The organism is Oxynema mangrovii CENA135, assembly GCF_016632315.1.
Classification (GTDB): domain Bacteria; phylum Cyanobacteriota; class Cyanobacteriia; order Cyanobacteriales; family Laspinemataceae; genus Oxynema; species Oxynema aestuarii.
Genome location: NZ_JAEOXH010000002.1, coordinates 1,297,592 through 1,412,934, shown reverse-complemented (window position 1 = coordinate 1,412,934; position 115,343 = coordinate 1,297,592). Strand labels below are relative to the sequence as shown.

The following is a 115,343-nucleotide window of genomic DNA, read 5'->3' as shown; positions in this document are numbered from 1 at the left end:
AAGGATCGACGTTTACGATCGCCCTTCCCGCGTCAGTGCAGCCCCTACCGACGCCACAGGTGCTACTGGAGGAAAGCTGAGCCGACGGATAGGCGGGGGTCGCGGATTGGATTATGATAAGAGGTTGAAATCATTAGCTATTTCGGGTCTCGACATAAGATTATGGATATTTTGACATTGGGTTGGTCTTCGTTGTTGGTGGTGTTTACCTTTTCGATTTCCCTCGTGGTTTGGGGTCGTAACGGCTTCTAAATCGCGATCGCGACGGGCGAATGCGTGAGGGTTCCACCTCGCGCGATCGCCCTCCATCATCTTGGGGCTAGCTTAATGCAGAAAAGTTAGCCCCATTTTTTGGATCGATTGCCCTGTAAATTTTCCCAGAGGACTCGCAAAATGACAGGCAAACAAATTTTGATGCTCGTCGGCGATTTTGTCGAAGATTACGAAGTGATGGTGCCGTTTCAAGCCCTGCAAATGGTCGGTCATACGGTGCAGGCGGTTTGTCCGCACAAAAAAGCCGGAGAAACGGTACGAACTGCCGTTCACGATTTTGAGGGAGACCAGACCTATAGCGAAAAACCGGGACATAATTTTACGCTCAATGCCTCGTTTGAGGCGATCGACCCCTCGGCGTTCGATGCTTTGGTCGTTCCCGGCGGACGAGCGCCGGAATATATTCGGTTAGAAGATAAAGTTTTAGATATAGTGCGACACTTCGCCACCCATGACAAGCCGATCGCCGCCATCTGCCACGGCTTGCAGGTATTGACGGCTGCGGGAGCGATCGAAGGCAAGCGCTGCACTGCCTATCCCGCCTGCGGTCCGGAAGTCGAGCGCGCTGGCGGAATTTATGTCAGTACTCCGGTCGATTGCGCCGTCGTCGATGGCAATTTGGTCACGGCCCCGGCCTGGCCCGCCCATCCCGCCTGGTTGGCCGAGTTCCTCAAGGTCTTGGGAACCCGCATCGAACACGGCGAAATGGCTCGGGTGTGAGAATTTTAAGTAAAAAATGAGGCAAAATTTGCCTCACTTTTGGGGTTGGGATGAGGTTAAGCATTAAGCTTGTGCAATTGTGGCGATCCCATTTGAGTGAGGGGCGATCGACCCTGTTTGAGAGGAGGCAATCGCCGGAGCATCAAAGGATACACGGCTGCCATCGGGTTATCTCAACTCTCTCGACCTTTTTATTGTACCCTGTAGGGGTTTGGTTACCAAACCCTTATACCAATTTTCTAAACCCTCGATGGAGAGAGATCGAAAGCTTAGAAAATCTCTCTCGACCTTTTTATTGTACCCTGTAGGGATTTGGTTACCAAATCTTTATACTTATACCAATTTTCTAAACCCTCGATGGAGAGAGATCGAAAGCTTAGAAAATCGATATAAAATCGTGCATTTTAAGTACAAAAATACTTAAAATGCACGATTTTATACCCCGATCGCTAACGCGATCCTAACGTCAATAACTGAGCTTTGCCATCAATTGCAAAAAAGACAGTTTCTTGGCGTAATTCCTGCAAAACTTCAACCAAGAAGTTTTCAAGAAATGATTCTGCTTGTTTCAAGCCTAAATCATTAGTCCACGCTTCAATCTCAAAGATTACTTCTTTCACTAAACCGTAATTTTTACTTTCGTAAAACCCTAAAAAATGCTTGCAGATGGTTCCGCCAAACTGCTGAGAAAATAGTAAATTAGCGCGATCGACAAAAGCCGATGTATCTGCTTCTCGATCGCCATCAACCGTTGTAGGAATGAGGACGCGCAGGTGATGGTTATAATGTTGGCAAACCTGCAGTTTTTGCGGTTCCAGAGAGACGGGAGCGATCGCCTCACCCAAGTTCAAAGAAGGGGCAAACAAATAAGATTGATTCGAGCTGTTCATTTCAACCTCTCAGATCGGTAAAGCCATTGACATCCGGCTAATTTCCGGTGCTATTTTATTCACCCTCAAATACAGTATTTTTTATGCAAACCGTATTCAATTCAGATCATTTGTTGGCTTTCTCCGGCAACTGCACCCCTCCCTCAAGAGGTTTTACGACGGGAAGGGTAGGGATTCCCCAAACGGAGAGAACCTACCCCTAACACCACCCCTAACGTTTTAAATGACCTCGTCCGTTCCTTCCCTCAAGGACCGAATAATTCGGCGCAAAATAGAGCGTAACTCCTCACGATCGCCTTGGGTTAATTCCTCCTCCTTTAATTGCAACTCAATTTTTCGACGACCACCTATAGAGTGAGCCATGAGTGATTCCAGTTCCTGGGCGGCACATTCCACTTGTAGCGGTTCCTTACTTTTTAATAATAAAGCACTTTCTAGTTGAGCGATCGCCGCCAAACGTTCCTGCTCAGACCAGTTGCCGTGACGTTGCCAATACGTTTCTAACTCACCGAGCCGATCGCTTCTCCCTAATCTTTCTGCATTTTCTAATAAATCGATCAGCCGCTCTCTTGAGAGTAACTTATTCCGCTTAATTTTGAGCCTCGGAAAGTCTACATTCAACGCAGGGACAAAACCGACGATCGCCCCCCAGGTTTCCTCGGCGTTGACAGCCACGGCAATATATGCAATGCGATCGCTCATCACCGCTTGTTCCGGAATTTCAAAAAACTCTGCATTCGGTGGCAGTTGCAAACATTCAACCGTTCCCAAAAACTGCTCCTCCTCAAAGATTTGTAAATCTGCCAAATCGCTCAAAACCTGTAAATAAGGATTCCAAGGACTACTTTTCTCGATCGCGCAATCATAACCCAAACGATTGAGATAGCGACTCACCACCCAAACCGCGATCGCCCGTTGACGAACCCCTTCAGCTTGCTGCGGACTCAGCCGAACGAGGGAGCGGTCTAACTGTGCGTAGAAACTCGGTGGAATCGCCACTCTTTGTCCAAATGTTTCATTCAGTTCGCCAATCATGATTCCCCTATTCAACTATTCAAACTCTCTAAATTCTGTTAAAATGACTCCAGATCTTTCATTGAAATGAAGCGGCTACAGTAGTTAACCGATCTTGGCTAAAGTTGTCGCCGAAGCCGATCGCCCATCTCCTCCAAGAGCGGTTTTAGCTTTCTCTTCCAAGTGGAATTCATCGAACCTGCGGGCAGATCGAACGCTTTAGCCAACTTGCTCAAAGTCCACTTTTCCCCGCAAGAAGCCAAATCGTACAACTTCAGCAACACCTGTTGAGCCGTAATTGGCGGCGGCGGTGTTTTACGAACCCAGGTCGTCTTCAAAACCCCCGTCGGATCGGTTTCTAACTCCTCACGCACCCGTTCTAACAGGGGTACGCTCTCTGGTTCGGCCTCCACCGTATTGATATCGAGAGCTTCTCCCGTTCTCGGATCTTTGGGATGTGGGTGAATCGATTCTTTCTGTTTTTGGCGCAGATCTTTATAGATGCCTTTACAGCGTCGATTCCAAAGAGTAAGGGGACTGGCATCGCCTTTATCCGGGTCGTAGGCTTTTTCTTGCGCCGTAGCTTTCCCGCGAATCCGGCCATTGATTTTGCGCTCTATATACTCCCACGCCTTGTCCGAAGCTTCTAGATAAAGTAGATCGTTGTCAAACAACGGAGCGTATCCGCGCCAAAAACACTCCTTTGGCGCCTGCATCATCAAGTGTAACCCCTTGCGGCGTAGGCGCTTGCGCTCCTTCGGTGACGAGGTATGCAGCGCTTGCCGAAAAATCTCCTTTAACTGTTCGTGAATCGGATGGGATTCGTTCGGGGTCATCTCAATCTTCCTCAACGGACTGGACTGGAGATGATTATCTCTCACAAATCGCATGGTTGACCTCCAAATTACAGAAATCAAAAATCTACTGCGGGCCTTATACCGTTTTTCTAAACCCTCGATCTCTCTGATGATTTTTGAAAAACGGTATGACCCGTCCCCAGCCCGCCGGGGAGGAGTTGGGTCCGGGTCGTTGCACGGGAGAGTTGACGTCACACAACCGCTCAATCCCCACTGGATGTCCTCTTAGCCCAATCCATAACAAGCCAATCCCGCCCAATGACAGGGATGCTCGAACGGACGCTCTCCTGCGGCAAACTCATTGATGAGTTTGGCCGCATCTTTCATCTCCATCAACTGTTTGGGGTCGTGATTGGGTAAATCAGCAATTCGGTTTTGTTCCGCCTCTAGAAACTCCCGCAACGGTTCGCCGTACTTGTCCTCAAACCCTTGACCACTCATTTCGCGCAGGTGGCGTTGGGCGCTTTGTAACGCCTGCAGACGATTGAGCCCCGCCTTACGTTGTTCGTGATACAAACTCGACAATAACGCCGATGAGAAATCGTAAATCGACCACTGACTGGCGATGACCCCCCGCGCCCCCGCACAGAGGAATCCAGTACTGAGCGCGACAGGCTCGTCAACGGCGCTCTTCGGGACAAATAAGCCAGTTTCACAACAGGAGAGATACACCTCCTCCAATTGCGGAAAACGCCAACTGGGCGCAAACAGTTGACTGACCGTAATCGTGCCGTCGCTGAGGCGTAAACCCGACTCTAGGGGATTGTCCGTGCGACTTTGGGCGTGGTGAGAGCTGACCAGACGATGGGTTTGAGCCAATAACTGGCGGTAAGCCGTCACCGTGGCTTGCGGACCGATCAACCGCCGCGTCGGATCGACATCGAACAATTGACAGACGGTCTCTCCCTCAAAAGAACTGAACAGCAAATCATCCGTCGTATTTTCGACCGTGCCGTACTCAGGCAAGGAGAGGGATTCGCGACGGCGGCAGAAGTTCAGGACTTGTAAGCTGGGAGCATAACGCAGGCGGAATCGATCGCCGAGATAGCGCTCCTCCCCGGAAAGGGGCAAGGCAGCGAAGGGAATTTGATGCAGGAACAAGTGAGGAACGACGACCAATTCTTCAATCCCTTGCAAGTATTCCTCGATCAGGCGATCGAGTTCCAGGCGTCGGGCCAGTTCGGCGAGGGTCTCTGGCATATGTCGCCGCCATCGGTTTTTTTTGTTGAGATAGGGAATCGCCCACGTTGTCCTCAACCACTGTTGTAAGTTCCGGTAACCCTGTCCTCGGCAGGTGAAGCACTCAGGCCGATCGCTTCCCGGACGCAAAATCAAGATGTGAGTATGGTCGTCGGTGGTATAGAAATTGAGCAAAGCAGTCTTTTCTGCCCGCAGACCTTCAAAATCCTGCAGTTGCGGCGGTTGGACTTGCTGTAGTTTGGCGACGACTTCGTCGATACGGCTCAGTTCGTCGAGGATGGCTTGTTTTTGTCGTTCCAGTTGCTCGATTTCCGCAGTGGCGGCAGAGATGGCGGCACGCTGGCGAGACCGCAGTACGGAACCTCGGGGCTGCTTTGCCGTTGTCGCCCCTCCGGAGTTGGGGTGAGTTGGCTCCGTCGGGGAAGCCTCTACCGGATCCTCCGGATCTTCCGGGGACGAAGGGGAAGCCTTACCCTCTTGTTGTTGTTGCTGATGCTCTGCACGGCATTGGGCAATCTGCCGATCGAGGTTGTCGAGTTGTTGCAACCTGTCTCGAACTTGTGGGGGAATCTCACCGTCGGCATAGAGGTCCGCCGTGGCCATTAAGTCTACAAGGCGTTTGGCACGAACTCGCTCGACGATTTCGAGGGCAGTGGCAAAGTCGTTGAGGTTAATCGCAGCTTGGATCGCATTTTCGTAAACAGAGATCGACTCGGCCACAATCTGCTGGCGGCGCTCCTCGCTGACTGCCGAACGGCGCGAACCCTCAATCGCTGAGATCGCCCGTCCATACTGGGTTAAGGCTTGTTGCCAATCTCCCTCTTTGAAGGCTAAGTTGCCCCAGTTGCGAGCAGTCTGTAGACACTCTAAAGGGAATAGTTCTGGAGTCCTGACCGTGAGGGCTCGCTCGTAGCAGGCGATCGCCCGTTCCAGGTTCTCCCCGCGATCGCCTGTGGGTAGGTTCGAGTAGGCAGTGCCGAGGTTGTTTTGGATCGTGGCCCACTGTATGGGGGCGCGATTGCGGGGGTAGGCTTCCAGAATCAAGTGATAGAGCCGAATCGCCATCAGTAGATTTTGTTCTCGACCCCCTCGGGGATAGTTTTGAAGACAAATAGCGATGTTTCCGATCTCTCCAGCCAGCCCCTCTTGCAACTCCCGGCCCTCCGATGCCGCCACGACCTCAAGCAGGTGGCTGGCATCATCGGCGAGGTGCGGGTCGAGTTCTCCCCCTCGCCGATCCAGTTCTCGATTGACTGACTCGGCTCCCCCGCTCATTTGCGCTTGCAGCAACAGTGACAATAACCCAGATCCTGCAGCTAATCGGATCTTTTCCCCGGCGTCCCTCGCTCCTGCTTCCCCAGTTGCCAATACCTGGCGCACTTGTTCCCGTCCCTGCTGCGCCAACGTCACGGTCTCGTGCAAGATCCGCCAAAACTGCCGCGCACTCAGTTCGCTATCTTCAATCGGCAGATCTACCTGTAAGCGCACTTCCCCGTCCGCCGGATCTCGTTGCCATCGCGCCAGTTGCGATCGCCAACCGAGATGCAGCAAGCTTTGTAATGCCGCTTGCCCATGGGGTTCGTCCCCAGCGATCCTCAAGAGTTCGGGAACCACAAACCGGATAAATTCTCCGTCTTCGTCAACGGCGATCTCGATCCTGAGCCCCTCCCGTTGCAACACGAGCCATTGTTCGTCCGGTTTCGGATCGTATTCCCAGTTTTCCCGGTCGAGAAATTCACAAATTTGGTTAAATCGCATCTTTATTGTTCCTAGTTGTTTCTATGGCGAAATCACGAATTTTTGCATCACACCGTCCCCGAAGAAGCTACCCCTAACCCCTGCCTGGAGGGGAGGGCGTGCGATCGCCTCTAGGCAGGGATCCCGTTAAAGACCGGGTGGGTCGGCTATTCCCCTTCCTGTAACTGTTCCCACTGCGTCTGGAGTTCGGCTAGACTCTCGCCGGGTAAGATCTCTCGTAGGGCTGCTGCTATTTGTGCGATCTGCGTACTCAGGGGTTGAAAGCCCGGGTCTTCCCCAGTGACCAAGACAGTGTTTAACCGCTCGATCGCGCGATCGGTCAGTTGAATCAAGGCACTCAACAGCCGATTGAATTGGTTTTCGCTCAAGGGTGCATCTTCCAACGCCAGAGCTACACTGGTTCGTACTTCGCCATCGTCGGGGTCGTACTCCCAGCGCAGTAATTTCACCTCCCAGGCAATGGCTAACATGGTCTGGAAGGCGACCCCTTTACAGACGTGGTCTTTGAGAAATAGCAGTTGGGGTGCACAGAGTTCTAAATATTCCCCTCCCTCGTGCAACTGGATAACAATCATGAAGTTCTCCACTACCTCGGATTTCACTCCGGTAACCATGCGGTTGCGTTCCGGTTCGAGGTGGTAGGACCAACTGCGACGATCTAGAAAATGGGCGATTTGTGTCAGGGTCGTTGCCATAAGTTGAACTCCTTGAGGAGGGTTGCGCTCCTGCTGTGCGGCTTTCTACAGGTGTTAACTCTGGGAAGGCATTTTTTTATGCACCTGTAGCCTCTCTGGAAGGGGAGAGCGAGTGCTCAAACTGCACTCATCCACAGCAAAATCGCGCTAAATTGAGATTTGTACCGACAAAGCGGGTTCAACCCGTTTGAATGCCAATGGCTGTATTTTGGCTATTTCTCGTCTTCTTTGTCTTGCTGCTGATTTCGGCAACGCCGTTGCTGGGTTCCTTTAACATCAAAGGATCCCTGGAATTCATGTTGATTCTGTTCGGGATCTTCTTCGTCGGCGGTTGGATTTTGTTTCTCTGTTTCCCCTTATTTTCATAAAAAAAGGACACGGCAGCGCCGTATCCCGAGAGTTTATATTTCAAATAGGGATGGATTAAGCGGCGGTGGTCGCGCCGAACTGGGTCAAGTAGCGGAAAGCTTTGACGATCGCCGTCGCACAAACGTAGGGGGACGTATCGTAAAAGGCGCGCCACGCGGCGGCTTTATCCTCGTCGTAGCGATCGCCGCGTTCGGGATGGCGCTCCAACCACGCCAAGCGTACCGCATGACCGATCAACACGTCGAGGACGATATACTCTTCAATCTGCAAATTCGGGTTGCGTTCGCAAATTGCCGCCAACTCCATCAGCGTCTCAATATTCACTTGGCGGTAGGCGGGGGCCTGAATCTTGTTAAGCAGGTGTTCCACCCGCAGGGCAAAATTTTTCTCACCCGGTGTCATCTCTGCCAAAATAAGCTCGCTGTCGATGCGGTTGCGCCGTTCCAACTTATCCCCGACGACAATCCCCTTGCAGTGACGCAGTACTTCCCACACCCGGGGATAAAAATCCTTGGGAACGCGACAGGCGGCCCCGTCCAACTGGCGGCGGCGGTGCCAACTTTCTAGGGTTTCGTCGGGGTCGTGAGGAGAGGGTAACACGACCCAATCGATTTCCTGTTCCGGCTGTCTCACGTGTAAAGATTCCTGTTGCTTCAACAGTTGATTCATCCCGGCGAAGCCTTCGAGCACTTGACGCAAGCGCGTTTTAATCTCGAACGGGCTCAATTCCATCAGTCGTTCGTAGGCTTCGTCCTGGGTCAACTTCAACTCTTTGGCGAGTTCGCTGGTCAACAGTAAGATGAAATAACTGATCCGCAAGATCAAAAATCCTTTAAACAGATGGGGGTCGGATTTGATCAGCAGACCCATATAAATGAGGATTTCTTGGGTCAAAACCCGTTCGCGGATGTCTTCGCTGCAAAATTCGGCGATTTTCTCGACGACTTCGGTGTGAGACATGGGGCGATCGATCGCGGAATCTTCGCTAAACGCTTTACCAACCGCAATCAATTTCTGGCGCACGAGAATATCGGTGACCGCATCGGATAAGCCGATATCGACTTTTTTCAACAATCCGGCGGCGTGACGGACGACGGCCCAATGAATTTTCGGTTCGCCGGGACTGTCTTTTTCCGAGGGGAGGCGATCGCGTCCGGCGGTCCGTTCGGCGAGCAGTTCGGAACTCATCGGCCTGCCGTTACCCGCTTTATAATACACTTCCTCGATTAAATCGGCGACGGTGACCGGGCGATCGCCCCGACCCAATCCAGTATCGAACTCCAACCCTTTGAGGCGCGATAACGTTCGCAACCATTCGATTTGTTCGTACAAGTTTTCCGACTGGCGCAAACTAGAAATCAACAGGTTCAAATCGGTTTCGCATTCGATCGCGAACTCTTGCGTATTGCTCAACGGCTGGTTTTTACCCGGATGATACGCCAAGAAATAACAGGCGGGTTCGGTTTTTTGTACCGGAGCTTCGGGAAACTCGAAATCGTGCAGGTATTCGATCCGCTCGATACTGCTCGTGAGCATCAGTTGATTGAGGCGGCCCAACCGCACTGGAGTTCCCTGACAGTTCCCGCTTCGCAGTTCTTTCATCAGTTCGAGCAACGCGGGTAAAATCCCTTCTCCGGCGCCACTGGTTTCGAGCATGGCGGGAGTCAGCAACAAGGTCACCGTGGGACGTCCGACCCCCTGACCGCCGATTTGCGGTTTGCGCCACCAATGGCGGTGAATGTAAGCCAGTTCGCTTTTAATTTGGGCGACCAGGAAATGATAATCGAGGGTGAGATAAAATTCCTGCTGGTCGAGGAAGGACGGTAAAAACACCATCGTTTCCCCGCGAATGCGAAAAATATTAGAGGTGGTTAAACTCCGCAAGCGCCGCAGGGGACGTCCGCTCAGTCCGAGTTGGTCGTTACGTCCGATCTGAGTATAGGCGGCGGCGAGTTCCCGTGCTTGCCGAATTTGGATCGGTTCGACTTCGGCGGGGGTTTGGGTGGCGATTCCGTGATAGGCGAGTTCCGCTTGCAGGTCTTCGTCTTGGGCCAGTAAGGCGATTTGCACTACGGGTTTGCGGTGTCCGGTGGCGTGGCGATGGCGTCCGAGGGGGTCGAGGTCGCCGCGATTGATTAAGCCGTCGGCGAGCAGTTGACCGAGAAAATAGAGGCTTTGAGCCCAAACCAGGGGGATGTTGTCGTTGGGGAGTCGTTCTTGGGAGTGAGGGTTGGCGCGTTCGGCTTCGACGCGATCGCCGCTCACATAGTACAGTTCCGGTAAGAGACGATAACCGTCGCGTTCCACTAGGACCGATTCGAGGCGCTCTTGGTATTCGGCGATCGCCGCGCGATCGCCCCGGAACAGGGCGTCTAACAATAAATAAGCAAAAAATAACGGCCACTCACATTCGATATGCTCGAACTGTTGCAGTTCCCACGGCTCGTAATGCAGGCGCTCCGTATCTTCTAAAACCGTTTGGTGTCCGTCGCGCAAAAACCGCTTACAGCCGTATTTCCCTTGCAGTTTGTCGATGATTTTATTGCGAGTGCGATCGATTAACTCTGCATCTTCCACGGCAAATGCGGGAAAGCCGATCGTACTTAACAACGCCGCATCCACTTCTTTAGAACTCGACTCGCGCGGCAATAGCGATTCTAAGGTCATCCGCGCCCGCGCGATCTCGTCGCCGAGGACGTGGATCGTCGATAAGTGAGAACCACGCACCCCAAACAAGTCGATCCCGTTAATCGCTTCTAACGCCGCCAGGGCTATCCCCACCGACGAGGCGTTGAGTTCGGGATTGCCTTTATTAATTTTATTTCCCCGTTCCCAGATGCCGTAATCTGGGGTGCGATAGGTACGTCCGATGTAGTAAACCAGATTTTGGATAAAGTTCACTTCATCGAGGGTATAGATGATGTTGAGCCCGGAGGCGGTCATCTGGGCTAACATCAGCAAGAATAAGGAGGTCGCGTCGAGTTGCAGGTGTCCCCACTCGTCATCGCCGACGACGGTAGTCCCGGTTCGGGTGTCGTATTTGGCGTGCAAGCAGTCGAGAGGGGAGTTGGTTTCTTTGAATTTCTCGACTTTTTCCGCTTGACTCATCATCGAGAAGAGTAAGCCGCGCATCAGTTTGACGACGCTATGTTCGAGTTCGTAGGTCCGCCCGTCTACATCTTTATTGTTGCGATACGCCAGGGCTAGCCCCCAAACGGCGAGGATACTGTAGACGTTATCTCGAACCCAAGCATCGGTGTAGTCGCCGTGGGCGTTGACTGCGGTACTGGCGGGGAGTAAGCCCGTAATCGGATTTTGGCGGACGAGGATGATGTCGTGAATTTGACGGTAGTAATACTCTAGACGTGCTTGACGTTGTTCGGTCGGTAAGGCCATAACGTTTATTCGGTGGTTGCCCGAGGATCGGGTGTGGGAAGGGGAAAGATCGAACAGAATTTAACAATGACGCGATCGAAGGCGGAACGGAATCGGCGCGATCGCCTGTCCGGCCTCAACTGTATTATCCGTTACATAAGAATTACCCAAAGTTACCCACAAGTGGACATCTTTGGAACCTACTTCCTGCTTCATTCTAGTAGTGTCGGCACTCACCAGTCCACAGGCTAACACCACCTAACTGGCGGCGATCTCCAAATTAATGGAGGCATTGAAATCCCGCTCAATTTCCAGACCACAGTTTTCACACCGGAAAACTCTTTCTGACAAGGGCATTGAGTCTTTTTTGGCGTGACATCTAGAGCAGGTCTTGGTTGAGGGAGTCCATCGGTCAACCACAATTAAGGTGGCTCCATACAACTGGCATTTGTACTCCAACTGCCGTCTGAACTCATAGAAGCCCATATCGGCGATCGCTTTAGCCAACTTGTGGTTGGCCAACATACCAGAGACATTTAAATCCTCAATCCCTATTCGGCTGTGGTTTTTGGCTAAATAGGTCGTGAGCTTATGTAATGTGTCTTTACGGATGTTGGCTATTTTTCGGTGCAAGCGGGCTATCTTGATTTGGGCTTTTTTCCAATTGGCCGAACCATACTCTTTATGACGATTCAGCCATTGCAATCGTGAGAGTTTGTTCTCATATTGGCGATAACTCTTAGCCCCTTCAAATCCCTCACCAGTTGATAGCGTAGCCAGTGCTTTAACCCCAAGGTCAACGCCAACAACAGCATGGGTTTTAGGCTCATTGGTTGGCTCGACTTCAATTTTCCAGCTAATAAACCATCTGTCGGCTTTACGACTAATTGTGAAGGACTTCGGTTGATATTCTGTAGGCAAGCGCTCGAATGTTTTAAGCCAACCCATCACAGGAACTTTAACTCGAAAATGGTCAACTGAGAGCGAACCATCAACAGTGAAACTGTCAGCACGTCCTTTTTTCTTAAACCTTGGTGGTTTCTTGACTTTCTTGAATGCTTGTTTCCAAGCGTCGGACAAATGCCTGAGAGCGTATTGAGGAGCGCATTTACTAACTTCGTAGTACCAGGGACATTCGGGCTTGACCATGGTCACCAGCCACTTATGCAGGTCAATCGCTGTGGGAAACTTAATTTTATCCTCTGGATTATCCCGATTGTACTCTAGTATTTGCTTGGTTAAGTTTAGTCCCCAGTTCCAAGCATGACGGGCAACTCCTGCGTGTTTGGCTAATGCTGTTCGCTCGGAATTGTTTAATTTCAGTTCAGTCTTAAAGCCTAAGAGCATACATCCCCCACCGCTTTGGCCATGCTATCAATAAGCTTCTTGTTTTTATGGGAACGAGAACCATAAAGACGTGCAGAGAACACGGTAATTAGTTCAAGCATGTCTGTTAGCAACTCTTGCTCGAAACTCACCTCTGAGGAAGATTTGTTGATAATTACCACTTCAGTTTCAAACTCTTCACACATAGCGAATACAATTTCATATCATGCTCTCGATCTAGACTACCCCACAATTGTTATCTAATTCGGTAATAATGTCTATAAGTGTCCAATTATTTAGTTACAACTTCTTCCCCTTAAACCTCGCGATCGCCCCCGCCCCGGGCAAGTATCTATACCAAATCTTTATCAAAATTGCAACCATCTTTTCCTGACCTTTACCACAAAGGGGGGTAAATAGCAATATCTTTAGAAGATAGAGTTAAAGACAATCTTTTGTCACACTCTCCGGCTTGGATGCCCTCAGCCCGCAAACGGAGAGGGAAATCACGAGCCGTTTCTTCTTTTTATTGCCAAGGGCGATCTTGCCCAGCCTGTTAAATCTGAGGTGATAGCTATGTCTTCTCGCTATAACGAACACAATGCTCCTTTCGTCCGCATTGTTTATTCTAAAGTCTACATTAACGGTAAAATGCAACTCGTTCCGATGGAATTATATGCCGATGGTTCTGTCAAACGCAGTGCTTGAGGTGTTGATGGCGCGATCGTCCTTTTTTTAAGTTTAAAAATTTATCGTATCCGAACTAACAAGGAATGGCAGGCACGCGATCGGCGTGCCTTTTTTTGTCCTGTTTTTCTCGATTTGACCCTTGCTATCTCTACGAATTGGGGCGATCGCTCCGATCGCTTTAGTTTTCTGTCGGTAATAATTCGATACGATATTGAGTGGCAACGTAATAAAAAAAGCGATAGTAATCGTCAAAAACTTCGCTCGGCGATCGCCCTCGCCATTGATAGCGAACGTCATCGCGAACGATGCTGAGCGTCATCGAACTTTCTCTGGTTCCCAACTCGACGGCGAGGGTGCCGTGTAAACCCTGTGCGGTGGTAAAGTTTTCCGGTTTGAGCGGCGCCGGATAGTCTTGGGTCGCATTCAAACCTTCAATGTTGTATCCTCCCCAGCCGCGAATTTCGACGGCGGGGTTTTTGGGGTCGAAAAATACTTGTCCGTCCCCATTACTGGGGATCGACCCGACAATCCAATTACTCGGATAGGGAAACTCGAAACCGTAGCGCTCGTTATGATAGGTCTTCCAATGAATCGCTTCCGATCTGTGCTGTGAAGGCGAACAGCCACTCAACAAGACGACCAGACCGAGCAAACAGCCGACCTCGGTCACCTTCTCTATCCATTTGGAGCTGGCAGAACCCTTCATGACCCGTATCGTTGCTCCCGTCGATCTCTAGATCTCTAGGTCGATCTTGGCATTAGTTCGGTTTCGCGGCGATCGCGCGATCGCGCCGTAAGTCTATCGGGAGCGGCGATTTCGGCTAATTTTTCTCTTCCCACGGCGAGTCCCCCGCCCCGGCGATCGCCCGGTTAATGTAACGAAATATTACAATAATGACGTTAAAGCGTCTTGCCATCTTGACAGCCACCGATCCCCCCGCTATGGTGTGATTCATACCCGGGTAAATCAATTCTGCGTCCTATGCAAGATAAGCAAAAGGTTACATTGTATCTGCCTCCCGAACTGCATCGTCAGCTCAAGATACGAGCGGCAGTAGATTCCGAACCGATGTCGGCGATCGCCGAACGGGCGATCGAGTTTTACATGACTCATTCCGAAGCGATCGAAGAATTGGAATCTTCTTACTACGGGCGAACCCACCAGGTTTACAACTGCCCCGACTGTGCCAGCTCCGTAGTGATGCGCGATGGCGAACTGGTCTCCCTAGGGAACCGACCGAGCATCATCGCTGACGACGAGTTACCCGTAGATAAAGTGGAAACCGTCAAATCCAAAAACGACCAGCAAGGAGAAGAGCAACTCGTCCCTTGCTAACGGCTCAATCTTCCAATCGAGGAGATGTTTGCTCCTGACTACCGAGAAGGGGCATTAGGATAAGCGCACTGTAGGCACCGTCTCTAATTAGGTCGATCGTCATGAAAGAAGAGCTCAGCATCTTAATCCAAGCTCAATATCCACTGATCTACCTCGTCACTTCCGAGGAAGAGCGGGCCGAGCAAGCTATCTCGACGATCGCTCAGGTCAAGCCCCAGCAACGGCTGTTCGTATGGACGGTCACCCACGGGATAGTTGAGTACGGTCAACCCTTGAACACGACCCAACACAACACCGTTTCGCCGGAAGCGGCGATCGAGTGGGTTATCCGTCAGAGAGAGCCAGGTCTTTACGTATTCAAAGACTTGCATCCCTTTATCGAGTCTCCGGCAACCACGCGCTGGCTCAGAGATGCGATCGCGAGCTTCAAAGGCACCCAAAAAGCGATTATCCTGATGTCGCCCATCCAGCAGGTTCCCATCGAACTCGAAAAAGAAGTCATCGTCTTAGACTTTCCCCTTCCCAATCTTTCCGAACTCAACGAAGTTCTCAGCCAAAGACTCGAAGGAAGTCGCAATCGGCGCATCAGTACCGACACCCGCGAAAAACTACTCAAAGCGGCATTAGGGCTGACCCGAGACGAAGCCGAGAAAGTCTATCGGAAAGCCCAAGTCACCAACGGACGGCTCACCGATTCCGAAGTCGAGATCGTACTCTCCGAAAAGAAACAGCTCATCCGACGCAACGGCATTCTCGAATATATCGAAGAAGACGAAACCCTCGACTCCGTCGGCGGACTCGAAGAACTCAAACGGTGGCTGAGGCAGCGTTCCAACGCCTTCACCGAACGGGCGCGAGAATATGGTTTACCCCAACCCAAAGGGATGTTAATCCTCGGCGTCCCGGGATGTGGAAAGTCCCTGATCGCGAAAACCACGGCTCGCTTGTGGAGCTTGCCCTTACTGAGACTGGACATGGGCCGCGTCTACGACGGTTCGATGGTCGGTCGGTCCGAAGCGAACCTGCGTAACGCTCTCAAAACTGCCGAATCAATTTCGCCAGCCATCCTGTTTATCGACGAACTCGACAAAGCCTTTGCCGGAAGCACCGGGTCTGCAGACTCCGACGGAGGAACCTCCAGCCGCATTTTCGGCTCCTTCCTGACCTGGATGCAAGAAAAAACCTCTCCCGTCTTCGTGATGGCGACGGCGAACCGCGTCGAACGCCTCCCCGGCGAATTTCTCAGAAAAGGCCGCTTTGACGAAATCTTCTTCGTAGACCTTCCCAACAACGAAGAACGCCAAGACATTTTCAACATTCACCTGTGCAAACGCCGTCACGATATCTCTCGCTTCGATATCGAACAACTGGCCAAAGTCTCCGACGGATTTTCCGGCGCAGAAATCGAGCAAGCCGTCATTGCCGCGATGTACGAGGCATTTGCTCAAGATAGAGAATTCACGCAGTTGGACATCATCGCCGCGATCAAATCGACGCTGCCATTGTCCAAGACCATGACCGAACAAGTCACGGCCTTGCGCGAATGGGCCCGGCAGCGCGCCCGTCCGGCTGCATCCTCCGTCGCCGAATACCAGCGATTGGAGTTCTAAAAGCTTTCTCCTGACTTCCCAATCAGGAGTAAAGGCTAGTAAGGATAACTTGCTAGCAGTTCCACAAAAAACGCCGCCCTCAATGAGCGGCTCCCTTGATAATCAAAACGTTGTCGTTTCTCTCGAAATCCTACTGGAGGAAATCCCAATGTCTCACTTTAGCACTCTTCGTACCAAAATCACCGATTCCGAAATCCTGAAAACCTCTCTGCGCGATTTAGGGATTGCCGTTAAGACGAATGCCGACGTCCGTGGATACAACGGTCAGCGCGTGCGTGCCGATTTGGTGGCCGTCCTCGAAGGCGAATACGATCTCGGCTGGTCTCGCAACAGCGACGGTTCCTTCGATCTGATTGCCGACCTCTGGGGTGTTGCTAAGAAGCACAACCAGACCGAGTTAATCAATTCGATCAATCAGAAGTACGCCGTCAATAAGACCTTGGCCGAAGTGCGTCGTCCCGGCTTGCAGAATGCCAACGTCAAGCTCGTCGTCCAAAAGTAATCTGACAGAGCGCGTTCCCAAACTGAGCGGGTTAACCAAGCGGGTTAACCCGTTTTTTTTGGGGAGTTAGAAGGCAAAAGGCAAAAGGTATTCGTAACGATCGCTTCTTCAGACACAAGTTAGGGGTCAGGAGTTAGAATAAATCGGTCTCGTCTCGACTCTAAAATCTCAAGTCTAAAATCCATTTCTATGCAATTTTTCAGCTCCGAGGTAGATCGACAAATCCGCCAACTGATTCGTCAGTGCGGTCAACAGGCGCGACAACTCGCTCAAGAAAATTATCGGGTTTCGCAGAAAGGACCGGACGATTACGTGACGAGTGTCGATCGCGAGCTGGACCGACAGCTTTCGGCGGGATTTTCGCTGTTATTCCCCGAGGACGGCACGATTACGGAGGAAAACGAACGATCGCGCGCTGCGTTTACCGCAGGATATCGCAATTTGTGGTGTATCGACCCTCTCGATGGTACCGAGGGCTTCATTCACGGCGAACCCCATTACGCGGTGATGGTGGGGTTGCTGCACGAGTTGCAACCCGTGGCGGGATGGATTTACGCCCCCGCGACTGACGAGCTATTTTACGGGGACGGCGATCGCGGCTTGTGGCAAACCCGAGGAGACGGCGATCCCCAAACCTTAGACCCCGTGGAACCTCTAGCCCCGGCTCGGAACGATCGCCGCATGGTCATCGGGGATAAGGACGAGCGCAATTTTGGCGAGGCGATCGCCCGCCAGATTCCCGGAGGGGTCGAGTTTTACTCCCTCGGCAGTTTCGGACTCAAAGTCATGGAAGTGATCTGCGGTCGCGCAGGTCTTTACATCTATCTCAACGGTCGCGTCAAAGTCTGGGATACTGCCGGACCGGTGGCGTTGGCGCGCGCTGCAGGCTTGACCTGTTGCGATTTAGACGGCAATCCCCTCAGCTTCGACCCGGAGGCGATCGCCCCGGATACCCTGGCTCACTTGCAACCGATCCTGATCGGGTGGCCCAGCTATATCGAGGCCTGGCGATCGCCGATCCGCGAAGCGGTGTTAGCGACCTCTCGACCCTAAGACTTGCGAACGACCACGACCCGCGTCTGAGTGGCAGGCGATCGCCCGCTTTCGGTCGCCCCCGTGGAACTGAAAACAGCCCGATTCTGAAATAAAATAAATCCCGCCATCGCCAGCAAAAAATAACCGAACGCCTTTTGCAAATGCTTCGCCTGCACGAAGCGACTCAAATAAGCCCCGGCGACCATTCCCAAACTGGCGGCGACTGTCAGAGAAAGGGTTAACCTCCAATCGATCGCCACTTCTCCAAAATATCCCATCAATCCGGCGACGGAATTGAGCGAGATAATCGCTAACGATGTCCCCACCGCTTCTTTCATCGGCGTTTTACCCAACAAGACCAACGCCGGAACGATCGCGAAACCGCCGCCAACGCCGACCAATCCCGTCAATACTCCGACTCCCAACCCTTCCGTCAACAACCACAACCAACAATAACGACACACCGGGCGCGGATACATCGTCAGGTCGTCTGGTTCTACAGATGCGCTTTGCTCTTTTTGAGTACTCTTGCGGATCGTGAATCCGGCGGCGACGAGCATCAAGATCGCAAATAACACCAGTTGAAACGTACCGCTTACGAAGGGCAAAGTCGCCAGTTTAGCACCGCCATAGGCTCCTAGCATGGTTGCGGAGCCAAAAATAGCCGCTTTTTTGACATTGACGTTGCCCAGCTTCCAATGGGGGATCGTCCCGAGCAAACTCACCGTTCCCACGATCGCCAAACTCATGACGATCGCACTTTTCGGTTCTACCCCCATGACGTAGACCAAAATCGGGACGGCTAAAATCGAACCGCCGCCGCCGAGTAAGCCCAAACTAATCCCAATCCCTGCGGCTAAAATGTGACCGACGATCCACGCAATCATTTCGATCGTTCCTCAATCTTTCCTCAAATTTGCCAAGATGGAAGCGGGCCGCTCAACTCGCCACTTTGCCGCACTGTTGGTTCGCAGGAACGGCTTCCATAATTTTCTGGGGATCGGGAAGCTTCAGATGATTCATTAATTCGATAAACGCCGCGCGATCGCGTAGGGTTCCCGGCCCCTGGTTGAGGTCTATAAACCGGGGGTTCCACTGCTTTTCCTCGCCGATGGTGGAGACGCTATGACCCCGATAGTCGTGACCGGGATAAACCCAGGTATTATCCGGTAATGCAAACAGTGTGCCGACGATCGCATCGTACAAGCTGCCGGGATCGCCACTTTGAAAGTCCGTGCGCCCGCAACCGCGAATAAATAACGCATCTCCAGTTAACACCCGATCGCCGTTGACGAGATAGGCACTATGGCACTGGGTATGTCCGGGAGTCGCGATCGCCCGAATTTCAACGGCGCCGACCTTCAACACTTCTCCATCGGCCAAATGGCGATCGGCACAAGCTGCTTGGGCGCGTTCGGGGACGACGCCCAAACAGCCCGTCAATTCGCGCAATTTCCCGGTTCCGGTGACGTGATCGGCGTGAATGTGGGTTTCGAGACCGTATTTGAGGGTCAAACCCAACTCCTGCAAGAGCTGGCGATCGCGATCCACCTGTTCCAACACCGGATCGACCAATACCGCCTCTTTCGTAGTTTCATCGGCGATTAAATAGCTATAAGTCCAGGTGTCTCGATCGAATAACTGACGGAATAACATCGAATGTCCTCCTACAAGCTGCGGACGAGCGGGTTTTTCGACCGCTCGGATCGTCGGTTTTCATCCTATATTAACACTATATAGCCAATTAGTAATTAAAAAAACTAAAGATTTCCTATAGTCTTCCGCGAAGATCCCCCGAACACTCTAGAGAGGCGATCGTCGGAGCGTGCCGGGATTGAAACTCATCAAAATCGTGAGAAAATAGGAGCCATTAACATTCCCAATCCAACGCCCCGAGATCGGCTGGGACTTTGACTGGCTCTCTGGCAATAGGAGAGAGCGAATCTCGATCGCCGTAACATCGGATCGGTGTGGGTCGTGCGAAATCGTGCAAAATCCCAGGTGTTTTCAGCCGTGAAATTGTCAATAATAGAGACCAATAAGATTACGATCTCGGTTGCCACTCCTGACCTGCAAGAGCGGCGATCGCGCGATCGCTACTGATTCCCTATCCTCAATATTATTCATGCAGACCGAAGCCTTTAGCGAGCTTTTCCCACTCTTTAGTGCCGCCAACCCAGAGACGCTGGAATGGCTCCTGTCCGTTGCCGTCGAACACGAATATCCGGCAGGTCGAGCCGTACTCATGGAAGATGCCTGGGGGAATGCCGTCTACTTCGTCGTGTCCGGCTGGGTTAAAGTTCGACGACTTTACGGCGATAACGTCGTCACCCTTGCAGTTCTCGGACGGGGTGACTTTTTTGGTGAAATGGCCATTCTCGACGAATCTCCCCGCTCCACCGACGTGATCGCCCTGTCTCCGGTCGAATTGCTCAGCGTTTCGGCCCAACGCTTTATCCAAACCCTGTTTAAAGACGCCCAGTTGCACCATCGAATGCTGCAACTGATGGTCAGGAGACTGCGACAAACCAACATCCGCTTTCAACTGAGGAACCGTCCCCCGGCGGTCAAACTCGCCAACACCTTAGTCTCCCTGGCGGAAAACTACGGTCAACCGACTGAAAAAGGTACGGAGATTTTTAACATTCCCTTGAAAGATTTAGCCGACGTGACCGATATCGGTCTCGAAGAAACCAGCAAAATTGTCGAAAAATTGCAGAGTAAAGGGTGGCTCAAAATTGACGAAGCCAACCAAGCGATGTACTTGATCAACCTCAAACAGTTGACCCATTTAGCCGGACACGTTTGAGTCCCCTTCCTGGCGAACCCTGACGGGCGTTCGCTTAGCGACGCCTCCGGCGTATTGCGCGCTCTCCCTAGCGCGACAGTCCCGCATTTTACCGTGGAAAAACACCCATTTTAGCTACCGCTTTCCCCGTCGAGTAGTTTTGACATTTATTTGCCGTCAAGCCCCTTAGCGATTGAAAATGACCCAAGCCAAGACGCATCCGAGTACCGATCGCCTCTCCCAAACCTCGCCCACCCTGTTCTATCAGGTGTCGATGTCCGAACCGGAATCTCATTTGTTCGAGGTGATGCTGCGGGTTAAAACATGGGACGCCTCGGTACTGGACTTGAAAATGCCCGTATGGACCCCCGGATCGTACCTGGTGCGCGAATATGCCAAAAACTTACAAGATTTTTCGGCGTGCGACTTGCACGAAAATGCCCTGAACTGGCGCAAACGCAGTAAAAATCACTGGCAGATCGACACCGCCAAGACCTCGGAAATCGTCGTGCGCTATCGGGTCTTCGCTCACGAGTTATCCGTGCGAACCAACCACCTCGATCGCACCCACGGTTATTTCAACGGCGCCGCCCTCTTCTTTTACATCCCCGGATGGGAACGAACCCCAGTTCACATTAAAATCGTCCCGCCGAAACCGGAATGGCGCGTGACCACCGCTTTACCCCCCACGGAAACCCCGAACACCTTCCGGGCTGAAGATTTCGATACATTAGTCGATAGTCCCTTCGAGATCGGCACCCAACAGTCCTATCATTTTCAAGTCGAAGGATTGCCCCACGAGTTGGCGATTTGGGGAGAGGGTAACCTCAACGTCGAACGGGCGATCGCCGATATCGAAAAAATCATTCAAGTCGAATCCAAGCTCTTCGGCGGCTTACCTTACGATCGCTACCTGTTTTTACTGCACCTCTCCGCCCAAGGTTACGGCGGACTCGAACATAAAAATAGCTGTTCGCTCAATTATCCCCGCTTCGGTTTGCGATCGCCCGACCGCTACAATCGCTTCATGCAACTGGTCGCCCACGAGTTTTTCCACCTCTGGAACGTCAGACGAATTCGCCCCAAAGCCCTCGAACAGTTCGACTACGAAAGCGAAAACTATACCGAGGCTCTGTGGTTTTGCGAAGGAACCACCAGTTATTACGATACGGTGATTCCCCTACGCGCCAAGATTTACGACGCCAAAACGTTCTTGCAAAATTTAAGCAAAGACATTACCCGACTGCAGACGATCCCCGGACGGCGCGTGCAACCGTTGAGCGAGTCGAGTTGGGATGCGTGGATCAAACTTTACCGCCGCGACAGTAACAGCGATAACGCTCAAATTTCCTATTATTTGAAAGGGGAATTAGTGTCGTTGCTGCTCGATCTGCTGATTCGATCGCGCCACGACAACCAGCGATCGCTCGATAATGTCATGCAGCAAATGTGGGAGCAATTTGGCAAGGCTGAAATCGGTTTTACCGACGCGCAACTTAAAAGCGTTATCGAGTCCGTCGCCGCCACGGACTTAACGGACTTTTTCGATCGCTACCTCCACGGAACCGAAGAATTACCCTTTGACGAGTATCTGGCGCCGTTTGGCTTGCAACTCAAAGCCAACGGGAACGGGAACGACAGCGCCCCCTATCTGGGGTTGAGCGCCCAACCGGATAACGGCAAGGCGATCGTCAAATTCGTCGAAATCGGTTCCCCCGCGCAACGGGCCGGAATTGACCCCGATGACGAGTTACTGGCGATCGGCGGCTTTCGCGTCACGGCAGAAACCCTCGAAGAACGGCTCAAAGATTATCAACCGGGCGATCGCGTCGAAGTCAGCTTATTTCATCAAGAAGAACTGCGAACCTACCCGGTTACCCTCGCCGAACCCCGTCCGAAAAGCTATCAACTGGTTTCCGTTAGCAATCCGACGGTGGAACAGGAGAAGTTATTTAAAGGTTGGTTGGAAACGACCCTCGATCGCCTGTAGTCGAGCTTTGCGGATCGCTAAGAGATCGTGAAAGCCGAGGCAACTGCACGGAGCGCGTGTTAGGGTATGGCCAAACTCGGGGCGCTTGGCTCGCGCGATCGCCCCGCGATCTCGTCCAACTCGAATGAGGGCAAACTCATGGCTGTACAACCTCCCCCACCGCCTTCGATTACCCCCCGTCAAATGAACTTATTACGGGTGGTCACCGCAATGGCGTGGGCTGATGGCGAACTGGCAACGGAAGAAGTCGATTTGATGCTCGATCGCTTCAGCCAACTGTTCGGTAAAACGACCGAACAACAAGAACGACTGCGCGAGGAACTGCACGATTACATGATGCAGAATATCCCCTTAGAAGAACTCATTCCTCACCTCGAAACTCAAGCAGCGCGCGAAGTCGTTTTGCAACTCGGTTACGAGGTGATCGCGTCGAGTGCGCGCACCCCGGACGAACCGAATATCAATGAAGAAGAAGCGCAAGCCTATCAAAAACTGGTGGCGCTTCTCGGATTGCCTCCGGAAGTGGTCGAGCGCGTCGAAGCTGAAGCCCGAGACAGTCTCAAGCGCAAAGACCGCAGCTTAATTGAAAAACTGGCGACGCGCCTGGAGACCTTTTTCAAGCGCTAGTCAGGAGTAAAGGGGCGATCGCCCCTTTCTCTTGGGTTGTTTCTCGCGTAGAGCCGCGATCGTAGAGCGGCGATTCAGCAACGGGGTTGCTACTCCCTAAACGGGTACCAGGGCCAGAAGAGGCGAGCCATTCAGTTTTGGGATTAATGGAATTTGATATAAAATTTAGTATAAAAACTTTTGGGGCAATCTAGTGGGAGACGCGATCGCCCGGGAGGGAAATGCGGAAACGCTCAAGCCAATTCCCGTCAGCCAGAACCGGGAGATCGCGATCGGCGCCGCACGCCACCCCGAGTTATCAATGGAACGCGGGTGAGGGGCGATCGCCTTAACCGAACCGTCCGCTCACATATTCTTTCGTCGCTTCTTCCTGGGGATTGTGGAAGATCGCTTCCGTATGGTTGTACTCCACCAAATAGCCGCAGCGTTTGCCATCTTCCGAGGCTTGGGCGTTGAAAAATGCGGTCATATCCGACACCCGGGAGGCTTGTTGCATGTTGTGGGTCACGATCGCGATCGTGTATTTTTCCTTGAGTTCTTGCATCAAGTCCTCAATTTTCAGCGTCGAAATCGGATCGAGAGACGCACAGGGTTCGTCCATCAGCACCACATCCGGTTCGATCGCGATCGCCCGGGCGATACACAAACGCTGTTGCTGACCGCCGGATAGAGCCATCCCGTTAGTTTTGAGCTTGTCTTTGACCTCATCCCACAGGGCCGCCGCACGGAGGGAATTTTCAACCAATTCGTCGAGATCCCCTTTATAACCGTTGACCCGCGCTCCGTAGGCAATATTGTCGTAAATCGACTTCGGAAACGGATTGGGCTTTTGGAAGACCATGCCAATGCGGCGGCGGACTTCCACCGGATCGACATTTTTAGCGTACAAATTTTGACCTTGGTATTCGATCTTCCCTTCCAAGCGAAAACTTTCGATCAAGTCGTTGAGGCGATTGTAGCAGCGCAGCAAGGTACTTTTACCGCAACCCGACGGCCCGATGAAGGCGGTAATCCGGTTTTTTTGGATGTCCAGCGAGACGTTTTGAACCGCCAAAAAATCACCGTAGTAGATGCTGACATTTTTCGTCCTCAAGACGACCTCGGGTTGCTTGTCAACCGAGGGAATGTAATTTGCTGATTGGCTATCTGAATGCATACAATAACTCGATCCGGTTTCTAAATTTACACTTAACCCTTGACATCCTCCCCTCCCTTCGCTGCGCTCAGGAAGGGGATTCCATCGTCACCGATGGAGTTTCCTGCTTCAGCGAGGTGACTGGCTCGACCTCTGTCTCCAGAAGACGAGTAGCGGTCTCCTCTCCACAGGCGTAAGTTCCTGTATGCCCTACAGTACGTAGCCCTAGTTCCAAAATGTTGATAGCTGCGTTGCGATCTGGGTCGAGTACCGTCCCACACTGACACAGATGAGTGCGAGCGCTTAGTGACTTCTTGACCAGATTGCCACAACACGAACATGTTTGGGAGGTATTTTGAGGTGGCACAGCTACGGTGGCCACGCCAAATACTTTCCCGAAATATTCCACCCACTGGCGGAATTGATACCACGCTGCATCAACAATAGACTTGGCTAACTTATGCGTTTTAACCAAGTTTTTGATTTGCAAGTCCTCATACGCCACCAGGTCTGCCGACATGACTGCGTACCGGGCCAGTTTTACAGCCCAGTCTTTACGCTGGCGTTGGACTTTTAGATGCTTTCTTCCGAATCTAAGCCTGGCTTGAACTCGATTTTTTGACCCCTTCTGTTTACGAGCGAGACGGCGTTGTTCCCGCTTCAAGGCTTGTTCGGATTTTCTCAGATAGCGTGGCGGCTTAACTGTATTTCCATCGGAATCGGTGTAGAAATGTGTTAAACCTACGTCCAAACCGATCGTTTTTCCAGTTGGTTTTCGCCGTTCTTTTCGTTGATGGTCAATGCAAAACTGCGCGTAATATCCATCGGCTCTCCTGACAACTCGTACTCGTTTGATTTGGGAGAGCCGATCGAAGTGCAAGTCGCGAGTTCCCCATAGTTTAAAGGTTCCCGCCTCGAACCCATCGGTGAAAGTCAAGTAGCGCCGACAATCGGAAAGTTTCCAACCACTGGTTTTGTACTCCACTGAGGCACGAGTTTGTAGGCGCTTAAACTGAGGAAATCCTTTCTTGCCTTGAACTTTTTGTTGGCAGTTGTTGTAGAAGCGAGAAACGGCTAACCAAGCCCGTTCTGCCATTGCTTGCCGCGCCATCGAATTGAGCTTTTTCGCCCAAGGATACTCTTTAGCTAAGACTCGGCAATATTTATTCAGGTTGGCCTTGCTTTTTCCTGGCCCGTCCATCCAATAGCGAAGCGCTTTGTTGCGAACAAAAAGACCCGTTCGCAGCGCTCGATCGAGCTGCTGATACTGGTCTTTAGTTCCTTGTAACTTGGCTTCGTAGACGAGCATTTTATCTACCCAAATTTGGGATAATTATACCAGAAGTTGATGGCGAGTCTTAGGGGGATCGAACCCCGGCGACTCGCACGGGGGAGTCCATGTATCCGAGTCCTTCACTATCGTTCGGGACGGGGTTTTATAGCTCCCCCGAAGCCCAACAATTCGATAAACTGACGGCTTCACTTGCAGGTTTCTCGAATTTGTGGCGATCGAAGCTCGCACAAAACTAATCCGAAAAACTCGACCGACCTGGGAGACGATCTCGGCAATTGTTGCCCTTGGAGATGCTTTTTTCGATCGAAAACTAGAAAAGCGATCGCGGAGTGAACCACAGACTTTAGAGACGACGAACGCGAAAGCGATCGCCACAGAGGAAACAAAAAGCTGGCTACTTGCTACAACAAACGGCCAAACGGAATTGTCTCCTATTTTACCAATTTCCTATGGCAAAAGTTGGAGAATTTCACAGTCCTTTCACCGTTAATAAATTTCGCGACGAGTGGCCAAACGGGCGAGAACACTGCTAATCAAAACGAGCAACACCAAAATCAAAGAAGCGGCCCAAGCCAATTCCTGTTGGCTTGCGTAAGGAACCGTGGAAAAGTTGTAGACCAAAACGGCGAGAGACGGGATCGGTTGAAAAATACCTTGCGGCCAGAAAAAGGTAAACAACGCCGTAAAAATTAACGGAGCCGTTTCTCCGGCAGCGCGGGCGACGGCTAAAGTTACTCCGGTAATAATGGCGGGCAGGGCTGCGGGAAGCACGACGCGCAACACGGTTTGATAGTCCGACGCGCCGACGCCGACGGAGGCCCAACGCACTTCGGGCGGGACGATTTGCAGGGCTTCGTCGGTCGTTTTGACCACAATCGGCAACATGAGGACGGCTAAGGCGACCCCTCCGGCGAAGGCAGAAAATTGCTGGGTGGTCAGCACGATAATGCCGTAAGCGAAGATCCCGACAATAATCGAAGGGACGCCACTGAGAACGTTGGAGGCAAAGCGAACCCAGCGTGCCAGTGTTCCCGAACTGAATTCGGACAAGTAGACGGCAGCGAACACCCCAATCGGGACGCTGATTAAGGCGGCCAAACCGACGACGATCAGGGTGCCGACGATCGCGTTGCCGATGCCGCCGCCCGTGGTTCCGGCAGCCGGAGGCAATTGGGTAAACAGGTCGAGATTGAGACGGTTAATCCCTTTACTGATGACGTAGTAAATCACCGCGAATAAAGGCAGTAGGGCCATGCCCAAGCAGGCGCCGGACAAGATCGTCATGATGACGCCGAATAAGGCCCGAGGATTTTGATAATTGCGGCTGAGATCGAACCGTTGGGAGCGAGATAGAGATCGATCCGATGGAGAAGTGGACATAGAACAGTAGTAAGGTAGGGCGATCGATGCAAGAGGAGGAGGCGATCGGCGTTAGAATTTTTTGACTTGACGGACGATATACTCGGCGCCGATGTTGACCAATAAGGTAATCGCAAATAAGACCAATCCGGCATACATGAGGGCGGACACTTGCAATCCCGAAGCTTCGGCGAATTGGTTGGCGAGGAGGGAGGCGATCGTATTGGCGGGGGCGAGTAAGGAAACGTTCAAGTCATTGGAGTTGCCGATTAACATCGTGACTGCCATCGTTTCGCCCATGGCCCGTCCGAGGGCGAGCATGACACCCCCGACGATCCCGGAAAAGGCGGCAGGGACTAAGACTCTAAAAATGGTTTCCCAGCGCGTGGCTCCCAAGCCGAGGGAGGCTTGGCGCAAGTCTGGAGGCAAAGAGGCGAGGGAGTCGCGCGAAATGGCGGTGATAATCGGCAGGATCATTACGGTCAGGACGATCCCGGCAGGCAACATTCCCGGTCCGATGGGAGGGGTGGAAAAGAAGGGAATGAAGCCGAGGTTTTGGTGCAGAAACTGGCCGACGGGTCGGATGGCAGGGATCAGTACGAAGATGCCCCAGAGTCCGTACACCACGCTGGGGATGGCGGCGAGGAGTTCGACGAGAAAGATCAGGGTGGTTCGCAGCGATCGCGGCAGAAAATTTTCACTTAAAAAGATCGCCGTTCCCACACCTAACGGGACGGCAAATAACAGGGCGATCGCCGACGAGACCAGGGTTCCGTAGATCATCGGCAAGGTGCCGTATTCGTCTTCAACTGGGTTCCAGGCACTACTGGTTAAAAAACCCAAGCCGAATTCTTTCATGGCCGGGATCGATTCGATCCCGACTTCGATCGCCATCCAAATTAAGACCCCAGCCACCGATAAGGCAAAAATGCGCGTCAACCAGACGAAGCCGCGATCGAGGATCTGCTCGCGGGGCGATCGCGCACTCAAATGCCGAGGCGCTTCGTTGAGGGGAAATTCTGTAGTCATTACCAATACAAGGGCAGCAAACGATAAAGCAGGGCAGAAAAAAAGTCAACCAGAAAATAACATCGAGAAGAGAAAGGAGCGAACCCAAAAAATTGCCAGATGTTGGCCAAATTTGCCCGAAATTGGTTAATATTGACGGACATCGCCATCAAAACTACCCGGTCAAGCCGAGGCGAGTCAGACTAGAGCGGGCGATCGCCCGTCCGTACCTGTCGCGCTTATTCAACCTCGATCTGATAATCGGGGCTGATCGCATCGGCTTTGGCGGCCACTTTTTCGCGAACATTTTGCGGTAGGGGAACGTAACCCAATTCGGCACTGACTTCTTGACCTTTTGTCAACCCGTATTCGATCGCCGCTTCCACCGCTTTTGCCGTTTCGGGGTTGTCGTAACTTTCGTAAGCCAGAATCCAAGTGTAACTAACAATGGGGTAAGATTGCTCCCCTTCCGGATCGGAAATGAACGCGCGCAAGTTTTCCGGTAACGTCACCGCCGCTAAGGTTTGCGAGGCGGATTCTTCGCTCGGAACGATAAACTGACCGGATTGGTTTTCTAAGGCGGCAAAGTTCAGATTGTTATTTTTAGCGTAGCCGTATTCGACGTAGCCGATCGAACCGGGGGTTTGTTGAACTTGGGCGGTAACCCCTTCATTCCCTTTGGCGCCGACTCCCGTGGGCCATTCGACCGTTTTGCCTTCGCCGACGCTATTTTTCCATTCTTCGCTGATAGCGCTGAGGTGTTTGGTAAACACCCCCGTGGTTCCGCTTCCATCGGCGCGGTGAACGACGGTAATCGGCTCGTCGGGTAAGGTCACTCCCGGGTTGGCGTCGGCGATCGCCGGATCGTTCCAATTGGTAATGTTCCCTAACAGGATATCGACATAGGCTTGGCGCGTCAGCTTCAATTCCCCTTCGACGCCTTCGAGGTTGTAAGCTAATACGATACTTCCTGCCGTCATCGGCAGTAACAAAACCCCTCGATCGACGGCAGTAATTTCTTCATCTTTCATGGCGACATCACTGGCGCCAAAGTCTACAGTTTTCGCCGTAAACTGTTTCACCCCCGCACCACTCCCAACAGATTGATAGTTAATTTGAAGTTGGGGGTTTTGTTGGCTGAAGTCTTGAAACCAACGTTGGTATAAGGGGGCGGGAAAAGAAGCCCCCGCACCGTTGAGGGTGACGTTGCTGTTGAGTGCGAGTTTGCTGTTGGCGGCTCCCTGTTCCGTGGCATTGTCTCCGGTGGGAGGGGATCCGGTGCCTGTATCTGCACCACTGCACGCGGCCAGACCGACGCTGAGGGCGAGGGCCGAGAAACAAGTCCCTAAGCGAGTTCGAGCGGTCGATTGGTGAAGTAAGACCATAACTGTATTCTGACGAGCTTCCTGTTTTCCGAGGATAACCCTAGCAGCATACCGCTTTACGGTAAAGATAAGGTTAATAAGAGGGAAAGCACGACAGGAGCGATCGCCGCGAGAGCGTTAGGGTAAATTTTATGGGGCAGAAGTTACCCCGCCAATCTCGATCGCGATCGCGGTTTTTTCTCTTGATTCAGCGCTCCGACCCGTGTTGAATTCTTTTAAAATTATTAAAAATATCTACAACAACTGAAAATTTACAAAATCAGTTAATTTCAATTGAACTATTCCGATAACGTTCGATCGTGTTTTGTGAAATTTGTCAATAATTTTGCGCGTTTCGGACAGTTTTGAGACGGCCAAAACAGCCTATTTCCACCGAAGTTACTGCTAATTTTTAGCAGTAACTTCCCGTTCGTTGAAAGCCCCGATCGCTCCCGCCCGGGCGAGCGATCGCACAGGACTGACGTAAGGTCGCAACCCGCTAAAATCTAAAAAAATTTTCGTTCGATTCCGGACAACTCGTGCGTTCGAGAACCTCGTAGACGGCGATCGCCTCATCTTTGCCCTTGACCTTGACCGCCTCGTCAATTAAATTGAGTTGCACCGCCTCGCGATCGCCCAAGGAGTCCACTACCGCATTGGTTACCAACACATTACAGCCATATTCTTTCGTCAACCCCTCAACCCGCGCCGCCACGTTCACCGCATCGCCGATCGCCGTAGACTCGATCCGGGAGACAAACCCCACGGTTCCCATGACCACCTCGCCGCGATGGATGCCGATTCCAATTTCGATAGGCGGGAGTTGTCGCTCCAAGCGGGTTTGATTGAAAGAAATCAAACGCTGTCGCATGGCGATCGCCGCTTGCACGGCGCCGTCGGTGGCGCGATCGTCAAACAGGGCCATGATCGCATCGCCGATATACTTATCGATAAAGCCGCCGTGACGGGCAATTTCTTGACCGACGATCTCCAAATAATCATTTAAAAAAGAGAACGTTTCCAACGGGGTCATCGCTTCCGAGAGTGATGTATAGTTCCGAATATCACAAAAGAGAATCGAGATCGTCCGTTTGACCGCTACCCCCACCTGAATATTCTCGATGCCTTCCGGGGCGATCGCCACCAAAAACTTTTCCGGGACGAAACGCTGGAACGATTCGATCGTCCCTTGCAGGCGATCGAACGACCCTTGCAACGCCGACGACATCTCGTTAAACGCCGTAGCCAATGCCCCTATTTCATCCGCCCGATAGATTTCGGCGCGGCGGTTCAACTCCCCGGCGGCAATTTTCGCGACGGTTTCTTGGAGACGACGGATCGGATCGCTGACTTGTTTGGCGAGGATATAAGCCCCGACCAAGCCGACTCCCAAAGCAAACGTCCCCACCAACAGGGCTTTACCGACCGCATTGGCGACCGCTCCTTCGATCCGCCGCAGGGAAATTCCCACCCGCAAGGTGCCGATTTTACTGCCCGAGACCAGGCGGATGTCCGAGGCGACCTCTAAAATCGGCTCGCCGCGCCGGGCTCGTATCTCCCCTTCGGGAAATTCGATGGTTCGTAACAGATAAGTATCTTGGGCGCGGGAGCCTTCAGAGGCTTGGAGAGCCTTTTTCGTCACCGAGACCGGGACGAGATCGGGGATGTAACGGTCTTGAAATTCCATCGGCGAGGCGGCGATAATGCGGTGGTTGGCGCGATCGTCGGAAATGAGAATATAAATAAAATCCGGATTGTGCCTGAGTAGGGAATCCAAACTCAACCGTAATTGGTTCCAGTTACTATCGCTCAGCTCGTTACTCCAGGACTGAGACAGGAGCATGGTGAGGGTTTTCGCTTCCTGGAGGGTTTGTTCCCGAAACAGTTCGCGTTCGCTGCTCGCCCACAACCAGACGATCGCGCCGACAATCGAGACGATCAGTAGGGTGGTGGTGGTCATGATGCGGGTACGGATCGAGCGGAACTTCATCAGATCGCAACACCGGGAAACAACAGTAGATAAACCAGGGGAAGATGGATTCGGTTTTCTCAAAATTCCGGCGCGCTCCACGAAGATTTAAGATTGCAAGGGGTTTTCCGGCTGGTGGATGTCGATCTCCTCGACGAAGGTGACCCAAGGCTGTTGAGTGGGGTAGGGACGCTCTTCTCCCGTGGTGCGATCGCGGCAGGTACTGGGAAAGGCGAGGGTGACCGGACCGCCGAGACGGGCGGGGATCGGTTCTCGATCTTCTCCCCAATGGGTGGCGAGGAGGATGTCGCAGTCGCGAACGTTGCGGGCGTCCAAGCGGATCGGATTGCCCGGATCGCGATCGACGGCGGCTTTACCCCGTACGACGACCGAACCGCCGGGAGGGACGTTCAATCCGGCGGCGGCGATCGCCTCTTGTAAGCGGACTCCGTGGAGTTTGACTTTTTCGCTGGGCCAATGGGCTTTGTAACCGACGCGCTCGTAGAGGGTGGTTTGGGGGAGTTGTTCGAGTCTGGCGGCGTCGAAATGGCGATCGCCCAATCGTACGTCGATCGGTTCGGTTCCAACGATCGCGTGGGTAACGTAAAATACCCAAGACTGTTCGGTGTATTTTTGGGCTAACTTGGGATATTGTTCTTGAGGAAAGATTAAGTATAACGGTCCGGCTTCGCTGCGCGGGATCGGCTTGCGATCGCGTTCCAAAGCGAGGGCGATCGGGTAGCGTTTGATATCGGCGATCGAAATGGTGGCGCGAAAGCTGTCAAAGGAGACAAAGGTGATTTCGTTGGTTTCGCCTTCGATTTGCAAGCGATCGAGTAAGTCGCCGATGACGATCCCGCGAAAGTCCAACACTGCATTGAGATCGGGGGTATAATGCGGGTCGGTGGTGCGAATGTGTTTCGTGGCTAAGGCGTCTAATTCGGCCCAGTTGAAGCGAAGGCGCCCTTGACGGATTTGTCCTTCGACGACGAATTCCCAATCTCCAATCGTGTCGCCATTGCCGTAAAGCGCGACTAATTGGGCGTTTTCGCGAATGGCTTCGTGCTGCCACTCGTTCAGTTGTCGCTCGCTGGGGCGATCGTGGCAACCACTCAAGAAGGCGAAGGTCGGGATGACAAACAGCCAGAGAATGCCTTTGAGTGGATTGAGATGCCATTGCATTGAGAATTCCTCCGTGGACGGGACGGCGATCGCCTGTGGAATAATACGGGTGAAGTCTTCGGGGACTGGGGATCTTTGAGTGCGAGTTTATCTGAGTTGTAACGTATTTTGGCGAGAGGCGATCGGGAGGCGATCCCGGATTGGTTAGGATAAGGGAGAAGCCTCATCAACCCTAACGCCCAATGACCAAGCCTATTGCCCGATCGCCGCAAACGATCGCTTCCGAGGATCTCCTATCGGGTTTTCATGCCCTTTCCGACCCCTTACGCTTGCAAATTTTAGAGCGGTTGCGCGATCGCGAATTGTGTGTTTGTGAGTTGTGCGAGGCCCTCGATGTCAGTCAGTCGAAACTCTCGTTTCACCTGAAAACCCTCAAGGAAGCCCAGCTCGTTTTGACCCGTCAAGAGGGACGCTGGATTTACTATCGTTTGAATTTATCTCAATTTATTACTTTAGAAGAATATCTAGCCGGATACAGGCGCTTTAGCACCGTCTTACCCGCCCGGTCTTGCCCCTGACGACCCAACCCCCATGACAAAAGGCGATCGCTTCGTGAAGGGCGGCGATCGCCCCTAGGGGGGATGTTTCGATTTTGTATTGTTTAATACAGATATTTTTAAAATCTTCTAACGAAAGCGATCGCCGGAACGGGCGTCAATCACTTCTTAACTTGCTTTTAGTCTTTTGTTATTACAATTTTAAAGCACGATCGCCGATCCAGACTTTAAGATAGACATGAACGATACAGTGTTGGGGCAAGTTTGGGCAACAGACATGTAGGGGATTGTCATGGGTTTTTGAGAAGAGAGAGGCGATCGCTCGTCAATATCTCGTAACCTTTTTTAAAAAGGTTACTCCACGAACAAACTCCAAAGTTCTTTTTTTGTCCTTAAAATATATTTCTTACTCTCTTGTTCTTCTCAATTCCTTAAATTTTTCCCGTTCTCTTGCCTTTTTGGCTCAAAAATAAACACCCTAATTTCTCGATTTTATAAATTAACTCATTCTTTTAAAAAATATGTTGTTAAAATCGAAAGACTCATTTAAAATCGTGAGTCTGTTGGCTCTGTGGAGCGCGATCGCCCTCGGAAGTTGCCAGAGCGGAGATCGCAGTCCCCTGAACGACGCCAACAGCCGGAATAACGGCAAAATCGTCGTGGACGGGTCGAGTACGGTCTTTCCCATTTCCGAAGCAATGGCGGAAGAATTCATGAAACAAAATCCCGAGGTGCGCGTGGCGATCGGTATTTCCGGATCGGGCGGTGGCTTTAAAAAGTTTTGTCGGGGAGAAACCAATATCTCCAATGCCTCCCGTCCGATCGATCCCTCGGAAATTGACTTGTGCCAAGAAAATCAAATTGAATATATCGAATTGCCGATCGCCTTTGACGGGATTACCGTCGTTGTCCATCCGAACAATAACTTTGTCTCCTGTTTATCCGTCGCCGATCTAAAAACCCTTTGGCAAGCCGACGCCCAAGCAAAAATCGAATATTGGAACCAAATTCGCGGGGAGTTTCCCCCGGTCAAACTCGCCCTTTACGGACCGGGAACCGATTCGGGAACTTACGATTATTTTATCCGTGCCATCGTCGGTCAAAATCAAGGCAGTCGTGGCGATTTTGCCGCCAGCGAAGACGATAACGTCATCGTCCAAGGAGTCGCGACCGATCCGGGAGGGATCGGCTTTTTCGGTTATGCCTATTACGAAGAAAACCGCGAAAAACTCAAAGCCGTCGCCATTGACAACGGTAGCGGTTGCGTGACGCCGAGTGAAGAAACGATCGCCGATGGGAGTTACACCCCCCTCTCGCGTCCGGAATTTATTTATATCAATCGGGCTCTCGCCAATCGCCCGGATATTCAAGAATTTGTTAATTTTATACTCGCCGAGGAGAATCAATATTTAATTTCAGAAGTCGGTTACGTTCCGCTTTCTCAAGAAACGATGGACGCAGTCCGACAGCGTTATCAAGAGGCTCAAAGCGGGTCGATATTTAACGGCGTTACCGTCGTCGGTACGGATCTGCTCGATCGCTTCGGCGCCGAGGGACGATCGCCGTAACGAGGACGCCAAACCGCTTGGGGATGACGCAAACTGGCTCTAAAATATCGATCGTAGCGATCGCCGCGTGTCGGTTCGTACCGTTGCTCGTTTTCCCATCTTCTCGGTTTGGCGCGATCGCGGGCTGAAGCGGACCGCCGAGATCGGTCGCGCCAACTATCGAGGTCTATCATGGAGTTCGACCCCTCCTCCTTACCGGAAGAGTCCCGTCCATCGTGGCGGGAAAATTTGCAAAGCAGTCAAAACATCGAGGCGATCGTCCGGGTAGTCCTGTCGGTCGTGGCGGCGATCCCGATCGCTATTTTAGTGGCGATCGTCGCGATCTTGCTCTACGAAACCACCTTATTTTTCCAGGACATTTCCCCCTGGCGGTTTTTCACCGATACCGAATGGACTCCCCTGTTTCCATCTCGCCAAGTCGGGATCGTCACGATCGCCAGCGCTACCTTACTCGTCAGTGGGATTGCCCTCCTCGTCGCCATTCCCATCGGTCTGCCGATCGCGATCTATCTCGCCGAATACGCTAACGATCGCCTGCGTTTCGCGATCGAACCGATTTTAGAAGCCCTTTCGGGCATTCCCACGGTGGTTTACGGCTACTTTGCCTTACTGGTAGTCACTCCCTTATTGCAAAAGGCGATCCCCCAATTATCCGCCTTCAGCGCCTTGAGTGCGGGGATCGTCACCGGAATCACCGTGGTACCGATCGTTTCCTCGTTGAGTAAAGACGCGATTCGCAGCGTTCCCCAAAGTTTGCGCGAGGGGGGCTACGCTTTGGGTTTGACGAAAATTGAGTCGATCTTGACGATCGTCTTGCCTGTCGCCTTTCCCGGGATTATGGCATCGTTTACCCTAGCGGCCTCCCGGGTTCTCGGGGAAACCACGATCGCGGCGATCGCGGCGGGACAAACCCCCCAACTCACCCTCAATCCCTTGGTTCCCGTCCTGACCATGACCTCGTTTATCATTCAGGTCAGTTTGGGAACGGTTTCCTTCGACTCCCTCGCCTTCCACACCATTTTTACCGTGGGAATGGTCTTATTTTTGTTGACTTTATCCCTCAATAGCTTCGGTTACTGGCTGGTTCGCCTCCATCAGCGACGGATGTCCGAGGGGGTCGCCCCCAGTGACGGAATCGTGCAAAGTTTCCCCAAACTGCCCGATTCCCGTTCCGACCGACCGACGGACGACGGCGTTGGCGGATCGACCCTCACTCCCCTGTCCGTCGGCGGGGCGCCTTTATTTCTCAGTTCCTCCCCTCACGCCACGCGGCGGGTCGATGATTGGTTTCCCTCTCCTCCGGTCGATCGCTTTCGCACCCGCTTGAGTTTTCGCAAGGGTTTGAATTACTTATTTCAAGCGATCTCCGTGGGGGCGATCGCCGCGACCCTCTTGGTTCTCGCGTTGCTGATGTTCGATGCGCTCAATCGCGGTTTGACCCATCTCAATGTGGACTTTTTGACCGGATTGCCCTCCCGCAAGCCCCAAGAAGCGGGGATTTATCCGGCGTTGATGGGGACGTTGTGGTTGTGGGGGTTGACGGTGGTGTTTGCTTTTCCGATCGGCATCGGAACGGCTATTTTTTTAGAAGAATATTGTCCCGATCGTTGGCTCAATCAAGTTATTGAAATTAATATTGCCAATCTCTGTGCCGTTCCGTCGATTATTTACGGTTTGTTAGGTTTGGAGTTATTCGTTCGCCTTTTGGAACCGATGACTGGAGGGGCGAGTATTTTATCTGCAGCGATGACGTTGAGTGTGGTGATTTTGCCGATGTCGATCGTGGCGACGCGCGCGGCGTTGCGATCGGTGCCAAACAGCCTCTATGAGGGCGGTTACGCGATCGGTATGACCCGCACTCAGGTGTTGTGGCATATCGTGCTTCCGGCGGCGTTTCCGGGGATGGTGACGGCGCTGTTGTTGTCTTCGGCGCGGGCGATCGGGGCCACTTCTCCCTTGATTGCGGTGGGGGCTTTACCGTTTGTTTCGTTTGCACCGCCCTTGTCTTGGGAAGGGCTTTACAGTCGCTTTACGGCGTTGCCTTTTCAAATTTTTAATTGGGTCTCGCGACCGCAACAAGGGTTTCACGATAAGGCGGCGGCGGCGAGTGCGATTTTGGTCGGTTTGTTGTTGTTGCTCAATCTCTTTGGGGTATACTTGCGCGATCGCACCCGCCAAAAACAACAATGAATCAGAATAGATGGATGAAGGGGCGATCGCCCTAGGTTTCCACACTCGATGCTCGCTCTTTTTTCTCTTTTACTTCTGCGACGATCGCTTATCCCTCGTTTCCCTCAGAGGTCCCTGTCGATGAATCTCGAACCTGTTTTGCCCGAATCCCCCGAAGTCGCTTTATCTTGTCGAAATTTATCAGTTTATTATGGCAATAACCTAGTTTTAAAAGATATCAATCTGGATTTATATGCTCATCAAATTACCACTTTAATCGGTCCGTCGGGATGCGGTAAAAGTACGCTCATTCGCTGTTTTAATCGACTTAACGATCTGGTTTCTCATGCTCGTATTCAAGGCAATATTTTATTTAAAAATAAAGATATTTATCGGTTTAAATCGGTGGAAATTCGCCGCCGCATCGGCATGGTGTTTCAAAAACCCAATCCTTTTCCTAAATCGATTTACGACAATATTGCTTTGGGTTTGCGAATTAATGGCTATCAAGGGGATATCGATGAGGTGGTCGAATATTCTTTACGTCAGGTGACTTTGTGGGATGAAGTGAAAAATAACCTCAATCGCAATGCGCTGACTTTATCTGGAGGTCAACAACAACGCCTCTGTATTGCACGGGCGATCGCCCTCAAACCGGAAATCCTCTTGATGGACGAACCTTGTTCTTCTCTCGATCCGGTTTCTACCGCAAAAATTGACGATCTGCTCTACGAACTCAAACAACATTACACGATCGTCATGGTCACCCACAACATGCAACAAGCTTCGCGGGTATCGGACATGACCGCGTTTTTTAATATTAAAAATATGCCGAATGGGATCAAAGTCGGTTACCTCTCGGAATACGACCTCACCGAAATTATCTTTCACAACCCCAAACAGTCCTCGACTCAGGAGTACGTGACGGGTCGCTTCTACTAAATCTCTGCCTCCGACACGGCGTTTGCGTAGCGTCTCCAGAGGAGAATCCCCCGTCGGAAATTGCATCAACTAAAATTGATTGATTTAGGTTGGCTCCCTTGGTTCAACTCCAGGCAAAATCCTAGGATTTTTGAACGATATTTGAGGTTTATTGGCTTAAATCTCGATAATATTCCCGTTTTTAACCCCGATCGCCCCTAGGCGATCTCCGCCGTTACCCCCTCTTGACAAATCAATTTTTTTTGAAATGATAGAAGGGTAGCCACTCGAAAAACACCTCTGAGGCGAGATCGAGTCGGTACTGCTGTTGACAGGCGATCGCCCCGGGAGATCGAGATCGATACGCCACTCAAAAGCACGCTCAATTTTAACTGGGCGATCGCTACAATTTCGATTAATTCAACTCATGAACACCTCCGATTCTAACCCTCCCGTCGTCCGCGCCGGGAGCAAACTTAGCGCTTTTGAAAAATATCTGACCCTTTGGGTATTCGCCTGTATTTTTGCCGGAATCGCCCTCGGACGGATTTTTCCAAAACTTGCCGTCACTCTCGATTCGATGAGTGTCTATCAAGTATCAATTCCGATCGCCATTTGCCTATTTTTCATGATGTACCCCATCATGGTAAAAATTGACTTCAGCCAAGCCAAACAGGCAATTAAAACTCCCAAACCCGTAATTTTGACTTTGGTGGTTAATTGGCTCATTAAACCCTTTACCATGGTCGTTTTTGCCCAATTCTTCCTCGGCTGGTTGTTCCGTCCCTTCCTCCAGGGAACCGAACTGCTACGCGGTGCGGAAGTCTCCCTAGCCAACTCCTATATTGCCGGAGCAATTTTACTGGGAATTGCCCCCTGTACCGCCATGGTTTTGATGTGGGGATATCTGTCTTATAGCAACCAAGGGCATACCTTGGTCATGGTCGCGATTAACTCCCTAACCATGTTATTTTTATATGCCCCCTTGGGTCGCTGGTTGTTAGCCGCTAACGATTTAACAGTTCCCTGGCAAACCATTGTTTTATCGGTGTTAATTTATGTCGGTTTGCCCCTGGTGGCGGGAACTTACAGCCGTTATTGGATTTTCAAACATAAGGGACACGAATGGTTTGAACGGCGCTTTTTAAAATATCTCAGTCCCGTCGCGACGAGTGCTTTGCTGTTAACCTTGGTGCTATTATTTGCCTTTAAAGGCGAATTAATCGTCAACAATCCCCTGCATATTGTTTTAATCGCCGTCCCGTTGTTTATTCAGACCAATTTTATTTTTGCGATCGCCTACGTTGTCGGATTAAAGCTCAATTTGACTTACGAAGATGCCGCCCCCGCAGCTTTAATTGGTGCGAGCAATCATTTTGAAGTCGCGATCGCCACTGCAGTAATGTTATTTGGTTTGAATTCCGGTGCTGCCTTAGCTACGGTCGTCGGCGTTTTAATCGAAGTTCCAGTCATGTTAATGCTCGTCGATCTGTGTAAGCGAACGGCTTTTTGGTTCCCCAGAGAACCGGAAAAAGCTTCTTTACCGGACCCGCGTTGTATCCGCCCTCTCGGATAATCTCGTGACCGATGTCAAAGGGAGAAACATCAAAAAATGACCAAAAAAGTAATGTTTGTTTGCAAGCGCAATTCCTGCCGTTCTCAAATGGCGGAAGGCTTTGCAAAACACTTGGGACAAGGTAAAATTAGGGTCAGCAGTTCCGGACTCGAAGCCAGTCGCGTTCATCCGACGGCGATCGCCGTCATGTCCGAAATCGCGATCGATATTAGCGACCAAACCTCGGATCCTTTAACTGAATTCAATCCCGAAGATTACGATATCGTGATTTCTCTATGCGGTTGCGGCGTCAATTTACCCGAAGCGTGGGTATTGCGAGAAATGTTTGAAGACTGGCAACTCGACGACCCCGACGGACAACCTTTAGAAACCTTCCGCCGCGTTCGTGAAGAAATCCGCGATCGGGTTAAACAGTTAATCGCTTCATTGTAGTGATTGAGGGTACCTAAATTTTAACCCCCCAAGCTCGATCGCGAGGGGGGTTAGCGCTGTTACTATTCGGGTTTAGATCCGCCTCTATCCGTTGAAAGTTGCCGTAATCCGCTTCATCGCTTCTTCGACATTCGCGCGACTGTTAAACGCGGAAATGCGGAAATAGCCCTCGCCTGCGGCCCCAAAACCCGATCCGGGGGTACCGACGACGTGGCAATTTTGCAGCAATTTATCGAAGAAATCCCAACTCGACAGACCGTTCGGTGTTTTGACCCAAACATAGGGCGCGTTGACGCCACCGTAAACTGTCAATCCCGCCGCCGTCAGTTTTTCGCGAATAATGGCCGCATTTTCTAGGTAAAATCCGACTAATGCCTTGACTTGTTCTTGTCCGCGATCGGAATAAACCGCCTCGGCGCCGCGTTGGACGATGTAGGACACCCCGTTAAATTTCGTCGATTGACGGCGGTTCCACAACTTCCATAACTCGACTTCCGACCCGTCCGCCGCTTTCGCGGTTAAGGTTTTGGGAACCACGGTCAAGGCGCAACGGGTTCCCGTAAATCCGGCATTTTTCGAGAACGAACGAAACTCGATCGCGCAATCTCTGGCCCCTTCAATTTCGTAAATCGAATGAGGTAAACTACTGTCGGTGATAAACGCTTCGTAAGCCGCATCGAACAGGATAATCGACCCGTTTGTTCTGGCATAATCCACCCAAGCTTTGAGGTGTTCCTTCGTCGCCGTCGCCCCGGTGGGGTTGTTGGGGAAGCACAGGTAAATGAGATCGACTTTTTCGCTGGGAATTTGAGCAGTGAAGTGATTGTCCGCCGAAATTGGCAAATAGACTAACCCTTCATATTCGCCTTTGTCGTTCGCCGGACCGGTGTGTCCCGCCATCACGTTCGTATCGACATAAACGGGATAAACCGGATCGGTGACGGCAATTTTGTTATCTTTGCCGAAGATATCGAGGATGTTACCCGTGTCGCACTTCGACCCGTCGGAAATAAAGATTTCGCTGGCGTCTACCTCGCAACCGCGCCCTTGAAAGTCGTGGGCGGCAATTTTTTCGCGCAACCAAGAATAACCTTGTTCGGGGCCGTATCCTTTGAAGGAGGCGCGATCGCCCATATCATTAATAGCATCGACCATCGCCGTCCGGCACGCTTCCGGTAACGGTTCGGTGACGTCGCCAATCCCGAGTTTAATAATTTGAGCGTCGGGATTCGCTTCGGCGAAAGCATTGACTCGCCGTGCGATTTCGGGGAACAGATACCCAGCTTTGAGCTTGAGGTAGTTGTCGTTAATTCGTACCATGGTTAAAAACCGTTACAAGCGCCGTAATCCAGCTTATAGGAATTTTAGATTTTAGATTTTAGATTTTAGATTTCAGCGAGTCGGCGAACGGTCTCTAGGGACTCCGCCGATACCGCATTCCGGGTAGCTGAACGACGACACCCAATAACTCTAATTGCAATAAGGCACTCGATACCGTGGCGGCGTCCATTCCCGCTTGTGCGACGATCGCGTCAAAGGGCGTATCTTCTGGGGGTAAGGCGTCAAATACTTGCCGCAGTGGCGGGTCGAGTTCGACGGACGGCGCGCTTTTCGGTTCGGCGAACAATTCTAACTGTTGTGAGGTATCCGTTGCTAACAGATCTAAGGGGGGCATCTCGCCGAGCATTTCTAAAAGGTGGTCTTCCCCTAAAATTAACTGGGCGCCTTTGTTAATTAAGGTCAAACAGCCGATCGCGTTGGGATTGTCGAGGGAACCGGGCAAGACGTAGACATCGCGCCCGTATTCGTTGGCAATGCGGGCGGTAATTAAGGCGCCCGATCGCGCGGGGGCTTCGATGATAATGGTGGCACGACACAAGGCGGCGACGATGCGATTGCGTTGGGGAAAGTGAGATTTATCTGGGGTCGTCCCGGCTTTATATTCCGTTAGTAATAAGCCGGATTGTTGAATCTCTTTATATAAATTGGCGTTTTCCCGGGGATAAATCACGTCGATCCCGGTGCCGAAGACGGCGATCGTTCGTCCTCCGGAGTCCAAACAGGCGCGATGGGCTTCGGTGTCGATCCCTTTCGCCATTCCGGAGACGATCGCGAATCCCCGTTGAGTCAAGGCTTTGGTAATCCGCCAGGTCCAGCGTTTGCCGTATTCGGACGGGTAGCGGGTGCCGACGATCGCCACGGCGGGAACGATCCCTTGATTCTCCAGGGGTTCGACCTGTCCGCGATAGTATAACACCGGGGGTGGGTTGGGAATTTCTAACAGCAGTCGGGGATAGTCCGCATCGGCGGGCGTCCAAAAGTGAGGGTTTTTTTGGAGGTGTTCTCGATAGACTTTTTGCGGGTCGAGTTGCGATCGCGCGATCGCGACTTTCTCCACCATCTGCCGTCCGAATCCTTCCACCGCACCGAGTTCGCGCGCCTCGACCCGCCACGCCGCCGCCAGAGAACCGAACTGTTGCCGAATCCGTTGCAGCAATACCGGACCGATCCCGGAAATTTGCGACCAAACTACCCAAAATCCCCGTTCTTCCATTTTAGATCGTCCCCTCGAACAAGCGCGCGTACAGGTAGGCGATCGCCTCGGAAATCACCGATCGCACCCCCGCACTACTTTTCCACCAACGTTGCGGATCGTAGTCCATCGGTTCGACGGCGATCGCCCCAACGCTCACGTCAATTTCAGAAAGTGCTAATTGAAATAACAGCCAACTGCGCCGGGTATGCGGTCCGAGGGAGATTAAATCGATCGCCCTCACTTCCGTTTCCGTGGCGATCGACCACTCGCGCAAGGCGACTGCCGACGCATAAGTGCGATCTTTCATCACCGCCGGACCGGGAACCGCCACGAGGCGATCGCGATCGGCCCCTACGGCGGCTAAGGTAGCGGCGGCTAAGGTGGCAAAATCGCGATATTCCACCAAGTACGATCCCCGTTCTAACGGCAATCCCGTAGTCACCAACTGGCGGTAATTGCCGCGCTCGAATTGTACTAATGCCGCCTCTAAAGCATAATCGGGCAACCAACCTTCAACGACCAAAATCTCGGCCTCCGGCAACGGTTCGACCGCCGCCAGAAAGGGATAAAGGCTGCCAAACAGCAATCTTAAAATTGTCATGACAATGGCGATCGCCACTCCCCAACCCCAAGAGGTTAACATCCATCGTTCTCGCCGCCGGATTAAGGGAGGACATTTCAACTTGAATGTCATCGATCGCTCTCCATAAAGCAGGCATCTCACCTGCTTTACCATAGCACGGGCAAGATGCCCGCGATCGCCACGAGATCTCCCCCGCTTTTGGTCACGACAAACCGACCGATCGGCGATCGCTATCTCCGACCATGACAGAAGAGGGATTAAAACACCCGGTTTCTATACTTTTCCCTCGATCGGTCAGAAACCGGGTGCTTCGATCTCGGCGCGGTCTCACACCAGGGAACCGCCACAACTCGAACCGCAACCTGCCGTGCAGCCGTAGCAATAGGGAGCCGTTTGCACGCGATCGCTCGCCTCTAGAGTTCCCCATTCGAGCAGTTTGGCGATCGTGAGCGCTTCACCACTTTTCGTGCGCGCCGGGAGTCCTTCCATTTGATTGAAATCGCAATCGTAAACATTCCCGAGATAGTCGATGGAGAGTTCGTCGCGACACATCAAATTCTCGACAGTGGCGGGGTTAAAATTGGCTTCGAGAAATTCTAAATAGGGGCGTTTGAGACCGTATTTTTCTAAGTGAAATTTCGTCCGTCCGATCGGTAAATTGGTAATCGTCAGTAAACGATCGAACTCGATTTGAAAATGCTGCCTTAAATAGGTTTTGTAAGCGGCTTCTAAGGGTTGTTGTTGTGGTGGTAAAGCAAATTTATCCCGAGCGGTGGGAACGGGAGGATTGTAAACTAAATCGAGGATTAAATTCGGGTCGCTGCCGTACCCCAATTGATTGAGCCATTGCAAAGCCCGAATCGAACCGTCGTACACCCCCGAACCGCGCATCCGATCGACGTTATCTTCTAAATAGCACGGCAACGAAGCGACGACGCGAACGTGATGGCGGGCAAAATATTCGGGAAGGTCTTGATATCCCGGCTCGAAATAAATGGTTAAATTAGAACGGACGATTACTTCTTTATTCGTTTCCCGCGCGGCTTCGACTAAAGGTTTGAAACCATAATTCATTTCCGGCGCACCCCCGGTTAAATCGACGGTTTCAATGCGATCGAAACGGCGGATGACTTCGATGAGTTGTTCGCACACTTCGGGGGTCATTTCTTCAGTGCGTTTCGGTCCGGCTTCTACGTGGCAATGAGTGCAAGCGAGATTGCAACGTTTGCCTAAATTGATTTGCAATACCTTGATGGATCGCTTGGTTAAGGGGGCGCCGAGTTGGGTTTGAAAGGGGGCGATCGAAGTCTGAATCATTGGCTGTACGGTTTGTGGGTGCAACAAGGGCGATCGCGCGATCGCTCTTGTGATGTTATCTCAATTACAGGTAACTCGAATGAGTTTTGCCTGAGAAATCGCAAATCACCCGATATTTGCCAAAATTGGGATAGGGCTGCGTATCAGTAGTTAGTTCATGGAATATGAATATTTTATACTCGGTTTATGCCAGCTCGTTGAAGCCTTGTGGAAGGCTAACCGCCCTATTTGGGTTCCCCGAGGGTCGATAGCGGCGAATTCTTTTGGCGGTGTTAGCGGTACTTAAACGGTAAAAAAGGTAAAATAAAATCAAAACCCTTGACTGACAAGGATTTAAGGTGGAGAGCGTCCCCATGAGAGAGACCACCCCAGCCGCCATGCCACCCTGCTTTGAGAAGTGGTGCAAGCGTTTCGACCCCGACTTCAAAACCCAAGCCCAAAAAAAGGGGTTTAGACACTATTTGGGAGGATTACTCGGAGAAAGCGAGCGAAAAAACATAACTCAGATGGCAAATGACTCGGTGGGAGTAGTTTACAACCGCTTACATCATTTTATAACGGAATCCCCTTGGGAGGAGAAGCGTATTAACGAACGTCGGTTAGCGGTGATGGACTGCTGCCATCAAACCCGAGTGGGTCGGGGATTTGCCTTATTGCTCGATGATACAGGACATCGAAAAAGCGGCAACTTCACCGCCGGCGTGGGAAGACAGTACATCGGAGAAATTGGCAAGCTCGACAACGGAATCGTGGCGGTAACGACCCATCTCTATGATGGCCAAAAAAATTTGCCTCTGGATGTAGAAATCTATCAGCCAGCCAGTTCCTTACCCTCAGGCCAGAAAGCGCCCTCTTTCAAAAAGAAACCCGAAATCGCTTTAGAACTAATTGACCGGAGTTTAAACAGAGGGTATCGACCGGGAATCGTCCTCATGGATGCCGGCTATGGTAACAACACAAATTTGTTAAAGGGACTCGAATCTCGCCGACTGAAGTATCTAGGAGCCGTCGCCAAAAATCGGACAATTTGGCTGAAGAAATCGGGAGAAAATCGACAAAAGATTCGCCTCGATGAATATGCCAAAAGCTTATCAGAAGAGGACTTCAGGTCAGTTTCTCTAAATTTAGACCAGCCCAAAACCCTGTGGGTGGCGACGGGTACGGCAGAGCTGTCACGTCTACAAGGAGAAAGAACCTTTGCTATCGTCATGAATGCAAGTTCTTATGCGGACGCGACAGAAATTGATTATTTGAGCTCGAATGAAGACTCCGAAAAAGTGACTGCCGAATGGGTCGTGAACACTTACTCAAAGCGAAACTGGATAGAAGTTTTCTATCGGGAAGCCAAAGGATGGTTGGGTTGGCGGGAATGCCAGGCGAGAGGTTTGAAGAGTTTACATCGGCATTTCATTTTGCTGTTTTGTGCCTACACTTTTATACTTTGGCAGAAGTTAACGGGCGGTTTACGAAGAAAGTGGGCGAACAAACCTTTAGAGACTTTTGTAGAGGCTTTAGAGGCTTTTCGTACCGCCATTTCTTTTCGCTTTGTGGAGTGGCTGACCTTCAATCGAGACCTCTTTGCCGCTTACAAAGCGCGTTTGGGCTTTATTTGGGGTTGAAATTTGTTTAAGTACCGTTAGATGAATCGATCGCAGAGAAATACAGAGGTCTAAAAACGTGAGCTCATCAATGAATCGATCGCTGTTTAGAGGTTAACGAGGTTTGAGAGCGGTTCGGTTGTTTGAGTAGACTTTTTTATTTCAAGAGTTCAAATCATTCAAATTATTCATTAACTGTACAAAATTTAATAATTGCGGGGGCGATCGCCCGTTGAATTTTTATGTTTGACTCGATGCTGGCGATCGCAAAATGGTCGATTAACAACGGAATAAATTTAAGAAAACATTAAGGTTGGATTAACCCCAATTGATTAAGCGAGAGTTATTTCGTGATTTTATTTAAGAAATATTGACGATTTTAAAAGACCGCTCGATCGCGGGGGTATTCTTTTAAAATCCAGAGGAGATCGATTATTATGGAAGTCAAGAGTTGTGCCAACATTTTGCATTATTGAGCATCTTTGAGTTGGGCAGTAGCCAGCCCCCGAGCGATCGCCTCAAACGAGCTGCGGGTCGGTAGATTGGCGATAGTTTTTACAAAAGTTTGCACGATCTCAACCCTGGAAATGCGATCGAAGCCTTGGGGAAAACTGTAGCTCGATTTCCTGACTTCCACTCATCCATTTCATTGAGGATCTGCATGTTGAGTCTCTCTACCCCGGACTTGTCTCGTGCGTCATTTTCCCGATTTCGCACGCCCACCTTCCATTTAGAATCCACCGTCCGCGAATTATCTCTTTATCAATTTCAGGTCGAATCCCATCGGTTGGGTAAAGAAATCGCCGAAGCCTTCGATCGCAATCCCCTACTTCCCGGCGTGGTTTTATTAGATAACGGCCAATTTGAAGGGATGATATCTCGCCGTCGCTTTTTCGAGCATCTCAGCCGTCCTTACGGACTCGAACTGTTTTTCAAACGCCCGGTTAAAAGCCTCTACCGTTTCGCCCACAGTGACGTTCTCTGTTTGCCCAGTTCCATGACGATTGTCATGGCAGCGCAAGCGGTCCTGCACCGATCGCCCCATGTGCTCTACGAACCCCTCGTAGTCGAAATGGCTGCGAACGACTATCGTTTGATCGACGTGCATCAACTCCTGTTAGCCCACGCCCAAATTCACCAACTGGCGACGGAGTTACTCAACAATCTCTATCAACAATTAGAGACGGCGAATCGAGAATTACAACGTCAGGCGAGTTTGGACGGACTGACCCAGCTCGCCAATCGCCGCAAATTTGACGAATATCTCCAACAAGAATGGTGGCGGATGACTCGGGAAAGACAACCGTTAGCCCTCATTCTATGCGATATTGATTGGTTTAAGTCTTATAACGACACTTACGGCCATCAAGCAGGAGATTGCTGCTTGCAGACCGTCGCCCAAACCTTACGTCATGGCGTGCGTCGCAGTACGGATTTAATGGCTCGTTACGGCGGCGAAGAATTTGCGGCGATCCTGCCGAATACCGATCTCGATGGGGCGTTCGCGGTGGCCCAACAGTTGAGATCGCGGGTCAAGGCACTCGATATCACTCATGGTGGTTGCGTTCCCCCTGGGGTCGTCACCCTCAGCGTCGGGGTCGCCAGTCAAGTGCCGAGTTCGGCGTCTTCCCCGCAAGATTTGATTGCGGCGGCGGATGGAGCGCTCTATCGAGCGAAAGAACGAGGGCGCGATCGCGTGGTAGTCTGCGACGAATGCGATGACCTCGCTCGCGATGCTTAAGTGACACCCGGCGGGCATTCGACCGGGATCGATTCCGGTGCAGTGGCGCCAATTCCCCAACGGCAAAGGCGGCGATCGCCCCTCTCTCATAAATCGCTCTAGCCCTTCCCCCGTAGGAGGTTGCGCGATCGCCGCCCCTCTTTTTCCCTTCCGTTAAATCCGTAAATATAGCACCCCCACCCCGGGTAAATGAAAATAGTGTTAACATTAATTAACAGTTAAAAGAAAAGGCACTCCCAAACGCCCTAGATCCAGTAATCCAGGAGGAATATCGGTGAATAAACGGTGGAGAAACGCCGGACTATATGTACTACTAGCGATCGTCGTCATCGCCTTGGCGACCGCTTTCTTTGACAAACAGCCGCAAACCCGCGAAACGTGGCGCTACAGTCAATTTATTCAAAAAGTAGAAAATAACGCCGTTGAAAAAGTCAGCATCAGTGCCGATCGCTCCAAAGCCTTAGTGCAAGTCGCCGACGGCAGCAAAGTCATGGTCAACCTGCCGCCAGATCCCGACCTGATCGACATCCTGACCCAAAACAACGTCAACATCGAAGTTGTCCCCCAAAGCGACGATGGTTTCTGGTTTAAAGCCCTCAGCAGCCTGTTCTTCCCAATCTTGCTGCTCGTCGGTCTGTTCTTCCTCCTGCGCCGCGCCCAAAGCGGTCCGGGTTCCCAAGCGATGAACTTTGGTAAATCCAAAGCTCGCGTGCAGATGGAACCGCAAACCCAAGTCACCTTTGGCGACGTCGCCGGAATCGAACAAGCCAAACTCGAACTGAGCGAAGTGGTGGACTTCCTCAAAAACGCCGATCGCTTTACCGCCGTCGGCGCCAAAATCCCCAAAGGCGTTCTGCTCGTCGGCCCTCCGGGAACCGGGAAAACCCTGTTAGCCAAAGCCGTCGCCGGAGAAGCGGGGGTCCCCTTCTTCAGCATTTCCGGTTCGGAATTCGTGGAAATGTTCGTCGGGGTCGGTGCCTCTCGGGTGCGCGACTTGTTCGAGCAAGCCAAAAATAACGCCCCTTGCATCGTCTTCATCGATGAAATCGACGCCGTAGGTCGCCAACGCGGTGCGGGTCTCGGCGGCGGGAACGACGAACGGGAACAAACCCTCAACCAGTTGCTGACCGAAATGGACGGCTTCGAGGGCAATACCGGGATTATCATCATCGCCGCTACCAACCGTCCCGACGTTCTCGACGCCGCCTTATTGCGTCCCGGTCGTTTCGATCGCCAAGTTGTGGTCGATCGCCCCGACTACGCCGGACGCCTCGAAATCCTCAAAGTTCACGCCCGAGGCAAAACCCTCGCCAAAGACGTCGATCTCGAAAAAATCGCCCGTCGGACTCCCGGGTTCACCGGGGCGGACTTGTCCAACTTGTTGAACGAAGCCGCAATTTTAGCGGCCCGTCGCAACTTGAGCGAAATCTCGATGGACGAAATCAACGACGCCATCGATCGCGTCCTCGCCGGACCGGAGAAAAAAGACCGGGTGATGAGCGAAAAACGCAAAACCCTCGTCGCCTATCACGAAGCCGGGCACGCCCTCGTGGGCGCCTTGATGCCGGATTACGACCCGGTGCAGAAAATCAGCATCATCCCGCGCGGTCGTGCAGGGGGATTGACCTGGTTCACTCCGAGTGAAGACCGCATGGATTCGGGCCTTTACAGCCGCGCTTACCTCCAAAATCAGATGGCGGTCGCCCTCGGCGGTCGGATTGCGGAAGAAATTATCTTCGGCGAAGAAGAAGTAACCACGGGCGCCTCGAACGACTTGCAGCAGGTAGCTCGGGTGGCGCGCCAGATGGTGACCCGCTTCGGAATGAGCGATCGCCTCGGCCCGGTCGCCCTCGGTCGCCAGCAGGGGAATATGTTCCTCGGTCGCGACATCATGGCGGAACGGGATTTCTCCGAAGAAACGGCGGCGGCGATTGACGACGAAGTGCGTAACTTGGTCGATCAAGCTTACCGTCGGGCGAAAGATGTTCTCGTCAACAACAAAACGGTTCTCGATCGCCTCGCGCAAATGCTGATCGAGAAAGAAACTGTAGACGCGGAAGAGTTACAGGAAATTCTCGAAACCTCCGACGTCAAAATGGCGGCGATCGCCTAAGTGCGATCGCAACCGTTCGGGAAGGCTGGCGCCCGGGGCGATCGCGCCGAGTCGTCAGCCCTTCCCCTCTGAAATCAAACAGACGGGTCAGTTCGGATCGAACCGAGAACTGACCCCATTTTTTTTGAATGGTTCGCCGACAGGCAGCCCTTTCAAGGTGAGCGACGCTCTCCCTCGAGAAGGCGCTGAGTAGACATGAGTAGACAAGTGGCGATTCACTATTCATTATTCACTTTTCACTTCAGTGGTTCGGAGGGGGCGCGATCCTCCTGACTCCTTTGGAGTCCCTGGGCGATCGCCCGGGAACCAACGACGGGCGATCGCCAGCTTAGTGCATCGGCTGAAGTATAATTTTGTCCTCCAGCCGTTCTCGGTCGGTCGCTCCTCCCCACTCGGTTCCGGACTTCCCCACTACTTCTTCACCCGATAGTCGGAAGATTTGAGATGGGGAAATAAAAAAGCGATCGCGATCGCGCCTAAAAGGATCGACAAACTCACCGAAAGAATGACGAAAACCAGCTCAACCATGAACCTAACTGCAAAACTGTCCACACCATAAATGGCCAGCCAGCAAAGCGTCAACTGAAGACCCTGCTGGCTGGCTCAAATTTATCGATTGATTTGAAAAACGTTAATGCCAAGAATTGGCAACGGTTATTTTAGATGGCGTTTCTAGGCGCTGACCGAAACCAATTGTTTCGCAGGTTCTTCCACGAGTAATTCCTCGTAGAGTTCGCTCAGTTGAGCGGCGACCCCTTGCCAACTAAATTTCTGCTCCACACGTTTTCTCGCTGCTTTCCCCAGTTGCAATTGCCAGTGAGGTTGGCTGAGAATGCGATCGATCGCCTTCGCGAAGGCTTCGTCATCTTGTGGCGGACAGAGTAACCCTGTTTTTTCACTGACGACGGTATATTGCAAGCCGCCGACGTCGCTGGCGACCACGGGGGTTCCACTGGCCATCGCTTCGATCGCCACCAAGCCGAACGGTTCGTAGTGGCTGGGAACGACGCAGACATTGGCCGCAGCATAGTATAAATGCAAGTCGTCATCGCCGAGACGTCCGGGGAAGCTGGTAAAGTCGCGCATTCCCAGTTCGTCTACAATGCCTTCGATGCGATCGCGCTCGATGCCGTCACTTTGTCCGGGACGAGATCCCCCCGCAATCGCGAGCTGGATATTCGCCAAGCCGCGTAACATCGACTGACCGACGGCCCGCACTAAGGTTTCGATCCCTTTGCGTTCGTCAAAGCGACCGACGTAAAGCACGACTAAAGCGGCGGGGTCGATGTCGAGTTGACGGCGGGCGTCGCGGCGGGAGACGTGACCGAAGCGGTCGATATCGGTTCCGCAGGGAATCACGTCGATATTGCCTTTGCTGGAAACGAGCGATCGCATGTGCTCGCGTTCTTGGGGACTGGTCGCGACGATGCGTTCGGCGGTTTCCAGACAAGTTTTCTCGACGTTCAAGCGAGTGGTGGCGATCGTCGGGACGACTTTCACCGAATTATACTTGACCGCGCCTAACGAGTGGTAAGTGTGGATTTGCTGGATCGACTGATGTTTTTTCAGTTCCATCCCCACTTTTGCAGACAGCCAGTAGTTCGTATGAACCAGAGGATAATAATATTGTTGTTGTTGTTGAAACTTTTGCAGTTGTTCGACAAACTCGGGCAGGTAGCCATATATTTCTTGTCTCGGGACGAACTCTTCCGGCCCTGCCACTAAGCGAATGGTTCGACAATTGGGACTGTGTTCGACGATTTCGGCATCGGAGGCACTGGCTTTGCGCGTAAACATATCCACTTGCCAGCCTTGCTGTCCGAGTGCTTCTCCAACTTGACGGACGTAGACGTTCTGACCGCCTGCCTCTTCTTTACCAATTTCGACGGCGGGGTCTCCATGAACGGAAACTAAGGCAATCCGCTTGTTGTCTCCCATGTTTTTCACTTGAATTCAACAAAGTTCGGTTCCCCCGTTTCGACTTGCGTCGTTCCGAGTACGATCGATCGCCCGATCGCTTCGGCGGCTATCCTTCCTGTGGGCGTGGTGTTCCATGCGTTCGAGATCGGATAACCCCTAGAACCTAGGCTGAGATTGAGGTGTTTTGCAATCGCGATCGATCGTTACCCCGATCGCACGCTTCACCGGGCATTTGCCCCGTCAATTCAGCCAATATCTCCGGTAGACCTCGCCTTGCGGCTAGCCGTCTAGCTCGGTGACATGCCAAGTTTAGCAGACTGATATGACAAAGAGATGACATTTCCTTGTCATTTGTATGTCAATTTTCACTTGGTTTCCTTAAAGTTCTGTAATGTTTTATACACTTGAGGGGGGTAGGGAGTCACTTCGTCGCGTCCTGCCGGGGTTTGGGCCGCTTTGAGGTAAAACTTAAACTGACTGCCGACGCCGAGTTCGCTTTCGACAAAAATCTCGCCCCCTTGCAGCTCGATCGAACGGCGGCAAATCGCTAAACCGATTCCCGTGCCTCGGGAATGGCGTTCGCGGGCTTTCGGCGATCGCCAGAAGCGCTCGAAGACATGGCCCAACTCGTCCGGGCCGATCCCTTCCCCCGTATCCGCCACGGCCACCCAAATCGACGACGACTCGCACCAGGCGCGCAAGGTAATCGAACCGCGCTCGGTGTAGCTCATGGCATTACCGATTAAGTTCACTAAAACTTGTTCGAGGCGATCGGGGTCGGCCAGCACGTTTGGCAGCTCTACCGGACATTCTAAAGCCAAACTCAGAGGTTCTTCAACCAGTTGCTCGGAAAATTTTTCCACCAAGGATCCGAGTAACCCCCTCAGATCGACCGCTTGCAAATCCACCGGAAGGTAACCTGCTTCCGCCTTCGACAGATCCTGTAAATCGCGCACCAAGCGTTCCAGACGCCGGGTTTCGGCGATCGAGCGACGGTAAATCGACGCCGACGGCGCGATCGCCCCATCCGCCAGTTTTTCTAAATTGCCCCGAATCACCGTCAACGGGGTTCGCAACTCGTGGGTCAAATCGGTGACAATTTCCCGACGGCGTTGTTCGACCCCTTCGAGAACCGTTGCCATTTGATTGAAACTGGCGGCGAGGCGGTTGAGTTCGGGAATATCGCTACTCGGCATTCGGCGATCGATCCGTCCTACGGCAAACTCTTGCGTAATTTCTTCCATCTCCAGCAGCAAACTCACCAAGCGTCGGGCGACCCAATAACTGAGTCCCGCCGCCGCCAAGGCGCCCACGCATCCCGATTGAAACGTGCTTTGGTGCCACGCACTTTTGAAGGCGACGAGTAAGGGAGTCAATTCGCCGAGGCTGACGCTATCGGTTCCCGCCAGTCGTTCGAGATGGACGACAAAGAAATCCGGCGCTAAAACTGTTCCGACGATTAAGGAACTCAGACCGCCGACGATCGCCACTAATAAATGCGATAAAAATAGACGAGATTGTAAATTTAACTGATTCACAATGGATTCACGAGAGTTGCATCGGGGAATCAGCGATCGGTTCGGGATTTGCGGCTTTTCACTTTTGCTTTGAGTTTGTAGCGCACCAGCTCGTAAACCGCCATATAAGAGGCATCGACGCCGAGTTCCTCTTTAAACCACTGCTGAATTTCCCCGTAGGTTGTAAATTCTTTTTTCTCTTTGACTTTTTTCTTTAATTCTTCGATCGCCCAATCGGGAATACTCGATTTTCTTCCCCCACTATGTCGGTCTTGTAATAATCCTTGCAATCCTTCTTTCTTATACAGTTTCAACCAATTTTGAACGGTTACCCGATGTTTGCCCAAGAGATTGGAGAGATCGGTTACGGTTTTGACTTGTCCGGTTTTGAGCAGGTAGAGCGCTTGCACGCGGAGAAACTTTTGAGAGGTTTTTTGTTTTCCTAACAGGGTTTTGAGTTCGTCAGCCGTTTCGGCTATTTCGATTTTCACGACTCCAGGCATAACCGTGCTTTCCGTCCGTCGGTGGGAATTTGCTATTTGTAGTCTAGCAACAATAAAATACGATAACGGGGGAAATCGTGAAAATTCTGGGACAATCGGGGATTTTCTCCGTCGAGGGGATAAAAGCTCCCTGGGGAGGGGCGATCGCGCGATCGCCTCTCCCTAATTGAGACTCGACGGCGTATCGTCTTCAAATTTGTAACCGACGCCGACCACCGTTTTAATAAAACGCGGTTGGCGCGGATCCGGTTCGATTTTTTTACGCAATCGGGCAATATGAGTATCGATAACGCGCTCGTTTCCGAAAAAGTTATCTCCCCAGAGATACTCGATCAGTTGGGCGCGATCGCACACCCGGCGCGGATGTTTGACAAATAACGTTAACAGTTTGAATTCTAAATGGGTTAAATCCAACACCGAGGCGGGTTCGTGATGGTAGTGGCGGTGAGCCACGTGGCGGTCCACATCGACGGTAAAACTGGCACTGCGGTACACCTGACTTTCGCCGCCGTGGCGCAAACTGCGCCGCAACAAGGCGCGGACTCGGGCGATCAGTTCCCGGGGAGAGAAGGGTTTGACAAAATAATCGTCGGCCCCGGTAGACAGTCCAATGATGCGATCGATTTCTTCCCCTCTGGCGGTCAGCATGAGGATGTACGGATCTTTAGGGATGTGTTGCTGTCGGATGCGGGCGCACACTTCCAAGCCGTCCAATCCGGGCAAGCGCAAATCGAGTACGATCAGATCCGGCGGCGAGGTGCGTACTGCTTCTAAAGCACTGAAGCCGTCATGACAAATCCGACAGCAAAAGCCTTCTTCTTCTAAAGATTGTTCGATTAACTCGGCGATGTCCGGTTCGTCTTCGACAATTAAAATGTCCATTGCCGTTCTCGCTGGATTCGCACTCAAGGGGGGAGTAGGCATGGAATTTAACCTTATGGTTAGGTGGTCAAGGGACGCCATCGATCGCGGGCGATCGCGAGATTTAGGAAGGGACGCGCGCCGATCGCTGTTGTTTGAGATACTCGAACACTGTTTTATCGCCGATATCGTCGGGCATGGCTTGAAATGCCTTTCTCAAGGCGAATACGACGAATAACACCGCCCAAAGCGCCAATAAAAACCGTTCCCCAACGGCGGGTAAGATACCGAAAAGATGGCCTAAAATCAGCATCGGCACCACGGGGGTGAGAATTTTAGTTTCCAAGCGGTTGAAACAAAAGGCTTCTTTAAAGTAAATTCCCGTAAGGGCGACGAAGGTAAAGCCCATGCCGAATAAGGCAATCGGGCGCTGATAAGCCGTCAGGGCGAGGGCTTCGGGATAGGACACAGCCGCCCAAACGGTGGCGATCGCCCCCGCACCCCACAACAATTGTAGTAAGCGATGCAAGGGAACTAGATAAATGTGAATGGTCAGCAAGCTGACGCCGAGGGCGAGGGAAAATCCCCCATACAGCCAGGTTAAAACTGGGGCGATCGCCTCGGTCACTCCTTGCCATAATACTAAGGTCGTCCCCACGGCGAAACACGCGGCGGCGATCGCCAGTCCCCCACGGTAAATCGCGACCCCGAGGCGATCGTCGCGATCGATGGTAAACTCACCAAACTGTCCTTGGTAAACAATCGGTTCGTCGGAATTTTCCTGAATCATTGTTTGTTCGTCAAACATTGACAGCAAAGTAACTGCACTCAAGATACACTTTAAAGGTGGAAACCTGCAAAGAGGCTCTCAAGATGTCTAAATCTAAAAAGCCCGCTAAAAATCAACCGTCAGCCTCGGCGATCGCTGGAGGAATTCAACTCGATGAGGGTCTCTTTGGCGTCAAGATTATCGATCGCCTTTCTAAAGAAGAGAGAAATATGGTTCTCTTAAAACGGGAAATTAAAGAGTTTGCCGAATTTCTCGAAGATTTTGTCGAACCCTTAGATCTAGAAGAGTTAGAATCTAAAGTTTCTAGCATCCTCAAGACGGAAGATATCGAGGTTAACAAAAAAAATCTTAAAACCTATCTGAATTATATTAAAAACAAAATCAGTTTGCCTTGCCATTTAACAGGTATCGAACCTTTTGCCTGGGAAGAAGACTATTTTGACTCTCCTCCCCATATTCAAAAAAAATCACCCAAGCCGAAAGCAACACTTCCCTCATTTGAAAATGTATTTCTGTTGTTGGGATTTGAAGAAAATGTTTCCCTTGAGGAAGGGATTAGAGTTCAACTCAAACGAACCTCCGATCGCCGTAAGTTTGTTTTACCTCTAGTGGATTTAGAGGTTTATGGAGATCTCGATAACAGTTATAAGGAAAATCACGAATTGCTCAATACGTATGAAATTTGGTTTGTGAATTATTAAACGAAAAAGGCAAAAGCCAAGAGGAGAAAAAGGGGATTCAATAGACGATGACAATATCCAAAAATCCCTCCCCTTTTAAGCAGATTTCCTAGATCTTTAGTGAAATCATCAAAAACATAAAAACTAAAATCTAAAATCTAAAATCTAAAATCAAATCAACCCTCGCCCCCACATCTAAACCAAAGCGATCGCGCGCGTTAGCGCCATTGACCGCTAATTCGACCCAACCGTGAGAACCGACCAGGGCGATCGCCTCATTCGATCCGACATCGGCATAAGTTTGGCCACTCGGAATCTGGCGATCGCCGAATGACAAAACCCAGGATCGTTCGCCCACGGCATCGCCGGGAATATTACTGATTAAATTACCAAAACGATCCACATATTGAATGCAACCGGAAAGTTGAGTCGGTCCGATTTGACAAGCAGGTAAGTCCGATCGGACTAAAGTTTCCGGAGCGATCGCCGTTCCTAAGTCGCTGAAGGGGACGCCACGGGCGAGATGGGCGCCGACCGGAGCAAAAATATCGCGTCCGTGAAAGGTAGTACTGGGGTTGGGGGTGCGCCAGTAGTGAGAATCCGTTAATTCGACGACGGCGATCGCCGGGTCGGCGCGATCGAGGATTCCGTCGAAGACGCCGTTATCGGGACCGACAAAGAAGGCGCCCTTACAGGCGATCGCGATCGCCCGCCGCCGACTCCCCACCCCCGGATCGACCACGACCACGTGAACGGTTCCTATAGGGAAGTAGGCGATCGCCGAGGCGAGAGCAAAACGGGCCGCCACGATATTTTGTGGGGCAATCTGGTGGGTGAGGTCGATGACGCGCAACGCCGGATCGATGGAGGCGATCGCCCCTTTCATGACGCCGACATAGGGATCGCTCAAGCCAAAATCGGTTAACAGCGTTATGAGCCCGTTTCCCTGCATGTTGCTCGTCTCCCGCGATCGACAAGCGAGGTGCGGAACTGTCCCACACCTCAACCACTATCTACGATGAATACTCCTCCACCTGCTACGCGAGGTGGCGGTGTCTTGATTAGAAGGGTTTATCCCTCCCGACAGGCGGTATTCTCGCCGTGTTCTGGGAACTTTTGCCCAGAGACACCCCCAAGTCGTTTCCGCTATGGGGCTTGGAGTGAAACTTTGACCCGGAGTCCGACGTGTATCAACCGACTCCACAGGATTTACAGGGTGCTTCTCCCTCAGTTGAGAGGTCGTGTCTCCGGGGTGTTCGGAAATCTCAGTTCCGCCCTTTACCGTACCGCTCAAGATGTATAGCATCCTAACATAGAAACCGCCGCTCCTTAACCCCCACCTGTTCCTAGGTGGGGGAATGCGTCGCTATTTTGGTTCAAAAACGGAGAGGGGGAGATTCGAACTCCCGGAGCCCTTGCGGACTCATCTGATTTCAAGTCAGACGCAATCGACCACTCTGCCACCTCTCCATTTGGCACTCTTTCAATCTTAGCGTGCCTGCCTCGCAAAGAAAACAGGCATTTTGAGAAAATTTCGCCTCAGAAGAGATCGAAATCGCGATCTAGAATCTAAACTCTAACCGCTAACCCCTAAAATCCGCTTAAGCCAGTTGACGCATGGCTTTACCGGGATTCTCGTAGAGAATTTGTTGGGCGATCGCCTGGAAATGGCGATCGAGCCAAACGAGACGAGCATCGGTGACGACGCCATTTTCTAAGGAAACGAGGAAAAAGTTACGTTTGACGTCGGTTTCGGTGACGATAACGCGCGGAACGCAGGCGCCGTTCAAGTATAAGGTGCCTGTGGCGTCCACGTGGGTCGATCGTCGCTGCCGTTGTTTGGTGTGGCGCAAGTTATGGTGCATGTGACCGAAAGTCACTAGGGGAATCGTTTTTCCGAGTTGGCGAGTGGCGGCGATCGCCTCTTGAAAATCGGGATCGCCGAAGTCGCCGCCGATCGGATTCCAATCGCGACCGCAAGGGTCTTCTGGTAAGGAACCCAAGCCATAGGGGCCGTTATGTCCGAGAAAAATAATCGTATCGCAGCTTGTTTCGCGAACGGCGGCGAGGATGCGATCTCGGGATTCTTCCATGCTGTTGACGCCGAAGCGATCGCGATAAAACTCGGCATATTTCCACTCCGGACCGCCCCAACTAAAGGGACGAGTCCCCACTACACTCAAACCGTACTCGGGAAAGTCCAAGTGAGCGTAACCGACGTGAAAATCATCGGTGATTTCTAGTTGGTCGGCGACCCAATCTTCGGTGAGGCGATCGTAAGGGCATTTTTTCCGCCCCCAGTGGGTGGCACTGTACCAAGCATCGTGATTGCCGAAAACCAGAGCTTTGGGTAAGTCCAGATCGGCGATCGCCCGCACGACACGAAGGCATTCGTTACCAAAATCGCCGACAAATAAGACTAAATCGACTCCTAACGCCTTCAGCGCTTCTGCATCTTCTTTTTCCCATTGTTCGTGAACGTCCCCGACGACAGCCACCGTCAAGGACTGTTGCTCAAACTGGCGATCGCTCATGACCCGTTTTACCTTACTTTTCCCATAAACCCAGCATAAGCAAGGGTTGGCTCGTTTCGCTAGAACTCCTGCGAGGATCCGACGGCGATCGCCTGTCATTTTTGGTAAAAACTACTATAATTTCCAATAACGATAACGAACGAGCTAAGTTCAGGCCATAACTGTGTTTACCTCCACCCTTGTTCCCCGAGACACGACCGGATCGAACGACCTGCCCGACGATTTATTCGAGGCGATCGCCGAACTGAAGCGAGAACTCAACGCCGTCATTCTCGCCCACTACTACCAAGATCCCGACATCCAAGACATCGCAGACTACATCGGCGACTCCCTGGGCTTATCCCGTCAAGCCGCCAACACCGAGGCAGAGGTCATCGTCTTTGCTGGGGTTCACTTTATGGCAGAAACGGCGAAAATTCTCAACCCGAACAAACTCGTCTTACTGCCAGATTTAGATGCGGGCTGTTCCCTCGCCGACAGTTGCCCGCCCGACGCCTTCGCCCAATTCAAAGCCGCCCATCCGGATCATTTAGTCGTCTCTTATATCAACTGTTCGGCAGCGATCAAGGCGATGAGCGACATCATCTGTACCAGCTCTAACGCCGTCAAAATTATCGAACAACTCCCCCCGGATCGACCGATTATTTTCGCCCCCGACCGCAATCTCGGGCGTTACGTAATGGAACGGACCGGGCGCGATTTATTGTTGTGGGAAGGCAGTTGTATCGTTCACGAGACCTTTTCCGAGAAAAAGATCGTTCAACTGCAAATCGAACACCCGGACGCGGAAATCATCGCCCATCCCGAATGCGAAACCCCGGTATTGCGTCACGCCAACTATATCGGTTCGACCACGGCCCTGCTGCAATACGCTAAAGAAAGTCCCGCTTCGGCGTTTATCGTGGCGACGGAACCGGGCATCATCCACCAGATGGAGAAAGAAGCGAAGGACAAGCAGTTTATCCCCGCACCTTCGACCAGTAACTGCGCCTGCAACGAATGTCCTCACATGCGTCTGAATACCCTAGAAAAATTATACTTATGTATGAAAAATCGCACCCCAGACATTAACTTGCCCGAAGACATTCGCGAGGCGGCATGGCAACCGATCGCGCGGATGTTGGAAATGAGTTAAACGATCTGCTGCCATCGATCGTGCGATCGATAGCAGCAGATCCCGCCGTAAGGGCGAAAAATTTTTCGCCCCGATCGCAAAACCAGCAACTGTCCAATTGACTCGGAGAAACTGGGGTTTCGATGCCCATTTCAACCCACTTTTAAGTTGTAAATTAGGGTAAACAAAAAAGTCAATTGAGCGGTTAGCGCCATTAAATAAACTACCGCACGACCTTTGAAGATCGACAGGAGTAAACCCAGGGCTTTTAAGTCAATCGTCGGACCGAATACTAAAAATGCCAATAACGATCCGGTGGTAAAGCTCGACGCAAACGAGAGGGCGAGAAAAGCATCGACCGTGGAACAAATGGAAACGACACTGGCGAAAGCTAACATGGCCAGAATCGAACTGACCGGACCTTGACCCAAACTGAGGATGATATCGCGGGGAATGCTGACTTGGACGATCGCGGCGATCGCGCTACCCACCACTAAAATACCGCCGAGTTCTCGCAATTCTTGCAGTGTATTCTCGACAAACAAGCGAATTCGCCAGCGATCGACCCCGGAAAACCGAAATAAACCGATCTGGGCGTTCCCCAGTTGAGGGAGCGGAGTCGTCTGGACGGCGGTCGTATCGAGCCGCATGGGCTGTTCCCCTTGCCCTAATAAAAAGGTTCCCGACTGTAGTAATGGCGAAATACTTTGGGCTTTTTTTGCTTCCGGCGTCGGTTCGGGAGCGGATTGCGGCATGGCCCGCAACACCGACGGCTGTAGCAGGGGGCGCAAGTCTTTCTGAAAGCTGAAGATCCAACCAATCGTCGTGGCAATGGCGAGGGAAAATAAGACGCGCCACAGAACCACTTCCGGTTGGTCGCGAAAGGCGACCCAAGTAGACCAAATGACGATGGGGTTAATGGTCGGTGCGGCGAGCAGAAAACCGATGGACACCGAGGAAGGGACGCCCTGGAGCAATAAGCGACGGGCCACGGGAATGTTGCCGCATTCGCAGACCGGGAATAAAAAACCGATCAAACTTCCGGCCAAAGCGCCGAGGAGGGGATGTCGGGGTAAGATCGCAATCAGCTTGCGTTCGTCTACAAATAAGAGCAATAAGCTCGATAACAATACCCCCAACAACAGGAAGGGCATTGCCTCGACCATTAAACTCATCCAAAGCGTGAAAGCATTATTTAACTGATTCATCCTTTCGGCAGGTGTGGGTGTTGAGGAGCCGAGATCGAATCGTCAAGGGTCTGTTGCGAGATTCGCAATGACGACGATCGATCGCTGCGGGCGAACAGGGAGGATTCAAGGGCGCTCGGGGAGAAAAGCCGAGCGGGTTATCCTAGGAAATCATATTGCGCAATTACAGCCGTTCGGCGAGTTAAGCAGCATAGGATTGCGATCGCAAAAAAAACTACTTCAACACTATACAAAATTGGGGGATCGGGAGAGAATGGGGGAAGGCACCCCTGTCCGTCGGCGCCCTGGGATCTCGTGAGGCTATTTCCCTACAGAGCAGAGGAAAAGGGCGCTCCAGTCGTTGCGCGATCGCCGTGACGTTTTTTTTTGAAGCATTTTTAGATGCGTTGCTCGGCGATCGATAAGGTGGACGAAGACCGCTTCGATTGAACCTTCGCCAACGGCGATCGCGCGGTTTTGCAAACGGGGGAGGTCAACGGTGGTGGTTCGCGTTGGCTGCGATCGCCGCGCGTCCCACAAACTGCAAGACGATCGCGGGCGATCGATCCGGATTGGCGAACAGTGGGGGTTTCCAACAGCGATCGTTCCCGGTTGAATTCTGTGGAGTTTTAAGGCTCGATTTTTGAGGGTTTTGCGCCTATATTTTCACTTTTTCCCGTTCTGAATTGTCCCTTAAATCCCCTGGACAAATCTAGGCACCGCGATCGCGCGGACAGATAACTGAGTGATGGCGATATTGCCGGAAAAACAAACATCGACATCGGTTCCTGTTTCCCGGGGGCGATCGCCGTAGCGCCCGCTATAGTGAAAATAATCCCCTTCAATGTGATAGTCAATGGGCAGGGGTTGGGAAGAGTTCTCACATAAAACAATTTCCGGCTCGCGATCGCCCGGTTCGAGATAGGGTAAATTGACATTCCAAAAACACCCGGGTTCCGGGGGGCGATCGAGCAGATCGGCCAAAATCCGACTGGCCCAATGGGTCGTTATTTCCCAGTTAACGGGTCGTCCGCCTTGACGATACTGAGAAATGGCGATGCCGGGAACGCCGTGAAAGGCGGCTTCGCGCACGGCGGCCACGGTTCCGGAAATGTAGATATCGACCCCCATGTTTCCCCCCGAGTTAATCCCGGAAATCACCCAACTCGCCTCCGGATATAAGTGAGAAAGAGCGATCCGGGTACAATCGGCGGGGGTTCCGGCGATCGCCCATGACGTACTCGAACGGCGATCGACGTGAATGGGGTTTCTCGTCGTCACTTGATGACCACATCCGGAGAGTTCGTCTTGGGGAGCGGCGATCGCGATCGCCCGTCCGTCCAGCGCTTCGCATAATGCCGCCATTCCCGGCGCGTCGATCCCGTCGTCATTGGTGAGAATTAAGGTCATAACTTTGGTGATTCCACAGCTTAATGAGAGATGCAATAATCAAGCTCAAGTTAATTGTATGATTATCGATCCCCTTCCCATTCAGCTTATTTTATGTAACCATAAAATAAGACAAAACAACCCCTCAATTCTACTATAAGAGGAGATTGCCAAGTGTACATATATATTACGCCTCGCTTTAGAGACAAAGAAGAGCTTTATTCACTCCACAGACCAATAGAACGACTGATCGAAGATAGTCAAAAGGCAGATGAAACCTTTGTGAAAACCAATTTATTTCAAACCCTGCGATCGTCTTACTTAAGAAAAGACCACAGGCGTTATCGATTCATCGGATCGATCCAACAAGTTGAACAAGAAAAGATTTTGTGTCTTTTAGAGATTTTCGACCACGATCGAGACTACAGACAATTTTCAGATCGATTGAGAGACACCGGAAAAACAGACTTAGAAGACCTTCTCGATCCTGAAGAGCTGAAAAAAGCAATAGAAGCGCAAAAAGCATCTAACCTTCCCTCATTTCGTTGGCGCGTTCCTCCGGATATGCAACCTTGGTTAGAACTCCCCGCTTGGGGGATAGATGCCAACGATTTAGTCATTTATGAAAGTGAAGAATGGGTCACCCGATTTAGAAAACCAAACATTAAAGATTATTGGCAAACCTACTATCAACTGATTGGTGATATCGCTCAAAACAGCGATATTGGCGAATCTTTACCTGGATGGCCTCAAGTTAGGATGTATGGTGAAAGCCAAAGTATTGTTTACAGTCAAATTTTGACTGCAGATACTCCCCCCAGGCATATTTTATTTTTAATTGCACCCTTTGAAAATCTACCTGCTGAAGCAGACATCTTGCAGTTAGGTCGTAAAAATAAATTTTATGAAAGTGCAAGCGATAATCTATTTAGTGGCGAAGTTCCTATTGAGAAGTTAACTGTTTTTGCCCAGCGCTCTTATCCGGATTATTTATTAGCTGACGATAAATGCTGGCTGGAGATCGAACGGGAAGAAGAAGCGAATCTAGCCCTTTCCGCAGAAGAAATGCTGCTTTTAGAGTCCGTGTCTAGTTTGACAACCGATCGCTCTTCTTTACCAATTTTTATTAATGGTCGAGCCGGGAGTGGCAAATCTACGATGCTACTTTATCTATTTTCTGACTATTGCCACCGCAAATATTATAATTCTCAGCAAACAGAGCTTTCAGGAGATCCTTTATTTTTAACCTATAACGAGCGGTTGCTCGAAGTTGCAAAAAAAGGTGTACAAAAACTCTTAGTGTCTCACCATCGTTTTCAGTCAGAACGCACGACCGACGATCCGATCCCCGATGTCAGTTCCTTTTTTAAGCCGTTCCAGAAATTTTTAATAGAACTGCTTCCCTTAGAGTATCAAAGAGAGTTTTCTGCTGAAAACTATATTTCTTTCTTTCGATTTAAGAAATTATATGAAAATAATTGTCGGTTACCTCAAGCCAAAAAATGGAATGCAGAGATTTGCTGGCATGTGATTAGAAGCTTTATTAAGGGATATCGACTAGAAGGAGAAATTTCGCCGTCCGACTATCAAACCACAGAAATTGTCAATCGCCGCGATCGCACGATAGAAATTAGTGACTATCAAGAAATTTACGAAACCATTTGGGAGCGATGGTATAAATCTACGGCGCAAGAGCATCAATATTGGGACGATCAAGATTTAATCAGAAAAGTTCTAGAACTCGATTCTTATGAATCGGATTATGCGGCTATTTTTTGTGATGAAGCTCAAGATTTCACGCGGATCGAACTACAGCTCATTATGAAGTTGTGGAAGCTTTCCCAATACGATTTACAAAGAATGCCAATTTTTTCGCTGCCGTTTGCATTTGCCGGAGATCCTTTACAAACGTTGAATCCCACGGGATTTCGGTGGTCTACAGTTAAAGCGGCTTTTCATGAAGCAATTCTGAACGAACTGGAACTAGAGATCGACCTCAACCTCAAAGAATTAGAATTTAATTATCGTTCAAGTCCTCCGATTGTCCGGTTTACCAACTTAATTCAATTTTGGCGTAGCATTATTTTTAATCTACCGGATTTGAAGCCTCAGAAAGAATGGAGAAAGGTAGATTTTCCCGATCCCCAAAAATTCATCTTAGATCGCCAAATTTCTTTGCAGCAGTTCAAAGAATACGTGAAAGACACGATTATCATCGTTCCCTGTGAAGAAGGGGAAGAAAATGAATTCGTGCAAAATGATGAAATCCTCAGTCAAATTTTTGTAGATATTGGAGAGGGAGAACCCGTTAAAAATATTTTGAGTGCGATCGCCGCTAAAGGATTGGAATTCAAAAAAGTAATTCTCTACAAGTTTGGAGAAGCGTGCAACCCGCAAATTTGGAATCAAGATACAGTCAACGATTGTCCCATTGAGTTTGAATATTTTTTCAATAAATTGTATGTCGCCGCCAGTCGTGCAATGGAGCGCTTATTTATTATTGATTCCGAAGTAGGGGATGCTCAACTCTGGAGGTATGCGAGCAGTCAAAGCGAACTCGATCGATTTTTGAGCCATTCGAGCAATAGAGAACTTTGGAAAAATGCCATTCAATTATTAAGTAGTGGCGGCGTAACGACGATTACAGATATTTCCGAAGACAATCCGCTTTTAATTGCCCAAGAATTTGAAACGAAAGGTTTAAATTCACAAAATCCAAGATTACTCAAACGAGCTAAACAGTACTATAGTTCAGTGGGGGAAAGTCAAAAAGCGGATTGGTGCGAAGCTTTAGCCTTACAATTTGAAGAGCGCTTTCGTGAAGCCGGACGAGCTTTTGTCAATCAATGCGAATACGAACGTGCATGGGATTGTTTTTGGGAAGGGATGTGTTGGGATGATTTGCTCGATTTAAGCGATCGCCACGATTACTATAAAGATCGTCTAGCGGTAAATTTAGCCGAGTTTATGGTGGATCGCGCGCGAACCGATCGCACTCTTTTAAAGTTTAATGAGTTTTTAGAAAAATGTATTGTTCAAAAACATATTGGGTCTCCTTTTTTACCGCAATGGAAAACAGCGATCGCCGAATTTAAGTCTCGCATTGCCAAGATCGATCCAGGATCTTTTACCCGAGAACAATGGTTGAAACTGGGTTCTACTTTTAGCGAATTAGATCGATGGGGATATTCATCGATGTTGCGAGCGGCGGGAGAAGCATTTTTTAAAGCGCAAGACTATCACAAAGCTGAAGATTGTTTGGCCAATGGTAACGCCACCGAAATTCCTCAGTATTATTTATCCCAAGCTGAAATCAATCCTTTCCCCGAAAAGATAGAATGGTTGGCGAAAGCAGGTGCGATCGATCGCATCGTTCGAGCATGGGAAGAAGCGGGAAAACCGACGAAGATGCAACCTGCTTCCTTAAAAACTGTTGCCTCGGCTTTAGAAAAGGAAAAGCAATACACCTGTGCTTTGCGTTTATATATTGAACTAGACGAACTTGAGAAAGTCAAAGAATGCTTTGCTCAGAGTCAAACTGAAGGGGATGAAAAACTGGAGATTCTTGGGGCTTTAGTGACCTATTTAATCGAGCGTAATCAGTGGATTGAGGCGATCGCAGACATTGACCGAGAGTTCTCGACAATCGCCGGATCCGAAACGCAAAAATTACGGCTAAAGTGCGATATCGTGCGCGCTATTGCTTACTCGGATTTAACCTCCATCGATATGAATGTGGAGAACCGCCAACGATACGAACAATTCATGGAGCAAATTTTAAGTCAGAACGATTGGGAATTCCATCTTTCCATGCAACAGATCGGTTCTGCGCTTGAAAGAATTGGGGGATTGGTTGCTACCCTCAAGTTCTACGAGCGATTTATTGGGGATTTAGCTACAGATCTCAAAGAATTTGCCCGACAACGTTGGATTGTCACGAAAAGAAAGCAAGCCGATTATTTTGCCAATCAAGGGCAGGTTTATCGCGCTGACGATATTCGGTATGACTTGGAAAATCGGTTACGCGAGTGGGGGATTAATCCCACGATTAAATTTCCTTTTTATCCGTCATTGCCTAAATATAATAACGATCGCGACGATCGCGTACAAGTTGACGGGTTATCTGCTGATATCGATCTTCAACGTCTTGATAATGGAAATATCAAGTTTAACGTTGGCGATCTCGAAATTAAAACGCTGGGGACGGCAGAAAATCGCTTGTTTGCAATTGAAGATCAAACGACGTTCGATAATTTCAAGTTTCACTTACAAAAGCGCCAACGAAGCGGGGATGCTAAGGTTCGAGAAAAGCATCCAAGTCGTCAAGATCGATGGGGCTTGGAAGTCATCGATAGTGGCTATGAGGTCGAGATCGATTTTACGCAAGAGCGCCCGACGATCGAACTCACTTTAAAGGCGATCGACGCCAAAATTCTGCTGTCATTTTAAGGGAACGAGTAGGGAGATCGCACTACCGTATCCGTCCCTCAATTTTTCTCAATTGTTTGAAAAACGGTATAACCCGTCCATTAGATCCAATCGAAACAGGGAGGCGATCGCCTCCCTTGCGGGTCGCTTTACAAACCCGTGAGATTTCTCAGGGTCGTGTGAGTTTTTAAGCCGACCACGCCATCGACTTTCAAACCGCGATCGCGCTGAAATTGGGAAACGGCTTTTTCCGTTTCCGCGTCAAACACGCCATCCATATTGCGATAGTCGAAATACTTGAGCGAACTCAACTGACGTTGAACCCGCAACACCGTGGCGCCGCGATCGCCGCGTCTGACCGTGGGTTGGGTATCCGGTTCGGGGGTAGCCGGATAGGTGGTTTGCAAAGCGGCTTCCGTTTGGGAACCGACGACGCCATCTTCTTTCAAGCCATTTTGCCGTTGAAAATGCTTGACGGCACTGGTGGTATAGTCGCCGTAATATCCGGTGGCGTCGGCTTGGAAATAACCGAGTTCTTGCAAGCGCTTTTGAATTTGAGTGACCTTGGCGCCGTAATCGCCATCTTTGAGGAGGGCGAATGCGGGAGCGATCGCCCCAAACAAAGAGAGGGCAATCCCCAAAGGCAAGATCGAGCGCAGCGATCGCCGTCTGACTTGGCGCCAGTTGACCTTGACGGGCTCGGGGGCGGGTAAGGGTTCGTCGTAAGCTTGAGCCAGATGGATAAATGCTAAAGAGTCCATTGCCGTTGCTGTCGTGTTATCTCATTAGGATCTAATCACGATTTTAGGAGCGATCGCCCTAGGGCGTGTCATCAATTATGTAGGTTGACAAAAGTGACCAAATGTGGAGGAAAGCGCCTGCGGACATTTAAGCCAGCCAAATCACGGATGCAGCCAGGTAAATGCCACCCAGGAAGTTCACCGAGCGCTTGTCATAACGAGTGGCAATCCCTCGATACTGTTTGAGCTTGGCAAAGAAGTTTTCCACCAGATGTCGGGTTTGATACAAGAATCGATCGTAATCGTGGGCTTGTTTTCGATTCTTTTTCGAGGGAATGACGACTTCAATCCCTCGCTCGTGCAACGGTTGTCTGACTCGTTCGTCGGCATCGTAAGCTTTATCCGCTAGCAGTGCCTGGACTTCCACTGATGGTAGCAACCGCTCGGCACCGACTAGATCGCTGGCCTGACCGGGAGTTAAAAAAAAGATATGGGATTCCCCAAAGCATCCACCACCGCATGAATTTTCGTACTCAACCCGCCTCGGCTACGACCGATATTTTCCTCTTCGGCTGAACTCCCTGATGCTCCAGCACTGTGCTGATGCGCTCGCACAATGGTGGAATCGATGGCAGCATATTCGTTATCGGCTTCCTCGCAGAGGACTTGGAAAACGCGCTCCCACACCCCAGTTTTTGACCAGCGAGTGAAGCGTGTGTGGACGACTCGAAAATCCCCAAAGCGTTCGGGAAGATCTCGCCAAGGAATCCCTGCTCGAAAGCGATACAACACGGCTTCGACGAATAAACGGTTATCTTTAGCTGTGACCCCAACTGTACCCGGACGACCCGGAAGCAGGTGTTCAATGCGTTGCCATTGGTCGTCTCGTAAAGCGTAACGCCGTTTCATCCCGGTTTTGAGCTATCTTGAGTGAACGGGTAGCAGGCTACACACATTTCACTATTTTTGTCAATTTTCTTAATTGATGACAGACCCTAAGTACCGATCGTCTAGTTAGAGAAATTTGCAAATTTCAACGTTTTTCAAGACTTCGGGAGCGAGTTTGTGGAAATCTCCACAAAAACCCCAATCGCTCAAATCTGCCACGGTACAGCGATCGCCCGCCGTCGTCACCGACCCGGAGGTAAAGGCTTGATATCGATCTGCACCCCGGTTTGCGAGTCCGGGACGTGGCGCCAGCAGCCGTAAGGCAAATGTTTGAGACTGTCCGAAGGCAACACCCCCGCGCCGACCAGACTGTCGAGAATCGATCCGGCGAGATTGTCGCCATCGCCGCGATGTTTGCCGTGCAGGACGACCTGAACCGCCGCCTGTTGGATCGGCAATTGCGGTTGGGGATGCATTTGCTGCAACTGCATCAAAATTTCCCCTTCGGCGCGCAGTCGCCACTGACGGTAAGGCTTGGGCAAATAAGTGCCGTTGGCGGTCACCCGAGGACGGGCTTTGGGGCTGACTCGTCCGGGAATCCAGAAACTGAACACTTCCGAGGCTTTGGGGCGATCGGAGCGTTTCGCTGGGGTCGGTTTCGCCGAGGTTGGGGGCGCTACCGGGTCTTTGGCGTCAAATGGTTGAGAACGATCGCTCGGATCGACGGGTTTAAGCACGGGTTCGGCCATGATTGCAGTAGGTGAGTGTAAATCACCTTTCTTTTCGTCCCCGGACCCGTCCGGTTTTTGGGAGGCGGGCGATCGCCCGGGGGGCAACGAGGGCGCCAGTTCCAACCCCGGCCATCCTCGGGCGATCGCGATATAGGTTTGAGCGGTATTTTCAGAAATCTGGCACGACTCGGCGAGCCAAACCGACCAGCGATCCGGCGGTAACTGGGCTTGAGCGCGAACCAAGCAAGCTCCCGCATCGTGGGCTTGGAGGAGACCGAAATCGATCGCCGCCTGACATTGACGATGAGCCTGACGAATCCGCTCCGCCAATCGCTCCAAAGGGGATAAACTCGGCTCGGTCGCAGCACTCGACGAGGGATCCCCCGCCTGTTGCGTGGGCGTAGCGTTCGCATCGAGAGAGTTGAGTGTAGAAAGGGAAGGCATAAAAAATAGCACTCGAATCAGGCAATCGGACAATGAACTTGACATTTCCGGCGGAAGCCGCCAAAAGCTATCGGCGATCGTAACCTGTCGGCGACCAGCTCTTTCAAGGTGGTGAGGCGATCACAAGATAGAGAGTGAAAGCCGTAGTGCGGAGAAAGTCATGATAGAGAGTACCACCTTCGAGCGTTTTGCCCAAGAAACCCCAACCAGCATTATGGTTCAGGGATTGATGGAGCATCTGTTTGAACCCGAAAGTCTCGACTCTCTGTTTGAAGAATATGCTCAAGAGCAATACACTCTGCAATTACTTCAATGTTGCAAGAAGGCTCCCGCCATAATCTTTGATTTGGCGGTGAGATGAATTGCCACCCACAAAAAAGAATGCAGGATTTGTGCTTATCCGCATTTCTCTGCGGTCAAATTAAGTCATGATAGTTAGAGAAGCCAAGCTACTAAACGGCTCTAAGGTACAAGATCGAGCCTTAGACAATGCCATCAGAACTGCTCAATTTATTAGAAATAAGGCAGTTCGACTATGGCGCGACGAGCCAAATGTCAATAAGGCTCGTTTATCCCTGCTTTGCAAAGAACTAGCCCGTGAGTTCCCTTTTGCCAAAAAGTTAAACTCAATGGCTCGTCAGGCATCATCGGAGAGGGCTTGGAATTCAATTTCTAACTTTTATCGCCGTTGCCACGAAGGCGCTAAGAAGAAAGGTTATCCTCAGTTTAAAAAGCATTCTCGTTCAGTTGAGTATAAAACGACCGGATGGAAGCTGTCAGAGGATTGCTTAGCAATTAACTTCACCGATGGCTTTAAAGCGGGTCGATTTTCTTTGTTTTGTAATCGCGAAACCCGAGAGGATTTATTCCGACTTAAAATTAACCGGGTCAGAGTGGTGAGAAGGGCTGATGGTTATTATGCTCAATTCTGTTTTGACAGTGTACGGTCTGAGCCGGGAAACTATACTGGAGAGGCGATCGGTATTGATTTAGGTCTGAAGTATTTCTATAAAGACCAGAACGATAATGCCGCTATCTACCCCAAGTATTTAAGACGAGCAGAGGCTCGAATTAAGAAACTTCAACGGCGACTATCTAGAAAATTTGTAAAAGGGGCAAAACCACAATCAAATAACTACCATAAAGCCAGAATCAGACTAGGTAAAGCACACTTGAAGGTTCAACGCCAACGTAAAGATTGGGCAGTTAAGTTAGCCCGATGCGTAGTGACATCTAACGATGTCGTGGTGTACGAAGACCTCAAGATACAAAACATGGTTAAGAACCATCACTTGGCTAAGTCGATTTCTGATGCTTCGTGGTATCAATTCACTCAATGGCTAGATTATTTTGGGAAAATCTGGGACAAGACCGTGGTTGCTGTTACTCCTAACTACACCTCCCAAGACTGCTCAAATTGCGGTCATCGAGTGAAAAAATCACTCAGCACTAGAACTCATCAATGTCCTCAATGCCAGATCGAAATTTGTCGAGATACGAATGCAGCATTAAATATTTTAAAAAGGGGCATGAACATTCTAGGTGTTGAGTGGAATAACAACAGTACCTTAGGGCATAAGGAAACTGCCGGGAGACCGGGAACGCTTGAGGAGAGTCCGACCTCTGTTGATGATGAGAAATCAGATTCAATACGTTGTCTCGCTGAATCAAGAATCACTATCTGTGAGAATCCCGCGCTGTAATCTTTGATTCAGCACCGGGAGTATGTCAAGCATTATTAATTTCAGCTTTATTACCCTCACCCCAAACCCCTCTCCCACGGTAGAAGGGCTTTTGCTGTTATCTATCATCGTATAAACAGTCAGCCTGGTTGAATGATACACGATCGTTGTTTAAAGTAAGTTTAACCATCTCACTTTTAACGTTGCTAAAATAAACATACAACGTGCAATTATTAGGATCGGGATCGGTTGCTTCTGCGAACCGCCACTCATAATGAACCCGTTCGCTCTGACTTTCGGGTTCTCCTAATTCCTGCAAAAGCTGTTCTAAAACAGCTTCAGCGTTCATACCTCTTTCAAAACGGGCTGCAATCTCTTTAAACTCAGTCGCAGGAACAGGAGTGGTAATATCAACAGCGACACAGCGAGGATTGTTGTCTTCACAGTCCCTAATCTCATTAACATTCCAATTATCCAACTGGTCGTCAGAAAAACTAGCAAAGAGGAAATTGCCATGCTCATCTCTCCACGTATATGAGGAATAAAGATAGTTTATTTTCCCCGGACGACCGATAATTGTAGCGACTTCAGCGTAGCTCATCCCGTATTCGATTTGCTCGTTATAGCTTTCTACACGATCGCTGAGGGGTGTTTCTTCAGTCTTGGGGAGCGATTCGTTAGTACAGTCATAATCTAACTGATGTACATCGCTTAACCCTGTTTCAGAAAGTTGTTGCAGGCGATCGCGATATTCTCCTAATGTAGTTTGACTGTTAGGATAATCTGAAATTAAATCGTCAAGGATCGCGATCGCGCCGTCCCAATCTTCCATACAAATAGCCTGATTGAGTTGGTCAGTGGTGTCGAGAACTCGATCGGGCGATCCCGTACAACTTACCAGACTTCCCAGTAAAATGCCGCTACAGACTTGTTTCCAGTTCATCATTGTGTTTGCAGTAATTTACAGTTTTTCTAGCTACAATAGCGAAAAAGTTAGTTCCGCGATCGCGAAGTGGCAGGCTTCGCCCGATCGCCTTTGTAGCTGTAAGGTACAATCATTCCACGACAGCAGAAAAGCTTTATTGCGGTAGCTAAATAAGGCGATGGCTAAAATTCTGGTAATATCCCGCAGTCATATCCCGTACCGGAAAATTCATCGTTAGAAAAATCAACGCTTAAGGTACAAACCATTTCTCCTTCTTGGAACTGCCACACATACACCACTAATTCTCGTTGTGAAGAAGGTTCTCCCAATTCTCGTACCATGGATTGCAAAACCGCCCGGTCTTTCATTCCTACCTCAAAGCGCTCGAGAAGACGCTCAAACTCAGCCGGAACCAACAAACCCGTTAACTCATTATTGGCGAAAGTTGCAGATATGTAAGTGTCGTCCTTAGTTTGCCAAGTATAGCGCGAATCAAGATTAGCGATTTTGCCTGGAAGTTGAAGGATATTCGTGACTTCCTCGTAGCTAATATCCCCATGGGTTCGATAGTAATTCCCGATTTCTTCGTAATACCCATTAACAAGGATGGTTAGCGGAGTCTCCTCTGAAGTTGGATTGGGTAATGTTGATAGTTCAGGAGAACAATATTGAGCTTTTTGTCTTTCGCTTAAGCCCGTTGTCGAGAGTTGTTGGACGCGATCGGTGTACTGTTGTAATGTAATATTACTGTCAGGATAATCTAGAATTGCACTATAAAGAATCGCGATCGCGCCTTCCCAATCCTCGATACAAATAGCTTGATTCAATTGTCCCGTGGTATCTTGGGCTTGACTGGGTAAGGCAAATAAACTCGCCAGACTTCCCAGTAAAATACCGCTACAGAGTTGTTTCCAGTTCATTATTGTGTTTTTTAGTAATTGATAGTTTTGCCAACTACAATCGCGATAAAGTCAATTCCGCGATCGCATTTGTAGCCGCAGATAGAAAAGTCACTCTATTCTGGTATTGAAATCAGAAAAAAGCTAAGATTCTGGCAACATTCCGCAGCCAAAACTTGAACCAATGACTTTATCATTAGAAAAATCAACGTCTATGGTACAAAACGTCTCTCCTTCTTGGAATTGCCAACTGTACACAACCGTTTCCCGTTGCAATGAAGGTTTTCCCAATTCTCGCACAATCGCTTGTAAAACCGCTTGAGCGTTCATTCCTACTTCAAAACGTTCAACAAGGCGCTCAAACTCAGCCGGAGGGGATATGCGATCGCACTCATTGTTTTCTTGACAGTCTATTACTTCATCGGCTGACAACTCCTCCAACTGGTGGTCAGAAAACGTGGCGGCTAAGTAAGTGCCATTCTCAGCACTCCAACTGTAATAATAAGAGAGATTAGAAATTCTCCCCGGAAATTCAACGAAAGTCGTGATTTCCTCGTAACTCCGACCATCACTATCGAAAGGTTCGCGCGAGGTATGGATGTAATCCCACAATTCTTCATCGTAGTATCTCGAAACGCGGCGGGTTAGTGAGTTTTCATTGAGTGGTACAGGATTAGGATTGGGTGATATTGGGTGTCCTGGAGAACAGTATTGGGCTTTTTGTTCTTCGCTTAAACCTGTTTCAGAAAGTTTTTGCAGGCGATCGCGATATTCTGCCAAGGTATTCTGGCTTTTAGGATAATCTGGGATGATATGATCGAGGATCGCGATCGCGCCTTCCCAATCTTCCATACAAATAGCTTGATTGAGTTTTCCCGTGGTATCTTGGGCTTGACTGGGTAAGCCAATCGAACTTACCAGAGTTCCCAGTAAAGTTCCTGTACAGACTTGTTTCCAGTTCATCATTGTGTTTTCAGTAATTTACAATTTTTCTAGCTACAACCGCGAGAAAATTAATTCCGCGATTGCTCAAGATTCAAGACGATAATTCGTAACTATTCAGGGGGTAGTGGCAGGAGAGAAGGAGACTGACCACATAAAGCCTGAATTAAAAAACTGATTGACTGACAAAAGTTGAGTGGGAGGGGCTAAAGGTGTTGCGAAAAACCGATTGAAGCGCTTGTGGAGAAAAAAGGGGAGCCAGCATTCTAAGCTTTAGATCCCACTCAAAAAACCGAAGGCTGTGAAAACAAACTCCCCTCTCTATAGCGGTTACATTTTAGATTTAAAATCAAAGCATTAGATATTTTGCTAAAATGATTGCGTGTTTAGTCCGCCCAACATTAAAGGATGTCATTAGAAATTGAGCAGCAGATTCAACAATTAGATGACTGGATTAAAACGAATCCCAATTCGAGAGAACTCAAGAGAGCCATCGCGGTTAAGTTTTCTTTACAAGGATGGGCTTATAGAGCGATTGTCCCAATACTTAATGGATCGCAAGTATTTGTCAGTCTATGTCTATAGTATTTTTAGATAATTTTTAGTGTTTGTATAATGATTAATAAATCTGCTCCAAATACAAAGAAATCATAGACTAACCTATATCGAGGGACACGATCGCCCTTTCGCAATCAAAGTCCACTAACTCCAATTTTCTCACCTTTTTCTCGCCCTTAAACATCAACCACCTTTTGATTTACAATTCACTATTGAATTGGCGACTCGATCCGCAAGTGCTGAAATCTCAGGTAAAGAGGTCAAACAATGGTTGTTACAACATCTTCTCGCGGCGATCGCGTGGTTCTGCATAACCTTCGCGAAATTCCCCAAATTCTCGATCGCCATCGCCAAGATGGACGACTCGCCACTCGTCGTCAAGTCAAGGAATGGGTACGATCGCAAATTGCCAAATAGGCGCAAAAGTTAATATCCTAACCTAATCTAGGACAGTAAAAAAATGGAGAATAGGAGATTCGAACTCCTGACCTCTGCGGTGCGATCGCAGCGCTCTACCAACTGAGCTAATTCCCCGTGGCCGAACCTTTGCTATCCTAGCATACGCTTTAGAAAAATTGAAAGGGCTGGCCGAAAATTTTTTCAAAATTCCTAAAATCGCTGCTAGATCGAGGCTTCCCCAGTCTTTCAAGCGACCGGGGCGTAAACTTGCTGGATGCGATCGAGTTCGAGGTCGCGCAAGTAATCCACAGTCCAGTTAGCTTGGCGCTGGAGCATGTGAAACGGGTAAGTATTGGCGACGCCGACCACGGCAATTCCGGCGCGTTTGGCGGCTTCGATCCCCGGGGGGGTATCCTCGATCGCCAGACATTGAGACGGCTTGAGGTGTAAGTCCGGATAACAATCATTCAGACGGGCGATCGCCCGTCGGTAGCCGTCCGGTTGCGGTTTGCTCGTGGTTACGTCATCTCCGGCGACGATCGCCGAAAAATATTCCGCTAAATTCGTTCGATGCAAAACTAACTCAACTTCCGCACGCAACGCCCCGGTCACGATCGCCAACTTCAATTGAGCGCCGTGCAACTGATAAATTAACTCCGCCACCCCGGGAAAAATTGGCAGTTGCTCCATCTTCTCCAACGCTTTGTGATACGCCTTCGCCTTGCGCGCCACCAGTTCGTCTAAATAATCGTCGGTGACGAAGCGACCGCGCGACATCAACAGCTCTCGCAAGCAGGCGCGATCGCTCCGTCCCAGGCAAATTTCGCGAAATTCCCCCGGTTTGGGACGTAAATTCTCCTCGATCAGCAACTCCCCGATTAACTGTTCGTGTAAAGGTTCGTCATCGACGATCACCCCGTTGAAATCGAATAAAACCGCTTTGATACTCATCGCTTTACCCTCTCACTCAATAACTCGGCGCACTCGCCCAAGTTGGTTCGGTTCGCTCCGGTTCGGCTTCCGTCGCCGGGGGTTCTCCGGGGGCGATCGGTTTGACCCCGCGCGTCAGTTGGTTCAACCCCCACACCTGTTCGGTTTGCACCGCGCCAAATCCTGCCGCTCCCATCCAGGCATCTACACTGCCTCGGGCGTATTCTTGGAGATACGGTTCTTCAAAAATATCCATCATCCACGGATTGTCCCGTAGGGTGTGCTGATGACCGTCGAGAATCAGCACTTCGCCGCCGACGCGCAAGAGGCGATAACTTTCCTTGAGGATAGCGCGGGCGATCGCCTCCGGGGTTTCGTGAAACAGCAGCGATGCCGCAACCACGTCGAAGGATTCGTCATCCAATCCCGTCGCTTCCGCTTTAGCGTGAACCCAGGCGATTTCGACCCCTGCTTCGCGCGCCTTGCGATCGCCCATCACCAGCATGTAGGGCGACAGATCTAACCCCACCACCTCCGCGTCTGGAAATGCTTGTTTCAGCATCAGCGTCGTCGAACCCGTCCCGCAGCCGAGATCGAGAATTCGTCGCGGACGGGCGCGGATCGAGTGGATAACGCTTTCTCTGACCCAAGTTTCGTTAGGGGGTAAAGCGTATCGAGTAATCGGGTCGTAAGAGGTCGCGGCGGACGCATTGAGGTAACCGCCTTCAATCCCGTGGAAGTTTTGACGCTGGTAGTACGCCGGATAGGTCAAGTTGGGCTGGCGGAAGCGATCGATTGCGCTCTCCCAATCGATACTACTTTTCAATTCGCGCACGCGATCCCAATCGACAAACCAGCCGCTAATTGGGGCGAGAAACTGTTCAAAAATTGTTTTTTTCTCGGACATCGAGATCGAGTCTCCAATTTTAAAGGTGCAAGTTATGGGAAAAAAATCTGGTGGCCGACTGCCAAGCCGTCCGGGCGATCGCCCGTCCCATCGGTCAGCCTCTATCATAATTTTAATAAACTTAGCGAAAGTTAACGAAATTTATTGCAAATTGGGGCGATCGGGACGAGATCGACCCCAGATCGACCATCAAAAAAGGTAGGCGCAGAGCCTACCTCAAAGATGCAAGATCGATTTTCAATAGGGACGGACGCCGTTAACGAACCGAGACCACAACCCCAGCACTCTCATTGGCGAGGCGGTCTGCCGCACAGAGGGCATAGGTTCCCGGAGCTAAATTAGCGCTCGTAGTTTGGGCATTAAAAATCTGTTTCAGTTGCCAGTTATTGCCCACCTGTTGGTAAAGCGTCCACGAACGCACCTCGTTGGAACTATCCCGATTCCAGGTCAAGTTACGACCGTTGAGGCTGACCCCCGTCGGACTTTGAGGGGGCGTGGCATCCAACCAAGGCATAGTCGGCGCCAGGGCGGGAGTCGTGTAGAGCTTGGTGCGGAAGCGATCGTTAACGCCGAGGCGATTTTCCTTAAACACCTTCATGCTAAAGAAAATATTCCCCAGAGAGAGCTTGTCCGCACTCGCGCGGGAGATTTCCACCTGACGCTCGAACTCGGAAATCGGCCAAGAGCTACCATCGAGTTTACTCAGATAATTTCCGGCGTAAATATGGCGGCGGAAGGGGTTGTGATCGCTCCACCACTGTAATAAAACCGGATAGCTTTGTTGGGGCGGATCGATGCGCCAGTACAGTTGAGGGGCGAGGTAGTCCACCCAGCCTTTTTCCAGCCACAGTTTGACATCCGCATAAATTGCTTCGTACTGATCCATCCCCACAATACCGGGGGCTTTTCCGGGACGGTAAATCCCGAAAGGGCTGATCCCGAATTTCACCGAGGGTTTTTCGGTTTTGATGCCTTTCCAGATGCGTTCGATGACCTGGTTGACATTTTGCCGCCGCCAGTCGGACACGGAGAGGGTTCCGCCTGCTTGTCGGTAAGCGTTATAAGTTTGCGAGTCGGGGAATTGAATCCCTTCTTTGGGATAGGGATAGAAATAATCGTCGAGGTGGATACCGTCCACGTCGTAGCGGCGCACCACGTCCATAATCACGTTGTAAACCCGGTCTTGTACGGGTTTGGCGCCGGGGTCCATCCAGATCAGATCGCCGTATTGATAGGCGTATTGCGGGTATTGGGCCGCCATGTGGTTGGGGCCGTAGGGATATTTTTCCCCGCCCATTTTGGCGCGGTAGGGGTTAAACCAGGCGTGCAGTTCGATGTTGCGTTTGTGGCTTTCGGCGATCGCAAATTCCAGAGGATCGTAATACGGGTTCGGCGCTTTGCCTTGGGTTCCCGTCAGCCAACCACTCCACGGCTCGATTTCGGAAGCGTAAAGGGCGTCCCCATTCGGTCGGATTTGCAAGATCAAGGCGTTGAGATTGAGTTCTTGCATCCGGTCGAGGATGTTGATTAATTCCGCCTGTTGTTGGCTGACCGACAAATCGGACCGCGAGGGCCAGTCGATATTGACCACCGAGGCGACCCAAGCCCCGCGAAACTCGTGTTGATGATTGACCCCGATTTTGGGCAGGAACTGGGCGGCGGGGGCGGGTGCGGGGGTAACGACAGGTTCCTCGGGTTGCTCCATCGGCGGGGGCGCGGGAAAGGGTACGGAAGCGGGATTCGGTCTCGCGATTTGGGTTGCCGTTTCTGGGGTAAACGGGACTGAGGCGGTCGGTTCGTAAGCGAAAGCGCGAGTGGCGCTGGTCGCGAGTAACAGCAAGCAGCCCCAAATCGCAAATTGGGCGGCGAAACTGGGTCGTTTCCGGAAGACCGTTTGTAAGGAGTGCTGGTAAATCGACCAAAGTTGTTGGAAAAGCCGGAATATGACCCTAAATAAGCGGGTAAGTCGCATAGATTTGGAATTTTTCAAGTTCGATCGCATCAATTTCATAAACCTTGATTGAGCGGTGTACCCCATATTGAAAATCGGCAATCGTTACATAAGTTAACCCACTTTGGGACGGGAAATATCGTTTTCGGGAAAAATCGTTTGGGAGGGAAAGGGAGTCCGAAGCGTGTGGGGAGTGGCAAGAGGGAAAATGGGGTATCGATGGAAAATACAGGCGATCGCCCTCACCATCCCGATAGTTTAACTTTTGAGGGGTTCGGGGAGCGATAAGTCCCGCGCTGTATGCGAAGCATCAGCGTCGGGATCCATGGACTCCTCGAGCTGGTCTCATCCCCACCCTGCGGGAAGGGCCAAGCCCTACGATGGGGATGAGACCAGCATTTACCAGCAGCTATAGCCTGTAGTAAATTATAGTCATGCTGACCATGAACTACACTTACCGAATCTATCCAAATGTCGTACAGCAGGCTGAACTGCGGTCGTGGCTTGAGACGTGCAGAGGCGTATATAACTACGCTTTACGCGAACTCAAAGACTGGATTGCTTCGCGTAAGTGTCAGGTAGACCGATGCTCGTTGGAGAAGGAATACATCATTCCTGCCGATGAACCGTTTCCGTCTTACCATCGTCAGCAGAACAACCTGCCCAAAGCAAAGAAGCAATTCCCGCATCTGGGTCAGGTGCATTCTCAGGTGTTGCAGACCACAATTCGCAGACTGCACGATACCTGGGAAGCCTTTCAGAAACGGGGACATGGATTCCCGCGTTTCAAAAAGTTCGGTCAGTTCAAATCCTTTGTGTTTCCCCAATTCAAGAACAATCCCATCAATGGCTTCACAATCAAGCTGCCAAAAATTGGGGAAGTACCCATCAACCTGCATCGTCCCATCCCTGATGGTTTCAAGGTGAAACAGGTAAGGGTACTGTCCAGGGTACGGGGGACGCAATGGTATGTCGTCGTTACGATTGAATCGGATATATCGGTTCCCGATGTCCCGGTTCACGGTCGGGCGATTGGGATTGACCTGGGATTGGAGCGATTCTTGACCGCTTCCGATCGCTCTTTCCAAGAGCGACCCCAGTTTTTCAAGTCGATGCAAGGCAAGCTGAAATTGCTGCAACGCAGAGCGGCTCGAAAACAGAAGGGTTCTCAAAACTGGGAGAAAGCACAAATCGAAGTGGCTAGAATGCACCATCGGATTGCGAACCGTCGTAAAGATTTCCATCTGAAGACGGCTCATCAGCTTTGCGACCGGGCGCAAACCATCTTTGCAGAAGACCTCAACGTCAAAGGCTTGACGCGAGGGATGTTGCGAACAGATTGTGTAGATGCTGCCTTCGGACAATTCCTGTCTCTGACGGAATGGGTGTGCTGGAAACGGGGGGTCTACTTTGCTAAAGTCAACCCCAACGGCACCAGTCAAACCTGTCCCAACTGCCTTGCTACGGTGAGCAAGGGGTTGGAAGTCAGAGAGCATCATTGTCCTGAGTGTGGGGATCGAACGCATCGTGACCATGCCGCAGCAGAGATGGTTTTGCATCGTGGACTAGAGAATGTAGTATCCCAGGGACTCTGGGGAACGGAAACCGCCTGTCAAGTCGGTCTGTCAGGGGTCTATGACCTAGATAAGTGGCGTGGGGCAGGAACACCCAATCGTGAGGCTGGGAAGCCCGCGCTGTAATCTTTGATTCAGCGTCGGGAGGATGTCACAGGGAATTTGGCAGCGAACCAAATCGGGATCGGTGGAGGATTGAATCACAAAGACGAGTCCAGTTGTTGCAGCAAGAGGGCTTCTTTGGGGGGTTTCCCGTTCGAGGATGGGGTTGCGCCGGATCGATTCAGGAGCTAAATCCAGGCCGAATCGCTTGTAGGCCGTGCTTTTCGGCGATCGCCATTCCCGCTCAAATGCCCGATGCCGCTCGAACCCCATCGATGGAGGTTGACCCGATCTTTTGACATTTTAGCTAACTCGTGATAGACAGATCGCCCCGGGGATTGCGATTGCGTCTTAGAGAGTGGCGATCGTGTTTTATAATGATAACTTAGATAGTTTTGATAATAAATTCGACAGGCGATCGACAACATAATTTTAATGGAAATAGCGATCGCGATACAGGAGTTCAATCAATGGCCGACCATAATACTGACAAAGATCCCAAAGATCGAGATCCGAATCAACCCGCCAGTCAAATGACGCGCTTGAGCAATCGTACTCCGCGTCCCCGTCCTGTGGGTTCCAACAACAATCAAGATGCGGAAAAAGATTTAATGGGTTATATCGACTAAAGTTTAAACGATGAAGTGGGCGATCGGCGATCGCCCACTTCTCAAATGAATGCTTAAATCATAGGGCGATCCTTGCAGAAGGCGATCGCCCTTATTTATCGACTTAACTTTTTTCGCAACTTATCGACTATCCCTCGTCCCCACAGTTTCATCATTCGCCATCGGGTTAATTCGGGAATGGTGGAACTCCACTGGTGACGACTATCAAAAAACTCGTTAATTTCTTCCAAAATTACTCGCAAGCGATTAAGAATATTATCCGTGCGGTATTCGGCGAGTAAAGATTCATCGAATAAGTTGGGATCGGGCTTTTCCAACACCCTTAAAATTCTTTGAATGTCGTAATCTGGAGAATATCCGGCAATTTTATAACTGTTAAATCCCGGATCGAGATAATCCGAAAGCCCGCCATTAATGCTAGAGAAAACATAACAGCCACAGGCGATCGCCTCCAAGGGTTGCAAACCAAATCCCTCGCTGACCCCTTGTAATGCCCAATATTGAGCGGAATCGTAAAGATAAATTTTAGCCCGATTGAACAATCCCGGCAAATCTTCAATGTAGGAATTCACCACAAAAACCTGACATTTGTTTTGCAAAGCTGGAACTAATCGATCGAGTAAATAATCGGAGGATTTACGCGCTTGCACTAAGACATCGATATCGCGATCGCGGTTGAAGTTTTGAAATTCATCGCCGATTTGATTGGGTAAATAATAAATTAAATTATGGGGTGCTTTTTGTCCCCAATATCCCATGGTATTGCGGCTAACTGTAATAATAGGAATATGAGCGGGAATGTCAAAGCCATACCCGGCACTATGAGCGTGATAAATGGCGGGATATCCTCGGAGGCGATCGGCAAGTTTGGCAACATCGAAGCCCCAACTCATGACAAAAATAATCTTATTTTTGATGTCGGTTAAACCCGGATCTTTTAAAAGATCGTCCAAAAAAATACGGTCTTTTTCTCGCTGTCGATAAGTAACAATTTCCGCCGGACAAATATGTTTGGCGAGATTAAAGGTTTTCAATTCCGCCCACAACCCACCGCAGGCAAATTGACCAGTAGTTCCGGGTAGTAAAAAATAGAGTTTTCTCACAGTTTTTGACAGACTTTTTTGGGGTTAGTCCAACTAAAGTAGTTTACATTTAATTGAATATAGCAATTCTCAGTTTGGCGAAATTCATCGCTATTTTAGTGGATTTCCGTTCCCATGGGAATGACAAATTAAGTAGATTTACTTATGATAAAAAAAGGTATACAACTAGTTGCAATAACTATATTCGCTTTGCGAAAATTACATAATCGTCAAGGGTATAGTGTGAATTATAAGCAAGGTTTAAATATTTAGTTTTTAGGGGATTAAGATAAGTTTGCAGGGGGAGATGATTGGATGCAAAATTGTAGAAATTTTTTATTTTAGTTCGGCTACCTGTTGACGTTAAATATTTATACCATTCAAGACGAAGACCTAAATTTTCTAGGAATTCAACGATAAGTGTTTGTTCTTTTTTTATATCTTTATTTTGATTTACAATGAAATTTTGAGATTTAAATAATTTACTTTTTTGAATAACCAACACGACTTTACCATTACTTTTTAAGCAATTCTCAATTATTTTACTATAAGCTTTATAGGATCTTTCTCTAAATTGGCGATCGCTGAAAAAACAATGGGAAATAAAAACAAAGTCAAAAAAGTCTCGTGGGAGTTTTTCTAAAAAATTTTCGTAATCAAAAATATTGGCAGTATCGAAGCGGAAATAAGTATTGGGAGGTTGAGGATGAGATTCGAGATAACGCCGCCAAAACTGCAAACCCCGATATTGTAAGTTAGCTTGAGCTTCTAAAGAATAATAAGAAATATGAAATAGTGGATTTTGCAAAAATTGATGACTGCTTTGCAAGAATAACGCCAACCCATAAGCTACTGTACCTGGTCCTGCAGCCAGATCGAGAACATTAAAATTAGTGGGTAACAGTCCAACTTGATAAATCAAAAACCATACTAAATAGTTACAGTAAACATTTTCTGCAAAATATTTCAGCAAATAGACATCAGGAGTGAAATTAAATGCGTATTCGGGATCGATTCCCTTTTTAAGCTTTTCCAGATCTTCGATCGCTTTTTGAATTTCTTCACGTTTCTTGGGAGTCGAATTTTTCTTAAATGCTTCGGTTAAAAACAAAGACAACTCATGTTCAAATGGATCGAAAACGGTTCGATCGATTCCCGTTACTTGCAATCTTGCGCGATCGTGTTCGACCACATGAAAGCTATTGGTAATAAAATCAATTAAATTAGAGTCTGGGGTTAAGAGTCCACGAGCATCCGTATTTTCAAAAAGCTGTTCGAGTTCTAAAAACTCAACCTTTTGACGAAATTCGGTGACTTCTTGTTTGAGTTTTTTGATTTCTTGCTTGGCATCTTCTAGCTCAGTTTCGGCTTGTTTCTTTTTGTTAAGTAATTTAGCAATTCCCGATATGGGACTTTTCTGGATCTTAAGCTTGGCTAATCGTCGTTCGGCAAGATCGAAGTTGTTATTGTTGAGTGCGGTAATCACATACAGGGAATTCCACCAGTTTTTAATCAGTTCAATCATAGCCAAATCCAGAGGCGCCCTCAAATACTTCTACATCAGATAAGAGAGATTTGAGCTTTTCCTTAAAGCTGTGATAATGCATGGCCTCTTCATTATACCACCATTGATACTTGTCAATGATATCTAGCGCTTGTTGACGGGTTCCCGCAACGAGGGATCGCTCACTAAATTGGTGAAAGGGTTGAATGACCACACGATCGACTGTTTGAAGCTGATGTATGAACTGGTTTCCATCTTCTGGAAAAGTAGGCAATAAGGGAGTAATCGTTACGGAGAAACGACTATCATATTCTTCATTGCACGGAATATTGTGTTTTAAAAAACCGATCGCGCGCAGTCTAGCTTTAATACTGGGGGAACGTCCTTCAAAATCTCTTCTCACTCTTTCGCTTCCCGTTGGAATACTCATATTAATCCGAATCCGTTTAAATTTCCGGAGGAGATCGAGATCGCGAACGATCGTGGGGGTACGGGTTTGAATGACTAAAGTCGGCTGGTATTTAATCATGATTTCCAACAAACTTCGCGTCAATTTCTTTTTAGTTTCAATAGGTTGGTAAGGATCGGTTACCGTACTCATATAGATACTGGGCGGGCGTTCGGGATGGTTGTTTGCCCATTTTTGTAATTCTTTTTCTAAAAGAGTGGCGGCATTTTTTTTGACCATCGCCCAATTTCCCCAATTTTCCCGCATTTTTGAATTAGGGCTAAAGGCGGCAGCATAACAGTAACTACAACCATACTGACAGCCTTTATAAGGATTTAAAGTAAAGTCATAAGCTTTGATAAATCCACTCGCTTTGTTGAGTATAGATTTGGCTTCTATAGATCGAATGGTTGTATTTCCTAATTTTTCTTCTTGAGGGTCATCAGAATGGGTTGAAAGATTCCGATCTTGAACCATCACTTATCCTCCTGTTGCAGTTCCGAAGCGATCGCGATCGTGAGGGTGGTGCAGTTGGGTGATGTCCGGTCCGGAGGGAATAATCCCGCCGGGATTGAGAGGAAATAAATTACCGTAATAGTCCCGTTTGACTTGCTCTAGATCGCAGGTCTCGGCAACCCCTGGAAGTTGATATAAATCGCGTAAATACGATCCGAGATGGGGATAATCTTGGATGCGGCGGCGATTGCATTTAAATAAGCTATAGTAGACAATATCAAAACGGAATAAAGTTGTAAATAGACGCACGTCGGCTAAAGTGAGGCGATCGCCGCATAAATACCGCCGTTCTTCCAAAGTGCGATCGATCCGGTCGAGCATCGAAAACAGTTCCTCGCAGGCGCGATCGTAAGCGATTTGACTTTGGGCAAAACCGCAGCGATAAACTCCATTATTCACCGCATGATAAATCTGCTCGTTCCAGCGATCGATTTCGGTTTTTAATGCCGACGGATACAGATCTAGTTCGGGATGCTTTGCAAAGTGGTTAAATTCGGCATTGAGCATCACGATAATTTCCGAACTTTCGTTATTGACGATCGCCCGTTTTTGCTTGTCCCACAAGACCGGAACCGTCGATCTGCCGTCGTATCCCGGTTGCGCTAACCGATACAGTTCGGGCAAGGTTTGGCAACCTTCCTGGGGGGTTTCAAACACCCACATGCCATCGTTAGGAGAAGGAACGACCAGACCGACAGAAATCGCATTCTCTAACCCTTTTAAAGCGCGAACGACGAGGGTTCGATGAGCCCAAGGACATCCCATTCCCACGAATAATTGATAGCGTCCCTCGGCGGGAGGATGGGGGTTGTCCGGTTCGGTGCCAATAGTTTTTCGGAATTGGCTTTGCGGACGGATGTAAGCCCCGGATTTATCCGACGGCGCCATATTAGACATCATGGTTTGCCAGAGGGTCGTCCAGACAAATTTTCCGAGTCGGATAATAGGGGTGGGGGGAAGGGCGAACAGCATGGGTCTTAGGATTGTAAAGTTTAGAGTTTAGATGGAGAGGGTAACCTTTGTGTTTTCAGGGGCTGGTGTTTGGTGGCTGGAGTGAAAGTCGTCTCGATGTCCGAGCCAGGGGTAAACTAGGGAAGATGGCAACCCTAGATCTCCCGCCCGCCTTTGGCCTGCTGAGTTCTCAACTGCTGCCTTTAAAAATGGTACGATTGCCTTCCGAGCAAATTTTGCCGCGTAAGAGCTGCTCAGTTCGACCATTCCACGCCAAATCGTAATACATCTATGAAATTCGTTTGCAAGCAAAGCGACCTAGGAACTAATCTGTCATTGGTGAGCCGGGCGGTACCGTCTCGACCGACGCATCCGGTACTGGCGAACGTGCTGTTAAGTGCGGACGAAGAAAAGCAGGAAGTCAGTTTGACGGCGTTTGATTTAAGCTTGGGTATCAAGACCACGTTTGAGGCTCAGGTGGAAACCGAAGGGACGATCGCCCTTCCGGCAAAACTCTTTAACGATATTGTATCCCGCTTGCCGGAGGGAGAAATTTTGTTCGATGACGAAGCGAAAGACACGGCAGAATCGTCATCGGAGAATGCGGCGATCGCCACCCTAACCTGTGCGACGGGACGCTATCAAGTCCGGGGGATGAGTGCGGATGAATTTCCGGCGTTACCGACGATTCAAGAGGGACAAAGCCTCGAAATCGCTATTGACGTTCTCATGGAAGGATTGCGCGGTTCGTTGTTTGCGACCAGTGGCGACGAAACGAAGCAAATTCTCACGGGAGTTCATGTTAAGGTTCACCCGGAAACGTTCGAGTTTGCGGCGACGGACGGCCACCGTTTGGCCGTGACGGAAACGGCGAGCCATTCGGAAGGTGAGGGGGAAGAAGAGGCGCCCAAACCGTCGGAACCGCGAGAATTTTTTGAAATGACCATTCCGGCCCGGGCGTTGCGCGAACTGGAACGGATGGCGGCGATGGGGGGTAAAGGAGAGGCGATCGCCCTGTCGTTGGATCCCGGTCAAATTGCCTTTGAGTTGTCGAACCAACGGCTGACCAGTCGAACTCTCGAAGGTCAGTATCCCAATTACGGACAGTTGATTCCCCGGTCTTTCGAGCGCCAAATTACCGTAGAACGGCGTAAATTGCTCTCGGCGTTAGAACGGATCTCGATTTTGGCGGATAAAAAAAATAATATCGTCAAATTCTCGATCGATAGCGAAGGGCAGAAATTACGCTTGTCTGTGGAAGCGGCGGATGTCGGCAGTGGGGAAGAAGCTCTCGACGCTCAGATTTCTGGGGAGAGTTTGGACATTGCTTTTAATGTTAAATATGCAATGGAATCGTTAAAAAATCTCGGGTCCCAGGAAGTTCAAGTCAAATTGAATACGGCGACTTCTCCGGTCGTCCTGACGCCGTTAGGGGGAACGAAAATGACTCATTTATTAATGCCCGTACAGTTGCGCTCTTGACAGAGTGCCGCCGTGGGGGTCAGGCTTTCAGAATGGATGTGCAGCTAGCTAAAAAAAAGTTAAGAGGGGGAGTTAGATGGGTCGTCGCATCGGGGGTGCTGACCCTGTTTTGCGGTGCGGGTTGGTGGCTGTATGCGAACAATTTCAGTACTCGATCGCAGGCGATCGCGGTGCGGGCGATCGATGTGGAACTCGGAACCATCGAGAAAAAAATTGACGAGAGTGGAATTGTCGAATTCGGCAACCAACAAACCCTCAAATCGCCGACCGATGCCACGGTAGACACCCTCTGGGTCGAGGTCGGCGATCGCGTGGATCTCGGTAGCGAACTGCTGCGCTTGCGCGATTCCCAGCAACAGTTAGGCTTGAACGAACAACAACTGAAAATCCGCCAGCAGGAACTCACCGTCGCTTACCACCGCGATCGCCTCCAAAATGCCCGTCTGGCGGTGGAGGCTGCCGAAACCGACCTCGCCGCTAAAATTGCCCAAACGACCCGCAGCGAGCAAATTCAACTGGAAGCCAAAGCCCTCGAAATTGAAAAACAACAACTGACCGTCGCCAATACCCAAGCGAAAATCGAAACGGCCCAAGGACAACTCGATGCGGCGCGCCAAGAACTCGAAGAAGTCGAAGCCTTGGTGGAAAAAGGCTATATTCCCAGCAACGAATTGCGCGCCGCACAAGATGAAATTCTTAATGGTCAAGACCGATTGCGCGAGGCTGAATTGAACTTTGCGATCGCCCAATTGGAGTTAAAAAATCTGCAACTCGATCGCCAACGTCTCCAGCAAGAACGACAAGACAAATTCGCCCAACAAGAGGCCGAAATCCGGCAGGCGCGATCGACCCTACGCGAAGCTCAAGCAACCCTCGCCAACGTTGAAAACGAGCTTCGCACCGCCGAAATCGAACTCGAAAACCTCGAACTCGAACGCCAAAGACTCGCTAAAGAACTACAAGCCAATATCATCACCGCCCCGATCTCCGGCGCCGTCCTCGACCTGTTCGTCAAACCCGGCGATGGCGTCGAACGCGGCAAAGATTTACTCGTCCTCGGCGACCCTAGCCGCGAAGTGGTCAAACTGCAACTGTCTACTCTCAACGCCAAACAAGTTGAAGTCAACCAAGCCGCGCGCGTCAGCCTCATCGGCCCCAATCCGAAAACCTTTGAGGGTCGCGTTCGCAGCTTGTCCCCCCTCGCCAGTACCTCCGCTACGGACTCCTCCGGTCGTCAGTCCGGTCAAGCCACGATCGCCGCTATCGTCGAACTCGATCGCCCCAGTAATTTTCTCATTCCCGGGAGTCAGGTCAGCGTCGAGATTATTTTGCAACGTCGTGAAGAGGTCGTCGTTTTACAAATGGAAGCGATTCAGCGCGACGAAACAGACCCTTATGTTTGGGTGCGCGCCGATGATGGAACCGCCCAAAAACAAGCGATCGCCCTCGGACTCGAAGGGATTGTCGAAGTTGAAGTCACCGAAGGTTTAGAACCCGGCGATCGGGTGATTTTACCTCCCGTAGATGTCCCTCTAAAACCGGGAGTTCCAGTGATTGAAGAAGACGAACAAGGTCAAAAATCGGCGATCGAACGACCCAACATAAAGAGTAAACGGCAAAAGCCAAAAGGCAAAAGGCAAAAGATAGACGAAGTTCTGATGTCTTGACGGCTTGCAGCGTAGAACCAGGATTTTTATGAATGTAGAGGCAGTGAGGAGTGAAATCCGAAGCGTTAGCCTTTCAATCTAAACTCTAAATCTAAGATCCAACCTCTAAAATCCCCAAAATTTCATGAGTTTAAAAACCTTAGACTTATTAACTTTAACCTATAAATCTTTAACTGGAAACCTCGTGCGTTCCACCTTAACCAGTTTGGGCGTATTTATGGGGGTTGCCGCCGTCAACGCCACCTTACAAGTCGGCAGTATTTCCGAACGAGTGATTGCCGAACAACTCTCCAAACGCGAAGCCCCTCAAATCAACGCCTATATCTGGTTGCGCGACGGACGCAGCTTGCGTTTGGAAGATATGGAATTTTTGCAACAGCGCCTCATTGGTTTCAAAGCGATTTCGACTTCCGCCGGATTTGCTTACGATTATGTCGTCTATCAAGACCGTTCCGAAGAAATGTTTGTCGAAGCAGTTTCGGAAGATTACTTACTGACCTCCGGACGGCGAGTTTTAGAAGGTCGTTTTTTTAATCAGGAAGATTTTAGTAATTTTCGCCCCGTCGTCGCGATCGATAACTTTTTACGCGGTCAGTTTTTCGAGCATGAAAATCCGATCGGCAAACGACTTTATATCGGAGGAAAACCATATATTATTATTGGGGTTGTCGAAACTAAATTACGCTACCAAGACGACGAACCGAAAGGTGAAATTTTCGTGCCGCTCTCTTTACGAACGGCACTGACAGGACGGCGCAACATTGGCGGTATTCAAATCCGTCCTTCTCACTTAGAAGATATGGAATCGATTGAAGAACAAACAGAAAAACTGTTACTTCAACGCTTCCCTGGCGGCGAATTTTATGCGTGGAATAATGCCTCGGATCTTTTAGAACAGAAAAAAACCTTAGAAATGACATCGCGCGCTTTGTTAGCTGTCGGTGGAATTGCGTTATTAGTCGGAGGGGTGGGTATCGCCAATATCACGATCGCCTCGACCATTGAAAGGACACCGGAAATAGGCTTGCGGCGCGCTTTAGGCGCGACTCGACGCGATATTATGTTGCAATTTATTTTAGAAGCCGCTTTATTAAGTTTACTCGGTGGAACCCTGGCGATCGCTAGTGTCCATAGTTTAACTGTTGTGGTCGCCAAAACTTTTGATTTACCGTATAATTTCGAGGAAAAAACGGCAGCGATCGCATTAGGATCGGCGGTATTGGTCGGTGTCGGTGCCGGATTTTTACCCGCATTAAAAGCCAGTCACCTCGATCCAGTGAAAGCATTACGCTTGGGCTAAAAAATAGGATGAAAATAAGATAATTAGATGGGGATTTGTGGTGCTGCGAGAATATTTATTCATTGCCAGAGTAATAGGTGGTGCGATCGCTCTTATTGGCATTGTCAACAGTGGCGAAGGGGGGGACTTTGCTCAAGCAGCTCGCCAACCACACGATCGACAAACAACATTAAATATGGTCGAACAGTCGGTGATTTATAGATTTTTTGAATTAAAACATAATCGCCGATTTGAAATTAAAAATAATTCTATTTTTGCAAATCGCGATCTTGAAAACAATAGCAGTATCGACGAATCCGAACTGCGATCTCTTCCCTATTTGAACGAAGAGGATCGGGCGATCGCTTTAACTTTGACTGACGTTGTCATTTTAGCCGTACAAAACAACCGGGATATTAAAAATGCCTATCTCCAGCGCATTGCCGATCGCGAAAATTTAGCCGTCGAACTCGATAAATTTTCACCTAATATCATTCCAGAAGTTTCTCTTTCTGTAGGCAGTAATGATTTGGGAAGCTTAACCACAAATAGCGCACAATTGGGGTTCGGCGCGATCGTGTCTGTCGCCTTACCCACTGGGGCTGAAATTAGCGCCGAATGGGAAACGAGTAGCATCGCTCAAAATAATAGTGAAGCGGCGATCGACGATGAAACGCGCCTGCAACAAAACATTGAATTGCGCTTCAGTCAACCCCTTTTAAGGGGATTTGGCAGAGAAGTAAATCTGGCTTCCATTGAAGTTGCGAAACTCTCAGAACAGGTTAACATTCTCAATTTAAAATCCACATTAATTGAAACTATCAGTAACGCGATCGTTGCCTATCGAGATCTCGTCCGCGCTCAAGAACAAGTCGAAATTGAACGGCTTTCTTTACAACGTGCTAAAGAATTATTAGAAATTAACCGAGTGTTAATTGAAGCCGGACGACGCGCTCCAATTGAAATCGTACAAAGTCAAACGAACGTTGCCAATCAAGAAGTTCGCGTTTTAGAAGCGGAAAATGATCTCGAAAGTCGCCAACTCGCTTTAATTGAAATTCTCGATATCGACCAGCAAACTAAAATTACGGCGATCGAACAACTCGAAATTGAAGAAGCTGAATTACCACAAGAACAGGAGTTAATTGATTTAGCCTATCAAAATCGTCCGGATTTCTTACAAGCTTTACTCGATCTAGAAATTGCTGAATTTGATGTATTACTGGCTGAAGATAATCAACGGTGGGATTTAGATTTAGAAGCCAGTTATATCAGTGGATTGCGAACCGATACCGACGATACCAATGACTTGCGAGCTGGACTAAATTTGAGTCGAGAATTTGGCGATCGCACTCTCCAACGAGATCTAGAAACCAGTCGCGTTAATATTTTACAAGAACAAAATCGTCTGGAAGATTTACGCGAAACGATTAAAATTGAAGTGCGCGATCGCATCCGGGATGTTAATTTATTACGTCGTCAAGTCGAACTCGCACGTACAGCGAAAGAATTATCTGCCCAAAAGTTAGCGAACGAGCGAGAACTCCTCAAACTCGGTCGTTCCTCGATCGCCGAAATTGTTCGTTTCCAAGAAGATTTAGTCGAAGCCACCAATGCCGAACTCAATGCTAAAATTAATTATCTCAACGCTTTAACCCAGCTCGATCGCACGGTTGGCATTACCTTAGATACGTGGGAAATTACCGTTCACGCGTTTCCTAAACTGGATTAAAACATTAAAGGAATCAGATCGGTAGCTTTTTTCACGATCGGGCGGGGAATTGATTAGGGGACTTTCTCCCTCGGAGTGCATGTCTGCCCCCTCACTTTGGTTCTTAAGTAAGATACAAATAAATGAATCGACTATTTTTGTATAATATCCCCAGATTTCGGGAGGGGCGATCGCCGGGTCGATGGAGCCTGCGATAAAATCGAGAAAAGCTTGGATTTAACCAACGATGAACCAACCTCAATCGGACAATCAAACGGCAACCTCGCCCACCTCGACCCCGCCAGGGAACAACTCGTCAAACTTTTTCAGTGACTGGCGCGTTCGAGTCGGCTTGCTCGTGGGGACGGTCGGCGGTCTTATTTTGAGTTTATTTTTGGTCGGCTTTTTCTGGCCCCATTGGCTCGCCGGACTCGGGATGCGCTCTTGGTCGTCTCATGCGAACGCCACGCCAATCGAGTGCATGATGCGCGATACCAATGACGACGGTTATGTCAGTTGCAGTGCCATGCTTAAAGGAGAAGTCGTTCCCTTGGAATGCGGCGCCAGCGTGTTTAATATCGGATGCCGGGTCAATTACGGTGCGGCGGCAGCTCCTCCGGTACGGGCGAATAAAGCGAATGGTCGGGGAGGTTAAGATCGAGGCCAGCCGCAATTTATCATGATTGTCGATCTCGGTTATGCTCAAATTACTACCGTTCGCACCGATCGCCGCTCTCTGCTTCGCTCTCACCTTGACGGGAATGGACCAACCGACGCGGGCCGAGTCTCTGGAAGGCTTAGTGCGTCAAAGCCTGTCTTCGGAAAGTGAGGAAGCCGAAAGGGCGATCGCCCGCTTGCGCGAACTCGGTCCGACAGGATTGCAAGCATTTCTCGATCGCCGTCCCCCGGATCTCGATCCCTCCGAGGCGGCGATCGCCCGTTGGCGTCGGGTTCTCGATCGCCTCTGCCAGCAACGGGACTGTTACGCCTCACAACTGTACTGGTACACGGATTGGGAACGAGCGAAAGCGGCAGCGCGCCGCAGTGGCAAGCCGATCTTATCCTTGCGCCTGCTCGGTCACTTAGATGAAGACCTCAGTTGTGCGAACAGTCGCTTTTTCCGGGTCGCGGTTTACGCTAACGCTCTCGTTGCCTCACGGTTGCGCGATCGCGTCATCCTCCACTGGGAATCCGTCCGCCCGGTTCCCACAGTGACCGTGGATTTCGGCGACGGGCGCACCCTCAAGCGCACCGTCACGGGCAACAGCATTCACTACCTGCTCGATGCCGAGGGACGACCTCTCGACGCCTTGCCCGGTCTCTACGGTCCCCAAGCTTTTCTCACTTGGCTCGATCGCGCCGTGCCGATGGCGCGCCAATTTGCCCGACTGTCGGCCTCGGAACGGGAAGGAGTTCTCACTGAATACCACCGCGATCGCCTCGAAACGATACAGCAACAGTGGCGAGGGGATCTGGCGGCTCTCAACGGATCTCCCTCCCCAGCTTTGGAACCGATTCCCGAGGGGGAACCCGATGCAGAAACTGCGGGTCGCTTGGCGGTGACGAAAATGGTGGTCGAGTTTCCGGTGTTGGAACAGTTGGGGGCGATCGAACGCAATCGTCAAACCCTCGAATCCCTTACAAATAGGGAGTTTTGGCAGCAAATTGCCCGCGATCGCGCCGACACGGCCCGCCTCGATGTCAATAGCTTGGCTCTGATGCGGGACAAAAACCCGGCCTTCGCCGATCCCGAGCAACTCGAAGCGGTGCAAACTCAGTTCGAGGCGATGATGGCTCTCGATACGGTACGCAACGAGTACCTGTTACATTCGCAAATCCATCAATGGTTTCTCACGGGAGACCCGACCGCAACCCAGGTTTCAACGCTCAACGATCGCGTTTACGAGGAACTCTTTCTCACGCCTAATTCGGATCCGTGGATGGGTTTGGCCCCCGAAAATATTTACAGCGCGATCGACGATGGCGGCTTGTCGCCTCAACCCGGCGATCGCGCGATCGATCGCTAAGCTGTCGATAAGCTGTCGAGCATTTAACGCTTTTTACCCAAAAAAAAATCAGGGGCAACTTGCCCCTAGAGTGGCGATGGGGTTGGATCGATCTCGAAACAGGCTCGATGAGTCAGCTTCGCTGCGGGCGATCGCCACTCAAAAGACGCGACCCTTAAACACCAATAAAAATTAACTTTCTTCGGAATGACCTGTTAACTGCAAAGACTGTTCTAATGCCATCCGTTGTTCGGCATTGCGCAGGAAATAACCACTCATCATGGCGGAAGCGAGCAGTTGACCTAAAGTATCGCGATTGGTGGTCACGGAAACATCAAAGCGATCGCCGGGTAAACCGCCCAAGATCCCTTTGAGATTGCGTTCCATCACTTGTGCGGCGGAAGAGCTCGGTTGCGAGAGTTGGGCGATCGTATCGGGATTGAGGGATTGAACGTATTTCCAAAGGAGGTTGCTGGTTTCGGAAGCTCCATCAAAGAAGTCGGGGCGGTTAGAGATAGGTTCTTTCACGATCGTCTCCTCTCAAATGACATCAATCTAGCTCGTTCTACGTTCTAAGTTAACAAGTTTGGGGATTGGATTGACAGGGAGTGCAACCGAACCATCCGGGCGGATTTTTCGACCTAATGACGATCCCCAAGGCGCTAACCCACGGGACGCCTAGGGGAAATCCGTATTAACTGATGTTTTGCAGTTGGCTTTTATCCACTTCGGGGGATGAAGAGGATTCGGAATTGGCGGAGTTGAAATAGGCTCGCACGATCGCCCGCGTCGCCGCCAAATCGGAGGCGAGGGTCAGTTGTTGGCGGTCGATGACGCCGAGGATCTGACGGGGATTGTCCGGTGAGACGACGGGTAATTGCAGCAAACCGCGAATCGCCATGCGTTCGAGGGCGCGGTCTGCCGATTCTTGGGGATAGGCGCAGACGATTTCGTTGGTGCAAATTTCGGCGAGGGTTTCCGGGGGGCGATCGTCGCTCGATCCGTTGTCGGTGCTTGACTCGGCGCTTTGACGTTGCAAAATGGCGCGCTGGATGTCGCTCAAGGTAACGATCCCGACGAGTCGATCGCGATCGTCTACGACTAAAGCGGTATGGGTGCGCCGTTCCAGCAAGGCGAATGCGGCATCGAGGAGGCTCAGATCGGCGGATAAGGTGAAGTAGGATCGATCCATGACCGAGGCGATCGCGATGTCGTAGAGCAAGCTTTTTTCTTCCTGTCCCTCGACGTGGATCCCCATTTGTGGCAGTTGCAAGCGGGGTAAGGGGCGGGTCGCGGCGAAGGCTTCCATCGCCCAGGTGCAGATGCCGACGGCGAGCATTAACGGCAAAATAATCAAGTAATTTTGGGTTAATTCAAACATCAACAAGATCGCCGTGAGTGGGGCTTTGGCACTTCCGGCGAGGACGGCGGCCATACCGATGGTGGCATAAGCGGCAGGGGGCGCAATTTCAATCAGTTGGGCGGGAATTAAGGCGTGCAAGATCTGCCCGTAAACCGTCCCTAAAATGGCACCGATAAACATGGCAGGGGCAAAGATCCCGCCGACCAAACCACTGCCGATACAAATCGCGGCGATCGCCAGTTTGACGACGAGTAAAAGAATGAGAAACGGCGGTGAAAAATGGGAGTTATTTAACAGAATTTCGAGGGTACCGTAGCCGATGCCGAGGATTTGGGGAAATTGCAGGGCCGCCAATCCGACGCAAGCTCCCCCGATCGCCGGATGCCAGCTTCGCGGCAGCGATCGCAACCACCCAAAACCCCGCCGTTGTCCGGTAAAGCAGTCTTCGGCGATCCGAACGGCTTGGGTGTAGGCGATCGAGACGAAGGCGGCGACGGTTCCCAAACCCAGGTAAAAAAAGTATTCCCAGTAACTTCGCACTTGATAGACGGGCAGGTCGAAGGCGGGATGTCCCCCCAAGGCGATTCGGGCGATGCCCGAGGAAACGACGGCACAAAGTAACACGAGGCTGACCGCCGAACTCGCGAAGCTGGTGCCGAGGACGACTTCGAGGGCGAAAAATACTCCGGCGATCGGGGCGTTAAAGCCCGCCGCCAAGCCCGCCGCCGCTCCTCCACCGAGTAGCACGCGATAGCGCTGTTTGGAGACTTGGAACCATTGACCGAGCGCGACGCCGAAGTTGGCACCGATTTCGACGCTGGGTCCTTCCGGCCCGAGGGACGCGCCGCTTCCGAGGGAAATGGCGGCGGCGAGCATTTTGATAAAGGGCCGCAGGGGGGAGATCGGTTGGATGACGGGCGATCGAATCGCTGGCGGATCGCTGAAAACGTCTCGATAGCGCCAGCGAATCAAGCCGACGATCGCCCCGCCGAGGATGGGGCAAATGGCGATCGTCCAAAACCCCCAAGGTAACAATCGGTTCATCATCGCTTCGAGGGTCAGATGCCCGATCGCGGCGATCGCTGCGTGAAAGAGAACCATTGCCAAACCGACACTGCTACCGAGTAACAGTCCGGAGACTAACACGAACAGGTTGGGCGGAATTTGCCAGCGATTGACAAAGCGGGTGACGCGATCGCTCGTTGGGGTCACTCCTGCGGGGGGTTCGAGGATCTGAGATTCACTCAAGACGGTGGTCATTGCAGGGGGAAGCAGGGAAATTAAGGTGAGATCGAGGCGGACGATGGCACGGGCTAAGTCTCTCACGTCTTCTTTCGTAGAGCGGAAAACGCAAGGAACCCGAAAGCACGGGTTTGACGGTCTCCACGTGCGGGTTCGGGGATGAGGAGGTTTTCTCGGTCTCGAAGCGATCGCCGGGGACTGGCTCCCGGTTCGCCCTTCCTTGGCGCTGTCGGGAGCTTTTCGGTCTCGATGGAGGGTTGCGATCTCCGACGAAACCGGAAGGGTGCGTCAGCAACAAAGAAAAATCGTTGGGGGAGGTCTAGCGGACGCGGGAGAAGTTCGCCAATTTAACTTTTGAGGGGTTCGGGGAGCGATAAGTCCCGCGCTGTATGCGAAGCATCAGCGTCGGGATCCATGGACTCCCCTTGAAAAGTCTCATCCCCACCCTACGGGAAGGGCCAAGCCCTACGATGGGGATGAGACCAGCATTTACCAGCAGCTATAGCCTGTGATAAATTACAGTCATGCTGACCATGAACTACACTTACCGAATCTATCCAAATGTCGTACAGCAGACTGAACTGCGGTCGTGGCTTGAGACGTGCCGAGGCATATATAACTACGCTTTGCGCGAACTCAAAGACTGGATTGCTTCTCGTAAGTGTTCGGTAGAGCGATGCTCGTTGTGCGATCGGGCGCCAACCATCTTTGCAGAAGACCTCAACGTCACGGGGTTGAAGCGAGGAATGCTGCGAACAGATTGTGTTGATGCCGCCTTCGGACAATTTCTGTCTCTGACGGAATGGGTTTGCTGGAAACGGGGAGTCTACTTTGCTAAAGTCAACCCCAACGGCACCAGTCAAACCTGCCCATCCTGCCTTGCTACGGTGAGCAAAGGGTTGGAAGTCAGAGAGCATCATTGTCCTGAGTGTGGGTATCGGACTCATCGTGACCGTGCCGCAGCAGAGATGGTTTTGCGTCGTGGACTAGAGAATGTAGTAACCCAGGGACTCTGGGGAACGGAAACCGCCTGTCAAGTCGGTCTGTCAGGGGTCTATGACCTAGATAAGTGGCGTGGGGCCCGAATACCCAATCGTGAGACTGGGAAGCCCGCGCTGTAATCTTTGATTCAGCGTCGGGAGGATGTCACGAGAATCTAATTTTGATTATATAGCGTTTTTTGATTATATAGCGTTTCTAAACCCTCGCGATCGCGTTGGCATCGGAGCCGAGATCGAGGGAACCGCTCTTCAGATTGGGGAGAGTCTTGGGGATGTTTAAAATCGGTGGTTGCTAGGGGAAAAAGGGCGATCGCAATCCGTTTCACGGGAGTTTTCTATACTTGCAACTTGGCGATCGCCTCATTTATCCCCGACGTTCCCCTGGGGTGGGGTGGATCTAAAGGCTCACCCAGGACGGATGCCAACCGAACAGAGAAAGACTAAAGAAAGAAATGTCAGACCTTCGAGGGAGGGGAGGCGGAGGTTGAAACTCAGTGGAATTGGCAACGACTTCGCCATTGGTATCGACGAGCACCCGGTCCGACGCGCGCACAGTCGTTTGACCGCTATCGAGTGCTTGACGTAACTGACGTCCGGTTTTCCACGCGGCAAATTTTACGGCATTCCAACGGGGGTTGGCCGGATATCCGGCAAAACCGGATCGTAACGCCGGAATGTTGACACTGGGGAGTGTCGTGCGAAATTTGATGCCATCGACTAATTCGACGGTAATAACGTGGCGATGATTGAAAATTTTAGACAATCGAACTCACCCCCTACTGATGAGATGGTTTCTCGATTAAGTTTGTGGTAATTATAATATAAAACCCCAATCTTTGAAATAAAGTTGTGTAAATATTTGGCTAAAATTGGCTAAGATTTGTCGGTTCGATCGCCTAAACTTTAAGAGAGGCGATCGAATTCAATGCGAATTTTTTGAGTTTCTTTTGGAGAGTTCGGATCGTTACCGTAGAGGTCGTAGACGATCGCAACTTCGCCGTCCTCGCGAACGATCGCGCGCACGATTCCAAAATTATTCTGACGGCAAATGGCCAATTTGCGGAAATGATAGGGGGGATTGCCTTGGCGGTCGCCCAAGGTGCCGCGATCGGGGACTAATTGTTCTAAAAGCCAGCGACCGAAAGGGGTCAATTCTGCATAAGTAATGCCACTAGAGGTCAATTGATAAATTTTGGCATCGGGAAAGCGATCGTGACTCAACGTAAACGCCGCGCCGATGTGAACGTCCCCACTTAAAAACACGACGGGTTTGCCCGTTTCTTGAGAAAATTCAAAGAGTTTATCTAACAAACAATTGCGTTCGTCCCAATTGCTGCGATGCTCCCAATGATCCCGTTGGTCGTCTTGATACCCCATTAAGGTCAGGTCGATATTATTAATAAAAAAGCTGTACAGGTGGACGACGGGAACCGGAGAAATAATAAACAAAGCCCGAGAATCGGACTGGTAATGAGAGTCCAACCACTGTTGGATGCGCTGCCACTGTTGCACTCCCAACGCCCCCCATTCTTTGCGGTTGAAGTCGTGGTTACCTCGCATGTCCAAGACGAAGAACGAGCAGAAGGCGCAGTCGAACTCGTAGTCGAAGCGATTCTCGGCGTCGTCGGTGGGAGGATTGTGCGAATGTTGGTATTCGTTATATACTTGCTTGGCGGCATCAAACATTTGATGGGCGAGGCGCAAATGTCGTTCGCGATCGCGCAGTTTCCAGGAAACGTCCAAGACTCCGGCGAGTTCGTCCGGGGTGTACGAACCCCAACCGTCCACAATTTCGTGGTCGTCCCACATCATATAATTGGGGAACCCGCGAAAAATACGCTGAACTTCGGGAATGCCCCAATAACCGCGATAAATATCCCGATACCACTCGACCATCTGCTCGCGGGAGGGGTTGTGGTCTTGAACTTTTCGCAACCAGTGCCAGATGCTCAACTCCGGGGTTCCGTCTACGTAGACTTGATCCCCGGTTCCCAAGACTAAGCGGGCGTTGGCGTTGTTGAGTTCTCGGTAAAACGCATCCCACATGTGAATGTTGACGAGTTCGCGGTTGTCGTAGGGCATGTGACAACTGTAGATCCCGAAACAGATTTCCGTGGCGGTTTCGGGAAAGGTGCGAAAGGTGAGCGGTTCGTCTTCCGGCAGTTCCCAAGGGCGATCGCGATGGGGATGAAATAAGCCGTAGTAGTAAAGGGTATCCGGTTCGAGGCGATCGAGATCGACGACTCCGGTGAGATCGGTGGTGGGGGTCATCTCGACGGCAGCGATCGCCACGGTCGGGACTTGCTCGCAGCGATCGGAGGCGATCGCCCGCAGTTGGTAGCGGTCATTTTCATCGACGACTAAGGGTCGCCCGTAGGTCGGCAGGGGTTCGCGCGAAACCGCGAGGACGTAATTACCCGCAGATGAAACGCGAAACCACAGGCGCACGCTCCTAGGCGTGGTGTGACCGACAATACTGGTGCGTTCTAGACGGGGATGGGGCCAAGGGCGTCGTTCGGGATCGTAAAAGTTGAGCTTGGGCGTCATGAAACTTTACGGGGTCGTCGTCACTACGAGTCCGGCAATGCCATTATTATCGACGATCGCCCTGGGTTTACAGATTTGCTCCGCTCAAAAATGAAAAAAGCCCCGGGAGGGGCTTTGCATGGGGTAAATCAAACCGTCAGCTTAGTTGACCGTCGTGGCGTTGGCCGTATAGCGTTCGATCGCCCCAGCTAAAGCCGGATTCGCTTGGCAGTTAAACCCGAGTTCGTGGGCGCGATCGAAGGCTTGCTCTAAGCTCAATCCTTCACGACTGACGAGATAGGCGATAACCATTGCCCCGGCACGCATTCCACTCGCACAATGCACGAGCGCGGGTTTGGGCAAATTGGAAAGCTCGTCGATGACCCGATCGATCGCCTCGTGGTTTAAGTTGGCAGGGGTAATGGGAACGTGAGCGTAGGCCAATCCGGCATTCGTCGTCAGCTCGGCTTGATCGTGTACGAAGCCGTTTTCTGACGGGTTTCGCAAGTTTAATACGGATTTGTATCCCGCTTGGGAGAGCTGTCCTAAGTTCTCCGGGCTGATTTGTCCGGCGATCGCCAATTGGTCGTTAAATTGCTTGAGGTTCTCCATTGATGTCTCCGAGATTTAAAGGTTACTACGATCGGGCGGTCGATCGGTTGGATTCGACCTTAGAATCACTATATTACTGATTAGCGATTTAGTCAAGTAAAAAATCGATCGCGTCGAAAACGGGAGCGGGACGAGTCCGAGTCACGAGCGCCCCTCAGTCAACGCCGTCACTGCAGCCAACCAGGCAAAATGAGGCAGGGCGAGCATTCGCCGCCAGCGCCAGGGTTCTTGATAGAGACGATAGGCCCATTCGAGATGCGCTCGCTGGATCCAACGGGGGGCGCGAACTTTCAGACCCGCCCAAATGTCGAAGCTGCCGCCGACGCCGATCCAGATCGACTGCGGGCAAAGGTGGCGGTGGCGGTCGATCCAAAATTCTTGGCGCGGGACCCCCATGCCGACGAGAATTAATTTCGGCTGTAGCCTTTGTAGGGTGAGGGCGATCGCCGCTTCGTCTTCCGGCTTGAGATAGCCGTTTTGGCAGCCCGCCACCGTCAATTCCGGGCAATGTTGCCGCCAGTAGGCCACCGCGCGATCGGCCACCCCCGGCGCCCCACCGAGGAAAAAGACCGATTCCCCCCGACGGGCGATCGCGCGGACCATCGATTCGGCCAATTCGATGCCGGGAGTGCGGCGGACGGTTTGGCCGCGAAGTTGCAAGTAAAAGACAATACCCGACCCGTCGGGAATCGCGAGATCCGCTCTTTGTAAGACTTGAGCGAGTTGGCGATCGCTGCGGGCTTGCATCGTCATTTCCGCATTGAGCGTGACCACGTGGGTTCCGAGACCCCGTTCGGCGCGATCGCACAACCATTGCGGGTAATCATCCAGTAGCTGCACGGGCATTCCCAACACGGAAAACGTTTGGGGAACGTCCGCCGTTTCCCTGACAGGCAAATCTTGGGCGTTTTGAGGAGTTGGCACGACCATTTAACTAAAGCAAAAGGTGAGCGCTTGTATTTTAACGAGTTTCTGAGCGTTCCTTGACAATCCGCCAAACTTCCACCAATCGATCCGCGACCTTTCCCCAAGCTCATATGTACCCTTAAATGCCCTTAAAGATGTCGTCGTTGCTGCCAGCCGTCGGGGCGCCCTCAAATCGACAGGCGATCGATTCGTTCCCTAATTCTTCAACCGTCGGACTTCGCGATCCACACTCAACCCAATTTGTAACGCTTGATTGAGCAATCGTCCGTATTCGCTCACCTCGTCGCTAATTTCCAACCCTCGTAGGGTCGCCAAATTACTTTCAATACTGGCAAACAATTCGTAACGGCGTTCGAGTAATCCTCGATGTTCTCTGAGAATGCGTTCCGTCCTCAAACTCCCAATTAAACTCTCTCGGGTCACTTGAAGGGCCGCGAGTACTTCCGTGCGATCGCGCACCTGAACCCGCGTATTTCCCGCCGCTTCAATGCGATCGATCGCGTCGATCGATTGAATCACTTCATTGTATTTTTCAACTTCTTCTAAAAACCCAAAAAAATTCGTTAACTTCCGGGACTTTTTCCAAAGATAAATATTAATTAAACCCGCGATCGCCGCCACGATCGCCCCATTAATCGCGACAAATGTCAACCCACTGCCCATGTCATTGCCCGAAAATCCCAAATAGCGAACCAGACTCAAACTAATCGGCGTACAGAGCATAAAAATTAAGGCGATCGCCAGCAAATGACTGACCAAAAAACCGATAAATTTCTGGCGATCGTGCCACAGTTTCGGGTGGTAAAGCAATCCTAAAATGGGATCGTTGATTTCGATGCCACTGACCTCTTCGATTTCTTCTTCTGTAACGATCAGCTCTTCCAATTCAGCGCGCATAGATATCGCCCACCACATACAACCACAACCGGACTGATATTCGACTGGCGATCGCCCCAACCTTGCCCTACCAAGGATCGAACAGACCACAAAGCACTTAACTCCAACCAAAAATTCGCCAAATTAAATAAATTAAATTTAAGTAAAAATTCCCTTCAATTTGGCGGAAAATTTGAAACTCTTCCCCTGGAAAACCGAAAAACGGTCTGAGCGTCCAAGCCATTTGCGTTCCGACAAAAGCATAGAGAAACAACCAAAACTGTAACAACTTAGTGCGAGTTTCCTGTCCCGGGATCTCCGGTTCCGCCATCAACTGCATTCCGTCATAGAAAAATTTAATACCGAGCAACCCCGACAACCCCATAATAGCCACATTTAGCAACAAAAAGAATTCATAACTTTGGGTGCTGAGCAGAAAAAATAAACTGACGGGAGCAAAGCCAAACAAAATCGCACTCATGATCGACATGGCCGTCATCAGTAACGCTAAATATTGTTTAAAACTGCGTTTTGAACCAAAAATTACACTAAAAATGTAAAGCGTTGGAAAGCAAATAATAAGGGTTAGCAGATAAAGAGCGGGCAGTTTAACAAACGAAGAAATTGACTGCAAAATGCTATGAGACGCCCCTAAAATCAACCCGTAAATTCCAAAGAAGATGGCACTGGCGAATAAAAGGGCAATGATTTTGCTTTGTAGTTTAACCCCTTTGAGGATTTCCTGTAAGAATTGGTTCCGATCTTGAAGCAGAGCAATCAAAACAGAAAAGCTGTTCATGATGGAATGAGAGAGTCGTTAATTTTCAAGCCACGACTCTAACACAGGTTTCGGGAAAATTCGGTGAAATATATGAATTTTTCATAAAATTTTGCTAAATTTCCTGCAGTCCTTCGATGAGATTAAAAATGCCTCCGGCGATCGTCAAAATTGAGAAGGTCGGAGGGGTCGGATCCAATGGCGATCGCGATTCGACCGTGGCGCGATCGCCAACAGACGCCATCGAGTCGAGAAGGGAAGCGTCGCCCTCTGGAGGAAGCCCATCGAAGCCGATCGCGGGCGATCGCATTGGTAAAGAATCGATCTAAAATTATAAAAGCGATTTCTATTTGTTGTTTTTGTAACTCATTCGAGGAGGTTAACTCTGAACCTTTCTGAAAACGCCCTCATTCCCGAAGCCCCCGAGGGATTCAAATCTGGATTTGTTGCAATTATTGGTCGTCCGAATGTGGGGAAATCCACGTTGATGAATCGATTGGTGGGACAAAAAATAGCGATTACTTCACCCGTGGCGCAGACGACCCGCAACCGCCTGCGAGGAATTTTGACGACCCAGAAGGCACAAATTATTTTTGTCGATACGCCCGGGATTCACAAACCCCATCACCAATTGGGTAAAGTTCTGGTTAAAAATGCTCAAATTAGTATCGATTTAGTCGATGTTATTTTGTTTCTCGTCGATGGTTCGACGGTGGCGGGGGGCGGAGATCGCTTCATTGCTGAATTATTGGAAAAAACTAAAACTCCTGTTATTTTAGGATTGAATAAAGTCGATCTCAGACCCGAAGTTTCTCAGGAACTCTCGGGAGACAAAACGACAGAAGAAAACCCGATCGATGCCAGTTATCGCGCGATCGCCGAACCTCACAACTGGCCGATCGTCAACTTTTCTGCCTTGACGGGCGATCGCCTCAACGAGTTGATGCAGTTGTCGATCGACCGCCTCGAACCCGGGCCGTATTACTATCCCCCCAACTTGGTGACCGACCAACCCGAACGCTTCATTATGGGGGAATTAATTCGCGAACAAATCTTATTATTAACTCGTGAAGAAATTCCGCATTCTGTCGCCGTCAGTATCGATCGCGTCGAAGAAACTGAAGCCATTACCCGAGTGTTAGCGACGATTAATATCGAACGTCAATCACAAAAAGGGATTATCATTGGAAAAGGCGGTCAAATGCTCAAAGCGATCGGTTCCGCAGCCCGCCAACAAATGCAAAAGTTAGTCGATGGCAAAGTTTATCTCGAATTATTTGTAAAAGTGCAGCCGAAATGGCGACAATCTCGCACCCGGTTGGCCGAATTGGGTTATAAAGTTGAAAGAGATTGAACCGCATCGGTGAATCGTTCGGTTCGGCCCGATCGAGATCGCCGAGTCAAGCTAGAATAAGAACGCGCGATCGCCGTCGGGAAAATTTCCACCTTTTCCGGAGCGATCGTGGCGATCGTAGAATCTCCTTGATTGAATTTATATCGTGCTTTATTGCGCTTTAACGGGGTGCAAATCGCGTCAGTCGGCAGGTTATTAAAGCCGATATACGTCTCCCGTCCCGTCAATTTATCCCCAACATTCCACTGATGCCCTATCCGAGAGGATGGAGTCAAAAGTAGGCGATCGCACGTGGATCTTCCATTAAAAATCGTCCTAGTTTTTGGCATACAAAGTTAAAAAATATTGCTCTTTTCAAGGGCTATTATTCGCATTTAATGGAATAAATGGTAAATCGGATAAATTTTTCTCGTTCTGTAGCTCCTTATTAACCTGGGTTTAAAGTCAACTCGATTCATTGTTTTTGTTGCTATGCTCTTTTCTCTTGACGGCTACCAAGTCCTCGAATTACTTTCTGAAACGACAGCCTCGAAAGTCTATCGAGGCATCCGCGAAGGCGATCGCACCCCAGTCGTCCTTAAACTTCTCAACAGTGAATATCCCACCCCCATTCAGTTAAAGCGATATCGACGAGAATATGAAATCCAAAAGAAATTAACCGGGGAAAGGATTTGTCAGGCGATCGATCTTGAAGAATATAAAAATACTCTGATATTAATTTCTGAGGATGCAGGAGTCTGTTTAAAACATTTCTTCAAGCGAGAACGGTTAACTTTGACGGAAAAACTCGAAATTGCGATTCAAATTTGCGAGGCATTAGCGGAGGTTCATCGAGCCAATATTATTCATAAAGATATCAATCCTTTTAATATCGTCATAAATCCTGAAACTCGGCAAGTAAAGCTGATTGATTTCGGGATTGCAACCGCTTTAACCCGAGAACATCCCACTCTCAAGAATCCTACAATTTTAGAAGGAACGTTACCTTATATTTCTCCCGAACAAACGGGACGGATGAATCGATCTTTAGACTATCGCAGCGATTTTTATTCTCTCGGCGTCACCTTTTACGAACTGTTTTCGGGACGAGTTCCTTTTGAGAGTGAAGATGCTTTAGAGTTGGTTCACTGTCATATTGCTAAACCGCCGACCCCTTTAGATCGCCTAGATTGGGGGGACGCTGGTGATTTTCCCCAACCCTTGAGCGAGATCGTCATGAAATTGCTCGCGAAAAATGCGGAAGAACGGTATAAAAGTGCGTGGGGAATCCAAGCGGATTTAGCAGAATGTTTGCAACAACTCAAGGCGACCAATAGCGTTCGACCATTTGCTTTAGGGAAAAAAGATATTTCCGATCGCTTTGAAATTCCCCAAAAGCTTTATGGGAGAGAAAAAGAACTAGAAAGGTTATTAAAAGCTTTTTTTGATGTAGCTTCCACGCCAGAAGAACGGGGCGATCGCCAATCGGATCGAACGAAATTGATTGTTGTTGAAGGATATTCGGGGGTAGGTAAGTCTTGTTTAGTCTTACAACTTTATAAACCGATTACTCGCCGTCGCGGTTATTTTATTTCGGGAAAATTCGATCAATTTCAGCGTAATATTCCCTATTCGGCGGTCGTTAGTGCTTTTCAGCAATTAGTCCGACAGTTGTTAACAGAAAGTGAAGCGGAATTAAAACGCTGGCGAGACAAAATACTGGCGGCGATCGCCCCCAACGCTCAAGTGATTGTCGATGTGATTCCCGACATTGAAAAAATTATTGGCAAGCAGCCCCCAGTCGCCGAAGTGGGGGCGTCGGAAGCCCAAAATCGGTTTAATTTAGTCTTTCAAAACTTCATCCGGGCATTTTGCGATCGCGACCATCCCCTGACTATTTTTCTCGACGATTTACAATGGGCTGATTTAGCCAGTCTCAAATTGATCGAGTTAATGATGAGCGACGATCGTACCGAATATTTATTACCGATTGTTTCGTATCGAGAAAATGAAGTCGATGCTACACATCCGGCGATCGTTACCATTGAAAAACTGCGTCAACAAGGGATCGAGATCGAGCAGATCGCCTTACAACCTTTAGATAAAGGCGCGATCGCTCAATTAGTAGCCGACACCTTACAGCATCCTGTCGAAAGAGTAGAAAGTTTAGCACAATTATTGTTGCAAAAAACGGAAGGAAATCCATTTTTTGTCAATCAGTTTTTACAGACATTATATACAGAAGACGCTATTTTTCTAGATGTCCACACCCATCAATGGCAGTGGGATATTGCCGAGATCGAGCGCATGGATATTGCCGAAAATGTCGTTGAATTAACGGTAAAAAATTTAAAGAAATTACCCGAACCCACTCAAAAAGTTCTCCATCTTGGTGCTTGTCTGGGTTCGGAGTTTGATTTAGATACTCTGGCTACGATCGATCGCCAATCGACTCAAGATCTCTTCAATCTCTTACTTCCTGCCGTAGAATCGGGTAGTGTTTTAACTCACAGCGATCGCGAAGAACGTCCCCGTCAAATCTATCAATTTGCTCACGATCGCATTCAACAAGTCGCCTACAACTCCTTTGAGGAAAACTACACCAAAAATATTCACTTGCAAATCGGTCGTTTTCTCTTGGAAGAAACCCCTCAAGAGAGTTTGCATGAAAATATTTTCGCGATCGCCGATCATTTTAATTTTGCTAAAGAACGAGTTACCGATTGTAACGAAATTGAAACGATAGCGAAACTGAACTTGATGGCTGGAGAAAAGGCGATCGCCTCGACGGCTTATCCTGCAGCTTTAAATTATTGTCAAAAGGCGATCGATTGTCTGAGTAATTCTTGCTGGGAAACACAATACGATCTGACCCTAACACTTTATACGAAAGTCACTAAAGCGGCATTCTTATGCGGTCAATTTGACAATGTAGCAAAATTTGCACGCATAGTTATCGATAACGCCAAGAATCCCTTCGATACCGTACCAGTATATTACATTAAAATTGAAACAGGAATGGCTCAAAACAAACTACAAAAAGCCATTCAAATTGGTTTGAGCATTCTCAAAAAATTGGGAGTTGATTTTGGAGAAAATCTCGAAGCCATTAACGTAGGTCAAAGTCTCGAAAATATTAACCGTCGCTTGGCACATATCGAGCCAGAAAGCTTGCTCGATTTGCCGATCTTAGAAGATTCCCAACAATTGGGGATTTTGGAAATTCTCACCATTGTATCTCCTTGTTCTTTTATTACCGCTCCTCAATTATTTATTGCTATCATTTGTAAGCAAATTGAAATTTACTTGGCGTCGGGAAATGCTATAACTTTTGCTACTAGTACTTATGCCTTTTATGGATCGATTTGCTGTGGAATTTTGGGGGATGTAGAACGGGGTTATCAATTTGGTAAGCTGGCTATCAATTTAATTGATAAGTTTCACTTAGAAGCACAACGAGCAAAAGTTTCAGTCATTTTTCATGCCACCACTGCTCACTGGAAAGATTCAGTCCAATCGAGCATTCAATCTTTGATTGACTCTTACAATATCGGACAACAAACTGGGGATTTACAATTTGCCGCTCATGCTTTGTATAATGCAGATTTAGCGGCTTATATGAGTGGATCGCCTTTGCCGGAGTTACTGGAACGAATGGAACGTACGAATAAAATTATGGTTCAACTGCGGCAAAAAACCTTATTAAATTATCATTCAATTCACCATCAATCGATTCTAAATTTACTGGAAAATACTAAAATAGAAAACTCGGAAAACAACAATCCTCGGCCCTGGATGCTACTCGGTTCGACCTATGACGAGGGAGAAAACTTTAGCCTGCACGAGCAAGGCAAAGATTTGACGGGATTAGTTCATTTTCATTTAGCAAAAACATTTCTGTTTTATTTATTTGAAAAATTCGATCGCGCCCGTGAATTTGCGGAAAAAGGGCGTCAATCTTTAAGTGGGGTGACCGGACTGCTTTGCGGTTCGGTGTTTCAGTTTTACGAAGCTTTAGCCTATCTCGCATTTTACCCCCAAGCTTCGCCCGCCGAAGGTCCTAGCTTACTCGAAAAAGTCGATGAAGCTCTGGCTAACTTTAAACACTGGGGAGAACATGCGCCGTCAAATTACTTGCATAAATATTATCTCATTGAAGCAGAAAAATATCGCGCGATCGGCGATCCGCTCAAGGCGATGGAAGCTTACGATCGCGCGATTGAAGTTGCGCGAAAATGCGCCTACTTGCACGAAGAGGCGATCGCCTACGAACGGGCCGCTCATTTCTATCTCGAATTGGGACGAGAAATAATTGCGAAAACTTACTTTTCTCAAGCTTATTATACCTATTTACGCTGGGGGGCGATCGCCAAAGTACGAGATTTAGAAACTCGCTATTCTCAATTTATCGCTCAAACCTCTACAAGTTCGACCCGTACTGTATCGACAAAAACAAGCGTTCATACCTCTACCAGTACCGGATCGGGAAGCTCCCTCGATTTGGCGACAGTGATGAAAGCCTCTCAAGCTATTTCTGGAGAGATTCTCCTCGATCGCCTCCTCGCACAATTAATGACAATTGTGATGGAAAATGCAGGAGCGCAACGGGGTTATTTGATCTTAGAAAGAAACGAAAACTTCTTTATTGAAGGGCGCGCCGAACTCGAATCCGTAACCGTTTTAGAATCTCTTCCCTTCGACGATCGCCTACCCATTTCCGTTATTAATTACGTTATCCGAACTCATGAAATAGTTGTAAAAACGAATGCGTTTCAAGCCGGACAATTCACCAACGATCCCTATATCCAAACTCATCAAACTCAGTCGATGTTATGCGCGCCCTTACTCGATCGCGGACAGTCAATCGGGTTAATTTATCTGGAAAACAACTTAACTCCCGGTGCTTTTACTCCAGAACGGATCGAATTGTTACAACTACTTTCGGGACAGGCGGCGATCGCGATCTCCAATGCGAAACTGTACCAACAAGTGCGCGACAACCAACAACAACTCAACCAATTTTTAGAAGCGATTCCCGTCGGTATTTTTATCAGCGATTCCCGAGGCCAATCTTACTATGCCAATCGCATCGCTCAAGAATTAATGGGGCGGGGAATTGCGCCGGAAGCTTCTTTAGAAGAATGGCCCGAAGTGTATCAAATTTATATGGCCGATAGCGATGCCAAATGCTCCATAGAAAATCTCCCGATCGCGAAAGCTTTAAGTGGCAAAACAATTAAAGTTGACGATTTAGAAATTGCTCATCAAAATCGACGAGTTCCTATTGAAGTTTTAGCAACGCCAATCTACGACGAACGGGGGAATTTAAACTACGCGATCGCCGCTTTTCAAGATATTAGTGAACGCAAACAAGCCGAAAAATTACTCGCCGAATACAACCGGACTCTCGAACGACAAGTCGCCGAACGCACCCAAGAACTACAACAAACTCTCGAATACTTGCAAGCGACCCAACAAGAGTTAATTCAATCGGAAAAAATGGCGGCTTTGGGTCAACTCGTCGCGGGAGTCGCTCACGAAATTAATACCCCCCTCGGTGCGATCCGTTCGAGTGCGGGCAATATGGGTAAATTCCTCAATCAAAGCCTCGAAAATTTACCCGAAATTTTACAATCCCTCTCTTCAGAAGAAACTCGCGAATTCCTCAAGCTGCTCGGTCGTTCGTTGGAACAAGAAAATACGCTTTCTGCACGAGAAGAACGCAAAATCCGCCGCAGTTTAATCCGCGAACTCGATGCAGAAAATATTGAAAACAGTACCCACTTAGCCGATACCCTCGTCGATATGGGGATTTATGATAATATTGGCGAACTTTTACCCTTATTTCGACGAGAAAACAGCGATAAAATCGTCGATCTGGCTTACAAACTGTCCGGACTGCAAAAAAGTACGACCCGCATCGAAATGGCGACGGAACGCGCCTCGAAAGTGGTGTTTGCACTAAAAACCTACGCCCGTTACGATAGTAGTGGGGAAAAAACGACGGCCAGCTTGAGCGAAAGCATCGAAACGGTTTTGACGTTATATCACAACCAACTCAAACATGGAGTCGAAGTCATCCGCAATTATCAAGATCTGCCGCCGATTTGGTGTTATCCGGACGAACTCAATCAAGTCTGGACGAATCTCATTCACAATGCTTTGCAAGCGATGAACTATCGGGGTCGGTTGTGGCTGACGATTGCTCGCTGCGGCGGCGAAGCGAAAGTTTCGATTACAGATAACGGTTGTGGGATTCCTGCGGAGGTGTTGCCGAAAATTTTCAATCCTTTTTTCACCACCAAACCCGCAGGAGAGGGGAGCGGTTTGGGACTCGATATCGTTAACAAAATTGTGCAGAAACATTCGGGTAAAATTGAAGTGGAAAGCGAACCGGGTCGCACCAGTTTCCATGTTGTTCTGCCGTTAGAAATAGACAAAGGGTGAGAGCGACGATCGCCTAAAAGCGATCGCCTAATTCCAAGGCAGACATTCTATATTTTGCTTATACTTGCTGACTTGAAGATTACCTTAAGTCGGTACTTGACCCGGCGCGTACTTGAAGCTTTATCAATTTTATCCGGTTATTCTCCCAAATGATTTGAGAGATCGATCTGCTCCCCCGTCCTGTCACCGTCTCGACGAATGCTCGTATTGAATAAGGAGACTTCTGCTCGTGTTGGCTCTTGAAGGTTATCAGATTCTCGAAAAAATTTGTGAAAGTCTTTCATCTACGGTTTATCGAGGCATCCGAAAAACCGATCGGCGCCGCGTTATTTTAAAAGTTCTCAATAGTGAATATCCTACCCCAATTCAACTCAAGCGATATGAAAGAGAATACGAAATTCTCCAACTCTTTGATACGGCGTTAGTTTGCCAAGCTCTCGGTTTGGAAGCCTATGAAAATACCCTCGTCCTCATTATGGAAGATGTGGGAATTTCGCTCAAAGAAATTATCAAAACATCCCCATTAACTTTAGACGATCGCCTCAAATTAGCGATTCAAGCGTGCGAGGCGATCGGAGAAATTCACGGGGTTCACGTCATTCATAAAGATATCAATCCTTCTAACCTAGCGGTCAATCCGGAAACCGGAGAATTGAAGGCGATCGATTTCGGTTTGGCGACGGTTTTAACCCGAGAACATCCGACCCTTAAAAACCCTTCCATTTTAGAAGGAACTTTAACTTATATTTCGCCCGAACAAACGGGGCGGATGAATCGCTCTTTAGACTATCGTAGCGATTTTTATTCCTTCGGGATCGCCTTATACGAAATGTTTTCGGGACGAGTTCCTTTTGAGAGTGACGATGCGTTAGAGTTGGTTCACTGTCATATTGCTAAAACGCCGAAACCGTTGTGTGAATTAAACGCGATCGCCGATGGCAAACCGATCCCGGAAGCTATTTCTAAGATCGTGATGAAACTGCTGGCAAAAAATGCAGAAGAGCGCTATCAAAGTGCTTGGGGCATTAAAGCCGATCTCGAACGCTGTGCGGCAGAACTGCAAGAAAACGGCTCGATCGAACCCTTTTTTATCGGTCAATTTGACTTATCCGATCGCTTCCATATTCCACAAAAACTCTACGGTCGGCAAGTTCAAATTCAACAATTACTAGATACTTTTGAGCGAGTTGCCGCTCCGAATAATTTCCAAGCCCATATTACCTTTATCACCGGATATTCTGGAATTGGTAAATCTGCCCTCGTCGCCGAACTCTACAAGCCAATTACCGCCCGACGGGGCTATTTTATCACGGGTAAATTCGATCAATTTCAACGCAATATTCCCTATTCGGCAGTGGTACACGCCTTCAAACAGTTGGTGAAATACCTGTTAACGGAAAGTGAAGGGGAGTTAGCTCAATGGCGCCAAAAATTACTGACGGCGTTGGGAACGAACGCGCAATTAATTATCGATGCTATTCCCGAACTCGAAACCATTATTGGTCCACAGCCGCCCGTTCCCGATCTGGATCCGTCGGAAGCACAAAATCGCTTTAATTTTGTCTTTCAACATTTCATTCGGGTGTTTTGTTCTCCGGAACATCCGTTAACGATCTTTCTCGATGATTTGCAATGGGCCGATTCGGCGAGTTTGCACGCGATCGAGTTGATGTTGTCGGATCTCGAAACGCGACATCTATTTATTATCGGTGCCTATCGGCATCAAGAAGTTGGGGCGACTCATCTACTGCGGACGACCTTAGAAACCCTAGAAAAAGAAGGGATTCCGATCGCCAATATTCACCTCAAACCGTTGAACTTAAAGCAAATCTGCCAACTGATTGCCGATACCTTACACGACGAGGCCGAAGCGGTCAGACCGTTGGCGAAATTGACTTTACAAAAAACTGGAGGGAATCCTTTTTTTGTCAGTCAATTTTTAAAAACGTTACACGAAAAAGGGGCGATCGCCTTCGATTTCGATCGCCACAGTTGGCAGTGGGATCTCAAGCAGATTCAACAGACAAAAATTGCCGATAACATTGTCGAACTCACCCTCGAAAACCTCAAAAAATTGCCGCCGCTTACCCAAGACTTGCTCAAAATGGCCGCTTGTCTCGGTTCCAGCTTTCAAACCCAAACCCTGGCGCTGGTGAGCGATCGCCCGGAAGCGGAGATCGGACGGGAGTTGATGAGTGCAGTCCGTTCGGGGGCGATCGCGACGACGTGCGACTTCGACGATCGCGGCTACATTCGCGAGTATCAATTCACTCACGATCGCGTGCAGCAAGCGGCCTATGCGTCGATCGCCCCTCGGGAACGTGCGGCGATGCATTTAAAAATTGGGCGGTCTTTGTGGCAGCATACGGACAATTTAGCCGAAAATCTGTTTAAAATCGTCGATTGTCTCGATTTTGGCGTCGATTCGATTCACGATCGCCACGAACGGGAACGGGTGGCAGAACTCAACGCGATCGCCGGAGAGAAAGCCAAAGCCGCCAATGCTTACGCCGCCGCGATCGGCTATTTTAACGTGGGCCTGCAATTACTCAGTACCGATGCCTGGGAGCAATACTACGATCTCACCTTGCGACTCTACCGCGAAGCTGCCGAAGTCGCCTATTTAGCCGGAGACTACGATCGCCTCGAAGAATTGGCGGAGATCGTCTGCGATCGCGCTCGCACCTTGCTCGATCGCGTCAAAGTATACGAAGTAAAAATCGAAGCCTATAAAGCCCGAGGTCAAAACCGCGAGGCGATCGCGATCGCCCGTCCCCTCCTCCAGCAATTGGGTTTCGAGCTTCCGGAAGCGCCGACCCCGGAACAAATCGGTGACGTTCTCGAAACCACGGCTCGATGCTGGCGCGATCGCGGCGTCGAGAGCTTACGGGACCTACCGCCGATGCGCGACCCGGAACACCTCGCCGCCATGCGGATCGCCAACCGCCTGTTTGCCCCCATTTTTATCACCGTTCCCACCCTATTACCCGTGCTGGTGGGCAAACAAGTTCAGCTCTCGATCGCCCACGGCAATGCACCGTCTTCGTGCTATGCCTACGTCAATTACGGCTTAATTTTGTGCGGAATCGTCGGCGAGATCGAGATCGGCTATCAATTCGGTCAGTTAGCGCTCAAATCGATCGAGCCTCCCAATATGGCACAATATATCGCTCAAGTACGCGGCCCCTTCCACGCGGGGATCGCGATCGGCAAAGAGCATTTAAAAGACTCCCTCGCCCCCCTGCGTGCCGCCTACCAAAAAGGGTTGGAGTTTGGGGACTTGTATTATGCAACTACCTGCGCTTTTGTATACAGTCTCCACGGCCTTTTTTCCGGGGTCGAACTCGATCGCCTCGACTCACAAATTGCCGCCTATCGCGACGCGATTGCCCAACTGCAACAAACCACGACTTTAACTTATACATCAATTTACCACCAAACCCTTTTAAACTTAGTCCATCCGAGCGAAACTCCCTGGCAGTTGTGCGGCGATGCGTTCGACGAACGGCAGCAATTAGGCGTCATAGTTGAAACGAAGGATCGCTACGCCCTTTGTGCGATTTTCGTCAACAAGCTCTTCCTCGCTTACTTGCTCGACGGCTCGGCTGACTTGAGCGAGCTACTCGAAAACAGCGCCGAATATTTAGACGGAGCCACCGGAACCCTGTTAGTGCGCCTGTTCCATTTTTACGGCGCTTTAACTCGTTTAAAACTCTATCCATCGGCAACAGAAAAACAACGACAATCGCACCTCGAAGCCGTCGAATTGTCCTGTCAAAAATTGCAAAATTGGGCGGAATTTGCGCCGATGAACTACGCCCATAAATATCATCTTGTCGCGGCAGAACGGGCGCGAGTTTTGGGAGGAAAAATCGAGGCGATCGAACATTACGATCGCGCGATCGAACTGGCGCGCCAACATCAATATCTCAACGAAGAAGCCCTCGCCAACGAACGGGCCGCCCTCTTTTATCGAGACTGGGGTAAACCGAAAATCGCCCGGGTCTATCTCGCCGAAGCTTACTATGCTTATCAACGTTGGGGCGCGATCGCCAAAGTCAAGCAATTAGAACGACAGTATCCCGACTGGATCGATTCGTCAACGGGGATAGCACCTCGCCTCGGCGTCAACACGACCACGACCCACCATTCCACCGCCACCGAATCGATTAAAGCATTAGATTTCGCCACCTTTATGAAAGCCTCTCAAGCCATTTCCGGCGAAATCATTTTAGAAAAACTACTCGTCGAACTATTAAAAATTCTCCTGGAAAATGCCGGGGCGCAAGTCGGCTATTTAATTTTAGAAACTGACGGGGAACTGCTCGTACAAGCGCGCGGGGAACGAGAAGGGGAAGATATCGCCGTTTTGGAAGCGTTACCGTTGGGCGATCGCCTGCCTCAATCGGTAATTAACTACGTCGTTCGCACCAAAGAAACGATCGTCAAAACGAATGCGACTCGGGAAGGAAAATTTACCAACGATCCGTACATCCAAACCCATCAAATCCAGTCGATGCTGTGTGCGCCCTTGCTCGATCGCGGGCAGTTAACTGGGTTAATTTATCTGGAAAATAACTTAACCCCCGGCGCTTTTACCCCGGAACGAGTCGAACTGTTGCAATTACTATCTTCCCAGGCGGCGATCGCGATCTCCAACGCCAAACTGTACCAACAAGTGCGCCAAAATCAACAACAACTCAACCAATTTCTCGAAGCGATTCCCGTCGGCGTTTTCGTCGTCACCGCCCAAGGAGAACCCTTTTACGCCAACCGACGCGCCCAAGAAATCCTCGGACAGGGAATTATTCCCCAAACCCAAAGCGATCGCCTCGGGGAGGTCTATCAAACTTACGTCGCCGGAACCGATCGCCTCTATCCCAACGAACGCAACGTCGTCCTACGCGCCTTGAAAGGAGAAACCGCCACCATAGACGACGCCGAAATTCAC

96 protein-coding genes, 2 tRNA genes and 1 pseudogene (2 of these 99 running past the window's edge) are annotated in these 115,343 nt (G+C 50.1%); 40 read left to right on the top strand and 59 right to left on the bottom strand.

From position 1 onward, the window contains the following. From JJD41_RS19705 to JJD41_RS19695, 3 genes are all read left to right on the top strand, one after another. On the top strand, window positions 1-80 hold the final stretch of the coding sequence (locus JJD41_RS19705; protein ID WP_200669165.1) for an MASE1 domain-containing protein. 2,395 nt of this gene lie to the left of the window's left edge; 80 of the gene's 2,475 nt are visible here — the last part of the coding sequence; its start codon lies beyond the left edge, outside the window; it ends in the stop codon at window positions 78-80. An 82-nt stretch (window positions 81-162) separates the two neighbouring features. Beyond that, complete coding sequence (gene petN, locus JJD41_RS19700; protein ID WP_168567451.1) at window positions 163-252, top strand: cytochrome b6-f complex subunit PetN; 90 nt, start codon at window positions 163-165, stop codon at window positions 250-252. Between the two features lie 141 nt (window positions 253-393). Then, entirely contained in the window at window positions 394-993 is a 600-nt protein-coding gene (locus JJD41_RS19695; protein ID WP_200669164.1) for a DJ-1/PfpI family protein, read from the top strand. Window positions 994-1,442: 449 nt separating this feature from the next. Here the strand turns inward: JJD41_RS19695 and JJD41_RS19690 are convergent, their stop codons facing one another. The 5 genes from JJD41_RS19690 to JJD41_RS19670 all read right to left on the bottom strand — a co-directional run bounded on the left by JJD41_RS19690 (window position 1,443) and on the right by JJD41_RS19670 (window position 7,407). Then, a complete protein-coding gene (locus JJD41_RS19690; RefSeq protein ID WP_200669163.1) occupies window positions 1,443-1,883 on the bottom strand; it encodes a hypothetical protein in 441 nt (146 codons plus the stop codon). 219 nt (window positions 1,884-2,102) lie between these two features. Continuing rightward, window positions 2,103-2,918 (bottom strand): DUF1822 family protein, encoded by an 816-nt coding sequence (locus JJD41_RS19685; protein WP_200669162.1) that lies wholly within the window; start codon window positions 2,916-2,918, stop codon window positions 2,103-2,105. A gap of 98 nt (window positions 2,919-3,016) precedes the next feature. Next, window positions 3,017-3,733, bottom strand: coding sequence for a hypothetical protein (locus JJD41_RS19680; RefSeq protein ID WP_200669161.1), 717 nt, complete (start codon window positions 3,731-3,733; stop codon window positions 3,017-3,019). 246 nt (window positions 3,734-3,979) lie between these two features. Continuing rightward, complete coding sequence (locus JJD41_RS19675; protein ID WP_200669160.1) at window positions 3,980-6,712, bottom strand: CHAT domain-containing protein; 2,733 nt, start codon at window positions 6,710-6,712, stop codon at window positions 3,980-3,982. Between the two features lie 146 nt (window positions 6,713-6,858). After that, on the bottom strand, window positions 6,859-7,407 hold the full coding sequence (locus JJD41_RS19670) for a type III secretion system chaperone family protein (RefSeq protein ID WP_200669159.1): 549 nt from the start codon (window positions 7,405-7,407) through the stop codon (window positions 6,859-6,861). 197 nt (window positions 7,408-7,604) lie between these two features. Here JJD41_RS19670 and JJD41_RS19665 point away from each other — a divergent pair, with 197 nt between their 5' ends. Then, window positions 7,605-7,775, top strand: a complete 171-nt coding sequence (locus JJD41_RS19665; protein WP_168567456.1) for a hypothetical protein — start codon at window positions 7,605-7,607, stop codon at window positions 7,773-7,775. Window positions 7,776-7,830: 55 nt separating this feature from the next. Here JJD41_RS19665 and JJD41_RS19660 read toward each other — a convergent pair whose 3' ends face one another. From JJD41_RS19660 to JJD41_RS25000, 4 genes and pseudogenes are all read right to left on the bottom strand, one after another. After that, the gene (locus tag JJD41_RS19660) at window positions 7,831-11,172 is read right to left on the bottom strand and encodes a glycoside hydrolase family 15 protein (RefSeq protein ID WP_200669158.1); all 3,342 of its coding nucleotides are present in this window, start codon (window positions 11,170-11,172) and stop codon (window positions 7,831-7,833) included. Window positions 11,173-11,232: 60 nt separating this feature from the next. Next, on the bottom strand, window positions 11,233-11,367 hold the full coding sequence (locus tag JJD41_RS25470) for a hypothetical protein (RefSeq protein ID WP_255547366.1): 135 nt from the start codon (window positions 11,365-11,367) through the stop codon (window positions 11,233-11,235). Window positions 11,368-11,409: 42 nt separating this feature from the next. Continuing rightward, on the bottom strand, window positions 11,410-12,498 hold the full coding sequence (locus JJD41_RS19655) for an RNA-guided endonuclease InsQ/TnpB family protein (RefSeq protein WP_200669157.1): 1,089 nt from the start codon (window positions 12,496-12,498) through the stop codon (window positions 11,410-11,412). Next, a pseudogene (locus JJD41_RS25000) lies at window positions 12,489-12,698 on the bottom strand (recombinase family protein); the annotation flags it as partial. The pseudogene JJD41_RS25000 and the gene JJD41_RS19655, both read right to left, overlap by 10 nt. 355 nt (window positions 12,699-13,053) lie before the next feature. Between JJD41_RS25000 and JJD41_RS25465 the strand changes: the two are divergent. Then, a complete protein-coding gene (locus tag JJD41_RS25465) occupies window positions 13,054-13,185 on the top strand; it encodes a hypothetical protein (RefSeq protein WP_255547365.1) in 132 nt (43 codons plus the stop codon). A 160-nt stretch (window positions 13,186-13,345) separates the two neighbouring features. Here the strand turns inward: JJD41_RS25465 and JJD41_RS19650 are convergent, their stop codons facing one another. Then, complete coding sequence (locus JJD41_RS19650; protein WP_200669156.1) at window positions 13,346-13,873, bottom strand: hypothetical protein; 528 nt, start codon at window positions 13,871-13,873, stop codon at window positions 13,346-13,348. A gap of 276 nt (window positions 13,874-14,149) precedes the next feature. Here JJD41_RS19650 and JJD41_RS19645 point away from each other — a divergent pair, with 276 nt between their 5' ends. From JJD41_RS19645 to JJD41_RS19630, 4 genes are all read left to right on the top strand, one after another. Next, window positions 14,150-14,503, top strand: coding sequence for a hypothetical protein (locus JJD41_RS19645; protein WP_200669155.1), 354 nt, complete (start codon window positions 14,150-14,152; stop codon window positions 14,501-14,503). A 101-nt stretch (window positions 14,504-14,604) separates the two neighbouring features. Next, on the top strand, window positions 14,605-16,113 hold the full coding sequence (gene ycf46 / locus JJD41_RS19640; protein ID WP_168567461.1) for a stress-responsive protein Ycf46: 1,509 nt from the start codon (window positions 14,605-14,607) through the stop codon (window positions 16,111-16,113). A gap of 148 nt (window positions 16,114-16,261) precedes the next feature. Further along, the gene (locus JJD41_RS19635) at window positions 16,262-16,615 is read left to right on the top strand and encodes a DUF1257 domain-containing protein (RefSeq protein ID WP_168567462.1); all 354 of its coding nucleotides are present in this window, start codon (window positions 16,262-16,264) and stop codon (window positions 16,613-16,615) included. A gap of 189 nt (window positions 16,616-16,804) precedes the next feature. Beyond that, window positions 16,805-17,668: a 3'(2'),5'-bisphosphate nucleotidase CysQ family protein gene (locus tag JJD41_RS19630; protein ID WP_200669154.1), complete on the top strand. Its 864-nt coding sequence runs from the start codon at window positions 16,805-16,807 to the stop codon at window positions 17,666-17,668. Here JJD41_RS19630 and JJD41_RS19625 read toward each other — a convergent pair. Both JJD41_RS19625 and JJD41_RS19620 read right to left on the bottom strand, forming a co-directional pair. After that, window positions 17,665-18,537 (bottom strand): sulfite exporter TauE/SafE family protein, encoded by an 873-nt coding sequence (locus JJD41_RS19625; protein WP_200669153.1) that lies wholly within the window; start codon window positions 18,535-18,537, stop codon window positions 17,665-17,667. The genes JJD41_RS19630 and JJD41_RS19625 overlap by 4 nt on opposite strands. A 52-nt stretch (window positions 18,538-18,589) precedes the next feature. Continuing rightward, window positions 18,590-19,306 (bottom strand): MBL fold metallo-hydrolase, encoded by a 717-nt coding sequence (locus tag JJD41_RS19620; RefSeq protein WP_200669152.1) that lies wholly within the window; start codon window positions 19,304-19,306, stop codon window positions 18,590-18,592. Between the two features lie 469 nt (window positions 19,307-19,775). On the opposite strand from JJD41_RS19620, the gene JJD41_RS19615 reads away from it, so the two are divergent. The 4 genes from JJD41_RS19615 (at window position 19,776) to JJD41_RS25460 (ending at window position 23,371) form a co-directional block, all read left to right on the top strand. Next, window positions 19,776-20,459: a Crp/Fnr family transcriptional regulator gene (locus JJD41_RS19615; protein WP_200669280.1), complete on the top strand. Its 684-nt coding sequence runs from the start codon at window positions 19,776-19,778 to the stop codon at window positions 20,457-20,459. 178 nt (window positions 20,460-20,637) lie between these two features. Beyond that, complete coding sequence (locus JJD41_RS19610) at window positions 20,638-22,428, top strand: M61 family metallopeptidase (RefSeq protein ID WP_200669151.1); 1,791 nt, start codon at window positions 20,638-20,640, stop codon at window positions 22,426-22,428. 138 nt (window positions 22,429-22,566) lie between these two features. Further along, window positions 22,567-23,055, top strand: a complete 489-nt coding sequence (locus tag JJD41_RS19605) for a tellurite resistance TerB family protein (RefSeq protein ID WP_200669150.1) — start codon at window positions 22,567-22,569, stop codon at window positions 23,053-23,055. Window positions 23,056-23,248: 193 nt separating this feature from the next. After that, window positions 23,249-23,371 carry a hypothetical protein gene (locus JJD41_RS25460; protein ID WP_255547364.1) on the top strand — a complete coding sequence of 41 codons (123 nt, stop codon included), beginning with the start codon at window positions 23,249-23,251 and terminating at the stop codon, window positions 23,369-23,371. A 12-nt stretch (window positions 23,372-23,383) separates the two neighbouring features. Here JJD41_RS25460 and pstB (JJD41_RS19600) read toward each other — a convergent pair whose 3' ends face one another. The 7 genes from pstB (JJD41_RS19600) to JJD41_RS19570 all read right to left on the bottom strand — a co-directional run bounded on the left by pstB (JJD41_RS19600) (window position 23,384) and on the right by JJD41_RS19570 (window position 32,366). After that, window positions 23,384-24,211: a phosphate ABC transporter ATP-binding protein PstB gene (gene pstB / locus JJD41_RS19600; protein WP_200669149.1), complete on the bottom strand. Its 828-nt coding sequence runs from the start codon at window positions 24,209-24,211 to the stop codon at window positions 23,384-23,386. Window positions 24,212-24,278: 67 nt separating this feature from the next. After that, a complete protein-coding gene (locus tag JJD41_RS19595; RefSeq protein WP_200669148.1) occupies window positions 24,279-25,499 on the bottom strand; it encodes an RNA-guided endonuclease InsQ/TnpB family protein in 1,221 nt (406 codons plus the stop codon). 471 nt (window positions 25,500-25,970) lie between these two features. Beyond that, window positions 25,971-26,864: a phosphate ABC transporter permease PstA gene (gene pstA / locus JJD41_RS19590; protein ID WP_200669147.1), complete on the bottom strand. Its 894-nt coding sequence runs from the start codon at window positions 26,862-26,864 to the stop codon at window positions 25,971-25,973. 51 nt (window positions 26,865-26,915) lie between these two features. After that, window positions 26,916-27,872 carry a phosphate ABC transporter permease subunit PstC gene (pstC, locus tag JJD41_RS19585; RefSeq protein WP_200669146.1) on the bottom strand — a complete coding sequence of 319 codons (957 nt, stop codon included), beginning with the start codon at window positions 27,870-27,872 and terminating at the stop codon, window positions 26,916-26,918. Between the two features lie 218 nt (window positions 27,873-28,090). Beyond that, on the bottom strand, window positions 28,091-29,236 hold the full coding sequence (gene pstS / locus JJD41_RS19580) for a phosphate ABC transporter substrate-binding protein PstS (RefSeq protein ID WP_200669145.1): 1,146 nt from the start codon (window positions 29,234-29,236) through the stop codon (window positions 28,091-28,093). A 478-nt stretch (window positions 29,237-29,714) separates the two neighbouring features. Then, window positions 29,715-31,205 (bottom strand): adenylate/guanylate cyclase domain-containing protein, encoded by a 1,491-nt coding sequence (locus tag JJD41_RS19575; RefSeq protein ID WP_234488926.1) that lies wholly within the window; start codon window positions 31,203-31,205, stop codon window positions 29,715-29,717. Window positions 31,206-31,292: 87 nt separating this feature from the next. Then, a complete protein-coding gene (locus JJD41_RS19570; protein ID WP_200669144.1) occupies window positions 31,293-32,366 on the bottom strand; it encodes a molybdopterin-binding protein in 1,074 nt (357 codons plus the stop codon). A 182-nt stretch (window positions 32,367-32,548) separates the two neighbouring features. Between JJD41_RS19570 and JJD41_RS19565 the strand changes: the two genes are divergently transcribed. The 6 genes from JJD41_RS19565 to arsC all read left to right on the top strand — a co-directional run bounded on the left by JJD41_RS19565 (window position 32,549) and on the right by arsC (window position 39,529). Further along, window positions 32,549-32,884: an ArsR/SmtB family transcription factor gene (locus JJD41_RS19565; RefSeq protein WP_200669143.1), complete on the top strand. Its 336-nt coding sequence runs from the start codon at window positions 32,549-32,551 to the stop codon at window positions 32,882-32,884. Between the two features lie 533 nt (window positions 32,885-33,417). Then, window positions 33,418-34,431: a PstS family phosphate ABC transporter substrate-binding protein gene (locus tag JJD41_RS19560; RefSeq protein WP_370583893.1), complete on the top strand. Its 1,014-nt coding sequence runs from the start codon at window positions 33,418-33,420 to the stop codon at window positions 34,429-34,431. 171 nt (window positions 34,432-34,602) lie between these two features. Beyond that, window positions 34,603-36,621, top strand: coding sequence for a phosphate ABC transporter permease PstA (gene pstA / locus JJD41_RS19550; RefSeq protein ID WP_200669140.1), 2,019 nt, complete (start codon window positions 34,603-34,605; stop codon window positions 36,619-36,621). 120 nt (window positions 36,622-36,741) lie between these two features. Further along, on the top strand, window positions 36,742-37,542 hold the full coding sequence (gene pstB / locus JJD41_RS19545; protein ID WP_200669139.1) for a phosphate ABC transporter ATP-binding protein PstB: 801 nt from the start codon (window positions 36,742-36,744) through the stop codon (window positions 37,540-37,542). 406 nt (window positions 37,543-37,948) lie between these two features. After that, window positions 37,949-39,097: an ACR3 family arsenite efflux transporter gene (arsB, locus tag JJD41_RS19540; RefSeq protein ID WP_200669138.1), complete on the top strand. Its 1,149-nt coding sequence runs from the start codon at window positions 37,949-37,951 to the stop codon at window positions 39,095-39,097. A 36-nt stretch (window positions 39,098-39,133) separates the two neighbouring features. Then, the gene (gene arsC / locus JJD41_RS19535; protein ID WP_200669137.1) at window positions 39,134-39,529 is read left to right on the top strand and encodes an arsenate reductase, glutathione/glutaredoxin type; all 396 of its coding nucleotides are present in this window, start codon (window positions 39,134-39,136) and stop codon (window positions 39,527-39,529) included. An 84-nt stretch (window positions 39,530-39,613) separates the two neighbouring features. Here arsC and JJD41_RS19530 read toward each other — a convergent pair whose 3' ends face one another. From JJD41_RS19530 to arsS, 4 genes are all read right to left on the bottom strand, one after another. After that, window positions 39,614-40,849: an LL-diaminopimelate aminotransferase gene (locus tag JJD41_RS19530; RefSeq protein ID WP_200669136.1), complete on the bottom strand. Its 1,236-nt coding sequence runs from the start codon at window positions 40,847-40,849 to the stop codon at window positions 39,614-39,616. Between the two features lie 94 nt (window positions 40,850-40,943). Then, window positions 40,944-42,083 carry a DNA-processing protein DprA gene (dprA, locus tag JJD41_RS19525; RefSeq protein ID WP_200669135.1) on the bottom strand — a complete coding sequence of 380 codons (1,140 nt, stop codon included), beginning with the start codon at window positions 42,081-42,083 and terminating at the stop codon, window positions 40,944-40,946. A 1-nt stretch (window position 42,084) separates the two neighbouring features. After that, the gene (locus JJD41_RS19520; protein WP_200669134.1) at window positions 42,085-42,708 is read right to left on the bottom strand and encodes a cytosine deaminase; all 624 of its coding nucleotides are present in this window, start codon (window positions 42,706-42,708) and stop codon (window positions 42,085-42,087) included. Window positions 42,709-42,975: 267 nt separating this feature from the next. Further along, the gene (gene arsS / locus JJD41_RS19515) at window positions 42,976-43,965 is read right to left on the bottom strand and encodes an arsenosugar biosynthesis radical SAM (seleno)protein ArsS (protein ID WP_200669133.1); all 990 of its coding nucleotides are present in this window, start codon (window positions 43,963-43,965) and stop codon (window positions 42,976-42,978) included. Between the two features lie 353 nt (window positions 43,966-44,318). Between arsS and JJD41_RS19510 the strand changes: the two genes are divergently transcribed. After that, complete coding sequence (locus JJD41_RS19510; RefSeq protein WP_200669132.1) at window positions 44,319-45,584, top strand: IS701 family transposase; 1,266 nt, start codon at window positions 44,319-44,321, stop codon at window positions 45,582-45,584. A 448-nt stretch (window positions 45,585-46,032) separates the two neighbouring features. Here JJD41_RS19510 and JJD41_RS19505 read toward each other — a convergent pair whose 3' ends face one another. Further along, window positions 46,033-46,200 (bottom strand): hypothetical protein, encoded by a 168-nt coding sequence (locus JJD41_RS19505; RefSeq protein ID WP_200669131.1) that lies wholly within the window; start codon window positions 46,198-46,200, stop codon window positions 46,033-46,035. A gap of 24 nt (window positions 46,201-46,224) precedes the next feature. Between JJD41_RS19505 and JJD41_RS19500 the strand changes: the two genes are divergently transcribed. Beyond that, complete coding sequence (locus tag JJD41_RS19500; RefSeq protein WP_200669130.1) at window positions 46,225-47,304, top strand: diguanylate cyclase; 1,080 nt, start codon at window positions 46,225-46,227, stop codon at window positions 47,302-47,304. Between the two features lie 274 nt (window positions 47,305-47,578). Then, window positions 47,579-49,417 carry an ATP-dependent zinc metalloprotease FtsH3 gene (ftsH3, locus tag JJD41_RS19495; RefSeq protein WP_200669129.1) on the top strand — a complete coding sequence of 613 codons (1,839 nt, stop codon included), beginning with the start codon at window positions 47,579-47,581 and terminating at the stop codon, window positions 49,415-49,417. A 672-nt stretch (window positions 49,418-50,089) separates the two neighbouring features. Here ftsH3 and JJD41_RS19490 read toward each other — a convergent pair. The 5 genes from JJD41_RS19490 to JJD41_RS19470 all read right to left on the bottom strand — a co-directional run bounded on the left by JJD41_RS19490 (window position 50,090) and on the right by JJD41_RS19470 (window position 55,008). After that, the gene (locus tag JJD41_RS19490; RefSeq protein WP_200669128.1) at window positions 50,090-51,355 is read right to left on the bottom strand and encodes a glycosyltransferase; all 1,266 of its coding nucleotides are present in this window, start codon (window positions 51,353-51,355) and stop codon (window positions 50,090-50,092) included. A gap of 347 nt (window positions 51,356-51,702) precedes the next feature. After that, entirely contained in the window at window positions 51,703-52,875 is a 1,173-nt protein-coding gene (locus JJD41_RS19485; protein WP_200669127.1) for a sensor histidine kinase, read from the bottom strand. Between the two features lie 29 nt (window positions 52,876-52,904). Then, entirely contained in the window at window positions 52,905-53,357 is a 453-nt protein-coding gene (locus JJD41_RS19480; protein WP_200669126.1) for a helix-turn-helix domain-containing protein, read from the bottom strand. A gap of 162 nt (window positions 53,358-53,519) precedes the next feature. Then, window positions 53,520-54,239: a response regulator transcription factor gene (locus JJD41_RS19475; RefSeq protein ID WP_200669278.1), complete on the bottom strand. Its 720-nt coding sequence runs from the start codon at window positions 54,237-54,239 to the stop codon at window positions 53,520-53,522. A gap of 103 nt (window positions 54,240-54,342) precedes the next feature. Beyond that, complete coding sequence (locus JJD41_RS19470; protein WP_200669277.1) at window positions 54,343-55,008, bottom strand: DUF2301 domain-containing membrane protein; 666 nt, start codon at window positions 55,006-55,008, stop codon at window positions 54,343-54,345. Between the two features lie 83 nt (window positions 55,009-55,091). On the opposite strand from JJD41_RS19470, the gene JJD41_RS19465 reads away from it, so the two are divergent. Further along, window positions 55,092-55,709: a hypothetical protein gene (locus JJD41_RS19465; RefSeq protein WP_200669125.1), complete on the top strand. Its 618-nt coding sequence runs from the start codon at window positions 55,092-55,094 to the stop codon at window positions 55,707-55,709. A gap of 130 nt (window positions 55,710-55,839) precedes the next feature. On the opposite strand, the gene JJD41_RS19460 is transcribed toward JJD41_RS19465, so the two are convergent. From JJD41_RS19460 to JJD41_RS19450, 3 genes are all read right to left on the bottom strand, one after another. Next, complete coding sequence (locus tag JJD41_RS19460; protein ID WP_200669124.1) at window positions 55,840-56,640, bottom strand: SAM hydrolase/SAM-dependent halogenase family protein; 801 nt, start codon at window positions 56,638-56,640, stop codon at window positions 55,840-55,842. A gap of 431 nt (window positions 56,641-57,071) precedes the next feature. Then, window positions 57,072-57,158, bottom strand: a tRNA-Ser gene (locus JJD41_RS19455). A 131-nt stretch (window positions 57,159-57,289) separates the two neighbouring features. Further along, window positions 57,290-58,222: a TIGR04168 family protein gene (locus JJD41_RS19450; protein ID WP_200669276.1), complete on the bottom strand. Its 933-nt coding sequence runs from the start codon at window positions 58,220-58,222 to the stop codon at window positions 57,290-57,292. A 163-nt stretch (window positions 58,223-58,385) separates the two neighbouring features. Here JJD41_RS19450 and nadA point away from each other — a divergent pair, with 163 nt between their 5' ends. Further along, on the top strand, window positions 58,386-59,357 hold the full coding sequence (nadA, locus tag JJD41_RS19445; protein WP_200669123.1) for a quinolinate synthase NadA: 972 nt from the start codon (window positions 58,386-58,388) through the stop codon (window positions 59,355-59,357). Window positions 59,358-59,488: 131 nt separating this feature from the next. Here the strand turns inward: nadA and JJD41_RS19440 are convergent, their stop codons facing one another. From JJD41_RS19440 to surE, 3 genes are all read right to left on the bottom strand, one after another. Further along, window positions 59,489-60,544 carry a permease gene (locus JJD41_RS19440; RefSeq protein ID WP_200669122.1) on the bottom strand — a complete coding sequence of 352 codons (1,056 nt, stop codon included), beginning with the start codon at window positions 60,542-60,544 and terminating at the stop codon, window positions 59,489-59,491. 377 nt (window positions 60,545-60,921) lie between these two features. Continuing rightward, window positions 60,922-61,119 carry a hypothetical protein gene (locus JJD41_RS19435; protein WP_200669121.1) on the bottom strand — a complete coding sequence of 66 codons (198 nt, stop codon included), beginning with the start codon at window positions 61,117-61,119 and terminating at the stop codon, window positions 60,922-60,924. Window positions 61,120-61,216: 97 nt separating this feature from the next. Beyond that, window positions 61,217-61,933 carry a 5'/3'-nucleotidase SurE gene (gene surE, locus JJD41_RS19430; protein ID WP_200669120.1) on the bottom strand — a complete coding sequence of 239 codons (717 nt, stop codon included), beginning with the start codon at window positions 61,931-61,933 and terminating at the stop codon, window positions 61,217-61,219. Between the two features lie 423 nt (window positions 61,934-62,356). On the opposite strand from surE, the gene JJD41_RS19425 reads away from it, so the two are divergent. Further along, window positions 62,357-66,361, top strand: a complete 4,005-nt coding sequence (locus JJD41_RS19425) for a 3'-5' exonuclease (RefSeq protein WP_200669119.1) — start codon at window positions 62,357-62,359, stop codon at window positions 66,359-66,361. 128 nt (window positions 66,362-66,489) lie between these two features. Here the strand turns inward: JJD41_RS19425 and JJD41_RS19420 are convergent, their stop codons facing one another. From JJD41_RS19420 to JJD41_RS19410, 3 genes are all read right to left on the bottom strand, one after another. Then, window positions 66,490-67,101 (bottom strand): peptidoglycan-binding domain-containing protein, encoded by a 612-nt coding sequence (locus JJD41_RS19420; protein ID WP_200669118.1) that lies wholly within the window; start codon window positions 67,099-67,101, stop codon window positions 66,490-66,492. A 127-nt stretch (window positions 67,102-67,228) separates the two neighbouring features. After that, a protein-coding gene (locus tag JJD41_RS19415) for an IS5 family transposase (protein WP_200664346.1) occupies window positions 67,229-67,989 on the bottom strand; the annotation gives its coding sequence in 2 pieces (ribosomal slippage) (window positions 67,229-67,563 and window positions 67,563-67,989; 762 coding nt in all). 221 nt (window positions 67,990-68,210) lie between these two features. After that, window positions 68,211-69,176: a RusA family crossover junction endodeoxyribonuclease gene (locus tag JJD41_RS19410; protein ID WP_234488925.1), complete on the bottom strand. Its 966-nt coding sequence runs from the start codon at window positions 69,174-69,176 to the stop codon at window positions 68,211-68,213. 127 nt (window positions 69,177-69,303) lie between these two features. Here JJD41_RS19410 and JJD41_RS19405 point away from each other — a divergent pair, with 127 nt between their 5' ends. Then, window positions 69,304-69,504: a hypothetical protein gene (locus JJD41_RS19405; RefSeq protein ID WP_200669116.1), complete on the top strand. Its 201-nt coding sequence runs from the start codon at window positions 69,304-69,306 to the stop codon at window positions 69,502-69,504. 67 nt (window positions 69,505-69,571) lie between these two features. Continuing rightward, the gene (locus JJD41_RS19400) at window positions 69,572-70,846 is read left to right on the top strand and encodes an RNA-guided endonuclease InsQ/TnpB family protein (protein ID WP_200669115.1); all 1,275 of its coding nucleotides are present in this window, start codon (window positions 69,572-69,574) and stop codon (window positions 70,844-70,846) included. Window positions 70,847-70,943: 97 nt separating this feature from the next. Here JJD41_RS19400 and JJD41_RS19395 read toward each other — a convergent pair whose 3' ends face one another. The 3 genes from JJD41_RS19395 to JJD41_RS19385 form a co-directional block, all read right to left on the bottom strand. Next, window positions 70,944-71,771 carry a tetratricopeptide repeat protein gene (locus JJD41_RS19395; protein ID WP_200669114.1) on the bottom strand — a complete coding sequence of 276 codons (828 nt, stop codon included), beginning with the start codon at window positions 71,769-71,771 and terminating at the stop codon, window positions 70,944-70,946. 161 nt (window positions 71,772-71,932) lie between these two features. Next, entirely contained in the window at window positions 71,933-72,670 is a 738-nt protein-coding gene (locus JJD41_RS19390; protein ID WP_200669113.1) for a hypothetical protein, read from the bottom strand. Between the two features lie 123 nt (window positions 72,671-72,793). Beyond that, window positions 72,794-73,615 (bottom strand): hypothetical protein, encoded by an 822-nt coding sequence (locus JJD41_RS19385; protein WP_200669112.1) that lies wholly within the window; start codon window positions 73,613-73,615, stop codon window positions 72,794-72,796. 801 nt (window positions 73,616-74,416) lie between these two features. Between JJD41_RS19385 and JJD41_RS19380 the strand changes: the two genes are divergently transcribed. After that, complete coding sequence (locus JJD41_RS19380; RefSeq protein ID WP_200669111.1) at window positions 74,417-74,566, top strand: hypothetical protein; 150 nt, start codon at window positions 74,417-74,419, stop codon at window positions 74,564-74,566. Between the two features lie 44 nt (window positions 74,567-74,610). On the opposite strand, the gene JJD41_RS19375 is transcribed toward JJD41_RS19380, so the two are convergent. The 4 genes from JJD41_RS19375 to JJD41_RS19360 form a co-directional block, all read right to left on the bottom strand. After that, window positions 74,611-74,683: transfer RNA gene (locus JJD41_RS19375), tRNA-Ala, on the bottom strand. A 111-nt stretch (window positions 74,684-74,794) separates the two neighbouring features. Next, on the bottom strand, window positions 74,795-75,499 hold the full coding sequence (locus JJD41_RS19370) for an HAD family hydrolase (protein WP_168571223.1): 705 nt from the start codon (window positions 75,497-75,499) through the stop codon (window positions 74,795-74,797). Window positions 75,500-75,515: 16 nt separating this feature from the next. Beyond that, window positions 75,516-76,385, bottom strand: coding sequence for a class I SAM-dependent methyltransferase (locus tag JJD41_RS19365; RefSeq protein ID WP_200669110.1), 870 nt, complete (start codon window positions 76,383-76,385; stop codon window positions 75,516-75,518). 256 nt (window positions 76,386-76,641) lie between these two features. After that, window positions 76,642-78,357 (bottom strand): glycoside hydrolase family 10 protein, encoded by a 1,716-nt coding sequence (locus tag JJD41_RS19360; RefSeq protein ID WP_200669109.1) that lies wholly within the window; start codon window positions 78,355-78,357, stop codon window positions 76,642-76,644. 413 nt (window positions 78,358-78,770) lie between these two features. Between JJD41_RS19360 and JJD41_RS19355 the strand changes: the two genes are divergently transcribed. Beyond that, complete coding sequence (locus JJD41_RS19355) at window positions 78,771-80,036, top strand: RNA-guided endonuclease InsQ/TnpB family protein (protein WP_200669108.1); 1,266 nt, start codon at window positions 78,771-78,773, stop codon at window positions 80,034-80,036. Between the two features lie 446 nt (window positions 80,037-80,482). Continuing rightward, window positions 80,483-80,641 (top strand): hypothetical protein, encoded by a 159-nt coding sequence (locus JJD41_RS19350; protein ID WP_200669107.1) that lies wholly within the window; start codon window positions 80,483-80,485, stop codon window positions 80,639-80,641. Window positions 80,642-80,736: 95 nt separating this feature from the next. Here JJD41_RS19350 and JJD41_RS19345 read toward each other — a convergent pair whose 3' ends face one another. The 4 genes from JJD41_RS19345 to JJD41_RS19330 all read right to left on the bottom strand — a co-directional run bounded on the left by JJD41_RS19345 (window position 80,737) and on the right by JJD41_RS19330 (window position 85,163). Then, window positions 80,737-81,744 (bottom strand): glycosyltransferase, encoded by a 1,008-nt coding sequence (locus tag JJD41_RS19345; protein WP_200669106.1) that lies wholly within the window; start codon window positions 81,742-81,744, stop codon window positions 80,737-80,739. 178 nt (window positions 81,745-81,922) lie between these two features. Further along, window positions 81,923-83,248 (bottom strand): AAA family ATPase, encoded by a 1,326-nt coding sequence (locus tag JJD41_RS19340; RefSeq protein WP_200669105.1) that lies wholly within the window; start codon window positions 83,246-83,248, stop codon window positions 81,923-81,925. Further along, window positions 83,241-84,152 carry an SPL family radical SAM protein gene (locus JJD41_RS19335; protein ID WP_234488924.1) on the bottom strand — a complete coding sequence of 304 codons (912 nt, stop codon included), beginning with the start codon at window positions 84,150-84,152 and terminating at the stop codon, window positions 83,241-83,243. Before JJD41_RS19335 ends, JJD41_RS19340 begins: the two co-directional genes overlap by 8 nt. 3 nt (window positions 84,153-84,155) lie before the next feature. Further along, a complete protein-coding gene (locus JJD41_RS19330; protein WP_200669104.1) occupies window positions 84,156-85,163 on the bottom strand; it encodes a glutathione S-transferase family protein in 1,008 nt (335 codons plus the stop codon). Window positions 85,164-85,433: 270 nt separating this feature from the next. Between JJD41_RS19330 and dnaN the strand changes: the two genes are divergently transcribed. The 6 genes from dnaN (at window position 85,434) to JJD41_RS19300 (ending at window position 93,308) form a co-directional block, all read left to right on the top strand. After that, entirely contained in the window at window positions 85,434-86,624 is a 1,191-nt protein-coding gene (gene dnaN / locus JJD41_RS19325; RefSeq protein WP_200669103.1) for a DNA polymerase III subunit beta, read from the top strand. 95 nt (window positions 86,625-86,719) lie between these two features. Continuing rightward, window positions 86,720-88,291, top strand: coding sequence for an HlyD family efflux transporter periplasmic adaptor subunit (locus JJD41_RS19320; RefSeq protein ID WP_200669102.1), 1,572 nt, complete (start codon window positions 86,720-86,722; stop codon window positions 88,289-88,291). Window positions 88,292-88,415: 124 nt separating this feature from the next. After that, on the top strand, window positions 88,416-89,591 hold the full coding sequence (locus tag JJD41_RS19315) for an ABC transporter permease (protein WP_200669101.1): 1,176 nt from the start codon (window positions 88,416-88,418) through the stop codon (window positions 89,589-89,591). Window positions 89,592-89,631: 40 nt separating this feature from the next. Further along, the gene (locus tag JJD41_RS19310) at window positions 89,632-91,302 is read left to right on the top strand and encodes a TolC family protein (protein WP_200669100.1); all 1,671 of its coding nucleotides are present in this window, start codon (window positions 89,632-89,634) and stop codon (window positions 91,300-91,302) included. A 226-nt stretch (window positions 91,303-91,528) separates the two neighbouring features. Continuing rightward, a complete protein-coding gene (locus JJD41_RS19305) occupies window positions 91,529-91,936 on the top strand; it encodes a hypothetical protein (RefSeq protein WP_200669099.1) in 408 nt (135 codons plus the stop codon). Window positions 91,937-91,979: 43 nt separating this feature from the next. Further along, window positions 91,980-93,308: a thioredoxin domain-containing protein gene (locus JJD41_RS19300; protein WP_200669098.1), complete on the top strand. Its 1,329-nt coding sequence runs from the start codon at window positions 91,980-91,982 to the stop codon at window positions 93,306-93,308. Window positions 93,309-93,479: 171 nt separating this feature from the next. Here JJD41_RS19300 and JJD41_RS19295 read toward each other — a convergent pair whose 3' ends face one another. Both JJD41_RS19295 and JJD41_RS19290 read right to left on the bottom strand, forming a co-directional pair. Beyond that, window positions 93,480-93,815 (bottom strand): DUF760 domain-containing protein, encoded by a 336-nt coding sequence (locus JJD41_RS19295; RefSeq protein WP_200669097.1) that lies wholly within the window; start codon window positions 93,813-93,815, stop codon window positions 93,480-93,482. 166 nt (window positions 93,816-93,981) lie between these two features. Next, window positions 93,982-95,976 (bottom strand): chloride channel protein, encoded by a 1,995-nt coding sequence (locus JJD41_RS19290; protein WP_370583890.1) that lies wholly within the window; start codon window positions 95,974-95,976, stop codon window positions 93,982-93,984. 440 nt (window positions 95,977-96,416) lie between these two features. Between JJD41_RS19290 and JJD41_RS19285 the strand changes: the two genes are divergently transcribed. Beyond that, complete coding sequence (locus JJD41_RS19285; RefSeq protein ID WP_200669096.1) at window positions 96,417-97,013, top strand: zinc ribbon domain-containing protein; 597 nt, start codon at window positions 96,417-96,419, stop codon at window positions 97,011-97,013. Window positions 97,014-97,290: 277 nt separating this feature from the next. Here the strand turns inward: JJD41_RS19285 and JJD41_RS19280 are convergent, their stop codons facing one another. The 7 genes from JJD41_RS19280 to JJD41_RS19250 form a co-directional block, all read right to left on the bottom strand. Further along, entirely contained in the window at window positions 97,291-97,656 is a 366-nt protein-coding gene (locus JJD41_RS19280) for a hypothetical protein (RefSeq protein WP_200669095.1), read from the bottom strand. 140 nt (window positions 97,657-97,796) lie between these two features. Next, on the bottom strand, window positions 97,797-99,440 hold the full coding sequence (locus JJD41_RS19275; RefSeq protein ID WP_200669094.1) for an alkaline phosphatase D family protein: 1,644 nt from the start codon (window positions 99,438-99,440) through the stop codon (window positions 97,797-97,799). Window positions 99,441-99,581: 141 nt separating this feature from the next. Further along, window positions 99,582-100,031 (bottom strand): protein tyrosine phosphatase family protein, encoded by a 450-nt coding sequence (locus JJD41_RS19270; RefSeq protein WP_200669093.1) that lies wholly within the window; start codon window positions 100,029-100,031, stop codon window positions 99,582-99,584. A gap of 141 nt (window positions 100,032-100,172) precedes the next feature. Beyond that, window positions 100,173-100,877: a WecB/TagA/CpsF family glycosyltransferase gene (locus JJD41_RS19265; protein WP_234489010.1), complete on the bottom strand. Its 705-nt coding sequence runs from the start codon at window positions 100,875-100,877 to the stop codon at window positions 100,173-100,175. Between the two features lie 276 nt (window positions 100,878-101,153). Beyond that, window positions 101,154-101,855, bottom strand: coding sequence for a hypothetical protein (locus tag JJD41_RS19260; RefSeq protein WP_200669091.1), 702 nt, complete (start codon window positions 101,853-101,855; stop codon window positions 101,154-101,156). A gap of 97 nt (window positions 101,856-101,952) precedes the next feature. Next, a complete protein-coding gene (locus JJD41_RS25800; protein ID WP_370583889.1) occupies window positions 101,953-102,315 on the bottom strand; it encodes a hypothetical protein in 363 nt (120 codons plus the stop codon). Between the two features lie 412 nt (window positions 102,316-102,727). Further along, the gene (locus JJD41_RS19250; RefSeq protein ID WP_200669089.1) at window positions 102,728-102,922 is read right to left on the bottom strand and encodes a hypothetical protein; all 195 of its coding nucleotides are present in this window, start codon (window positions 102,920-102,922) and stop codon (window positions 102,728-102,730) included. A 75-nt stretch (window positions 102,923-102,997) separates the two neighbouring features. Between JJD41_RS19250 and era the strand changes: the two genes are divergently transcribed. Continuing rightward, entirely contained in the window at window positions 102,998-103,966 is a 969-nt protein-coding gene (gene era / locus JJD41_RS19245) for a GTPase Era (RefSeq protein WP_200669273.1), read from the top strand. On the opposite strand, the gene JJD41_RS19240 is transcribed toward era, so the two are convergent. Continuing rightward, window positions 103,945-104,241, bottom strand: coding sequence for a hypothetical protein (locus JJD41_RS19240; protein ID WP_200669088.1), 297 nt, complete (start codon window positions 104,239-104,241; stop codon window positions 103,945-103,947). The genes era and JJD41_RS19240 overlap by 22 nt on opposite strands. 196 nt (window positions 104,242-104,437) lie before the next feature. Between JJD41_RS19240 and JJD41_RS19235 the strand changes: the two genes are divergently transcribed. Continuing rightward, window positions 104,438-110,392: an ATP-binding sensor histidine kinase gene (locus tag JJD41_RS19235; RefSeq protein WP_200669087.1), complete on the top strand. Its 5,955-nt coding sequence runs from the start codon at window positions 104,438-104,440 to the stop codon at window positions 110,390-110,392. 229 nt (window positions 110,393-110,621) lie between these two features. Further along, window positions 110,622-115,343, top strand: partial view of an AAA family ATPase gene (locus tag JJD41_RS19230; protein WP_370583888.1) — the 5' portion only. It continues 1,179 nt past the right edge of the window; 4,722 of the gene's 5,901 nt are visible here — the first part of the coding sequence; its start codon is at window positions 110,622-110,624; its stop codon lies beyond the right edge, outside the window.

What these genes read in the sequence shown, in the direction of transcription:
- petN (WP_168567451.1), top strand. Translation starts at nt 163, where the DNA reads ATGGATATTTTGACATTGGGTTGGTCTTCGTTGTTGGTGGTGTTTACC.
- JJD41_RS19695 (WP_200669164.1), top strand. Translation starts at nt 394, where the DNA reads ATGACAGGCAAACAAATTTTGATGCTCGTCGGCGATTTTGTCGAAGAT.
- JJD41_RS19690 (WP_200669163.1), bottom strand. Translation starts at nt 1,883, where the DNA reads ATGAACAGCTCGAATCAATCTTATTTGTTTGCCCCTTCTTTGAACTTG.
- JJD41_RS19685 (WP_200669162.1), bottom strand. Translation starts at nt 2,918, where the DNA reads ATGATTGGCGAACTGAATGAAACATTTGGACAAAGAGTGGCGATTCCA.
- JJD41_RS19680 (WP_200669161.1), bottom strand. Translation starts at nt 3,733, where the DNA reads ATGACCCCGAACGAATCCCATCCGATTCACGAACAGTTAAAGGAGATT.
- JJD41_RS19675 (WP_200669160.1), bottom strand. Translation starts at nt 6,712, where the DNA reads ATGCGATTTAACCAAATTTGTGAATTTCTCGACCGGGAAAACTGGGAA.
- JJD41_RS19670 (WP_200669159.1), bottom strand. Translation starts at nt 7,407, where the DNA reads ATGGCAACGACCCTGACACAAATCGCCCATTTTCTAGATCGTCGCAGT.
- JJD41_RS19665 (WP_168567456.1), top strand. Translation starts at nt 7,605, where the DNA reads ATGGCTGTATTTTGGCTATTTCTCGTCTTCTTTGTCTTGCTGCTGATT.
- JJD41_RS19660 (WP_200669158.1), bottom strand. Translation starts at nt 11,172, where the DNA reads ATGGCCTTACCGACCGAACAACGTCAAGCACGTCTAGAGTATTACTAC.
- JJD41_RS25470 (WP_255547366.1), bottom strand. Translation starts at nt 11,367, where the DNA reads ATGAAGCAGGAAGTAGGTTCCAAAGATGTCCACTTGTGGGTAACTTTG.
- JJD41_RS19655 (WP_200669157.1), bottom strand. Translation starts at nt 12,498, where the DNA reads ATGCTCTTAGGCTTTAAGACTGAACTGAAATTAAACAATTCCGAGCGA.
- JJD41_RS25465 (WP_255547365.1), top strand. Translation starts at nt 13,054, where the DNA reads ATGTCTTCTCGCTATAACGAACACAATGCTCCTTTCGTCCGCATTGTT.
- JJD41_RS19650 (WP_200669156.1), bottom strand. Translation starts at nt 13,873, where the DNA reads ATGAAGGGTTCTGCCAGCTCCAAATGGATAGAGAAGGTGACCGAGGTC.
- JJD41_RS19645 (WP_200669155.1), top strand. Translation starts at nt 14,150, where the DNA reads ATGCAAGATAAGCAAAAGGTTACATTGTATCTGCCTCCCGAACTGCAT.
- ycf46 (WP_168567461.1), top strand. Translation starts at nt 14,605, where the DNA reads ATGAAAGAAGAGCTCAGCATCTTAATCCAAGCTCAATATCCACTGATC.
- JJD41_RS19635 (WP_168567462.1), top strand. Translation starts at nt 16,262, where the DNA reads ATGTCTCACTTTAGCACTCTTCGTACCAAAATCACCGATTCCGAAATC.
- JJD41_RS19630 (WP_200669154.1), top strand. Translation starts at nt 16,805, where the DNA reads ATGCAATTTTTCAGCTCCGAGGTAGATCGACAAATCCGCCAACTGATT.
- JJD41_RS19625 (WP_200669153.1), bottom strand. Translation starts at nt 18,537, where the DNA reads ATGATTGCGTGGATCGTCGGTCACATTTTAGCCGCAGGGATTGGGATT.
- JJD41_RS19620 (WP_200669152.1), bottom strand. Translation starts at nt 19,306, where the DNA reads ATGTTATTCCGTCAGTTATTCGATCGAGACACCTGGACTTATAGCTAT.
- JJD41_RS19615 (WP_200669280.1), top strand. Translation starts at nt 19,776, where the DNA reads ATGCAGACCGAAGCCTTTAGCGAGCTTTTCCCACTCTTTAGTGCCGCC.
- JJD41_RS19610 (WP_200669151.1), top strand. Translation starts at nt 20,638, where the DNA reads ATGACCCAAGCCAAGACGCATCCGAGTACCGATCGCCTCTCCCAAACC.
- JJD41_RS19605 (WP_200669150.1), top strand. Translation starts at nt 22,567, where the DNA reads ATGGCTGTACAACCTCCCCCACCGCCTTCGATTACCCCCCGTCAAATG.
- pstB (WP_200669149.1), bottom strand. Translation starts at nt 24,211, where the DNA reads ATGCATTCAGATAGCCAATCAGCAAATTACATTCCCTCGGTTGACAAG.
- JJD41_RS19595 (WP_200669148.1), bottom strand. Translation starts at nt 25,499, where the DNA reads ATGCTCGTCTACGAAGCCAAGTTACAAGGAACTAAAGACCAGTATCAG.
- pstA (WP_200669147.1), bottom strand. Translation starts at nt 26,864, where the DNA reads ATGTCCACTTCTCCATCGGATCGATCTCTATCTCGCTCCCAACGGTTC.
- pstC (WP_200669146.1), bottom strand. Translation starts at nt 27,872, where the DNA reads ATGACTACAGAATTTCCCCTCAACGAAGCGCCTCGGCATTTGAGTGCG.
- pstS (WP_200669145.1), bottom strand. Translation starts at nt 29,236, where the DNA reads ATGGTCTTACTTCACCAATCGACCGCTCGAACTCGCTTAGGGACTTGT.
- JJD41_RS19575 (WP_234488926.1), bottom strand. Translation starts at nt 31,205, where the DNA reads ATGAAGTTCCGCTCGATCCGTACCCGCATCATGACCACCACCACCCTA.
- JJD41_RS19570 (WP_200669144.1), bottom strand. Translation starts at nt 32,366, where the DNA reads ATGCAATGGCATCTCAATCCACTCAAAGGCATTCTCTGGCTGTTTGTC.
- JJD41_RS19565 (WP_200669143.1), top strand. Translation starts at nt 32,549, where the DNA reads ATGACCAAGCCTATTGCCCGATCGCCGCAAACGATCGCTTCCGAGGAT.
- pstA (WP_200669140.1), top strand. Translation starts at nt 34,603, where the DNA reads ATGGAGTTCGACCCCTCCTCCTTACCGGAAGAGTCCCGTCCATCGTGG.
- pstB (WP_200669139.1), top strand. Translation starts at nt 36,742, where the DNA reads ATGAATCTCGAACCTGTTTTGCCCGAATCCCCCGAAGTCGCTTTATCT.
- arsB (WP_200669138.1), top strand. Translation starts at nt 37,949, where the DNA reads ATGAACACCTCCGATTCTAACCCTCCCGTCGTCCGCGCCGGGAGCAAA.
- arsC (WP_200669137.1), top strand. Translation starts at nt 39,134, where the DNA reads ATGACCAAAAAAGTAATGTTTGTTTGCAAGCGCAATTCCTGCCGTTCT.
- JJD41_RS19530 (WP_200669136.1), bottom strand. Translation starts at nt 40,849, where the DNA reads ATGGTACGAATTAACGACAACTACCTCAAGCTCAAAGCTGGGTATCTG.
- dprA (WP_200669135.1), bottom strand. Translation starts at nt 42,083, where the DNA reads ATGGAAGAACGGGGATTTTGGGTAGTTTGGTCGCAAATTTCCGGGATC.
- JJD41_RS19520 (WP_200669134.1), bottom strand. Translation starts at nt 42,708, where the DNA reads ATGTTAACCTCTTGGGGTTGGGGAGTGGCGATCGCCATTGTCATGACA.
- arsS (WP_200669133.1), bottom strand. Translation starts at nt 43,965, where the DNA reads ATGATTCAGACTTCGATCGCCCCCTTTCAAACCCAACTCGGCGCCCCC.
- JJD41_RS19510 (WP_200669132.1), top strand. Translation starts at nt 44,319, where the DNA reads ATGAGAGAGACCACCCCAGCCGCCATGCCACCCTGCTTTGAGAAGTGG.
- JJD41_RS19500 (WP_200669130.1), top strand. Translation starts at nt 46,225, where the DNA reads ATGTTGAGTCTCTCTACCCCGGACTTGTCTCGTGCGTCATTTTCCCGA.
- JJD41_RS19490 (WP_200669128.1), bottom strand. Translation starts at nt 51,355, where the DNA reads ATGGGAGACAACAAGCGGATTGCCTTAGTTTCCGTTCATGGAGACCCC.
- JJD41_RS19480 (WP_200669126.1), bottom strand. Translation starts at nt 53,357, where the DNA reads ATGCCTGGAGTCGTGAAAATCGAAATAGCCGAAACGGCTGACGAACTC.
- JJD41_RS19475 (WP_200669278.1), bottom strand. Translation starts at nt 54,239, where the DNA reads ATGGACATTTTAATTGTCGAAGACGAACCGGACATCGCCGAGTTAATC.
- JJD41_RS19470 (WP_200669277.1), bottom strand. Translation starts at nt 55,008, where the DNA reads ATGATTCAGGAAAATTCCGACGAACCGATTGTTTACCAAGGACAGTTT.
- JJD41_RS19465 (WP_200669125.1), top strand. Translation starts at nt 55,092, where the DNA reads ATGTCTAAATCTAAAAAGCCCGCTAAAAATCAACCGTCAGCCTCGGCG.
- JJD41_RS19460 (WP_200669124.1), bottom strand. Translation starts at nt 56,640, where the DNA reads ATGCAGGGAAACGGGCTCATAACGCTGTTAACCGATTTTGGCTTGAGC.
- JJD41_RS19450 (WP_200669276.1), bottom strand. Translation starts at nt 58,222, where the DNA reads ATGAGCGATCGCCAGTTTGAGCAACAGTCCTTGACGGTGGCTGTCGTC.
- JJD41_RS19440 (WP_200669122.1), bottom strand. Translation starts at nt 60,544, where the DNA reads ATGAATCAGTTAAATAATGCTTTCACGCTTTGGATGAGTTTAATGGTC.
- surE (WP_200669120.1), bottom strand. Translation starts at nt 61,933, where the DNA reads ATGACCTTAATTCTCACCAATGACGACGGGATCGACGCGCCGGGAATG.
- JJD41_RS19420 (WP_200669118.1), bottom strand. Translation starts at nt 67,101, where the DNA reads ATGGACTCTTTAGCATTTATCCATCTGGCTCAAGCTTACGACGAACCC.
- JJD41_RS19405 (WP_200669116.1), top strand. Translation starts at nt 69,304, where the DNA reads ATGATAGAGAGTACCACCTTCGAGCGTTTTGCCCAAGAAACCCCAACC.
- JJD41_RS19400 (WP_200669115.1), top strand. Translation starts at nt 69,572, where the DNA reads ATGATAGTTAGAGAAGCCAAGCTACTAAACGGCTCTAAGGTACAAGAT.
- JJD41_RS19395 (WP_200669114.1), bottom strand. Translation starts at nt 71,771, where the DNA reads ATGATGAACTGGAAACAAGTCTGTAGCGGCATTTTACTGGGAAGTCTG.
- JJD41_RS19390 (WP_200669113.1), bottom strand. Translation starts at nt 72,670, where the DNA reads ATGAACTGGAAACAACTCTGTAGCGGTATTTTACTGGGAAGTCTGGCG.
- JJD41_RS19385 (WP_200669112.1), bottom strand. Translation starts at nt 73,615, where the DNA reads ATGATGAACTGGAAACAAGTCTGTACAGGAACTTTACTGGGAACTCTG.
- JJD41_RS19380 (WP_200669111.1), top strand. Translation starts at nt 74,417, where the DNA reads ATGGTTGTTACAACATCTTCTCGCGGCGATCGCGTGGTTCTGCATAAC.
- JJD41_RS19370 (WP_168571223.1), bottom strand. Translation starts at nt 75,499, where the DNA reads ATGAGTATCAAAGCGGTTTTATTCGATTTCAACGGGGTGATCGTCGAT.
- JJD41_RS19365 (WP_200669110.1), bottom strand. Translation starts at nt 76,385, where the DNA reads ATGTCCGAGAAAAAAACAATTTTTGAACAGTTTCTCGCCCCAATTAGC.
- JJD41_RS19360 (WP_200669109.1), bottom strand. Translation starts at nt 78,357, where the DNA reads ATGCGACTTACCCGCTTATTTAGGGTCATATTCCGGCTTTTCCAACAA.
- JJD41_RS19355 (WP_200669108.1), top strand. Translation starts at nt 78,771, where the DNA reads ATGCTGACCATGAACTACACTTACCGAATCTATCCAAATGTCGTACAG.
- JJD41_RS19350 (WP_200669107.1), top strand. Translation starts at nt 80,483, where the DNA reads ATGGCCGACCATAATACTGACAAAGATCCCAAAGATCGAGATCCGAAT.
- JJD41_RS19340 (WP_200669105.1), bottom strand. Translation starts at nt 83,248, where the DNA reads ATGATTGAACTGATTAAAAACTGGTGGAATTCCCTGTATGTGATTACC.
- JJD41_RS19335 (WP_234488924.1), bottom strand. Translation starts at nt 84,152, where the DNA reads ATGGTTCAAGATCGGAATCTTTCAACCCATTCTGATGACCCTCAAGAA.
- JJD41_RS19330 (WP_200669104.1), bottom strand. Translation starts at nt 85,163, where the DNA reads ATGCTGTTCGCCCTTCCCCCCACCCCTATTATCCGACTCGGAAAATTT.
- dnaN (WP_200669103.1), top strand. Translation starts at nt 85,434, where the DNA reads ATGAAATTCGTTTGCAAGCAAAGCGACCTAGGAACTAATCTGTCATTG.
- JJD41_RS19315 (WP_200669101.1), top strand. Translation starts at nt 88,416, where the DNA reads ATGAGTTTAAAAACCTTAGACTTATTAACTTTAACCTATAAATCTTTA.
- JJD41_RS19305 (WP_200669099.1), top strand. Translation starts at nt 91,529, where the DNA reads ATGAACCAACCTCAATCGGACAATCAAACGGCAACCTCGCCCACCTCG.
- JJD41_RS19300 (WP_200669098.1), top strand. Translation starts at nt 91,980, where the DNA reads ATGCTCAAATTACTACCGTTCGCACCGATCGCCGCTCTCTGCTTCGCT.
- JJD41_RS19285 (WP_200669096.1), top strand. Translation starts at nt 96,417, where the DNA reads ATGCTGACCATGAACTACACTTACCGAATCTATCCAAATGTCGTACAG.
- JJD41_RS19275 (WP_200669094.1), bottom strand. Translation starts at nt 99,440, where the DNA reads ATGACGCCCAAGCTCAACTTTTACGATCCCGAACGACGCCCTTGGCCC.
- JJD41_RS19270 (WP_200669093.1), bottom strand. Translation starts at nt 100,031, where the DNA reads ATGGAGAACCTCAAGCAATTTAACGACCAATTGGCGATCGCCGGACAA.
- JJD41_RS19265 (WP_234489010.1), bottom strand. Translation starts at nt 100,877, where the DNA reads ATGCCCGTGCAGCTACTGGATGATTACCCGCAATGGTTGTGCGATCGC.
- JJD41_RS19260 (WP_200669091.1), bottom strand. Translation starts at nt 101,855, where the DNA reads ATGCGCGCTGAATTGGAAGAGCTGATCGTTACAGAAGAAGAAATCGAA.
- JJD41_RS25800 (WP_370583889.1), bottom strand. Translation starts at nt 102,315, where the DNA reads ATGAGTGCGATTTTGTTTGGCTTTGCTCCCGTCAGTTTATTTTTTCTG.
- JJD41_RS19250 (WP_200669089.1), bottom strand. Translation starts at nt 102,922, where the DNA reads ATGCGATCGCCCGCGATCGGCTTCGATGGGCTTCCTCCAGAGGGCGAC.
- JJD41_RS19235 (WP_200669087.1), top strand. Translation starts at nt 104,438, where the DNA reads ATGCTCTTTTCTCTTGACGGCTACCAAGTCCTCGAATTACTTTCTGAA.